The organism is Pseudomonas sp. 58 R 12 (assembly GCF_900005865.1).
In the GTDB taxonomy this organism is placed as follows: domain Bacteria; phylum Pseudomonadota; class Gammaproteobacteria; order Pseudomonadales; family Pseudomonadaceae; genus Aquipseudomonas; species Aquipseudomonas tritici.
On the sequence record NZ_CVTP01000028.1, the window covers coordinates 115344 to 228954 of the forward strand.

Annotated in this window: 103 protein-coding genes, 1 tRNA gene and 3 pseudogenes (2 of these 107 only partly in view); 55 read left to right on the plus strand and 52 right to left on the minus strand. The window is 59.4% G+C overall.

Translation table 11 applies throughout. From position 1 onward, the window contains the following. A protein-coding gene (locus BFP95_RS24790) for a hypothetical protein (RefSeq protein ID WP_065873338.1) crosses the window boundary here: on the minus strand, positions 1–191 show its 5' portion. The gene continues 115 nt to the left of window position 1, outside the view; 191 of the gene's 306 nt are visible here — the first part of the coding sequence; its start codon is at positions 189–191; its stop codon lies off the left edge, out of view. Positions 192–384: 193 nt separating this feature from the next. Beyond that, positions 385–1272, minus strand: coding sequence for a LysR family transcriptional regulator (locus BFP95_RS24795; RefSeq protein WP_065880813.1), 888 nt, complete (start codon positions 1270–1272; stop codon positions 385–387). Between the two features lie 111 nt (positions 1273–1383). On the opposite strand from BFP95_RS24795, the gene BFP95_RS24800 reads away from it, so the two are divergent. Genes BFP95_RS24800 through BFP95_RS24810 form a run of 3 tightly spaced genes read left to right on the plus strand, consistent with a single transcriptional unit; the run spans position 1384 to position 4320 of the window. Next, positions 1384–2676: a CitMHS family transporter gene (locus BFP95_RS24800; protein WP_065880814.1), complete on the plus strand. Its 1293-nt coding sequence runs from the start codon at positions 1384–1386 to the stop codon at positions 2674–2676. 1 nt (position 2677) lies between these two features. After that, the gene (locus BFP95_RS24805; RefSeq protein WP_065910855.1) at positions 2678–4003 is read left to right on the plus strand and encodes an acyclic terpene utilization AtuA family protein; all 1326 of its coding nucleotides are present in this window, start codon (positions 2678–2680) and stop codon (positions 4001–4003) included. Then, positions 4000–4320 carry an AtuA-related protein gene (locus BFP95_RS24810; RefSeq protein WP_065873334.1) on the plus strand — a complete coding sequence of 107 codons (321 nt, stop codon included), beginning with the start codon at positions 4000–4002 and terminating at the stop codon, positions 4318–4320. Before BFP95_RS24805 ends, BFP95_RS24810 begins: the two co-directional genes overlap by 4 nt. A 110-nt stretch (positions 4321–4430) precedes the next feature. On the opposite strand, the gene BFP95_RS24815 is transcribed toward BFP95_RS24810, so the two are convergent. The 5 genes from BFP95_RS24815 to BFP95_RS24835 all read right to left on the minus strand — a co-directional run bounded on the left by BFP95_RS24815 (position 4431) and on the right by BFP95_RS24835 (position 7215). Beyond that, positions 4431–4802 carry a glutathione S-transferase N-terminal domain-containing protein gene (locus BFP95_RS24815; protein WP_065873333.1) on the minus strand — a complete coding sequence of 124 codons (372 nt, stop codon included), beginning with the start codon at positions 4800–4802 and terminating at the stop codon, positions 4431–4433. Between the two features lie 102 nt (positions 4803–4904). Continuing rightward, a complete protein-coding gene (gene folE / locus BFP95_RS24820) occupies positions 4905–5450 on the minus strand; it encodes a GTP cyclohydrolase I FolE (protein WP_003442011.1) in 546 nt (181 codons plus the stop codon). 78 nt (positions 5451–5528) lie between these two features. Beyond that, positions 5529–6086, minus strand: a complete 558-nt coding sequence (locus BFP95_RS24825) for a Smr/MutS family protein (RefSeq protein ID WP_065873332.1) — start codon at positions 6084–6086, stop codon at positions 5529–5531. A gap of 75 nt (positions 6087–6161) precedes the next feature. Then, complete coding sequence (locus tag BFP95_RS24830; RefSeq protein WP_065873331.1) at positions 6162–6482, minus strand: hypothetical protein; 321 nt, start codon at positions 6480–6482, stop codon at positions 6162–6164. 142 nt (positions 6483–6624) lie between these two features. After that, positions 6625–7215, minus strand: a complete 591-nt coding sequence (locus BFP95_RS24835) for a cysteine hydrolase family protein (RefSeq protein WP_065880816.1) — start codon at positions 7213–7215, stop codon at positions 6625–6627. A gap of 239 nt (positions 7216–7454) precedes the next feature. Here BFP95_RS24835 and prmB point away from each other — a divergent pair, with 239 nt between their 5' ends. Beyond that, a complete protein-coding gene (gene prmB / locus BFP95_RS24840; protein WP_065873330.1) occupies positions 7455–8363 on the plus strand; it encodes a 50S ribosomal protein L3 N(5)-glutamine methyltransferase in 909 nt (302 codons plus the stop codon). A gap of 72 nt (positions 8364–8435) precedes the next feature. Here the strand turns inward: prmB and BFP95_RS24845 are convergent, their stop codons facing one another. Together BFP95_RS24845 and BFP95_RS24850 are read right to left on the minus strand one after the other, a co-directional pair. Next, a complete protein-coding gene (locus BFP95_RS24845) occupies positions 8436–9242 on the minus strand; it encodes a hypothetical protein (protein WP_065880818.1) in 807 nt (268 codons plus the stop codon). Positions 9243–9341: 99 nt separating this feature from the next. After that, a complete protein-coding gene (locus tag BFP95_RS24850; protein ID WP_065910856.1) occupies positions 9342–10304 on the minus strand; it encodes an alpha/beta hydrolase in 963 nt (320 codons plus the stop codon). 143 nt (positions 10305–10447) lie between these two features. Here BFP95_RS24850 and aroC point away from each other — a divergent pair, with 143 nt between their 5' ends. The 4 genes from aroC to BFP95_RS24870 all read left to right on the plus strand — a co-directional run bounded on the left by aroC (position 10448) and on the right by BFP95_RS24870 (position 13766). Beyond that, positions 10448–11539, plus strand: a complete 1092-nt coding sequence (gene aroC / locus BFP95_RS24855) for a chorismate synthase (RefSeq protein WP_049712231.1) — start codon at positions 10448–10450, stop codon at positions 11537–11539. A gap of 55 nt (positions 11540–11594) precedes the next feature. After that, on the plus strand, positions 11595–12758 hold the full coding sequence (locus BFP95_RS24860) for an MFS transporter (protein WP_065873419.1): 1164 nt from the start codon (positions 11595–11597) through the stop codon (positions 12756–12758). Continuing rightward, on the plus strand, positions 12755–13285 hold the full coding sequence (locus BFP95_RS24865) for a 1,2-dihydroxy-3-keto-5-methylthiopentene dioxygenase (RefSeq protein ID WP_065873327.1): 531 nt from the start codon (positions 12755–12757) through the stop codon (positions 13283–13285). The genes BFP95_RS24860 and BFP95_RS24865 overlap by 4 nt, the downstream gene beginning before the upstream one ends. A 211-nt stretch (positions 13286–13496) precedes the next feature. After that, entirely contained in the window at positions 13497–13766 is a 270-nt protein-coding gene (locus BFP95_RS24870) for a response regulator transcription factor (RefSeq protein WP_049712233.1), read from the plus strand. Between the two features lie 59 nt (positions 13767–13825). Here the strand turns inward: BFP95_RS24870 and BFP95_RS24875 are convergent, their stop codons facing one another. Continuing rightward, entirely contained in the window at positions 13826–14104 is a 279-nt protein-coding gene (locus BFP95_RS24875; protein WP_010208870.1) for a DUF3509 domain-containing protein, read from the minus strand. A gap of 352 nt (positions 14105–14456) precedes the next feature. Here BFP95_RS24875 and BFP95_RS24880 point away from each other — a divergent pair, with 352 nt between their 5' ends. The 5 genes from BFP95_RS24880 (at position 14457) to BFP95_RS24900 (ending at position 20169) form a co-directional block, all read left to right on the plus strand. Then, complete coding sequence (locus tag BFP95_RS24880; RefSeq protein WP_065891060.1) at positions 14457–16283, plus strand: long-chain-acyl-CoA synthetase; 1827 nt, start codon at positions 14457–14459, stop codon at positions 16281–16283. Positions 16284–16393: 110 nt separating this feature from the next. After that, positions 16394–16909: an ankyrin repeat domain-containing protein gene (locus tag BFP95_RS24885; protein ID WP_065873325.1), complete on the plus strand. Its 516-nt coding sequence runs from the start codon at positions 16394–16396 to the stop codon at positions 16907–16909. A 42-nt stretch (positions 16910–16951) separates the two neighbouring features. After that, the gene (locus BFP95_RS24890; protein WP_065873324.1) at positions 16952–17482 is read left to right on the plus strand and encodes a hypothetical protein; all 531 of its coding nucleotides are present in this window, start codon (positions 16952–16954) and stop codon (positions 17480–17482) included. A 67-nt stretch (positions 17483–17549) separates the two neighbouring features. Continuing rightward, positions 17550–17741, plus strand: coding sequence for a PLDc N-terminal domain-containing protein (locus tag BFP95_RS24895; RefSeq protein ID WP_003172956.1), 192 nt, complete (start codon positions 17550–17552; stop codon positions 17739–17741). Between the two features lie 340 nt (positions 17742–18081). Then, entirely contained in the window at positions 18082–20169 is a 2088-nt protein-coding gene (locus BFP95_RS24900; protein WP_065873323.1) for an LTA synthase family protein, read from the plus strand. Positions 20170–20237: 68 nt separating this feature from the next. Here the strand turns inward: BFP95_RS24900 and BFP95_RS24905 are convergent, their stop codons facing one another. Next, positions 20238–20390: a DUF3309 family protein gene (locus BFP95_RS24905; protein ID WP_065873322.1), complete on the minus strand. Its 153-nt coding sequence runs from the start codon at positions 20388–20390 to the stop codon at positions 20238–20240. A 328-nt stretch (positions 20391–20718) separates the two neighbouring features. Here BFP95_RS24905 and BFP95_RS24910 point away from each other — a divergent pair, with 328 nt between their 5' ends. Then, a complete protein-coding gene (locus tag BFP95_RS24910) occupies positions 20719–21534 on the plus strand; it encodes an SDR family oxidoreductase (protein ID WP_065873321.1) in 816 nt (271 codons plus the stop codon). A 127-nt stretch (positions 21535–21661) separates the two neighbouring features. Continuing rightward, positions 21662–21859 (plus strand): carbon storage regulator CsrA, encoded by a 198-nt coding sequence (gene csrA / locus BFP95_RS24915; RefSeq protein ID WP_049712242.1) that lies wholly within the window; start codon positions 21662–21664, stop codon positions 21857–21859. 7 nt (positions 21860–21866) lie between these two features. Here csrA and BFP95_RS24920 read toward each other — a convergent pair whose 3' ends face one another. The 5 genes from BFP95_RS24920 to mnmC form a co-directional block, all read right to left on the minus strand. After that, positions 21867–22094 carry a YheU family protein gene (locus BFP95_RS24920; RefSeq protein WP_003192759.1) on the minus strand — a complete coding sequence of 76 codons (228 nt, stop codon included), beginning with the start codon at positions 22092–22094 and terminating at the stop codon, positions 21867–21869. A 59-nt stretch (positions 22095–22153) separates the two neighbouring features. Further along, the gene (locus tag BFP95_RS24925) at positions 22154–23338 is read right to left on the minus strand and encodes an osmoprotectant NAGGN system M42 family peptidase (RefSeq protein WP_065873320.1); all 1185 of its coding nucleotides are present in this window, start codon (positions 23336–23338) and stop codon (positions 22154–22156) included. A gap of 145 nt (positions 23339–23483) precedes the next feature. Next, complete coding sequence (gene ngg, locus BFP95_RS24930) at positions 23484–25229, minus strand: N-acetylglutaminylglutamine synthetase (protein ID WP_065891058.1); 1746 nt, start codon at positions 25227–25229, stop codon at positions 23484–23486. A gap of 3 nt (positions 25230–25232) precedes the next feature. Beyond that, the gene (locus BFP95_RS24935) at positions 25233–27005 is read right to left on the minus strand and encodes an N-acetylglutaminylglutamine amidotransferase (RefSeq protein ID WP_065880821.1); all 1773 of its coding nucleotides are present in this window, start codon (positions 27003–27005) and stop codon (positions 25233–25235) included. A 158-nt stretch (positions 27006–27163) separates the two neighbouring features. Then, positions 27164–29152: a bifunctional tRNA (5-methylaminomethyl-2-thiouridine)(34)-methyltransferase MnmD/FAD-dependent 5-carboxymethylaminomethyl-2-thiouridine(34) oxidoreductase MnmC gene (mnmC, locus tag BFP95_RS24940; RefSeq protein ID WP_065910857.1), complete on the minus strand. Its 1989-nt coding sequence runs from the start codon at positions 29150–29152 to the stop codon at positions 27164–27166. Between the two features lie 141 nt (positions 29153–29293). Here mnmC and pap point away from each other — a divergent pair, with 141 nt between their 5' ends. From pap to BFP95_RS24955, 3 genes are all read left to right on the plus strand, one after another. Next, positions 29294–30808, plus strand: coding sequence for a polyphosphate:AMP phosphotransferase (gene pap / locus BFP95_RS24945; RefSeq protein ID WP_065873316.1), 1515 nt, complete (start codon positions 29294–29296; stop codon positions 30806–30808). A 271-nt stretch (positions 30809–31079) separates the two neighbouring features. Further along, positions 31080–32264 (plus strand): thiolase family protein, encoded by a 1185-nt coding sequence (locus BFP95_RS24950; RefSeq protein WP_065873315.1) that lies wholly within the window; start codon positions 31080–31082, stop codon positions 32262–32264. Positions 32265–32449: 185 nt separating this feature from the next. Beyond that, positions 32450–33406: a DMT family transporter gene (locus BFP95_RS24955; protein ID WP_065873314.1), complete on the plus strand. Its 957-nt coding sequence runs from the start codon at positions 32450–32452 to the stop codon at positions 33404–33406. Here BFP95_RS24955 and BFP95_RS24960 read toward each other — a convergent pair. After that, positions 33403–34785 (minus strand): class II fumarate hydratase, encoded by a 1383-nt coding sequence (locus tag BFP95_RS24960; RefSeq protein ID WP_065873313.1) that lies wholly within the window; start codon positions 34783–34785, stop codon positions 33403–33405. The genes BFP95_RS24955 and BFP95_RS24960 overlap by 4 nt on opposite strands. Positions 34786–34978: 193 nt before the next feature. On the opposite strand from BFP95_RS24960, the gene BFP95_RS24965 reads away from it, so the two are divergent. The 7 genes from BFP95_RS24965 to BFP95_RS24995 all read left to right on the plus strand — a co-directional run bounded on the left by BFP95_RS24965 (position 34979) and on the right by BFP95_RS24995 (position 42700). Continuing rightward, positions 34979–35500, plus strand: a complete 522-nt coding sequence (locus BFP95_RS24965) for a DUF2059 domain-containing protein (protein WP_010208895.1) — start codon at positions 34979–34981, stop codon at positions 35498–35500. A gap of 12 nt (positions 35501–35512) precedes the next feature. Further along, positions 35513–35809 (plus strand): BolA family protein, encoded by a 297-nt coding sequence (locus tag BFP95_RS24970; protein WP_065873312.1) that lies wholly within the window; start codon positions 35513–35515, stop codon positions 35807–35809. A gap of 118 nt (positions 35810–35927) precedes the next feature. Continuing rightward, complete coding sequence (locus BFP95_RS24975) at positions 35928–36869, plus strand: oxygen-dependent tRNA uridine(34) hydroxylase TrhO (protein ID WP_065873311.1); 942 nt, start codon at positions 35928–35930, stop codon at positions 36867–36869. Between the two features lie 3 nt (positions 36870–36872). Further along, positions 36873–37508, plus strand: coding sequence for a DsbA family protein (locus tag BFP95_RS24980; RefSeq protein ID WP_065873310.1), 636 nt, complete (start codon positions 36873–36875; stop codon positions 37506–37508). Beyond that, positions 37501–39318: an ABC transporter ATP-binding protein gene (locus BFP95_RS24985; protein ID WP_065891055.1), complete on the plus strand. Its 1818-nt coding sequence runs from the start codon at positions 37501–37503 to the stop codon at positions 39316–39318. The genes BFP95_RS24980 and BFP95_RS24985 overlap by 8 nt, the downstream gene beginning before the upstream one ends. 71 nt (positions 39319–39389) lie before the next feature. Further along, positions 39390–41852 carry an EAL domain-containing protein gene (locus tag BFP95_RS24990; protein ID WP_065873308.1) on the plus strand — a complete coding sequence of 821 codons (2463 nt, stop codon included), beginning with the start codon at positions 39390–39392 and terminating at the stop codon, positions 41850–41852. Positions 41853–41932: 80 nt separating this feature from the next. Next, entirely contained in the window at positions 41933–42700 is a 768-nt protein-coding gene (locus BFP95_RS24995) for a TenA family transcriptional regulator (RefSeq protein ID WP_189683645.1), read from the plus strand. Between the two features lie 72 nt (positions 42701–42772). Here BFP95_RS24995 and BFP95_RS25000 read toward each other — a convergent pair whose 3' ends face one another. Together BFP95_RS25000 and lldD are read right to left on the minus strand one after the other, a co-directional pair. Next, a complete protein-coding gene (locus BFP95_RS25000; RefSeq protein ID WP_065873306.1) occupies positions 42773–43699 on the minus strand; it encodes a GGDEF domain-containing protein in 927 nt (308 codons plus the stop codon). A gap of 296 nt (positions 43700–43995) precedes the next feature. Further along, positions 43996–45147: an FMN-dependent L-lactate dehydrogenase LldD gene (gene lldD / locus BFP95_RS25005; protein ID WP_065910858.1), complete on the minus strand. Its 1152-nt coding sequence runs from the start codon at positions 45145–45147 to the stop codon at positions 43996–43998. A gap of 100 nt (positions 45148–45247) precedes the next feature. Here lldD and BFP95_RS25010 point away from each other — a divergent pair, with 100 nt between their 5' ends. Both BFP95_RS25010 and BFP95_RS25015 read left to right on the plus strand, forming a co-directional pair. Then, positions 45248–46144, plus strand: a complete 897-nt coding sequence (locus BFP95_RS25010; protein ID WP_065873304.1) for a LysR family transcriptional regulator — start codon at positions 45248–45250, stop codon at positions 46142–46144. Positions 46145–46204: 60 nt separating this feature from the next. Further along, positions 46205–46280 (plus strand) — tRNA-Asn (locus tag BFP95_RS25015). A 60-nt stretch (positions 46281–46340) separates the two neighbouring features. Here BFP95_RS25015 and BFP95_RS29205 read toward each other — a convergent pair. The 3 genes and pseudogenes from BFP95_RS29205 to BFP95_RS25025 all read right to left on the minus strand — a co-directional run. Next, a pseudogene (locus BFP95_RS29205) lies at positions 46341–46741 on the minus strand (transposase); the annotation flags it as partial. Positions 46742–46897: 156 nt separating this feature from the next. After that, positions 46898–47908 (minus strand): membrane dipeptidase, encoded by a 1011-nt coding sequence (locus BFP95_RS25020; protein WP_225930644.1) that lies wholly within the window; start codon positions 47906–47908, stop codon positions 46898–46900. Between the two features lie 30 nt (positions 47909–47938). Further along, complete coding sequence (locus BFP95_RS25025) at positions 47939–48886, minus strand: ornithine cyclodeaminase family protein (RefSeq protein WP_065873303.1); 948 nt, start codon at positions 48884–48886, stop codon at positions 47939–47941. A gap of 187 nt (positions 48887–49073) precedes the next feature. Between BFP95_RS25025 and BFP95_RS25030 the strand changes: the two genes are divergently transcribed. Continuing rightward, positions 49074–49697, plus strand: coding sequence for a helix-turn-helix transcriptional regulator (locus tag BFP95_RS25030; RefSeq protein WP_065873302.1), 624 nt, complete (start codon positions 49074–49076; stop codon positions 49695–49697). Here the strand turns inward: BFP95_RS25030 and BFP95_RS25035 are convergent. Next, positions 49692–50654, minus strand: coding sequence for a DMT family transporter (locus BFP95_RS25035; RefSeq protein WP_065873301.1), 963 nt, complete (start codon positions 50652–50654; stop codon positions 49692–49694). The genes BFP95_RS25030 and BFP95_RS25035 overlap by 6 nt on opposite strands. A 222-nt stretch (positions 50655–50876) precedes the next feature. Here BFP95_RS25035 and BFP95_RS25040 point away from each other — a divergent pair, with 222 nt between their 5' ends. Beyond that, positions 50877–51764 (plus strand): LysR substrate-binding domain-containing protein, encoded by an 888-nt coding sequence (locus tag BFP95_RS25040; RefSeq protein ID WP_065873300.1) that lies wholly within the window; start codon positions 50877–50879, stop codon positions 51762–51764. A 587-nt stretch (positions 51765–52351) separates the two neighbouring features. Here the strand turns inward: BFP95_RS25040 and BFP95_RS25050 are convergent. Further along, the gene (locus tag BFP95_RS25050; RefSeq protein ID WP_065880832.1) at positions 52352–53242 is read right to left on the minus strand and encodes a LysR family transcriptional regulator; all 891 of its coding nucleotides are present in this window, start codon (positions 53240–53242) and stop codon (positions 52352–52354) included. Positions 53243–53411: 169 nt separating this feature from the next. Between BFP95_RS25050 and BFP95_RS25055 the strand changes: the two genes are divergently transcribed. Beyond that, positions 53412–54374 carry an alpha/beta fold hydrolase gene (locus tag BFP95_RS25055; protein WP_083207051.1) on the plus strand — a complete coding sequence of 321 codons (963 nt, stop codon included), beginning with the start codon at positions 53412–53414 and terminating at the stop codon, positions 54372–54374. 299 nt (positions 54375–54673) lie between these two features. Here BFP95_RS25055 and BFP95_RS25060 read toward each other — a convergent pair whose 3' ends face one another. The 4 genes from BFP95_RS25060 to BFP95_RS25075 form a co-directional block, all read right to left on the minus strand. Next, a complete protein-coding gene (locus BFP95_RS25060; RefSeq protein WP_371913950.1) occupies positions 54674–55918 on the minus strand; it encodes an OprD family porin in 1245 nt (414 codons plus the stop codon). A gap of 95 nt (positions 55919–56013) precedes the next feature. Beyond that, positions 56014–57318, minus strand: a complete 1305-nt coding sequence (locus BFP95_RS25065; protein WP_065873296.1) for a CitMHS family transporter — start codon at positions 57316–57318, stop codon at positions 56014–56016. A 130-nt stretch (positions 57319–57448) separates the two neighbouring features. Beyond that, positions 57449–58762 carry a dicarboxylate/amino acid:cation symporter gene (locus BFP95_RS25070; RefSeq protein ID WP_065873295.1) on the minus strand — a complete coding sequence of 438 codons (1314 nt, stop codon included), beginning with the start codon at positions 58760–58762 and terminating at the stop codon, positions 57449–57451. 43 nt (positions 58763–58805) lie between these two features. After that, a complete protein-coding gene (locus BFP95_RS25075; RefSeq protein WP_065873294.1) occupies positions 58806–59888 on the minus strand; it encodes a 4-oxalomesaconate tautomerase in 1083 nt (360 codons plus the stop codon). A gap of 165 nt (positions 59889–60053) precedes the next feature. Here BFP95_RS25075 and BFP95_RS25080 point away from each other — a divergent pair, with 165 nt between their 5' ends. Continuing rightward, positions 60054–60944: a LysR family transcriptional regulator gene (locus BFP95_RS25080; RefSeq protein ID WP_065873293.1), complete on the plus strand. Its 891-nt coding sequence runs from the start codon at positions 60054–60056 to the stop codon at positions 60942–60944. A gap of 69 nt (positions 60945–61013) precedes the next feature. Here BFP95_RS25080 and BFP95_RS25085 read toward each other — a convergent pair whose 3' ends face one another. Beyond that, complete coding sequence (locus tag BFP95_RS25085; protein WP_065873292.1) at positions 61014–61919, minus strand: LysR family transcriptional regulator; 906 nt, start codon at positions 61917–61919, stop codon at positions 61014–61016. Between the two features lie 96 nt (positions 61920–62015). Between BFP95_RS25085 and BFP95_RS25090 the strand changes: the two genes are divergently transcribed. The 4 genes from BFP95_RS25090 (at position 62016) to BFP95_RS25105 (ending at position 66545) form a co-directional block, all read left to right on the plus strand. Beyond that, a complete protein-coding gene (locus BFP95_RS25090; protein WP_065873291.1) occupies positions 62016–62801 on the plus strand; it encodes an SDR family NAD(P)-dependent oxidoreductase in 786 nt (261 codons plus the stop codon). A gap of 237 nt (positions 62802–63038) precedes the next feature. After that, positions 63039–64439, plus strand: a complete 1401-nt coding sequence (locus BFP95_RS25095; protein ID WP_065891051.1) for an aspartate aminotransferase family protein — start codon at positions 63039–63041, stop codon at positions 64437–64439. Between the two features lie 69 nt (positions 64440–64508). After that, on the plus strand, positions 64509–65876 hold the full coding sequence (locus BFP95_RS25100; RefSeq protein WP_065880834.1) for a glutamine synthetase family protein: 1368 nt from the start codon (positions 64509–64511) through the stop codon (positions 65874–65876). 210 nt (positions 65877–66086) lie between these two features. Next, entirely contained in the window at positions 66087–66545 is a 459-nt protein-coding gene (locus BFP95_RS25105) for an Hsp20 family protein (RefSeq protein ID WP_049712265.1), read from the plus strand. A gap of 51 nt (positions 66546–66596) precedes the next feature. Here the strand turns inward: BFP95_RS25105 and BFP95_RS25110 are convergent, their stop codons facing one another. The 3 genes from BFP95_RS25110 to BFP95_RS25120 all read right to left on the minus strand — a co-directional run bounded on the left by BFP95_RS25110 (position 66597) and on the right by BFP95_RS25120 (position 69851). Then, the gene (locus BFP95_RS25110) at positions 66597–67874 is read right to left on the minus strand and encodes a cation:dicarboxylate symporter family transporter (protein ID WP_065891050.1); all 1278 of its coding nucleotides are present in this window, start codon (positions 67872–67874) and stop codon (positions 66597–66599) included. A 94-nt stretch (positions 67875–67968) separates the two neighbouring features. Next, positions 67969–69177, minus strand: coding sequence for a pyridoxal phosphate-dependent aminotransferase (locus BFP95_RS25115; RefSeq protein ID WP_065891049.1), 1209 nt, complete (start codon positions 69175–69177; stop codon positions 67969–67971). 11 nt (positions 69178–69188) lie between these two features. After that, a complete protein-coding gene (locus BFP95_RS25120) occupies positions 69189–69851 on the minus strand; it encodes an RraA family protein (protein ID WP_065873286.1) in 663 nt (220 codons plus the stop codon). Between the two features lie 123 nt (positions 69852–69974). Between BFP95_RS25120 and BFP95_RS25125 the strand changes: the two genes are divergently transcribed. After that, entirely contained in the window at positions 69975–70871 is an 897-nt protein-coding gene (locus tag BFP95_RS25125; RefSeq protein ID WP_065873285.1) for a LysR family transcriptional regulator, read from the plus strand. Positions 70872–70911: 40 nt separating this feature from the next. On the opposite strand, the gene BFP95_RS25130 is transcribed toward BFP95_RS25125, so the two are convergent. The 4 genes from BFP95_RS25130 to BFP95_RS25145 all read right to left on the minus strand — a co-directional run bounded on the left by BFP95_RS25130 (position 70912) and on the right by BFP95_RS25145 (position 75748). Then, positions 70912–73317: a TonB-dependent siderophore receptor gene (locus BFP95_RS25130; protein WP_065891048.1), complete on the minus strand. Its 2406-nt coding sequence runs from the start codon at positions 73315–73317 to the stop codon at positions 70912–70914. 75 nt (positions 73318–73392) lie between these two features. Next, positions 73393–74343, minus strand: coding sequence for a FecR family protein (locus tag BFP95_RS25135; protein WP_065891047.1), 951 nt, complete (start codon positions 74341–74343; stop codon positions 73393–73395). After that, complete coding sequence (locus tag BFP95_RS25140; RefSeq protein WP_065874236.1) at positions 74340–74861, minus strand: sigma-70 family RNA polymerase sigma factor; 522 nt, start codon at positions 74859–74861, stop codon at positions 74340–74342. The genes BFP95_RS25135 and BFP95_RS25140 overlap by 4 nt, the downstream gene beginning before the upstream one ends. A gap of 182 nt (positions 74862–75043) precedes the next feature. Beyond that, the gene (locus BFP95_RS25145) at positions 75044–75748 is read right to left on the minus strand and encodes a TetR/AcrR family transcriptional regulator (RefSeq protein ID WP_065874235.1); all 705 of its coding nucleotides are present in this window, start codon (positions 75746–75748) and stop codon (positions 75044–75046) included. Positions 75749–75869: 121 nt separating this feature from the next. On the opposite strand from BFP95_RS25145, the gene BFP95_RS25150 reads away from it, so the two are divergent. The 5 genes from BFP95_RS25150 (at position 75870) to BFP95_RS25170 (ending at position 80994) form a co-directional block, all read left to right on the plus strand. Continuing rightward, on the plus strand, positions 75870–77081 hold the full coding sequence (locus BFP95_RS25150; RefSeq protein ID WP_065874234.1) for an MFS transporter: 1212 nt from the start codon (positions 75870–75872) through the stop codon (positions 77079–77081). Between the two features lie 62 nt (positions 77082–77143). Then, positions 77144–77578, plus strand: coding sequence for a hypothetical protein (locus BFP95_RS25155; RefSeq protein WP_065874233.1), 435 nt, complete (start codon positions 77144–77146; stop codon positions 77576–77578). Next, positions 77575–79035: an ATPase domain-containing protein gene (locus tag BFP95_RS25160; RefSeq protein WP_065874232.1), complete on the plus strand. Its 1461-nt coding sequence runs from the start codon at positions 77575–77577 to the stop codon at positions 79033–79035. Before BFP95_RS25155 ends, BFP95_RS25160 begins: the two co-directional genes overlap by 4 nt. A gap of 8 nt (positions 79036–79043) precedes the next feature. Then, positions 79044–80063, plus strand: coding sequence for a sensor histidine kinase (locus BFP95_RS25165; RefSeq protein ID WP_065891046.1), 1020 nt, complete (start codon positions 79044–79046; stop codon positions 80061–80063). A gap of 133 nt (positions 80064–80196) precedes the next feature. Further along, the gene (locus tag BFP95_RS25170) at positions 80197–80994 is read left to right on the plus strand and encodes a DNA/RNA non-specific endonuclease (RefSeq protein WP_065880841.1); all 798 of its coding nucleotides are present in this window, start codon (positions 80197–80199) and stop codon (positions 80992–80994) included. A gap of 770 nt (positions 80995–81764) precedes the next feature. Here BFP95_RS25170 and BFP95_RS25175 read toward each other — a convergent pair. Beyond that, positions 81765–81926, minus strand: coding sequence for a DUF2986 domain-containing protein (locus BFP95_RS25175; protein ID WP_065874229.1), 162 nt, complete (start codon positions 81924–81926; stop codon positions 81765–81767). 150 nt (positions 81927–82076) lie between these two features. Here BFP95_RS25175 and panB point away from each other — a divergent pair, with 150 nt between their 5' ends. Continuing rightward, positions 82077–82892, plus strand: coding sequence for a 3-methyl-2-oxobutanoate hydroxymethyltransferase (gene panB / locus BFP95_RS25180; RefSeq protein WP_065874228.1), 816 nt, complete (start codon positions 82077–82079; stop codon positions 82890–82892). On the opposite strand, the gene BFP95_RS25185 is transcribed toward panB, so the two are convergent. The 3 genes from BFP95_RS25185 to BFP95_RS25195 are packed head-to-tail and all read right to left on the minus strand — an operon-like array spanning position 82880 to position 85914. Next, positions 82880–84274 carry an aminotransferase-like domain-containing protein gene (locus BFP95_RS25185; protein ID WP_065910859.1) on the minus strand — a complete coding sequence of 465 codons (1395 nt, stop codon included), beginning with the start codon at positions 84272–84274 and terminating at the stop codon, positions 82880–82882. The genes panB and BFP95_RS25185 overlap by 13 nt on opposite strands. A 54-nt stretch (positions 84275–84328) precedes the next feature. Further along, the gene (locus BFP95_RS25190; protein ID WP_065880842.1) at positions 84329–84847 is read right to left on the minus strand and encodes a DUF2569 domain-containing protein; all 519 of its coding nucleotides are present in this window, start codon (positions 84845–84847) and stop codon (positions 84329–84331) included. Positions 84848–84879: 32 nt separating this feature from the next. Then, a complete protein-coding gene (locus tag BFP95_RS25195; protein ID WP_065891045.1) occupies positions 84880–85914 on the minus strand; it encodes an alpha/beta hydrolase family protein in 1035 nt (344 codons plus the stop codon). Positions 85915–86779: 865 nt separating this feature from the next. Between BFP95_RS25195 and BFP95_RS25205 the strand changes: the two genes are divergently transcribed. Further along, positions 86780–88135: a hypothetical protein gene (locus tag BFP95_RS25205; protein WP_139114575.1), complete on the plus strand. Its 1356-nt coding sequence runs from the start codon at positions 86780–86782 to the stop codon at positions 88133–88135. 91 nt (positions 88136–88226) lie between these two features. On the opposite strand, the gene BFP95_RS30230 is transcribed toward BFP95_RS25205, so the two are convergent. Further along, on the minus strand, positions 88227–90248 hold the full coding sequence (locus BFP95_RS30230; protein ID WP_065874222.1) for a methyl-accepting chemotaxis protein: 2022 nt from the start codon (positions 90246–90248) through the stop codon (positions 88227–88229). A 270-nt stretch (positions 90249–90518) separates the two neighbouring features. On the opposite strand from BFP95_RS30230, the gene msrA reads away from it, so the two are divergent. Further along, complete coding sequence (msrA, locus tag BFP95_RS25215) at positions 90519–91025, plus strand: peptide-methionine (S)-S-oxide reductase MsrA (RefSeq protein ID WP_065874221.1); 507 nt, start codon at positions 90519–90521, stop codon at positions 91023–91025. Positions 91026–91162: 137 nt separating this feature from the next. On the opposite strand, the gene BFP95_RS25220 is transcribed toward msrA, so the two are convergent. Both BFP95_RS25220 and BFP95_RS25225 read right to left on the minus strand, forming a co-directional pair. Beyond that, positions 91163–91474 (minus strand): hypothetical protein, encoded by a 312-nt coding sequence (locus tag BFP95_RS25220; protein WP_065874220.1) that lies wholly within the window; start codon positions 91472–91474, stop codon positions 91163–91165. Positions 91475–91608: 134 nt separating this feature from the next. Continuing rightward, positions 91609–92850 carry an acyl-CoA dehydrogenase family protein gene (locus tag BFP95_RS25225; RefSeq protein WP_065910861.1) on the minus strand — a complete coding sequence of 414 codons (1242 nt, stop codon included), beginning with the start codon at positions 92848–92850 and terminating at the stop codon, positions 91609–91611. A gap of 240 nt (positions 92851–93090) precedes the next feature. Here BFP95_RS25225 and BFP95_RS25230 point away from each other — a divergent pair, with 240 nt between their 5' ends. Together BFP95_RS25230 and BFP95_RS30465 are read left to right on the plus strand one after the other, a co-directional pair. Then, the gene (locus tag BFP95_RS25230) at positions 93091–94014 is read left to right on the plus strand and encodes an ABC transporter substrate-binding protein (protein ID WP_065910862.1); all 924 of its coding nucleotides are present in this window, start codon (positions 93091–93093) and stop codon (positions 94012–94014) included. A gap of 60 nt (positions 94015–94074) precedes the next feature. Then, a pseudogene (locus BFP95_RS30465) lies at positions 94075–94236 on the plus strand (DNA-binding protein); the annotation flags it as partial. Between the two features lie 145 nt (positions 94237–94381). Here the strand turns inward: BFP95_RS30465 and gudD are convergent. Then, complete coding sequence (gudD, locus tag BFP95_RS25235) at positions 94382–95707, minus strand: glucarate dehydratase (protein ID WP_065874217.1); 1326 nt, start codon at positions 95705–95707, stop codon at positions 94382–94384. 19 nt (positions 95708–95726) lie between these two features. Further along, complete coding sequence (locus BFP95_RS25240) at positions 95727–97082, minus strand: MFS transporter (RefSeq protein ID WP_065910863.1); 1356 nt, start codon at positions 97080–97082, stop codon at positions 95727–95729. A gap of 339 nt (positions 97083–97421) precedes the next feature. Between BFP95_RS25240 and BFP95_RS25245 the strand changes: the two genes are divergently transcribed. The 4 genes from BFP95_RS25245 (at position 97422) to BFP95_RS25260 (ending at position 103291) form a co-directional block, all read left to right on the plus strand. Next, entirely contained in the window at positions 97422–98141 is a 720-nt protein-coding gene (locus BFP95_RS25245) for a FadR/GntR family transcriptional regulator (protein ID WP_065880850.1), read from the plus strand. After that, positions 98138–98833: a tRNA (adenine(22)-N(1))-methyltransferase gene (locus BFP95_RS25250; protein ID WP_065910864.1), complete on the plus strand. Its 696-nt coding sequence runs from the start codon at positions 98138–98140 to the stop codon at positions 98831–98833. The genes BFP95_RS25245 and BFP95_RS25250 overlap by 4 nt, the downstream gene beginning before the upstream one ends. 1801 nt (positions 98834–100634) lie before the next feature. Beyond that, entirely contained in the window at positions 100635–101327 is a 693-nt protein-coding gene (locus BFP95_RS30470) for a methyl-accepting chemotaxis protein (protein WP_371914469.1), read from the plus strand. Between the two features lie 236 nt (positions 101328–101563). Further along, complete coding sequence (locus tag BFP95_RS25260) at positions 101564–103291, plus strand: OPT family oligopeptide transporter (RefSeq protein ID WP_065910865.1); 1728 nt, start codon at positions 101564–101566, stop codon at positions 103289–103291. Positions 103292–103329: 38 nt separating this feature from the next. Here BFP95_RS25260 and BFP95_RS25265 read toward each other — a convergent pair. Continuing rightward, a pseudogene (locus tag BFP95_RS25265) lies at positions 103330–103464 on the minus strand (DUF4442 domain-containing protein); the annotation flags it as partial. A gap of 163 nt (positions 103465–103627) precedes the next feature. Here BFP95_RS25265 and BFP95_RS25270 point away from each other — a divergent pair. Both BFP95_RS25270 and BFP95_RS25275 read left to right on the plus strand, forming a co-directional pair. Continuing rightward, positions 103628–104254, plus strand: a complete 627-nt coding sequence (locus BFP95_RS25270; protein ID WP_065880855.1) for a glutathione S-transferase family protein — start codon at positions 103628–103630, stop codon at positions 104252–104254. Positions 104255–104569: 315 nt separating this feature from the next. Continuing rightward, positions 104570–105304, plus strand: coding sequence for a BPL-N domain-containing protein (locus BFP95_RS25275; RefSeq protein ID WP_065910866.1), 735 nt, complete (start codon positions 104570–104572; stop codon positions 105302–105304). Between the two features lie 156 nt (positions 105305–105460). On the opposite strand, the gene BFP95_RS25280 is transcribed toward BFP95_RS25275, so the two are convergent. Continuing rightward, positions 105461–106324, minus strand: a complete 864-nt coding sequence (locus BFP95_RS25280; protein ID WP_065874203.1) for a LysR family transcriptional regulator — start codon at positions 106322–106324, stop codon at positions 105461–105463. Positions 106325–106436: 112 nt separating this feature from the next. On the opposite strand from BFP95_RS25280, the gene BFP95_RS25285 reads away from it, so the two are divergent. Next, positions 106437–107045, plus strand: a complete 609-nt coding sequence (locus tag BFP95_RS25285) for a LysE family translocator (RefSeq protein WP_065874239.1) — start codon at positions 106437–106439, stop codon at positions 107043–107045. Positions 107046–107244: 199 nt separating this feature from the next. On the opposite strand, the gene BFP95_RS25290 is transcribed toward BFP95_RS25285, so the two are convergent. The 3 genes from BFP95_RS25290 to BFP95_RS25300 form a co-directional block, all read right to left on the minus strand. Then, a complete protein-coding gene (locus BFP95_RS25290) occupies positions 107245–107766 on the minus strand; it encodes a hypothetical protein (protein ID WP_065874202.1) in 522 nt (173 codons plus the stop codon). A gap of 57 nt (positions 107767–107823) precedes the next feature. After that, the gene (locus tag BFP95_RS25295) at positions 107824–108078 is read right to left on the minus strand and encodes a hypothetical protein (protein WP_065874201.1); all 255 of its coding nucleotides are present in this window, start codon (positions 108076–108078) and stop codon (positions 107824–107826) included. Between the two features lie 471 nt (positions 108079–108549). Next, complete coding sequence (locus BFP95_RS25300) at positions 108550–109764, minus strand: aldose 1-epimerase family protein (protein ID WP_065874200.1); 1215 nt, start codon at positions 109762–109764, stop codon at positions 108550–108552. A gap of 270 nt (positions 109765–110034) precedes the next feature. Between BFP95_RS25300 and BFP95_RS25305 the strand changes: the two genes are divergently transcribed. Continuing rightward, the gene (locus BFP95_RS25305; RefSeq protein ID WP_065890393.1) at positions 110035–110922 is read left to right on the plus strand and encodes a serine hydrolase domain-containing protein; all 888 of its coding nucleotides are present in this window, start codon (positions 110035–110037) and stop codon (positions 110920–110922) included. 616 nt (positions 110923–111538) lie between these two features. On the opposite strand, the gene BFP95_RS25310 is transcribed toward BFP95_RS25305, so the two are convergent. Continuing rightward, positions 111539–111952, minus strand: coding sequence for a contact-dependent growth inhibition system immunity protein (locus BFP95_RS25310; RefSeq protein WP_065890391.1), 414 nt, complete (start codon positions 111950–111952; stop codon positions 111539–111541). 463 nt (positions 111953–112415) lie between these two features. On the opposite strand from BFP95_RS25310, the gene BFP95_RS25320 reads away from it, so the two are divergent. Next, the gene (locus BFP95_RS25320) at positions 112416–112874 is read left to right on the plus strand and encodes a GNAT family N-acetyltransferase (RefSeq protein WP_065910868.1); all 459 of its coding nucleotides are present in this window, start codon (positions 112416–112418) and stop codon (positions 112872–112874) included. Between the two features lie 392 nt (positions 112875–113266). On the opposite strand, the gene BFP95_RS25325 is transcribed toward BFP95_RS25320, so the two are convergent. Continuing rightward, on the minus strand, positions 113267–113611 hold the 3' portion of the coding sequence (locus BFP95_RS25325) for a VOC family protein (RefSeq protein WP_256530441.1). Its footprint extends 261 nt past the window's final position; 345 of the gene's 606 nt are visible here — the last part of the coding sequence; its start codon lies off the right edge, out of view; the stop codon is at positions 113267–113269.

A 113611-nucleotide genomic window follows, 5' to 3' on the forward strand; every position in this document is an offset into this window, starting at 1 on the left:
TTACCGGCGGTGGTGTCAACCCATTCACCAATCGCCGAGATAAGGCCAACTAAGTGGATAGAGTCCAATAGCCCCTGCGGTCCATAGATGTCTGCACCGTGGTTGATGGCCTGCAACTTATCCTGAGCAACGCCCAGGTTATGCAGCGATGCGAGTATAAAAGCCCGTGCCGTGTTTTCTGATGCGCTCATGAATGTGACAACCCCTTAAACGTCGTAGGCGTGATCATAGCCATGGCGTACACGGAGATTTGCTTGAAATTGCAAGGGCGCGCGTCGCTATCTTCTTATTGATAACGCCTGTTTTCGCAACGAGTGCGAAGCCTGTTTGGACCGGTCTCTTGAAGCTTTAATATCAGTCACAGCGTGTGCGCTCCGGTCCTGTCTACGACGGCGAAAGTTGCTCACTCAGCAAATCGAAACAGCGTTGCGCCGCCGGACTCAGCCCCATCCCGCTGCGACTGATCAACCCGATCTCTCGGTTCACCCCAGGGTGATCGATATTGATACGCTTCAACCCTTCCAGACTGTCCGCCGCCGACTCCGGCAGCACACTGATCCCCAGGCCCTGGCGCACCAGCGCCAACACGGTCGACATGTAGTTGGCCTCCATCCCCGCGTTCATCGTCAGCCGTGTCTCGTCAAACAGCGCATCCACGTGCTCACGCACACTGCTGTCGCGGCCGGTGAGGATGATCGGCTGGTCCGCCAATTGTTCCAGGGTCAGTTGGCGATGGCGGGTGAGGGGATGATCCAGCGGTACAAACGCACACAAACGATCATTCAGCACCGGTACGAATTCCAGGCCGTGGCTGAGCCGTGCCCGCACGCCGATGCCGAAATCCACTTCGCCGGAACGTACTTGGGCGTGAATGCGATGGGCCACCAGGTCATGCAGGCGTACTTCGATCCCGGCAAAGCGCTCGCGAAACAGGCGCAGAACCGGCGGCAGCGAACCGGCACACACCGAGGGCAGGGCGGCGATAGTGACCACGCCTCGGCGTAAGGCGGCGAGGTCCCGGGAGCCGGTGACGATATTGTCCAGGTCCAACAGCAGTTTTTCCATGGGCCCGCGCGCCTCCAGGCCGGCGGCGGTGATACTGACGTGACGTGGGCTGCGGTCAAGCAGGGCGACGCCGAGCCAGTCTTCCAGCTGTTGCACCTGCACGGTGAGCGCGGAAGGCGACAGGTGCAGCTCATTGGCAGCCTTGGTGAAACTGCCCGTGCGGGCCACGGCAAGGAATGCCTGGATGTGTTGGATACTGTTCTTCATTTTGTTTTTCCGAACACCAGCTGGTGAATATTCCAATTTACAAAGACTAACCCGCTTCCAATACTCCAGGGAAAACAATAACCGGCCACAAAGGCCGCTCTGGAGTAACCCATGCTCGCTACCCTGGGTGTCATCACCATCCTGTGCCTGCTCGCTGCCGTCATGAGCAAACGCCTCTCGCCGCTGGTCGCCTTGATCGCTTTGCCGATCATTGCCGCGCTGCTCGGCGGGTTCGGCCTGCAAACCAGCGCCTTCATCATCACCGGTATCAAGAACGTCGCCCCTGTGGTGGGCATGTTTGTGTTTGCGATCCTGTTTTTCGGGATCATGACCGATGCCGGCATGCTCGACCCCATTATTGATCGGATCTTGCGCACGGTGGGGACGCGTCCTACAAGGATCGTCGTGGGTACCGCGACCTTAGCGTTGCTGGTGCACCTGGACGGCTCCGGCGCGGTGACCTTTCTGGTGACGGTGCCGGCGATGCTGCCGCTGTACACGCGGCTGGGCATTGATAAGCGCATCCTTGCGTGTGTCTGCGCGATGGCGGCCGGGGTCAACTTCTTGCCGTGGACCGGCCCGGTGCTGCGCTCCTCCGCGGCGTTACATGTGCCAGTGGCGGATTTGTTCCAGCCGCTGATCCCGGTGCAAATCGTCGGCCTGATCTTCGTATTTGCTTGCGCCTGGTGGCTGGGTCATCGCGAAGAAAAACGCCTGGGCCTCGGCGCCGGCTCGACCGTCGATGCGATGCCGCAGCGGGTGCTCAGTGACGACGACATCAAGCTGCGTCGCCCGCGTCTGTTCTGGGTCAACCTGGTCCTGACCGTGCTGGTGATGGTGGTGATGATTGCCGGCTGGGTCGACCCGGTAGTGATGTTTATGCTCGGCACCGTGGTGGCGCTGTGCATCAACTACCCGAACGTCGACGCCCAGCGCGCCCGCATCGATGCCCATGCCAAGACCGCGCTGACCATGGCCAGTATCCTGCTCGCCGCCGGGGTGTTCACCGGCATCATGCAAGGCACCGGCATGCTCAAAGCGATTGCCGAAGTGGCGGTGGCGCAGATTCCGGCCGGCCACGGCAAGTTGATCCCGGCGGTGGTGGGCTTTATTTCGATGCCGCTGAGCATGCTGTTTGACCCCGACTCCTACTATTTCGGCGTCATGCCGGTGATCGCTGAAGTCGGCAAGGCCTTGGGCGTCGACCCGCTGCAAGTGGCCCAAGCCTCATTGCTGGGCGTGCACACCACCGGCTTCCCGGTCAGCCCGCTGACCCCCGCGACCTTCCTGTTGGTGGGCCTGTGCAAGATCGAATTGGCCGATCACCAGCGCTTCACCATTCCGTTTCTGTTCGCCGCGTCGGTGTTGATGACCCTGACGGCGTTGCTCCTGGGAGTAATTTGAGATGAAAACCTTGCGCATCGGTTCCGGCGCCGGCTATTCCGGCGACCGTATCGAACCTGCCGTGGAACTGGCCGAGCGGGGCGACCTGGATTATCTGGTGTTCGAGTGCCTGGCTGAACGCACGATTGCCTTGGCGCAACAGGCGCGTATCAGTGATCCACAGGGTGGGTACGACCCCTTGCTGAGTGAGCGCATGCGCCGGGTGTTGCCCTTTGTTGGCCGGCCTGAAGGTCGCCGCCGCCTGCGGGTGATCACCAACATGGGCGCCGCCAATCCGGTATCCGCGGCTATTGAAGTGCGGCGGATTGCCGACGAGTTGGGCCTTGATCTTAAGGTGGTTGCGGTCGTCGGCGACGACGTGTTGCACGTGTTGCAGCCCGAGTTTCTGTTGGATAACGGCCAGACTGTCGGTTCCCTGGGCGAACGGCTGATTTCCGCCAATGCCTACCTGGGCGTAGACGGTATCCTGGAGGCGTTGCGCGCCGAAGCGGATGTGGTGATCACCGGGCGCGTGGCCGACCCGTCGTTGTTCCTGGCGCCGCAGATGTTTGAATTTGGCTGGGCGCCTGATGATTGGCGGCGTCTGGGGCGCGGCACGTTGGTGGGGCATTTGCTCGAATGCGCCGGCCAAGTCAGCGGTGGGTACTTTGCCGATCCCGGTTTCAAGGACGTGGATGACCTCGCGCGCCTGGGCTTCCCCTTGGCGGAGATCGATGCCGACGGCGACGCCTTGATCACCAAGGTTGCCGGCTCAGGTGGGCGGGTCAGCCGCGCCACCTGCGCTGAGCAACTGATCTACGAAGTACACGACCCGGCGGCGTACCTCACGCCGGATGTGACGGCCGATTTTTCCCAGGTGGGGTTTGTCGAGGAAAGCGTTGATCGCGTACGGGCCAGCGGTGCCGACGGCCGCGCGCGGCCCGAACAATTGAAGGTCAGCGTCGGCTATCTGGATGGCTGGATCGGTGAGGGGCAGATGTCCTACGGCGGCCCCGGTGCTGTCGCGCGGGCGCAGCTGGCGCGGGATGTAGTCCTCAAGCGCCTTGAGTTGATGGGTGTGAAGATGCAGGACCTGCGGGCGGAGCTGATCGGCATGGACTCGCTCCACGGCCCCCGCAGCACAGTTGAACCCTGGGAAGTGCGCCTGCGCGTGGCGGCCCGCTGTGAGGATCGCGGCGAAGCGGTGCGCGTTGGCAATGAAGTTGAAACGCTCTACACCAACGGCCCGTCCGGAGGCGGCGGCGCGAGCAAAAGCGTGCGCCAGGTGGTGGCCGTGGCGTCGTTGCTGCTGCCGCGCAATGCGGTCAACCCGAGGATCGAAGCATGAAGTTGCACACGCTGGCCCATTCCCGCACCGGGGATAAGGGCGATACGTCAAATATCTCGATCATTGCCTACCGTGCCGAAGATTATCCGCTGCTGTGCGAACAGCTCACGGCCGAACGCGTGGCTGAGTTTTTCGCTGGCTTGCGGGAACCGGGTGCGGCACCTGTGCGGCGTTATGAGTTGCCCAATGTGCAGGCGTTGAACTTTGTATTGCCGGGGATTTTGCGCGGCGGCGTAACCCGGTCACTGGCGCTGGATGCGCATGGCAAGTGCCTGGGTTCCGCGTTGCTCGATTTCGATTTGGTAATGCAGGACTAAATGTGGGAGCGGGCTTACTCGCGAATGCGGAGTGTCAGCCAGCAAATCTGCAACTGATACACCGCATCCGCGAGCAAGCCCGCTCCCACATTTGGATCGGCGTAACCCTCTCAGACCGCAGCAAACCGCTTGTCCAGGTAATCAATGATCACCTTGGAGTCATACATCCAGGTGGTCTGGCCATTTTCTTCGATACGCAGGCACGGCACTTTTATCTTGCCGCCTTGCTCCAGCAGGGTCTGGCGGTCCTGCTCGTTGTTCTTCGCATCCTTCAATGCCACCGGCACATTCAGGCGGTGCAGGGTGCGGCGGGTCTTCACGCAGAACGGGCAGGCATGGAATTGATAGAGCGTCAGCTCCTTGGCTGCCGCATTCACCAACGCCTGCTGCTCGGCAGGGCGCTGCTTTTTGCGCGGACGGGTAAGAAAGTCGCCCGCGATGATGACGTGGCCGAGGCCCACTCGAAGTGCTTTGACGAACATGGCTGAAACCTCTTGCCCGATACAGAAGGGGCCGCAGCTTACCTCAATTTGGCAGGCGAAAAAAAACCGGCGATGAACGCCGGCTTTTTCGTATGCAGCCTGTTACTTGATCAGGCTGAGGAATTCGCTGCGGGTGGCCGCGTTTTCGCGGAACTCACCCAGCATCACCGAGGTGATCATCGACGAATTCTGTTTCTCGACACCGCGCATCATCATGCACATGTGCTTGGCTTCAATCACCACGGCCACACCCAGGGCGCCGGTCACTTGCATCACGGCATCGGCGATCTGGCGGCTGAGGTTCTCCTGGATTTGCAGGCGACGGGCGTACATGTCGACGATCCGCGCAACCTTTGACAGGCCCAGCACCTTGCCGCTCGGGATATACGCCACGTGGGCCTTGCCGATAAACGGCAGCAGGTGGTGTTCGCACAGCGAGTACAACTCGATGTCCTTGACCAGCACCATTTCGCTGTTGTCGGAGCTGAACAAGGCACCGTTGGTGACTTCTTCGAGCGTCTGTTCATAGCCGCGGCAAAGGTACTGCATCGCCTTGGCGGCACGTTTTGGCGTGTCGAGCAGGCCCTCGCGGGAAACGTCCTCGCCGAGTTGGCCGAGGATCGCGGTGTAATTTTGTTCCAGGGACATGAAACTACCTGTGGGGTTTTCGCAAAGCGCAAGGTTACGGTGGCGGACACATCGCTGCAAGCCTGACGAGGGCACTTGTTACTCGTCACGCCCTTCCATCATGGTGCGCTTGAGCATCACATACACTGCCCCCGCGCCGCCGTGGCGGGCCTGGCACGAGGTAAAGCCGAGCACCTGGGCGTGCTGGCGCAGCCAGGTGTTGACGTGGCTCTTGATCATTGGCCGCTTGCCGTCCAGGCGCACGGCTTTGCCGTGGGTAACGCGCACGCAGCGGATTTCGAATTTGGTCGCTTCGGCCAGGAAGGCCCAGAGGGTTTCGCGGGCTTTTTCCACGGTCATGCCGTGCAGGTCGAGGCTGCCTTCGAAGGGGATCTGGCCGGCCTTGAGCTTGCGCATCTGGCTTTCCTGCACGCCATCGCGAGCCCACATCAGCTCGTCTTCGGGGCCGACATCGATCACGAACTGGTCCGACAGGCCATCCACGGTGGTGGCGTCGGTGCGCACGGTCGCGGCCTGGCGCAGCTTGGCGAGCTGCGCCCGGTCGGCCTTGGGTTTGCCGGTGTCGGCGCGATCGTGCTTGATCGGCTTGACGCCGCGCAGCTCGTTTTTGAACAGGGAAAAGTCGTCGTCGTGCATGTTGGCCTCCGCGAAGGGCGGGCAGTTTACCTAAATCGCGGCGGCCAGGGCGCAGGAAACGCTATCCAAGCGCCATCAGTCGTGCTTTTTCATCAGATGCGAAGCGATGTTCAGCGACAACGGCTGGCGCATTTTCCGACGGCTGCGCCGCCACAACCATACGCCCAGCCACAACACCAACAACCCGATCACCAACAGAATCGCCGAACCGCCAGGGCTGGCATTCAGCTCGCCAAGGGCCGGCGAGTGACCAAACAGACCGGCGCCACCAGCGCCAGCCAACAGCACACCAATAATCGCCAGCAGCGCGGCAATGCCGGCCACCAGGCGCAGACGCCAGTTGCTCGGGCCCTTGGGGCGCAAGCGACGAGCATCAAAACCATCGGATATCTTCATTCCGACCTTTCCTCCAGGGTATCGGCCCTTCGACCGGACAATACACAGGTTGTTCCGGGGGGAGGGGTAAATGCGCCAAATGAAAAGGCTTTGCGGATGAGCGGGGCAATAAACACTGTCGCGCCGCTCATCAAAAGGTCGATCAGATCAGATCTTTGGTCTGCGCGAGAGTGGCAAAGTTGTCGGCCATGATCGCCATTTCAGTTTGCTGCACATGCTCGGCGCTCAGGATGCCGCCTTTGTAAGGCAGGTCACGGGTGGCGCAGGCGTCTTCCACCAGGGTGCAGCGAAAGCCCAGGTTCTTGGCGGCACGCACGGTGGTGCTGACGCTGGAGTGGCTCATGAAACCGCAGACGATCAAGTCCAGGGGGCCGAGGTCTTGCAGGTGTTTTTCCAGGCCCGTGCCGTGAAAGGCGCTGGGCAGCAGCTTGCCGATGATGGTTTCGTCGCCAAGAGGCTCGAGGCCGGGAATGAACTCACCGCGCTCGCCCTGGGGGTCAAACAGGCCACCCACGGTGCCCAGATGGCGTACATGCACGATCGGTCGCCCGGCATTGCGTGCCGCTGCAACGAGTTGCTTGATGTTTTCGACAGCCGCGTCCATGCCCGAGAGGGCGAGTGGACCGCTGAGGTATTCCTTCTGGGCGTCGATGATCACGAGAGTCGCATGGGCAAGGTTCGCTGCTGCGTAACCGCGACCGCTGAGTTGAAACATCGTCTTTGGAACGGACATTCTGGGGCTCCTGTGAGGGGGGCTTTTGCGACATTGTCCACTGGCTGAGCGGTTCTGTGAATCGCTACGATCGTAAGGTACGCCGTTGTTGACGTGCAGCCATGTCAATAGGTGGGCTTGTTTAACACAATGATGGCAATTTGCATGAATTCCGACGGGTGGCGACAGGTTTTCGTACATCGTCGGTACGGGCTAAGGCTGTTAGAATCGCCAGTCGTTTTTTCCAGGAGCTTGCCCCCGTGACCACTTCCCGCCTGCGCACCTTGCGCGACCATATCCGTTGGGCTGTCAGCCGTTTTCATGGGGAAGACCTGTTTTTTGGCCATGGCACCGACAATGCCTGGGACGATGCCCGGCAATTGGTGCTCGGTGCCTTGCACCTGCCATGGGAAATTGCCGACAGTTACCTGGATTGCAACCTGGAAGAAGAGGAAGTCGCGCACCTGCAACGGTTGCTGCACCGCCGGATCCACGAACGCGTGCCGACGCCTTATCTGATTGGCGAGGCTTGGTTCTGTGGCCTGTCGTTTATCGTCGATGAGCGCGTGCTGATCCCGCGTTCGCCGATCGGCGAGCTGATCGAAAACCGCTTCGCGCCTTGGCTGGCCCAGCCACCGGCACGCATCCTCGACCTGTGCACCGGCTCCGGCTGCATCGGCATCGCCTGTGCCTACGAGTTCCAGGACGCCGAGGTGGTGCTGGGGGACTTGTCCTTCGAAGCCCTGGAAGTGGCTAACCAGAACATCGAGCGTCATGGCGTCGATGAGCGCGTGTATACCGTACAGGGCGACGGCTTCGACGGCCTGCCGGGCCAGCGCTTTGACCTGATCGTGTCCAACCCGCCGTATGTGGATGCCGAAGACTTTGCCGACATGCCTGACGAATACCAGCACGAGCCGGAGCTGGGCCTGGCTTGCGGCGATGATGGCTTGAACCTCGTGCGGCGCATGCTGGCCGAAGCGGCGGACCACTTGACCGAGAAGGGGTTGCTGATGGTTGAAGTGGGCAACAGCCAGGTCCACGTCGAAGCGTTGTACCCGGAAGTGGATTTTGCCTGGCTGGATTTCCAGCGCGGTGGGCATGGGGTGTTTATGTTGACGGCGGAGCAGTGCCGCCAACATCAGGCGGTGTTTGCCGCCCGCGTTTAACCTAATCGCAAGATAGAAACGCGGTCAATGTGGGAGCCAGCTTCCACATGTTTGACCGCATTTCAGCGGCTGTCAGCGGTGCGTCGCAATCCAGATCAACAACCCCGCCTGAAACACCGTAAACGCCACCAGGCACGTGATGGTAAAACGTAACCCGCTGTCCTCACGCTTGAACTTGGTGACTTTTTCCTCTTCCTTGCGCAGCTTCACTTCCTGTTCCATCAGGTTCTGTTCGGCCTGTTGCAGCATCTGCGCTGCTTCAAGAATCTCCACGAACTGCACCTTCTCGGTGTTCCAGCTGTCCAGCACGTCGCTGACCTTGCCCGGCTGCACATTGCCCTTGAGGTGCTGCACGTCGGCGTAGGCCACATCAAAACCCTGGATGCGCAAGAAGTGATCGCGGCGCAGGCGTGTCGCTTCGTTCAATGCGTCCTTGTTGGACAGGTCCACGCCGTCGACGCGATAGTGCGACCACTTCTTCTTCGCCCACGCAGCGGCTTGGGCGACCAGGAAGCGGCCGATACCGCGGTTCGCCGGTTCGATTTCCAGGCTGTTGCCCGGGCCGAAGTGCACGCGGTGCTTGTCGTGGTCGACCCAGATATCCAGGTGATTCTGCTCACGGCGCACGCGCTGGCCCGGCAGTTGGATGACCATGCGCAGCAGGCTATGGTGCTTGTCATTGCGCTCGGCGTAACCGAATTGCACGAACCGCAACGGCCGCACGCCCGTGGCCCGGTCGGTGGCCAAGGGGGCCAGGCGCAGCATCTTGAAATGCTCGGCCTGAACATCCGCCCATGGCAGGGGCGCCGCGTCGACGGCCTCGGTTTTTTCAGCCGAGGTTTCGGCAGTAGGTTCCGGTGTTGCTTCAGTGGTTGTCATGCGGCGCGATCCTGTCCAAGCCCAGCAAACCGACAGTCTTTTTACTGTCGACCCTGGGCTTATCGGCCGTTTTTTCCAAGACTGGAGGCAAATTGCCGCTTAATGGGGTTGAAGTCCGTCGATAAAACGCACCAGGCGACTGCCCAGCTCAGCGGCAAGTGGCAATTGCGGGTCGTTGTAGGAGGCCAATTGCTGTTTCACGTCGTTGGGCACGATGCGCATCACGTGGTTCATGCCCTCGATCACCGCAAGCTGGGCGTCGGGCTTGGCCTTTTTTAGTTGCTGGGCATCGCCCACACCGACTTGGATGTCGTTGGTGCCCTGGATGATCAGCGCTGGCATGCCCAGCTTGGCGAAGGCGGCCGACGGATCGGCGCGAAACAGACTGATCAGATACGGCTGCACACTGGGTCGGAAAATGCCTTCCAGTGGGCCAGGCACATCCATATCCATTTGGCCTGCCTTGAGGTGATCGAGGATCTGATTGCTGCGCAGCAGCAGGGCAGGCGGCAGGTGATCGGCCAACTGTTGGCGGATCACCTGGTCAACCGGGCGTGCGCTGCCGGACAGGGAGATCACGCTGGCGGGGTCCAGTTGCGGCGCGGCGAGGGCTGCTACCAGGGCGCCTTCACTGTGACCGAGCACAATCAGGGGGCCCATGCGTTTGTCGGCTTTGAGCCGTTTGCCCCAGGCCACGGCGTCCGCGACATAAGCGTCCAGGGTCAGGTTGCGCTCATCCGGCGTGGCGGCCAGGCTGGCAGCCACGCCACGCTTGTCGTAGCGCACGCTGGCGATGTTATGCCGCGCCAGCACCCAGGCCAGGCGCTTGAGGCTGTCGTTGCGCGCGCCGTCGGCACTGTTGCCGTTGCGGTCGGTGGGGCCGGAGCCGGCAATGATCAGCACCACGGGTACTGGCTTGTCGGATTTGGGCAGTAGGAGTGAACCAAACAGCTCGCCGCTACCGGTGTCCAGGCTTATGGGGCGTTGCAACACAACGGGGGAGGCGGCAAAGCCAAGACTGGAAAACAGGGTAAGGGTCAACAGTAGAACTCGCAGCATCATCGCGCCATCATCAGAGAGGTGCCGGTTGGACCAAGGTCTACCTGTAAGGTTTCGAGGATGAACTAGTCGGTTGGCCTGCGTATACTGGCGGCCTTAAGTTATTACAGTTGACTTGATTCAACTGATTTCACGGAGCGCCCTGCATGTCCGGCAATACCTTCGGCAAGCTGTTCACTGTCACCACCGCGGGCGAAAGCCATGGCCCGGCGTTGGTCGCCATTGTCGACGGCTGCCCGCCTGGCCTCGAGCTGTCCGTGGCAGACTTGCAGCGTGACCTCGATCGTCGCAAACCCGGCACCAGCCGCCACACCACCCAGCGCCAGGAGCCCGACGAAGTCGAGATTCTTTCCGGCGTGTTCGAAGGGCGTACCACCGGCTGTTCCATCGGCTTGCTGATCCGCAACACCGACCAGAAGTCCAAGGACTACTCGGCGATCAAGGACCTGTTCCGCCCGGCCCACGCCGATTACACCTACCACCACAAATACGGCGAACGCGACTACCGTGGCGGTGGCCGCAGCTCGGCCCGCGAAACCGCCATGCGTGTGGCTGCCGGCGCCATTGCCAAGAAATACCTGGCGACCCAGGGCATCGTGATCCGCGGCTACATGAGCCAGCTGGGCCCGATTGAAATCCCGTTCAAGACCTGGGACAGCGTGGAAGACAACGCTTTCTTCAGCCCCGACCCGGACAAGGTGCCGGAACTGGAAGCCTACATGGACCAGTTGCGCCGCGACCAGGATTCGGTCGGCGCCAAGATCACCGTAGTTGCCGAAGGCGTTAAACCGGGCCTGGGCGAACCGATCTTCGACCGCCTCGACGCCGAACTGGCCCACGCGCTGATGAGCATCAACGCCGTCAAAGGCGTGGAAATCGGCGCCGGCTTCGCGTGCGTGTCCCAGCGCGGCACCGAGCATCGCGACGAGCTGACTCCGCAAGGTTTTCTCAGCAACAACGCGGGCGGCATCCTCGGCGGTATATCCTCCGGCCAGCCGATCGTTGCGCACCTGGCGCTCAAGGCGACCTCAAGCATCACCACACCGGGCCGTTCGATTGATGTGCACGGCAACCCGGTGGACGTGATCACCAAGGGCCGCCACGACCCCTGCGTCGGCATCCGCGCCACGCCGATTGCCGAAGCGATGATGGCCATCGTGTTGATGGACCACCTGCTGCGCAACCGTGGTCAAAATGCCGACGTCCACGTAACCACCCCGGTGCTGGGCCAGCTGTGACAGCTTGTTGTAGTGAGCGAGCTTGCTCGCGCTGGGCCGCGAAGCGGCCCCCTGCATGACATCCCCTCTCCCATACTGGCGCCTCTCCAGCTTCTACCTGTTCTACTTCGCCCTGCTTGGGGCGACAGCGCCGTTCCTCGCGTTGTACTTCGATCACCTTGGCTTCTCCAGCGCGCGCATCGGCGAGCTGGTGGCCATCCCCATGCTGATGCGCTGCGTGGCGCCCAACCTGTGGGGCTGGCTGGGTGACTATACCGGCCAGCGCCTGGCCATCGTGCGCGTTGGCGCGGTGTGCACCCTGGCGAGTTTTTCGCTGATCTTCGTCAGTCATACCTACGCCTGGCTGGCGCTGGTGATGGCGCTGCATGCGTTCTTCTGGCACGCAGTGCTGCCGCAGTTTGAAGTGATCACGCTCGCACACCTGCACAAACAAACCTCGCGCTACAGCCAGATCCGCCTCTGGGGCTCTATTGGTTTTATCCTCACCGTGGTCATCATGGGCCGCCTGTTCGACTGGCTGAGCCTGGACATCTACCCGGTGGTGGTTGTGGTGATCATGGCCGGCATCATCGGCGCCAGCCTGTGGGTGCCGAACGCGCAGCCCGCGACCCAGGGTAATCGCCTGGCAGGCGAGGGGTTCCTGAAACAATTGCGCAGCCCGGGCGTCTTGGCGTTTTACGCCTGTGTGGCGTTGATGCAAATGAGCCACGGCCCGTACTACACCTTTCTCACCCTGCACCTAGAACACCTGGGTTACAGCCGTGGTGTGATCGGCCTGTTGTGGGCGTTGGGTGTCGTGGCGGAAGTGCTGATGTTCCTCGCCATGAGTCGTATCCTCTCGCGCTTTTCGGTACGCCGGGTGTTGCTCGCCAGTTTCCTGCTGGCGGCGCTGCGCTGGCTGTTGTTGGGTTCGTTTGCCGAATTTTTCTGGGTGCTGTTGCTGGCGCAGGTGATGCACGCCGCCACCTTCGGCAGCTTTCACGCGGCAGCGATTGCCTTTGTGCAGCGCAGTTTTGGCGACAAACAACAAGGCCAGGGCCAGGCACTGTATGCCGCCCTCGCCGGTACCGGCGGTGCGCTGGGCGCGCTGTATTCGGGCTACAGTTGGAACCTGTTGGGGCCGACCCTGACCTTCAGCATCGCCAGCGTGGCCGCCCTGGCCGCCGCCGTTATCATCGGTCTTCGATTGCAAGAGCAGAACCAAGGAACCCTCCAATGAGCTACGTCGCTGTCTACTCCGTCGCTACACCGGACACTCCGAACAAGGTCTTGACCCATTTCGATGACATCGCCGCGACCCTGGCCGAGCATGGCGTGCGCTTTGAGCGCTGGCAGCCGAGCCCGATTGAGCAGGGTGCCAGCGATGCTGAACTGATCGCGGCGTATCAGACGCAGATCGATGCTCTCGGCTACGGCTCTGTAGAGGTGCTGCGCGTTACCGGCGATCACGCGCAAAAGTCTGAACAGCGTGCACAGTTTTTGGACGAGCGCCGCTACAGTGAAGACGATGGGCGTTTTTTCATTGCTGGCCAGGGCCTGTTCGCCCTGCACATTGGCGACTACGTGTACGCCGTGCGTTGCGAGAAAAACGACCTGCTGGTGATTCCCGCCGGTATTGCGCACTGGTTTGACATGGGTGAGAACCCGCACGTCGTAGCGTTGCGGTTGTTCAATACGGAGAAAGGGTGGGTACCTGAATTCACAGGTGATGGTATTGCCCGGCGTTTTCCCGGTTTGGACGATTAATTGCGGCCCATCAGAAACTTCAACCCCCGTACGTTGGAAGTTCCTGTGGGAAGAAACTTAAACTTCTGTAGGGGATTGCTGTTTATTTCCGGGCCTGCGCCTTAATACCATTCCTTATGTAACTCTCTCCGGCATTAGCGTTTATGTCACCTGTCAATAGGAGGAATCCGAAGGGTGATAAGACGTCGACCAATAACATGGAGAGAATGCAATGAGAGGCCCGAGGGAATCGTTTCTACCGCCGTATTCGGTACCCAATGCTGTCAGGCGACGCATTAACCTGGCGGGCAAGTCGCTGACCCCGACAGAATTGGAAATATTGCGCTGGGCCTCGGAAGGCAAGACTGTGTGGGAGATCAGTAAGATACGCGCCACGTCAGAAGCCACGGTAAAATTCCACTTGCGCAATATCTACGGCAAGTTGGAAGTGACCAACCGCGTGCAGGCAATGAATGAAGCCGCCCGTCAGGGGCTTTGCTGAAGGCATAAAAAAGGGCCGTGACACTCAACAGTGTCGCGGCCCTTTACTTTGTCTGAGGCTTAAGCCGAATGGTACGTCGGCAGGGCAAAGCGGTTTTGGCTCTGCAACATCGAAATCTGCGGCAGGTCGCTGGCTTGTTCGGCGAGGTCGCGGCGAATGGCGCTGATCACCCAGGTCAATTGGTCGGCAGTGTGCAACTGCTGGTAGGAGATCGAGCGTTTCACCTGTTTGCCTTCGCTGTTGCGCAGGGTCAACAGGATGCCGCCGTCAGGACGTGGCTGAGTGGTGACGTCGTAGTTGGAGAATACTGAAGCGAATTTATCTTGGATCAGGCTCATGTCTATCAGCTCCGTTGGCTCAAGTTGGCAAGCATGGAGTGATAGGTGCAGTGATTGTGCCAGCTACTAGTTTATAAAAATATCCTTATAAATCAGTTAGTTGTAAAAATTCAGAAATTTCAGTTTCGTGCAATTTGCATGAATGGCCATCATGCATCCTGCATTTTGCGTTGTTCATCAGGCCTGAACAGGGGCCCCATCAGTTTTAAAGACTGCCTGCGCGTCGCTAAATTCCATTTTTCCGCGGTCGCTCATCGGGATACAAAACTTTTCAAATCCTGCGTGTACAGCCGAAGAGGCGCTGACGTACTTTCCTGCAAGGTTTACGAAGAATAAGAAAAAGGACGTTCCCATGAGCCATCCGCGAAACGACATGATCACTTGGGGCATGATGTTGCGTAAGGTGCCTGCCATTGTTCGTGCGCTACCACGCGTGGTACGCGGCATGCGTGCCGCCAATGTCACAGACCCGCAGCAACCCTGCGGCCTGGGCTGGCACTTTGAACAAGCCACCTTGCGTAACCCGGATGGCGCCGCCTTGTTGTACGCCGACCGCGTCCTCAGCTACACCGAAGCCAACCAACGCGCCAACCGCATTGCCCATCACCTGCAAGGCCAGGGCATCGGCAAGGGTGATGTAGTCGCGATGTTTATCGAAAACCGTCCCGAACTGCTGCTTAACGTGTTGGCGGTGGCCAAGCTGGGCGGCATCTGCGCCATGCTCAATACGGCGCAAACCCAAGCGGCGCTGGTGCACAGCCTTAACCTGGTGAACCCCGTGGCGATTGTGGTGGGGGCGGAATTGGTGGCCGCCTATGAAGTCGTGCGTAATGAGGTGGCGATCGAGGCAACACGCACTTGGTATGTCGCCGAGCAACACGGCAGTACAGTGCCGCACGGTTACATCGACCTGATCGCTGCCAGCGCCGAGAGCCCGGCGACTAACCCGGCGAGCACCGCGCAGATTTTCTTCAACGACCCCTGCTTTTATATCTACACCTCCGGCACCACGGGCCTGCCCAAGGCCGGCATCATGAAGCACGGCCGCTGGACCAAGACCGCCGTCAGCTTCGGCAGCATTGCCTTGGACATGGGCCCGGACGACGTCCTCTATTGCACGCTGCCGCTCTATCACGCCACCGGCCTGTGCGTGTGCTGGGGCTCGGCGATTGTCGGAGCGTCGGGGTTTGCCATCCGGCGTAAGTTCAGTGCCAGCCAGTTCTGGGACGACGTGCGTAGATTCAAGGCGACCACCCTCGGTTATGTCGGTGAGTTGTGCCGTTACCTGCTCGACCAGCCAGCCAGCGAAAACGATCGTGATCACCGCGTGACCAAGATGGTCGGCAATGGCCTGCGTCCTGGCGTGTGGGCGCCTTTCAAGGCGCGTTACGGCGTCGATCATGTGTGCGAGTTGTATGCCGCCAGCGACGGCAATATCGGCTTCACCAACGTCTTGAACTTCGACAATACCGTCGGCTTTTGCCTGCAGCACTGGGCGCTGGTGGACTGCACCCACGATACGGGTGAGCCGCTACGCGGCAGCGATGGTTTCCTGCACAAAGTGAAGACAGGCGGACAGGGATTGTTGCTGGCCAGGATCGATGAAAAGTCGCCTTATGATGGCTACACCGACCCGGAAAAGAACCGCAAAGTGATCCTCACCGATGTGTTCGAGAAGGGCGACCGCTACTTCAACACCGGCGATCTGGTGCGCAGCATTGGCTTTGGCCATGCGCAATTCGTCGACCGTCTAGGGGATACCTATCGCTGGAAGGGCGAAAACGTCTCCACCACTGAAGTTGAGAATGTCCTGCTGCAACATCCGCAGATCGCCGAGGTCGTGGCTTATGGTGTGGAAATCGAAAACACCAACGGCCGTGCCGGCATGGTCGCCATTACCCCGAGCGAGTCCCTGGCCGCCCTCGATATGCGCGAGTTGCTGCAGTTCGCCCACGGCCAGTTGCCGCACTATGCGGTGCCGTTGTTCCTGCGGATCAAGGTGAAGATGGAAACCACCGGCACCTTCAAATACCAGAAGGTGCGGCTCAAGGAGGAGGCGTTCGACCCGGACAAGGCAGGCAATGATCCGGTGTACGCCTGGCTGCCGGGTTCGGACTGCTATGTCCCGGTGACGGGGCCATTGTTGGCGCAGATCCAGGCCGGCCATTTCCGTTATTAACTGTAGCGTTATTGATTCTGCCTATGGCGCCTTTTGACAAAAAAGCCATGACAGGTGGGAACTCCCTCGCGACACTGGCGCCTATTCAGTATCAGGACAAGGAGCCCCACATGTCAGATCAACCCAAACAAATGACCGATGATGAAGCCGCCGAATTTGCCGAGCAGGTCTTTGACGTCGCCCGCAAAGGCGACGCCGCCATGCTCGCCGCGCTGCTGGCCAAAGGCTTGCCAGCCAATTTTCGTAACCATAACGGCGACACCCTGTTGATGCTCGCGGCCTACCACGGCCATGCCGAAGCGGTAAAAGTCCTGCTGGAGTTCAAGGCTGACCCGCTGATCGCCAATGATAAGAACCAGTTGCCGATCGCCGGAGCTGCGTTCAAGGGCAACTTGCCGGTGGTTCAGGCGCTGATCGAAGGTGGCGCGCCAGTGGACGCCTCCTCCTCGGACGGCCGTACCGCCTTGATGATGGCGGCAATGTTCAACCGCGTGGAGATGGTCGACTACCTGCTCGGCCAGGGCGCCAACCCCAAGGCGACGGATGCCCAGGGCGCGACGGCGTTGGCGGCGGCGCAGACCATGGGCGCAGTGGATACGGCGGCGCAGTTGCAGAAACTGGTGTAGGCTACGCGCCCTGAAAAACCAGCCCGCTACAGGACCATGCCCATGAAAACCGCCCTCGTCGAACTCATCAGCAAAATCAGCGCCGGCGTCATGGGCGAGGACGAAGTGGCGCGTATCGCCGATGAAGCGGCCCAGGCCTACGCGGACCCGGCGGCGTTTCTGGCGGTCAACCCGGACATCAACTACGACGATACCTTCCCGATTCCTTTGGGTGAATGGATCGTGGTCGGCAGCCTGCCGGACACCGTGTTGTTCCAGGCCGACACCTACGGCGACCTGTTCGCGCAGATCGTCGCTTCGTTCGGCCCAGGCGTGGCGTTCAACCTCAAGCCCAAGCAACTGGCCAAGACCGAAGACCTGACTGCACTGAACCGCATCCAGATCCAGATGAGTGCCCTCAGCCCGGAAGATGGCGGCTACGTGTTGCTCAACTTCAGCCAACTGTTGGACGACGAGATCCAGGCCGTGCTCGTCTACGGCAACGACCTGCCGCGTGTGCTGGCGTTGTGCGCCGAAGTCGGCATCAAGGGCGAGCCGTCCCTGGAAGCGCTGAAGATCGCCGTGCACGTCTGAAATAAAACGGAACCCCGGCCAGGGCTGACTATCCTACAAGGGCATGCCCTCACTTAGGAGCAACACCATGGGTTCGACTTTTAATGGCCTGATCGGGCTGATCATCCTGGCGCTGGATATCTGGGCGATCATCAATGTATTCAAAAGCGGTGCCAGCACGGGCGCCAAGGTGCTGTGGATTTTGCTGATCCTGTTGTTGCCGGTGCTGGGCTTGATCATTTGGGCAATCGCCGGGCCGCGTGGCAACGTGCGGATCTGACGGTAAAACTGCCCACTCAACATAGAGTGGCCGTAGTCAATGTGGGAGGGGGGCAAGCCCCCTCCCACATTTTTTTGTGTCGAAATATTCGCTGTACAGAATTTTCACACAGCCTTCCGGACAATTCCCTTCGCTTTGTTTCCTTGTAGGACGGCTCTGTCGCCGGCCGGCGAAAGCACTACAAAGAAGTGTTTTTCCTCAGTAATCAATAGCGTTGATGGCATTCATCGGGCACCATTTGCGCCAACGCGCTTACCCCCCCGTTCCTACACGCTTGGGCGTGGGCAGGATGCCGCAGCAATATTTCGCAACTTAAACTTCCAATGGGTCCTAAAACGACATGGCAAACCCGGACGCCCTGAATCAGCAGCGAGCTTCAAATCGCCTGCTGCAACCGACCGTCAAATCCCATCTGGCATACACGCTGCTCTGCGCACTGGTCATGATGGTGATGTTCTCCCTGCTGCGCCTGGCGCTGCTGGTGTACAACCGCGAGATGATCCTCGACACGCCGGCCTCGACCTTCCTTGAAGCGTTCGCCAACGGCCTGCGCCTAGACCTGCGCCTGGTGGTGTACCTGATCATCCCATTGCTGTTGGCACTGTTCAGCGTACGGGCGATGGCTGCTCGCGGGTTCTTCCGTTTCTGGCTGACTGTGGCGTCCAGCATCGCGCTGTTCCTGGGCCTGATGGAAATGGACTTCTATCGCGAGTTCCACCAGCGCCTCAACGGCCTGGTGTTCCAGTACGTGAAAGAAGACCCGAAAACCGTGATGAGCATGCTCTGGTACGGTTTCCCGGTGGTGCGCTACCTGCTGGCCTGGGCCGTGGGCACGCTGATCCTGAGCATCGCCTTTAAAGGTGCAGACCGTGCAACGCGCCCACGCGGGCCGTTCAGCGGTGGCAGCATCGGCACCCGCCAAGTAGCGCCGTGGTACACGCGTATTGCGGTGTTCGTGGTCTGCCTGTTGGTCGCTGTAATCGCCGCACGTGGCACCCTGCGCCAAGGCCCGCCGCTGCGTTGGGGTGACGTCTACACCACCGACTCGAACTTCGCCAACCAACTGGGCCTGAATGGCACGTTGTCACTGGTCGGCGCGGCCAAGGCACGGTTCTCCGAGCATCGTGATAACACCTGGAAGGCGACGCTGGAACAGCCGTTGGCGACCCAGACTGTGCGCGACATGCTGGTGCTGCCGATGGAAAAACTGGTGGATACCGACACCGCCGCCGTGCGCCGTGAGTTCACCCCACCGGCAGAGAAAACCCTGCCGATCAAGAACGTCGTGGTGATCCTGATGGAAAGCTTCGCCGGTCACTCGGTGGGCGCCCTGGGTCGTCCGGGTAACATCACGCCGTACTTCGACAAACTGTCCAAGGAAGGCCTGTTGTTCGACCGCTTTTTCTCCAACGGCACGCACACTCACCAGGGAATGTTCGCCACCATGGCGTGTTTCCCCAACCTGCCGGCGTTCGAATACCTGATGCAGACCCCGGAAGGCAGCCACAAGCTGTCAGGCCTGCCGCAGTTGCTCAGCGCGCGCAAGTTTGACGACGTGTATGTCTACAACGGTGACTTCGCCTGGGATAACCAATCGGGCTTCTTCAGCAACCAGGGCATGACCAACTTCATTGGTCGCAACGACTTCGTTGACCCGGTGTTCTCCGACCCGACGTGGGGCGTGTCCGATCAGGACATGTTCAACCGTGGCCTGGAAGAGCTGAAAGCCCGCGAAGGTGGCAAGCCGTTCTATGCCTTGCTGCAAACCTTGTCCAACCACACGCCGTATGCCTTGCCGACGCCATTGCCGGTCGAGAAGGTCACGGGGCGTGGCAGCCTCGACGAGCATTTGACGGCGATGCGCTACTCCGACTGGGCCTTGGGCCAGTTCTTTGAAAAGGCCCGCAAGGAGCCGTACTTCAAGGAAACCTTGTTCGTGATTGTCGGCGACCACGGCTTTGGCAACGAACAGCAGATCACCGAAATGGACCTGGGTCGCTTCAATGTGCCGATGCTGATGATCGCACCGGGCATGCAGGAGAAGTTCGGCGAGCGTGACCACACCGTGGGCACCCAGATCGACATCGTGCCGACCATCATGGGCCGCCTGGGTGGCGAAACCCTGCACCAGTGCTGGGGGCGCGACCTGCTGAACCTGCCGGAAGGCGATAAAGGCTTCGGCGTGATCAAACCGTCGGGCAGCGACCAGACAGTGGCGCTGGTTACCGGCGATCGCATTCTGGTGCTGCCGAAGGAAATGCCACCCAAGCTTTGGGAATATGAGCTGGGCGCCAATCCGACCGGTAAGGTGATTCCTGAATCGCCGGACGAGGGGGCATTGAGGCAGAAACTTGAGTCGTTCCTACAGACGGCGACCAAGAGCCTGTTGGATAACACTGCCGGTGTGGTTGACGGCAAGCCGGACTAATTAACCGGCAATAAAAAAGAGGCCTTTTTCAAGGCCTCTTTTTTTGCTGTTTTTTTGCTACCAGGGCTTTATATCCGGCCGAGCAACATCAACACCAGCAGCACTACCAATACCACCCCGAGGATACCCGACGGGCCGTAACCCCAGTTACGTGAGTGAGGGAACACTGGCAGACCACCGACCAGCAGGAGGATCAGGATAATGATCAGAATGAGGCTCATGGTTTTTTCCTTATTGGCTTTCTGCAAAGACCGGTTATTTAACGGTAGGCCCGACAGCTAACTTACGGACGCCTTAACAACTCCGACTATTGCCCCTTGCGAAAAATTCAGTATTTTTTTAAAGCATTTCGCGCACGTGCTTATTTCTTTTAATGCGTTCGCAAATTGGCTTTGCTAGTTGAAAAATATTGAACTTAGGCTATAGGCAAATATTCGACCCAGCTGCCGGTTTGCCAGGGGCATTCATCACTCTGATGGTGGGTGGGTGTAGGAAAAACCTTCGCTACACTGCCGGTCACTTCTTCCGTGAACCACAAGGCTACCTCCTATGCAAAATCGCATGATGATCACTGGTGCCGGGTCCGGCCTGGGTCGCGAAATCGCTCTGCGCTGGGCCCGCGAAGGTTGGCAATTGGCCTTGTCTGACGTCAGCGAGCCGGGCTTGCAGGACACCCTCAAGCGCGTGCGCGAGGCGGGCGGCGACGGTTTTGTGCAACGCTGTGACGTGCGCGATTACAGCCAGCTCACCGCTTTTGCCCAGGCTTGCGAGGTGAAACTGGGTGGCATCGATGTGATCGTCAACAATGCAGGCGTGGCTTCGGGTGGGTTCTTCGCCGAACTGTCCCTGGAAGACTGGGACTGGCAGATCGCAATCAACCTGATGGGCGTGGTCAAGGGCTGCAAGGCGTTCCTGCCCCTGCTGGAAAAGAGCAAGGGCCGCATCATCAACATCGCGTCTATGGCGGCATTGATGCAGGGCCCGGCCATGAGTAACTACAACGTGGCCAAGGCCGGCGTGGTGGCGCTGTCGGAAAGTCTGCTGGTGGAGCTAAAGCAGCAGGAAGTCGGCGTGCACGTGGTCTGCCCGTCGTTCTTCCAGACCAACCTGCTCGACTCGTTCCGCGGGCCGACCCCGGCGATGAAGGCGCAAGTGGGCAAACTGCTTGAGAGCTCGCCGATTTCGGCGGCGGACATTGCCGATTACATTTATCAGCGCGTCGCAGCAGGCGAATTCATGATCCTGCCCCATGAGCAAGGGCGGATGGCGTGGGCGTTAAAGCAGAAGAACCCGCAGTTGCTCTATGACGAGATGACCACCATGGCCGACAAGATGCGTGCTAAGGCGCAGGCGGTTAAAGGCTGATCAGGTGGCAGTCTGTCAGGCAAGTTACCTGCGTATGTAGGGAGTGCCTGATTTCACCGCAAGGCATTGATGCACCCACAGCCAGCGCGCATGGTCGAGGTCCTGTCATTCTAAAAGGACAACCGCCATGCTGGTCTTAAGCCGCGCTGTAGGCGAAGTCATCTCCATTGGCGATGACATCGCCGTGCACATCCTCGAGTTGAACGGTAACCAAGTGAAGTTCGGTGTTGCAGCGCCGGCCGGGGTGCATGTTCATCGCGCCGAGGTCTACCAGAAAATCCTCGAACGCCAAGCCGCCGAGCTGCACGCGGCCCCCAACCCTTAGCGCATTTTCAGTCGAACAGATGCTTGGGCACGTCGTGCTTGAGCATTAACTGGCATTGCTCGCTCTCGGGGTCGAACACGATCAGCGCCTGCCCCTTGGTCAGCGCCTGGCGCACGCGCAATACGCGGGTCTCCAGGGGCGTGTCGTCGCCATTGTCGGTGCCGTCACGGGTGACGAAGTCTTCGATGAGGCGGGTCAGGGTGTCGACTTCAAGCGCGTCGTAGGGAATCAGCATACAAGCCTCGGGTGATGGGTCCCGGCGATGCTACTGCGCCGGGACCGCAGTTGCCAGTCTCAGGACTTGTTGCCCACCAGGCTGTCCACCGATGGCACCCGCGTGTCGCTCTCCATTTGTGCATCGTGTTCAATCTGATGACTGAACCGATCCAATGAACCCTGGGCCGGTTGTGCGTCGCTGGCGAACACCGGCGGGCTGAGAATATACGCGCCCAGCAGGCGGCTCAGCGCCGCGAGGCTATCGATATGGGTGCGTTCGTAGCCGTGAGTCGCGTCGCAGCCAAACGCCAGCAACGCGGTGCGGATATCATGGCCGGCGGTCACGGCCGAGTGTGCATCGCTGAAGTAGTAGCGGAACAGGTCGCGGCGCACCGGCAACTCGTTATCAGACGCCAGGCGCAGCAAATGCCGCGACAGGTGATAGTCATACGGCCCCCCCGAATCCTGCATCGCCACGCTCACCGCATGTTCACTGGAATGCTGGCCGGGGGCGACGGGGGCGATATCGATGCCGACGAACTCACTGACATCCCAAGGCAGGGCGGCCGCTGCGCCGCTGCCGGTCTCCTCGGTAATCGTGAAGAGTGGGTGGCAGTCGATCAGCAGCGGTTCGCCGCTGTCGATAATAGCCTTGAGCGCGGCGAGCAGGGCAGCGACGCCCGCCTTGTCGTCAAGGTGTCGGGCGCTGATGTGCCCACTTTCGGTAAATTCGGGCAGTGGGTCGAAGGCCACGTAGTCACCGATGCCGATCCCCAGGGAATCGCAATCGGCGCGGGTCGCGCAGTAGGCGTCCAGGCGCAGCTCCACGTGGTCCCAGCTCACCGGCATTTCGTCCACGGCGGTGTTGAAGGCGTGCCCGGAGGCCATCAACGGCAACACGCTGCCACGGATCACACCGTTATCGGTAAACAGGCTGACGCGGCTGCCTTCGGCAAATCGGCTCGACCAGCAGCCTACCGGCGCCAGGCTCAGGCGGCCGTTGTCCTTGATCGCGCGTACGGCGGCGCCGATGGTGTCCAAATGCGCGGACACCGCACGGTCTGGGCTGTTCTTCTGGCCCTTGAGGGTGGCGCGAATGGTGCCGCGCCGCGTCATTTCAAACGGAATGCCCAGTTCTTCCAGGCGCTCGGCGACGTAGCGCACGATGGTGTCGGTGAACCCGGTGGGGCTGGGGATCGCGAGCATTTCCAGCAGCACTTTTTGCAGGTAAGCAAGGTCCGGTTCGGGGATGGTTCGGGTCATAGAGACTCCTGATGAAGTGGCAGGCTTAAAGGTGTATGGCGTCTGTTACGACGCCTTCGCGAGCAAGCCCGCTCCCACATTGGAATGCGGTCTGAATGTGGGAGCGGGCTTGCTCGCGAAGACGCCAGTACAGGCAACACATCTTTCAAGCAGACGGCTGGCTGTGGGGGAACAACAAATCCACGAACTTCTCCGCCGTGGGTTGCGGTTCATGATTGGCCAGGCCGGCGCGTTCGTTGGCTTCGATAAACACGTACTCGGGTTGATCGGCGGCAGGCACCATCAGGTCCAGGCCCACCATGGGAATATCCAGGGCACGCGCAGCGCGCACGGCGGCGTCCACCAGCGTGGGGTGCAGGATGGCGGTGACGTCTTCCAGGCAACCCCCCGTGTGCAGGTTGGCGGTGCGGCGCACGGCCAGGGTCTGGCCGCGAGGCAGAATGCTGCTGTAGTCGTAGCCGGCGGCGCGCAGGGTGCGCTCGGTTTCGGCGTCGACCGGGATTTTGCTTTCACCGTCAGTGGCGGCCTGGCGGCGGCGGCTCTGGGCTTCGATCAAGGCGCCGATGGAATGCTGACCGTCGCCGGTCACTTCGGCTGGGCGTCGGATTGCAGCGGCGACAACGTCGAAACCAATCACCAGGATGCGCAGGTCCAGGCCTTCGTGGAAGCTCTCCAGCAACACCCGGCTGTCAAACTGCCGCGCCGCTTCAATCGCCTGCTGCACATCTTCGATGCTTTGCAAATCCACCGCTACACCATGGCCTTGCTCGCCATCCAGCGGCTTGACCACCACGCGCTGGTGCTCGTCGAGGAACTCCAGGTTGTCATCGGCGCTGCCCGCAAGTTGTTGCGACGGCACGTTCAGCCCTGCGGCTTTCAGCGTTTTATGCGTCAGGCTTTTATCCTGGCACAGCGTCATGCTGACGGCGGTGGTCAGGTCGCTCAGGGATTCACGGCAGCGCACACGGCGGCCGCCATGACTCAGGGTGAACATGCCCGCATCAGCGTCATCCACCTGCACATCGATACCACGTCGGTGGGCCTCCTCAACGATGATTCGTGCATAGGGGTTAAACCCCGCCTGCGGGCCGGGGCCGAGGAACAACGGCTGGTTAATGCCATTCTTGCGCTTGATCGCAAAGGTGGTCAGCGCGCGAAAACCGAGCTTGGCGTAAAGGTTCTTGGCTTGGCGGTTATCGTGCAGCACCGACAAATCCAAATAGCTCAAGCCACGGCTCATGAAGTGTTCCACCAGATGGCGCACCAGCACCTCGCCTACACCGGGGCGCGTGCATTGCGGGTCAACCGCGAGGCACCACAGGCTGCAACCGTTTTCCGGGTCGTGAAACGCTTTTTGGTGATTGAGGCCCATCACGCTGCCGATCACCGCGCCGCTGTCTTCATCCTCCGCCAGCCAATACACCGGGCCACCTTGATGGCGCGGCGTGAGGCGTTCGGCGTCGACAGGCAACATGCCACGCCCTTGATAGAGCCGGTTCACCGCCAGCCAATCGGCCTCGCTCTGCACGCGGCGAATACGGAAGCCACGAAACACTCGAGTCGCTGGGCGATAGTCGCTGAACCAAAGGCGCAACGTGTCGGACGGATCAAGAAACAACTGTTGGGGATCGATCCCCAGAATTTGCTGGGGGGCCGCCACATACAGGGCGATGTCTCGCTCGCCAGCCTGCTCATTGAGCAACTCCTGGGCGAGGCTGGCAGGGTCCGGAAAGGTATGGCCGATCAACAGCCGACCCCAACCGCAATGCACGGCAATCGGTTCGGCGGCCAAGGGGCTGCCGTCTTCAGCCAGGCGGGCTTGCAGGCGCTCGTAGGTTGGCGCCTGGCCCTTCAGCAAGCGTTGGCTGTAAGCCGCTGCAAGAGGTTTCATCAATCAGATTCCTTGTTCGCTGAGCCACAGGTTCAGCGCCGCCAGTTGCCACAGCTTGGAGCCGCGCAACGGCGTCAGTTGGCCCTGCGGGTCGGTGAGCAGGCGGTCGAGCATGGCCGGGTTGAACAGGCCGCGATCCTGGCTGGGGTCCAGCAACAGTTCACGGACCCAGTTCAGGGTATCGCCCTGCAAATGCTTGAGGCCCGGCACTGGGAAATAGCCTTTCTTACGGTCGATGACTTCGCTTGGGATGACACGGCGCGCGGCTTCTTTGAGGACCTGCTTGCCGCCATCAGGCAACTTGAACTTGCCAGGTACACGGGCCGACAGTTCCACCAGGCGGTAGTCCAGGAATGGCGTACGCGCTTCCAGGCCCCAGGCCATGGTCATGTTGTCGACGCGTTTGACCGGGTCGTCCACCAGCATCACCGTGCTGTCCAGGCGTAGCGCCTTGTCCACGGCGGCATCGGCGCCTGGCATGGCGAAATGCTCGCGTACAAAGTCACCGGCAGCGTCGTTGGCCGTCAGCCATTTCGGCGCGACGGTGGCGGCGTAATCCTCGTAGCTGCGGTCAAAAAACGCATCGCGATACGCCGCATAAGGATCGCTGGCGCCGTCCACCTGTGGGTACCAGTGGTAACCGGCGAACAACTCGTCGGCGCCCTGGCCGCTCTGCACCACCTTGCAATGCTTGGCCACTTCCCGCGACAGCAGGTAGAAGGCGATGCAGTCATGACTGACCATCGGCTCGCTCATGGCGCGGAACGCCGCCGGCAGTTGCTCGATGATCTCGCTTTCAGCGATGCGCAATTGGTGGTGACGCGTGCCGTAGTGCTTGGCGATCAGGTCGGAGTACTGGAACTCGTTGCCAGCTTCGCCGCCCGCGTCTTCAAAACCGATGGAGAAGGTCGACAGGTCTTGCACGCCGACTTCTCGCAGCAGGCCGACGAGCATGCTCGAATCGACACCGCCGGACAGCAGCACGCCGACATCCACGGCGGCACGTTGGCGGATGGCCACGGCTTCGCGGGTGCTGTCGAGCACGCGATCGGTCCAATCTTCCAGGCTCAGGTTTTTCTCGTCCTCATGGGGACCGTAGGGCAGGGTCCACCAGGTTTTCTGCTCGGTCTTGCCGTTGGCTTCGACACGCATCCAGCTCGCCGGCGGCAGTTTTTCAATGCCTGCCAGCAGGGTACGCGGTGCAGGCACCACGGCGTGGAAGTTCAAGTAGTGGTTGAGCGCCACCGGATCAAGGACCGGGTTGATATCGCCGCCCTTGAGCAGCGCCGGCAATGCCGAGGCAAAGCGCAAGCGCTGGCCGGTGCGCGACAGGTACAGCGGTTTTACGCCGAGACGGTCACGCGCGATAAACAGACGCTGGGCATCGCGCTCCCAGATGGCGAAGGCAAACATGCCGTTGAGCTTGGGCAGCAGCGCTTCGCCCCAGGCGTGATAGCCCTTGAGCAGCACTTCGGTGTCGCCACCGGAATAGAAGGCGTAGCCCAGGGCTTCCAGCTCTTGGCGCAATTCCGGGAAGTTATAGATCGCGCCGTTGAAGGCCAGGCTCAGGCCGAGGTGTGAATCGACCATCGGTTGGGCCGAGCCGTCCGACAGGTCCATGATCTTCAGGCGTCTGTGGCCCAGGGCAATCGGCCCTTGGGCATGGAAGCCCCAGGCATCCGGGCCACGTGGGGCCAAGTGATGAGTGATGCGCTCAATGGCCGCCAAGTCGGCAGGTTGGGCATCGAAACGTAATTCTCCAGCTAATCCGCACATAAATTCCTTACCGGTTTTTCCGTTGGGGAGGGGTCAATACTCAATACGCCGCTGAGGGCGCGTACCCAGAAACTGACCCAGTGCTATCCGTGGAGTTTTAGACCGATAAGTTATAAGGCAAATAGCCGCGATGGCTTTAATGCCTTCGTTTGCGCTGATTACGGCGTCGTTGTTTTGCCGCGAATCAATGCCCGTAAGGGAAACCGGTTGGGGTGGCAAGCTTCGGCCACACTGGCCGGTACCGGCAGCGGTTCGTCGCTCAGCCAGGCGGCGATCAGTTCGCCGCACAGTGGCGCCGTGATCAGTCCGCGTGATCCGTGGCCGCTATTAATGTACACGCCCGGAAGCCACGGGCACGGCGTATCCGGGACTTGCCGGGCGTCTTTGCCGAGCACGGCATACACGCTTTGAAACGCTGTACGATCCGCCAGCGGTCCGACAATCGGCAGGTAATCAGGGCTGGTACAGCGGAATGCGGCACGCCCCTCAAGCTGTTCCGGGGCCAAGTGTTCGCCGCCCAGGCGCTGCAGCAGGTCTGCGGATATCTCGCGCAGCATTTCCAGGTTGCCAGCATGTTCGGCAGCGGTGGGCGTGAGGTCGTCGTTGGTGAAGTCGAAGCTGGCGCCAAGCGTGTGTTCACCCAGCCGGGCGGGCGCGACATAGCCTTCGGCGCACACCACCGTGCCCAGTGCCTGGCTGTCTGCGGTTTGCGGCAGTCGGCTGATCTGCCCACGAATCCGCTTGAGCGGCAGGTCGGCGCTGAACGCAAACCGCTTGATGTCAGCCGCTCCCGCCAGCACCACCACTGAGGCGCTCGCCAGCACGCAATCGCCGTTGCGGGCTTGCCACTGGTCATCGACCCGGTGCAGCTCAACGGCCTCGTTATGTGTGAGTACCTCAATCAACGGATGTGCCGCCTGCCACTGGCAAAGCGCCGGCGGGTGCACCCAACCGCCTTCGGGGAAAAACAGGCCGCCCTGGGCCAGGCTGATTCCGGCGCGTTGTTGGGCTTGATCGCGGTCCAGCAGGTGCAGCAGATCCGGGGCGAACGCATCGGCGAGTTGCGCCTGGCGCTGGCCTTCCTTGGCATCAAACGCCAGTTGCAGCACGCCGCAGCCGTCCCAGTCGACGCCTCGGTGCAAGTGCTCCAACAGCCGTCGGGTGTGGCCGAAACCGCTGAGAATCAGTTGCGACAATGCCGTGCCGTGTGCGGAAAGCTTGAGGTACAGCACGCCTTGGGGGTTACCCGACGCTTCCTGCGCCAACGCCGCATGGAGTTCCAGCAGGCTGACGCGCCAGCCCCGTGCCGCAAGGCTGGCGGCGGTGGCGCAACCGGCCAGGCCGCCGCCGATGACCATGGCATGGCGCTGGCCTGTGATGACAGGGGGGCGGGCGAACCAGGGTTTGGCTGGTGTGGGACACGGGGTATCTTCGGGCCAGCCAAGAAACTCGCCGCGCAGGATCTCCCACTTGTGGCCGATGCCGGGTGTGCGCTTCATCTTGAACCCGGCCGCGTTGATCAACCGTCGTACCCAACCGGTGCTGGTAAAGGTACTGATGGTTGAGCCGGGTGCCGCCAGGCGCGCCAGTTCGGCAAACAGCTCGGCGGTCCACATATCGGGGTTTTTCGCCGGGGCGAAGCCGTCGAGAAACCACGCGTCGATCTGCGCATCCAGTTGTGGCAATTGTTCCAGGGCATCGCCGATCAACAGGGTCAGGGTCACGCGGCCGTTATCCAGCACCAGCCGCTGGAAGCCTTGATGGACAGCGATGTACTGCGCCAGTAGTTGCTCGGCGAGGGGCTGCAGCTCGGGCCAGAGGGCGAGGGCGCGTTGCAGGTCGACGTGGCTCAGCGGGTACTTTTCCACGCTGACAAAATGCAGGTGCGCACCGGCAACCGCGTGCTGTTCGAACAGTTGCCAGGCACACAGGAAATTCAACCCGGTGCCGAAGCCGGTTTCACCAATCACCAGTCGCCCATCCGCCGGGAGCGCCGCGAAGCGTTGCTGCAAACGGTTCTGTTCGAGGAACACGTAGCGGGTTTCTTCAAGGCCCGACTGGTCGGAAAAGTACACATCGTCGAACACCTGCGAGTGCGGGCGGCCTTGGTCATCCCAGTCGAGCTGGGCGTGGGTGATGGGGTTCATGGGCGGCTCGGTAAATTCCAGGTGGCCATTCTAGCCGATCAACCCGTGATGAATTGACCTACGGCAAGCGCGTATGGAATTTCCTCCCGCGCGCTGCTGCCCAATCCGCTAGTCTTGGTCCAACTTGAAACGGAGCTGCCCATGTTCGAATCCGCTGAAATCGGCCACGCCATCGACAAAGACACTTACGACGCCGAAGTGCCGGCACTGCGTGAAGCCTTGCTGGAAGCGCAGTACGAGCTGCAACAGCAGAAGCGTTTTCCGGTGATCATCCTGATCAATGGCATCGAAGGCGCCGGTAAAGGCGAGACCGTCAAACTGCTCAATGAATGGATGGACCCGCGCTTGATCGAAGTGCGCACCTTCGACCAGCAGACCGACGAAGAACTGGCGCGACCGCCCGCGTGGCGCTACTGGCGCCAACTGCCGGCCAAGGGCCGCATGGGGATTTTTTTCGGCAACTGGTACAGCCAGATGTTGCAGGGCCGGGTACATGGGCAGATCAAGGATGCACGCCTGGACCAGGCCATCGCCGGTGCCGAGCGCCTGGAGAAGATGCTCTGCGATGAAGGCGCGCTGATCTTCAAGTTCTGGTTCCACCTGTCCAAGAAGCAGATGAAGGCGCGGCTCAAGGCCCTGGCCGATGACCCGCTGCACAGCTGGCGCATCAGCCCGCTGGATTGGCAGCAGTCCGAGACGTACGACAAATTCGTGCATTTCGGCGAACGTGTGCTGCGCCGCACCAGCCGCGACTATGCACCGTGGCATGTCATCGAAGGCGTTGACGCGCATTACCGTGGGCTGACCGTGGGCAAGATCCTGCTCGAAGGCCTGCAAAACGCCCTGAAGCTGCCCAAGGGCAAGGCCAGTGGCATGAACCCGGCGCCATTACCCTCGGCGGTGGACCAGATGAGCTTGCTTAACAGCCTCGACATGACGCTGCGGCTGGACAAGGACGATTACGAAGAGCAACTGATTACGGAGCAGGCGCGCTTTTCCGGCCTGATGCGCGACAAACGCATGCGCAAGCACGCCTTGGTCACGGTGTTTGAAGGCAACGATGCGGCGGGCAAGGGCGGGGCGATCCGTCGTGTCGCCGCCGCACTGGACCCGCGCCAGTACCATATCGTGCCGATTGCCGCGCCCACCGAAGACGAACGCGCCCAGCCTTACTTGTGGCGGTTCTGGCAGAAAATCCCGGCGCGGGGCAAGTTCACCGTGTTCGATCGTTCGTGGTACGGCCGCGTGCTCGTGGAGCGCATCGAGGGCTTTTGCACCACGGCGGACTGGATGCGCGCCTATGGCGAGATCAATGACTTCGAAGAGCAACTGCGCAATGCCGGCGTGATCGTGGTGAAGTTCTGGCTGGCCATCGACAAGCAGACCCAGTTGGAGCGTTTCCAGGCCCGCGAGGAAATCCCCTTCAAGCGCTTCAAGATCACCGAGGACGACTGGCGTAACCGCGACAAATGGGACGACTACCGCGCCGCCGTCGGCGATATGGTCGACCGCACCAGCACTGAAGTCTCGCCCTGGACATTGGTGGAAGCCAATGACAAGCGCTGGGCCCGGGTCAAGGTTTTGCGCACGATCAACGTGGCCTTGGAAGAGGCATTTGCCAAGTCCGACAAGCACGATAAAAAGAAAAAGAAATAACCCCTTTTATGGTGACTGGAATTTCTGTAGTGAGCGGGCTTGCCCCGCGCTGGGCTGCAAAGCAGCCCCAAAACCTGCCAACGAGATTTAACTGGATAAATGCGGTGCCTGGATTAGGGCTGCTTCGCAGCCAAGCGCGGGGCAAGCCCGCTCACTACAAGTTGTTTACCTGCCATGCTTTTGTATAGGCGGGGTGAATGATCGTCGCGATTGGGAGGGCCTGGATCTATCCTCGATCCAACTCCCAACAACGACAAGATCGAGGTAGCCCATGCGTGAAGTAGTGATCGTCGACAGCGTGCGAACCGGCCTGGCCAAATCCTTTCGCGGCAAGTTCAACCAGACTCGCCCGGATGACATGGCGGCCCATTGCGTCAACGCGCTGCTGAGCCGCAACGGCATCGACCCGGCGACGGTGGAAGATTGCATCGTCGGCGCCGGCTCCAACGAAGGTGCGCAGGGCTACAACATCGGACGCAATGTGGCGGTGCTGTCACAATTGGGCACCGGCACGGCGGGGATGACCCTCAATCGCTTCTGCTCGTCGGGCTTGCAGGCCATTGCGATTGCGGCGAACCAGATTGCCTCGGGTTGCAGCGACATCATCGTCGCCGGTGGTGTCGAGTCCATCAGCCTGACCATGAAAAGCGTCAACACCGACAACCTGATCAACCCACTGCTCAAAGAGCAGGTGCCGGGTATTTACTTCCCCATGGGCCAGACCGCGGAAATCGTCGCCCGTCGCTACAACGTCAGCCGTGAAGAGCAGGACCTGTACGCCCTGCAAAGCCAGCAGCGTACCGCCCAGGCTCAGGCTGATGGTTTGTTCAACGATGAAATCGTGCCCATGGCCGTCAAGTACAAGGTCGAAGACAAGAACACCGGTGAAGTGCAGGTGCTCGATGGCGTGGTTGATCGTGATGATTGCAACCGTCCGGACACCACGTTGGCCAGCCTGCAAGGGTTGAAGCCGGTATTTGCCGAGGACGGTTCGGTGACGGCGGGTAACTCGTCGCAACTGTCCGACGGGGCTTCGATGACCCTGGTGATGAGCCTGGAAAAAGCCTTGGCGTTGGGCCTCAAGCCCAAGGCTTTTTTCCGTGGGTTTACCGTGGCTGGCTGCGAGCCGGACGAGATGGGCATCGGCCCGGTGTTCTCGGTGCCCAAGCTGCTCAAGGCCAGGGGCTTGCAAGTGGCGGATATCGACCTGTGGGAGCTGAACGAAGCGTTTGCGTCGCAGTGCCTGTATGCGCGTAATCGCCTAGGCATTGATAACGCGAAGTACAACGTCAACGGTGGTTCGATTTCCATCGGGCACCCGTTCGGCATGACCGGATCGCGGCAGGTAGGGCATTTGGTGCGTGAGCTGCAGCGGCGCAATGTGCGTTATGGCATCGTCACCATGTGCGTCGGCGGCGGCATGGGCGCCACCGGCCTGTTCGAAGCCGTCCGCTAAACCCCGAAGAAACCGGCTCGAATGTGAGGGCTGGCTTGCCTGCGATAGCGGTCGATCAGTCGATTTTCTGCCTGACACACCGCCATCGCAGGCAAGCCGGATCCCACATTTGAACGGCGTCATAGCCCAACCCTTTCACTTACCCCTAGAATGCTGCACCACTTCCTCTGGCTCCTGGGGCATTCATGCACATCTCTTCCGGCCGCTGGGTCTATGGTTTTTTCCTGACCCTGCTGACCGCGCTGCTCTGGGGCATTCTGCCGATCAAACTCAAGCAGGTGTTGCAGGTGATGGACCCCATCACGGTCACCTGGTTTCGCCTGACGGTGGCCGGCGGTTGCCTGTTCTTCTACCTGGCGCTCACCCGGCGCTTGCCCAGCCGCAAGGTGCTGGGCCCCAAGGGTGGCTGGCTGGTGGGGATGGCCGTGTGCGGCCTGGTGGGCAATTACGTGCTGTACTTGGTGGGCTTGAAAATGCTCAGCCCCGGCACTGCGCAGTTAGTGGTGCAGATGGGGCCGATCTTCTTGATGGTCGCCAGCGTGTTTGTGTTCAAGGAGCGTTTCAGTCGCGGGCAAGTACTGGGGTTGTTGGTGCTGATGGTCGGTTTTGGCCTGTTCTTCAACCAACGTCTGTTGGAGTTGTTGACGTCACTTGGCACCTACACCGCCGGGGTGCTGACCGTTCTGCTCGCGACGTCGATCTGGGTGTTCTACGCCCTGGGTCAGAAGCAATTGCTCACGGTGTGGAATTCGCTGCAGGTGATGATGGTGATCTACCTGTCCTGCGCCGTGCTACTCACGCCTTGGGCGCACCCGCTGGAGGCGTTGGACCTGAGCCCGCTGCAAGGCTGGTTGCTGCTGGCGTGCTGCATGAACACCCTGGTGGCCTACGGCGCCTTTGCTGAAGCGCTCGCGCATTGGGAAGCCTCGCGGGTCAGTGCGACTCTTGCGCTCACACCGTTGGTGACCTTTGTAGCCGTCGCCCTGGCGGCGTGGCTGTGGCCTGAGTATGTGCAGGCCGAAGAAATCAACGCCCTGGGGTATGCCGGGGCGTTGGTGGTGGTGTTGGGCTCGGCGACCGTGGCGCTGGCGCCGTCGTTGCTCGCCGGGCTCAAGGCCCGGCGGGTGCGCATGGCTTCCTAGGCGCCTAGCATGTCCTGCGGGCGAACCCACTGATCAAATTCGGCATCCGTCAGATAGCCCAGCGCCAGTGCAGCCTCCCGTAGGGTGAGGCCTTCGGTGTAAGCCTTCTTGGCGATTTCTGCCGACTTGTCGTAGCCGATATGCGGATTAAGCGCAGTCACCAGCATCAGCCCACGCTCCAAGTGCGCGCCCATCTGCTCGGCGTCGGGCTCGAGACCGGCAATGCAATGTTCCTGGAAGTTGTTGCAGCCGTCGGCCAGCAGGCGGATCGACTCCAGCAGGTTGTGGATGATCACCGGCTTGTACACGTTTAACTGCAAGTGCCCTTGGCTCGCGGCCATGCCGATGGTTACGTCATTGCCCAAGACCTGGCAGGCCAGCATCGACAGCGCTTCGCATTGGGTCGGGTTGACCTTGCCAGGCATGATCGAACTGCCCGGCTCGTTGGCCGGCAACTTCACCTCGGCCAACCCGGCGCGCGGGCCGGAGCCCAGCAGGCGCAGGTCGTTGGCGATTTTCATCAAGGCCACGGCCAGGGTTTTCAGGGCGCCGTGCAGGGTGACCAACGGCTCATGGCCGGAGAGGGCGGCGAATTTGTTTGGCGCGGTCACAAACGGCAAGCCCGACAGCGCCGCCAGTTCGGCGGCAATCGCTTCGCCAAAACCCTGCGGCGCATTCAGCCCGGTGCCCACGGCCGTGCCGCCCTGGGCCAGCTCGCACACGGCGGGCAGGGCGCTGCGCACAGCGCGTTCGGCGTAATCAAGCTGGGCGATAAATGCCGAGAGTTCCTGGCCAAAGGTGATCGGCGTGGCGTCCATCATATGGGTGCGCCCGGTCTTCACCAGGTTCATATGCCGGGCGGCCAGTTCGGCCAAACCACCGGAAAGCGTGGCGATCGACGGCAACAATCGCTCATGTATCGCTTGTACCGCTGCGATGCTCATGGCGGTGGGGAAGCAGTCATTGGAACTCTGGGAACGGTTGACGTGATCGTTGGGGTGCACCGGGCTCTTGCCGCCGCGCTTGTTGCCAGCCAGCTCATTGGCGCGGCCGGCGATCACTTCGTTGGCGTTCATGTTGCTTTGGGTGCCGCTGCCGGTTTGCCAGACCACGAGGGGGAACTGGTCGTCATGCTGGCCAGCCAGCACTTCATCGGCGGCTTGTTCGATCAGGCGGGCGATGTCGGCAGGCAGGTCGCCATTTCGATCGTTGACCCGTGCCGCGGCCTTTTTGATCAGGGCCAGGGCGTGCAGTACCGCCAGGGGCATGCGTTGCTCGCCAATGGCAAAATTCACCAGCGAACGTTGGGTCTGAGCGCCCCAGTAAGCGTCATCCGGGACTTGGACTTCTCCCAGGCTGTCGGTTTCGATACGGCTCATCGGGCACACTCCTTCGGGTTCGTTTGCGCAGTTTAGGCCCTGATCGACCCAGCGGGTTCCATAAAAGGCTTTTCATCGGGTTCATTGCCCGCAAATCCAGGCCCGACAAGGGGTGGGGTTGAGCCTTGGCGTTTTTTAGGCGCAGAATGGGCGCCCTTGGGGTCTTACCTCGCCTGCTAGAAAAGGAAACTCGATGACTCGTCTTCGTGCCATCTGTACCGCGGTTGCTCTGGTTTGCGCCAGCGGCCAGGTTTTTGCCGATACCGCCAGCCACAACGCCAGTGCCGAAGCCTTCCTTACCCTGGCCCACGCTGACAAGCTGGGTACCCCGGTGTACATGCAAGTGCAGCAAATGTTCGCCCAGCGTTTCGAACAAACCAAGGCGCCTGCCGCCAAGCAGTCCGTACTGGACAGCTACCAGGCCAAGGCCAACGCTGCCCTGGACCAGGCTATCGGCTGGCCAAAGCTGAAACCGGACATGGTCAAGCTCTACACCACCAACTTCAGCGAATCCGAACTCAAGGACCTGGTTGCCTTCTACCAGTCGCCACTGGGTAAGAAAGTCCTGGAAAAAATGCCGCAACTGACCCAGCAATCGGCCCAGATGACCCAGGCCAAGCTGGAAAGCGCCGTGCCGGTGGTGAACAAGCTGTTGGAAGACATGACCAACGAACTGGCACCGGCGAAGAAACCTGCCGCCCCTGCCAAGAAGTAAGTGGAGCCGGCAATGACCATGCAACAGCGTATCGAAGTGGCGCTCGCCGAGCTGGGCCAGGACTATTTGAGCGTGCAGGATGAAAGCCATATGCACAGCCGTGGGTTGCAGACCCACTTCAAGGCCGTGCTGGTCAGCCCGCAGTTCGAAGGGCTCAACCGCGTCAAGCGCCACCAGAAGGTCTACGCCACCCTGGGTGACCTGATGGGCGAGTTTCATGCGCTCGCGTTGCATACCTACACGCCTGAAGAATGGGCGAAAATCGACGCAGCCCCGGCCTCGCCGACCTGCGCCGGCGGGCATGACTGATGATCGGGTGTCTCTGACACCGAGCATTTGTTAGAATCCGCAACGCGCCGCTCAGACGGCGCGTTTTTTTTGCATCCGGTTCACCCTTTACGAGGGTAGCCACCTGGAGAGAACACCCGTGACTCAACCGATTGTCGTGGCGGCACTGTATAAGTTCGTCACCCTCGAAGATTACGTCGCCCTGCGCGAGCCATTGCTGCAGGCGATGGTCGACAACGGCATCAAAGGCACCTTGCTGATCGCCGAAGAAGGCATCAACGGCACCGTTTCCGGAAGCCGCGAAGGCATTGATGGCCTGATGGCCTGGCTGAAAAAAGACCCGCGCATGGTCGACATCGACCACAAAGAATCCTACTGCGACGACCAGCCGTTCTACCGCACCAAGGTCAAGCTCAAGAAAGAGATCGTGACCCTGGGCGTCGAAGGCGTCGACCCGAACAAAAAGGTCGGTACTTACGTCGAACCGCAGGACTGGAACGCGCTGATCAGCGACCCGGAAGTGCTGCTGATCGACACCCGTAACGACTACGAAGTGTCCATTGGCACCTTTGAAGGCGCGATTGACCCGAAAACCACCAGTTTTCGTGAATTTCCCGACTACATCAAAGCCAACTTCGACCCCGCCAAGCACAAGAAAGTCGCCATGTTCTGCACCGGCGGCATTCGTTGCGAGAAAGCCTCCAGCTATATGCTCAGCGAAGGCTTCGACGAGGTCTACCACCTCAAGGGCGGCATTCTGAAGTACCTCGAAGAGGTGCCGCAGGCAGAAACCAAATGGCAGGGCGACTGCTTTGTGTTCGACAATCGCGTGACCGTGCGCCACGACTTGAGCGAAGGCGACTACGATCAATGTCATGCCTGCCGCACACCCGTGAGTGTGGAAGACCGTGCATCCGAGCACTACGTGGCTGGCATCAGCTGCCCGCATTGCTGGGATAAGCTGCCCGAGAAGACCCGTCGCAGCGCGATTGATCGGCAAAAGCAGATCGAGCTGGCCAAGGCCCGCAACATGCCGCACCCGATTGGCTTCAACTATAAGCAATCACCTTCCGAGGCTTGAGCCATGTCCACGCGCCTGCTCTATGTAATGGACCCGATGTGTTCCTGGTGCTGGGGCTTTGCCCCGGTGGCCAAGGCGTTGGTGAAGCAGGCCCAGTCGGCCGGTGTGGAACTGCACCTGGTGGTGGGCGGCCTGCGCACCGGCAGTGGCGCGGCGTTGGAGCCGACGACCCGCCGCTACATCCTGGAGCACTGGCAGGCCGTCACCGACGCCACTGGCCAGCCGTTCAAGCGCGAAGGCGCATTGCCTGACGGTTTTGTGTACGACACGGAGCCCGCGTGCCGCGCCATCGTTACCGCCCGCAGCTTGGCGCCGGATTGCGCGTGGAAACTGCTGGGGCTGATCCAGCATGCGTTTTATGTCGAGGGCCGCGATGTGACCCTTGCCAGCGTCCTGGTGGAGCTGGCCGAACAAGCGGGCATTCCACGTATCGAGTTCGCCGGTGCCTTCGACCGTGCGGAGCAGCATGCTGCCACGGCTGCCGACTTCACTTGGGTACAGGACTTGGGCATCGCCGGCTTCCCGACGCTGTTGGCCGAGCGTAATGGCCAGTTGGCCCTGCTGACCAACGGTTACCAGCCGCTGTCCGAGCTGTCGCCGTTGTTGGCCCGCTGGCTGGAGCGAGCGACCTGTGCATGATCAGCCAGACAAAAATGCCGGCAAACGTGTGGACCGACTGACCTGGGCGGAAATTCGCCGCCTGGCCCTGCGTCACAAGAAATCCCTGTGGATCGCCAATGGCGTTGCCGTACTGGCAACCCTGTGCAGTGTACCCATCCCCTTGCTACTGCCGTTGCTGGTGGACGAAGTGCTGCTGGGCCATGGCGATGCCGCCCTCAACGTGATGAACCACGCCCTCCCGCTGGGTTGGCAGAAAGCGGCCGGGTATATCGGCCTCATGCTGCTGGTGACCCTGTGTCTGCGCTGCGGCGCCCTGGTGTTCAACGTGGTGCAGGCGCGGCTGTTTGCGCGGCTGGCCAAGGACATTGTGTACCGCATCCGCGTGCGCCTGATTGAGCGGCTCAAGCGTATTTCCCTGGGCGAGTACGAAAGCCTGGGCAGTGGCACGGTCACCACGCACTTGGTCACCGACCTGGATACCCTGGATAAATTCGTCGGCGAAACCCTCAGCCGCTTTTTGGTGGCCATGCTCACGCTGGTGGGCACTTCGGCGATCCTGGTGTGGATGCATTGGCAATTGGCGCTGCTGATCCTGCTGTTTAACCCGCTGGTGATCTACGCCACGGTGCAGTTGGGCAAACGCGTCAAACACTTGAAGAAGCTGGAAAACGACAGTACTTCGCGCTTCACCCAGGCCTTGACCGAGACCCTCGACGCTATCCAGGAAGTGCGCGCCGGCAACCGCCAGGGCTTTTTCCTCGGGCGCCTGGGCCAGCGTGCCCGGGAAGTGCGTGACTTTGCCATTCATTCACAGTGGAAAACCGACGCCTCCAGCCGCGCCAGTGGTTTGCTGTTCCAGTTTGGTATCGATATTTTCCGTGCGGCCGCCATGCTCACCGTGCTGTTTTCCGACCTGTCCATTGGCCAGATGCTCGCGGTGTTCAGTTACTTGTGGTTCATGATCGGGCCGGTGGAGCAGCTGTTGAACTTGCAATATGCCTATTACGCGGCGGGCGGGGCCCTGACGCGGATCAACGAACTGCTGGCGCGTGCCGACGAACCGCAGTATGCCGGGGGGGAAGACCCGTTTACCGGGCGTGAGACCGTCGGCATCGAAGTGCGCGGCCTGAACTTCGGCTACGGCGAAGACCTGGTGCTCGACCAGTTGAACCTGGTCATTGCGCCGGGCGAGAAAGTGGCAATCGTCGGCGCCAGCGGCGGCGGAAAAAGTACCTTGGTGCAACTGCTGCTCGGGCTGTATACGCCACAAGCTGGAACTATTCGCTTTGGTGGTGCCACTCAGCAGGAAATCGGGCTGGAGACCCTCCGCGAAAACGTCGCCGTGGTGCTGCAACATCCCGCGTTGTTCAACGATACTGTGCGCGCCAACCTGACCATGGGCCGCGAGCGCAGCGACCAGGCCTGCTGGCAGGCACTGGAAATCGCCCAGTTGGATGCTACCGTCAAGGCATTGCCGATGGGCTTGGACAGTGTGGTGGGGCGCTCCGGAGTGAGGTTTTCCGGCGGGCAGCGTCAACGCCTGGCGATTGCGCGCATGGTGTTGGCCGAGCCGAAAGTGGTGATCCTCGACGAAGCAACTTCCGCCCTGGACGCCGCTACCGAGTACAACCTGCACCAGGCGCTGGCGCGGTTTCTCAGTGGGCGTACTACACTGATCATCGCCCACCGCCTGTCGGCGGTTAAGCAAGCCGACCGAGTATTAGTGTTCGACGGCGGTCACATTGCTGAGGATGGTGATCATCAGCAATTGATTGCAGATGGCGGCTTGTACGCCAAACTCTACGGGCACTTACAGCAAGTACGTTGATTCAGCCTAAGCTGAGCTATCGGAAGCGGTTTTTCGCGTGCGTATCCAGCAGTGCATGTGCAAGGGACTTCATGAAGCAAAAGCGTACTCTCGGAACGCCAAGGCTATTGGGCATTGTGTGGCCTTTCATCGCCGTGGTGCTGTTTCAGGCATTGTTGGGCTGTGTCAGTCTTTTCATGCTTTCAGCTGTGCGCGGCTATGTGGCCGGCGAGAGCCTGTGGTCGAAGGGCCAGAAAGACGCCATCTACTACCTCACGCTCTACGCTGACAACCGTGACGAAGCCACGTACCTCAGATACCAGCAGGCCATAGCCGTGCCCCAGGGCGGGCATGAGCTGCGCATCGCCCTCGATCGTCCTACGCCTGATCTTACGGCTGCGCGGCTGGGCATTCTCAAGGGGGGCAACCACCCGGATGACGTCTCGAGCCTGATCTGGCTGTACCTCAATTTTCGTCACTTCAGCTACCTGGAAAAAGCCATCGAGTTGTGGACCGTGGGCGATAGCTACCTGGTGCAACTCGATGGCCTGGCCCAGGAGATGCACGGCGCAATCCTCCGCGACCACGTCAGCGCCAACGATGTGCGGCAATGGAAGGCGCATATCATCGCGATCAATGAAGGCGTAACGCCAGCTGCCAAGGCCTTCAGCGATGCCTTGGGCGAAGGCTCGCGGATGATCCTGCGGCTGCTGCTGATTACCAACCTGGCCACGGCCCTTGGCCTGATTGTGCTGGCGCTGTTGCGCACGCATAAGTTGCTGGCCCAGCGCCACGCTTTCGCCAATGCCCTGCAACAAGAGAAGGAGCGAGCGCAGATCACGTTGGAGTCGATTGGCGATGGCGTGATCACCACCGACGTCGACGGCGCCATTACCTATATGAACCCGGCAGCCGAGGCGCTGACTCACTGGCATTCGGCCCAGGCTCAGGGCCTGCCGCTGGCAGCGTTGTTCAACTTGTTGGATGACGATGCCGAGCCCGACGGGTTTACCCTGATCGAACATATCGTCAAGGGCCAGCTCAGCGGCGGCAGCGAGCATTCAAAGACCATCCAGCGGCTGGATGGCAGCACGGTCTCGGTGACCCTGGTGGGTGCGCCGATCCGCAGCGACGGCAAGGTCACGGGGGCGGTGCTGGTGTTGCATGACATGACCCAAGAGCGCCAATACATCGCCAACCTGTCCTGGCAGGCAACCCATGACGCCCTGACTGGCCTGGCCAACCGCCGCGAATTCGAATTCCGCCTGGAACAGGTGCTGCACCCGGCAGGGCAGCAGCACGGCGGACGGCATGCATTGATGTTTCTTGACCTGGACCAGTTCAAGCTGGTCAACGACACCTGTGGTCATGCGGCCGGTGACGAACTGTTGCGACATATTTGCGCGTTGCTGCAGTCGGACCTGCGCGAGGGCGACACCCTGGCGCGCCTGGGAGGGGATGAGTTCGGCATTTTGCTGGAAAACTGTCCGGCGGTCGTGGCGGAAAAAATCGCCGAGAGCCTGCGCCATACGGTGCAGAGCCTGCATTTTGTGTGGAAGGGCCGGCCGTTCATGACCACTGTCAGCATCGGCCTGGTGCACCTTGGGCAAACGCCGACCACCCTGGAAACCTCGCTGCGCGCCGCCGACATGGCGTGCTACATGGCCAAGGAGAAAGGTCGCAACCGTGTGCAGGTGTACCACGCCGATGATTCGGAATTGTCCCTGCGCTTTGGCGAGATGGCCTGGGTGCAGCGCCTGCACATGGCCTTGGAAGAGAACCGGTTTTGCCTCTATGCCCAGGAAATCTCGCCCCTGGGACAGACCGATGCGGGCAATGGGCATATCGAAATCCTGCTGCGCCTGCATGATGAGGCCGGCCGCATTATCTTGCCCGACAGCTTTATCCCGGCGGCCGAGCGTTACGGTCTGATGACGTCCCTGGACCGTTGGGTGGTGGAGAATGTGTTCAAGATCATCGCCCGTTGCCTGCAGGAGCGTCCGAACCGCCCGATGGCCATGTGTGCGATCAATCTGTCAGGCATAACTATTGGTGATGATGAGTTCCTCGGGTTTTTACGTGAGAAATTTCATACTTACAATATTCCGCCCGGCATGATCTGTTTTGAAATTACTGAAACCAGTGCGATTGCCAATCTGGGCAGTGCAATCCGCTTTATTAATGAACTCAAAGCCTTAGGTTGTCAGTTCTCGCTGGATGACTTTTGTGCCGGAATGTCCTCATTCGCTTATCTCAAACATTTACCTGTAGACTTCCTGAAGATCGATGGAAGTTTCGTAAAGGATATGCTGGACGACCCGATTAACCGCGCGATGGTCGAAGTGATCAATCACATCGGCCATGTCATGGGTAAGCGCACAATTGCAGAATTTGTCGAGACACCGCAAATCGAACAGGCACTACTCGAAATTGGTGTGGATTACGCTCAGGGCTACCTGATTGAACGACCGCAATTGTTTACCTTTGATAGCTTGCAGTGTCGACCTGTGCGGCCGCAGCCCCTGTTATTCAAGGCGCCTGGCACATTCCGCTGAAACATTCGCTGGTCTGTACAATCACACTTAAAAAGGAGCCTTAAACAGTGATCGACACATTCAACAGAACCGGCCCGCTTATGGAAGCCTCGAGTTACCCCGCCTGGGCACAGAAACTGATCCAGGACTGTAGCGAGAGCAAGCGTCGCGTTGTCGAACACGAACTGTACCAGCGCATGCGCGATAACACGCTCAGCGCCAAGACCATGCGCCACTACCTGATCGGTGGCTGGCCTGTGGTGGAACAGTTTGCCTTGTACATGGCACAGAACCTCACCAAGACCAAATTTGCCCGCCATCCCGGGGAGGACATGGCGCGCCGCTGGCTGATGCGCAATATTCGCGTGGAACTCAACCATGCCGACTATTGGGTGCATTGGGCCCGTGCTCACGGCGTGAGCCTGGAAGAGTTGCAGGCCCAGAACGTACCGCCGGAGTTGCACGCACTGAGCCATTGGTGCTGGCACACCAGCTCTGCCGATTCGCTGATCGTGGCGATTGCCGCGACCAACTACGCAATCGAGGGGGCAACGGGGGAATGGTCTGCGGTGGTCTGTTCTACCGGCGTCTACGCGGCGGCCTTCCCAGAGGAAGAACGCAAGCGTGCGATGAAGTGGCTGAAGATGCACGCCCAGTACGATGACGCCCACCCGTGGGAAGCGCTGGAAATCCTCTGCACCCTGGCCGGCATGAACCCGTCCCAGGAATTGCAGGTAGAGCTGCGCCAAGCCGTGTGCAAGAGCTACGACTACATGTATCTGTTCCTGGAAAGTTGCATGCGCCTGGAGAAAGAGAAGGCGCCAACGTTGGTGCGTGACCGCCAGGCGCGGGTCGCCAGCGAAGCCTGATGCAGTAGGTAATGTGGCGAGGGAGCAAGCTCCCTCGCCACAGTTATTTCATTCGCCTTTAACGGTTAGGGCTTACCCCGCCATCGCCAAGCGGTTGCGGCCTTCGCGCTTGGCCACGTACAACGCGCTGTCAGCTCGGCGCAGCAGGCTTTCGGCAGATTCTGCAGCCAGCAAGGTCGAACAACCGAGGCTCACCGTCAATTCGATCCGTTCTCCATCCGCCCGGTAATCCTGGGTCTGTGCCGCTTGGCGCAGGCGTTCGCCGACCATTGCCGCCGCGTCTCGGCCGGTGTTGGACAGCAGGATCAGAAACTCTTCCCCGCCAAATCGAAACACCATGTCCACGTTGCGCAATTGACTCTTTATAGCTGCGGCGACGGCGCGCAACACGGTATCGCCGGCGGTGTGGCCGTGGGTATCGTTGATGACCTTGAAGTGGTCGATGTCGAGCATCAGCAAGGACAGCGGGTTCAAGTGCCGGCGCGCCATGTCGATTTCCCGTTGCAAGGTCTGGTCCATGGCAATGCGGTTGCCGGTCTCAGTCAACGGGTCGCGCAGGGCGCTGCGGGTGGCGGCACGGTAAAGCAGAGCGTTGCGCATCGGGTAGAGCAGGGTGGCCAGCAGGGATTCGAGCTGGCCCAGTTCTTCTTCCACCAGGCGCTGGTTGCGGCGAAAGATTAATTCACCGAGGTGCTCGCCTTCATGGCTCAGGCTGTAGCTCGCCGTATGGTGGCCGCGATGGCCGAACTCCAGGCGCAGGTCGCTGGCTTGATGGCGGTATTGCAGGGCGTCCAGAGGCACCAGGCGTTGGATCTCTCGGAAGAAAACACCGAGGATGCGCTCCGGTTCCAGGCTGGTTTGCAGTTGCAGGCCCAGTTGCTGGCGAAGTTGAGTGATGGTGGTGGGGCGGCGTGGGACGAGGGATGGCTGACCAAACCCCAGGCGCTGCAATTTGGCACTGTCGAAGTCAATTGCGTTGGTCTGGGTAGGTGTTTTCATAAGCGATCGGCCTCTAAGCTCTTAGCTGTCTTACAGGCTCGATGAGAGTGGCGAGTGCCAAGCGTCTAACTGTTCCTTCAGTTCCGTAAAACATTGGTTACAGTTTAGACCGCTTTTCACTGGGTTATAACCCCTGGGAACCGCCGCACGTCTTGTCATCGCTTAACCTGCTTGGAGAGGTTAGAGCGATATTCATGCCAAATGGTTTAACATTATTAAATGTTCTTATAAAACAACGACCGTTCTTATATATAGAAACAGTCGTTGAATAATGGCGCCGGTTATTTGGCCGATGGTTACCCGTTTTGAAGGTGTTGGCCAACCAAGGTAGTTTGGTCAATCTGGTCAATCGACGTCACGCCCGTGAGGGTCATGGCCACGCGCATTTCCTTGGCGAAGATGTCCAGCAGGTTTTCCACGCCATGCTGGCCATTGGCGGCCAGCGCGTAGGCACTGGCGCGACCCAGCAGGCAGGCTTTGGCACCCAGGGCGAGCATGCGCACCACGTCCAGCCCGGAACGGATGCCGGAGTCGACCAGCACCGTAAGGTCGTCGCCTACCGCATCGGCAATCGGTGGCAAGGCCTTAGCGGTGGACAGCACGCCATCCAACTGACGACCACCATGGTTGGAAACCACGATGCCATCGGCGCCGAACCTCACCGCGTCCTTGGCATCCTGTGGGTCGAGGATGCCCTTGATGATCATCGGGCCCTTCCAGAATTCGCGGATCCACTCCAAGTCTTTCCAACTGATCGACGGGTCGAAGTTGTTGGCCAGCCAGCCGATGTAGTCTTCCAAGTGGGTGGGTTTGCCCAGGTACTTGGAGATATTACCCAGGTCGTGCGGGCGGCCCATCAACCCCACATCAAAGGCCCATTGCGGCTTGGTGACAGCTTGCAACATGCGTCGCTGTGCTGCGAATGGCCCGGACATGCCCGAGTGGGCATCGCGGTAGCGCGCGCCGGGCGTGGGCATATCCACGGTGAATACCAGCGTCGTGACGCCGGCCGCCTGCGCTCGTTCCAGTGCGTTGCGCATGAAGCCACGGTCCTTGAGCACGTACAGTTGGAACCAGATCGCCTGCGCGCTTTGCGACGCCACCTCTTCAATTGGGCACACCGATACCGTCGACAGGCAGAACGGGATGCCTTTGTTCCCCGCTGCCTTGGCCGCCTGCACTTCGCCGCGTCGCGCGTACATGCCGGTCAGGCCCACCGGGCTGAGGATCACCGGCATGTCCAGTGTCTGGCCGAACACCGTGGTCTTCAGGCTCAGGTTATCCACGTTGCGCAGGACGCGCTGGCGCAGGCTGATCTCGGCCAGGTCCGAACTGTTCGCGCGCATCGTGTGTTCGGCGTAGGCGCCGCCGTCGATGTAGTCGAACAGGAAGCGCGGCAGCTTGCGCTTGGCGGCGGCGCGGTAGTCGGAGGCGGACGAGATGATCATGAACGGTGTCTCCACAAGCCAGGGCGGATCAGGATAGGCAAATATCTGGCATGATAAAAACAACTTTTATCACTGGTAGCCAGTCGCCAAAGGAATACCGATGAACCTGAGAACACTGCGTGCCTTTGTCGAAGTGGTGCGCCAAGGTGGCTTCTCCCAGGCTGCCGAGGTGGTGTCCCTGACCCAATCCACCGTGAGCAAGGCGGTCAAGACCCTCGAAGACGAACTGGGCACGCCGTTGCTCAACCGTCTCGGCCACCGCAACGAACTCACCGCCGCCGGCGAAATTGCCTACCGCCGCGCCTTGGTGCTGCTCGCCGAACACAACGACCTGGTGGCCGAGATCAACGACCTGCGCGGCCTCAAGCGCGGCGTGCTGCGAATCGGCTTGCCGCCTGTGGGCTGCGGCGTGCTGTTCGCGACGATGTTTGCCACCTACCGCAGTCGCTATCCGGACATCGACATCGAACTCACCGAGTACGGCAGCAAAAAACTGCGCGAGTGCCTGGAAGCGGGGGAGGTCGACTTGGCGGCGCTGCTGCTGCCGGTGGACGAAGGCTTCGACTACCAACCCGTACGCAATGAACCACTGATCGCCGTGTTGCCCATCAGCCACCCATTGGCTCGGCGCAAACGCATCGACTTCACCGACTTGGCGGACTCACCTTTCATCCTGTTTGAAGCCGGCTTCGCCCTGAACGCCAAGATTCTCACTGCGTGCGAACGCAAAGGCGTCACCCCCAAGGTGACGGCACGCAGCGGCCAGATCGACTTCATCGTCGACCTTGTCGCCGCCGGTTTGGGCGTGGCCTTCCTGCCGCGCATGCTGGCGCACAAACATCAACACGCCGGCATCGCCCTGATCCCCTTGGACGAACCTCACACCGACTGGCACATCGCCCTGGCCTGGCGCGCCAGCGCCCACTTACCACCCGCCGCCCTGGCCTGGCTGGAGTTGGCCAGCGAGCACGCGGATTCAACCGGCCATCCGGTTTAATCGCAGCGAGTGCCATAGAAAGCTTGACTTCTCCTTTTCAATCAGTAACATACGGCGCATTCCGCGATAGCTCAGTTGGTAGAGCAAATGACTGTTAATCATTGGGTCCCTGGTTCGAGTCCAGGTCGTGGAGCCAGATAGAGAAAGCCTGCAGAGATGCAGGCTTTTTTTTGCTTTGGATTTCCCAGGTGATCATAAATTGACTGCCATCGATGGCGACCCGATTCTCTCCAAACAATCCCAACTGCTGACACAGCACAACGAACTGGCGACAGACGCTTCGGATGGCCTTGCTGGCGTCTTTTCGGAAGTCGGCGATAGTCTTGAAGTCCGGCATCAAACGCCCAGTCAGCCACATCAATTCGACGTTACACTAGGCTTCTTGCTCCAGGCGCCGGCTCGACTGAATTCGGTGAGATAGCCGTAGATATAGATCTTCAGCAGGATCGCAGGGTGATAACCAGGTCGGCCTGTATCAGCAGGAATAGCGTTATCAAACCCCAAGTTGACCAAGTCGAGTTCGTCGACAAAGACGTCGACTACGCGCACCGGATTGGTACCGCTGACGTAGTCGTCGAGGCTCTCAGGAAGTAAGGTGTGTCATCACGCTAATTGACACGCCGGTCAATCCGCAGTGATTACTGTGCGCCTGCGCCAGCACTCGATTGACAGCCTGGAACGGCTGCACGCTTCTGTAGCGCGTTGATTGCTCATCCAATTGATCAGACGCGTGTTCAATTAACGGGGTGCGATTCAAGTCCCAGGTTTCGGTCTTGGCCAGGTTGCCTGTGCAATACGCATGAAATTATTGCCGTAGATCGCCTGGATATCCGCATCTGAGTAACCCAAGCGCGTTAATTGTTGTGCAACCTCACCCAGTGTCTCTGGCTGCAATTGAACATGTCCGTTCATCTGGCCATAGTGCTCAATCGGCCACCAGTCTTCCTCTTTTTCACCTTCCGGCAAATCTTTATGCTCAGGGTACAACTCGGTATCCAAGCCTATCCCAATATGGCGTGTCCCGATGCGCTCTGCCAGATAGTCGATTTGTCGAATGTAAGCGTCTACAGAGGCGGATGGGTCGCCCAAGAATATGCCTAAACCTGTAAGTCCGATCACCCCACCTTGAGCCGCACACGCGAATATTTGTTCGTCGTCGATTGTTCGCGGGTGATCAAAAACCGCTTTAACGTTGGTGTGAGAAAAAATCGCAGGGAGCTGTGAAATTTCCATAATTTCAAGACTGGCGCTTTTGCTGGCGTGCGAACAGTCAATGATAATTCCTGCTGTATTAATACCCTGTACGATCTTGCGTCCCAGGGGGGTCAATCCGGTACTTGCTCCATGGCAGCCGCCAGCGCAACTGTTGTCGCGGTTGTAGGCAAGCAACATTTGGCGAACCCCTAAGCTTGCGAACAGTGCCACCATCGCAGGATCCTGTAGCAGCATGTTTGAACCTTCGAGGTCAAAGGAGACCGCGAGCTTTCTATACTTGTGCGCCTGGTAGATATCGTCGGCGGTGGCCACCAGGACAAAGTCTTCCGGGTGATCAGCCAGCCAGCTTCTAAACCCCGCAATTGTTCGGATCACCGTTTCAAACGGGGTCATGTCCATGCCAACGTTGATCGACACATGATGGAAGCCGGCTGCTCGATACCTGTTCAGGCGGGACATATCCTGTCCGGGAATCAATGGCAAGCACGCATGGGCCTCCCATTGAATCACCGGGGGCTTGCTGACTCCTGATGGGTCAAGCTTCATCATTTAAACCCCGTCTAATCGCGTCGCTATCCATTAGTGCGCTAATGATGCCACGGCGCATTTCGCAATCTGAGCATCCTGCACGCCTAAGCCTGTAAGGTCTGCAATGGTAATCTGCGTGTCGTCCTGTCGTCCGATGGCGTGACCGCTCAATACGCTGCCGAGTGCTACAAGGCTGCCTTTGTCGATCAGGCCGGATTTGAAGGCTCCTGAAATCTCACCGAATTGGCAGCATTGCTCGATTGAGTCCACGACAATCACATCGGCACGTGCAACCAGGCGCACATCCAGCTCTTGCTTGCCAAAACTGTCTGCGCCAATAGCAGTGATGTGTGTCCCAGGGTTGACCCATTCATTCGCGATGATGGCTTCGCGAGAGGGTGTAGCCGTGATGATCAGGTTGGAGTTGGTCGCAACGTCCTTTGCATCTTGGGTAGCAACGACATCAAAGCCTAAAGCGTCGGCAAATTCACAGTATTGTTCCAAGCCTTGCCGGTTACGCCCGTAAACCGTCAAGCGTCGACATGCCGTGACGGGCATCAGGTGTTCCAGTTGCATGCGTGCCTGGTCGCCGGTACCCACCACACCGATGCCTCTCACCTGTGAGGGCGCCATGGCCCTCGCCACGATTTGCCCCGCCAGCGCTGTACGCATTGAGGTCAGCCAGCCGCCATCCCGAAGCAAAGCGACGGGTTGCCCCGTCAAGGCCGAGAAAATCAGCGTCAACCCACCGTTACTGGAAAAACCCTTCGCAGGATTGTCGTAGAAACCTGCCGAGACCCTGACTGAAAACACCTCGTCTCCTAGCATCCAAGCCGACTTCACGCAGCAGTCACCGTTGCTGGCCGGGAACTGAAAGCTTTGAACCTGAGGTAGCTGCACCCGTCCGTTAGCATGGGCAATGAATCCTTCTGCAATCAGCGCAGCAGCGTCCCTCGGGCACAAGGCACTCATGATTTGCGCTTGGGTGTAGATATTCATCGATTGCTCCATCGGCTATTGAAAGACGGGCGTTGTGCTTACCCGGCTGACTGGCGGTTACTCGCCGCCGTTAGACGGGATATGGCGCTACAATCGGGCGCTTCAGTAAAGGCGGGCATAACCATAGCACAAAAATACAATTAGTATCCTGAAGACGTTTTGTATTTTTTCGAGGCATATTTTTACCGTGAATAAACATCTGGATAATTACATCAGCAGCGCCCAGGCGATTGCGAAGCTCCTGGATCCGCACGCCGAGGTCATTATTCATGACCTGGCCTCCGGAAAGATTGCACATATCTTCAATGTGTTCTCTCAGCGGCGGGTCGGCGACAGTTCATTGACGGATATCAACGATGGGGCATCATTCGAGGGAGATGTTGCGGGCCCTTATAGAAAGGTGAATTTTGATCGCCGACAGCTAAGGTCGGTTACAGCGGTGCTCCGAGATCCTGAAGGGATCCAGATCGGGCTCTTATGCGTAAATTTTGACATTACTGTCATGAGCGGGATGGCAGAAATCGCTGCATCATTTTTAGGTTTTGAAAATACAGTTGAGAAGCCTCCGGCATTGTTTGCCACCGATTTCCAAGAGTCAGCGCACGCGATCATGGATGAATTTTTGAGGGCTCGCAGGGTGACATTGGCGTCGCTTACTTCAGAAGAAATGGTGGCACTGATTGGTGAAATGGATAAAGGCGGAGTCTTCGCGTTGCGCAATGCAACCAACTACATCTGCGAGCTGTTATCTCTATCACGGGCTACCGTCTACAAATATCTAAGGCGCTCCAGAGCAGCCACGGGTTTATAACGGTACTTTCTCCTTGCGATTTTTGGGTCTCAGATAACTGCTTTCCTCCTGAGTCTGTCCGCCCGACTTGCTGAGATTCACTACCAGCAGGCCAACAATAGTGAGGCTTGCACCCAGCAGAAATCCGTAACTTGTCTGTTCTCCAAGCCATAGGTACCCCATGAGTACGCCAAAGAGCGGACTCATGAAAGCCAGCACACCAAGGCGAGCTGCGAGGTAGCGACGAAGCATCCAGAACCAGATTAAGTAACTTGCTACTGACACAATCACTGTTTGAAAAATCAAGCTGGCCAGAGCTTGGGTTGAAAAGGTCACTGCGTTCTGGCCTAGCAGCAGGCTTAAGGGCAACAAGAGGAGAAACGCGCCCGCGAGTTGGTAGAACAGAGTCTGGGTTGCTGGTGCCTCACTGAGGCGACTGGTACGCACCGCTACGGTCGTGAACCCCCATGCAGCACCTGCGCCTAAACCCAGCAGATCGCCCAGCAGACTGTCCGTGATGGCTGGCTGAGTCGCGCCCCCATCACGCGGCATGAGAAAGGTGATGGCAATACCGGCGAATGCTAAAGACATGCCAAGCCATTGCATTGCACCAAGACGCTCCTCCGGCAGGCGCAGGTGCAGGCCGATGGCGGCGAATAACGGCGCTGTATAAAGAAAAACCGCCATATGCGAAGCACTTGTCCAGCGTAGTCCTTGCGCAACAAGCAGAAACTCAGCGGCAAATAAAACGCCCACGACTAACCCGGAGCGGCACCAAACGTTTGGTAACCATACCTCCCGCATGATCCATTTTCCTATTAGCCAGACCAGGAGTGCAGCGACTCCGGAGCGAACGGCGACCTGCATGATAGGGGCTATGTCGCCCGCAACAGCTTTGATCGCCACTTGCTGGGCACCCCATATGAGGCATAGCAGAACCATCACCGCCGTGGCGGCTCCGTCTACTGACTTCCTCATTCATCGATACCTTTTGATTGGGGCAACCCTTTATTTGCCTGCGACGACCAGCTGTTCACCTTGGGTGATTTATCGTCAAACCAGGTTGCTCGAACAATCGACATTGGCCTTTCCTTGGAAGTTGGGATCTGTTGTTGCCCTACGGCGAACGTGGATTGTGCGAAAGTAAGCAAGCCGCTACAAATCACGTGTTTTCAGCCTATAGAAGAGAAAAACTACGTTATGAGAGCTGATACGCCCCTTCGGGCCATAGCTTGTTTCGACGCGGTCATGCGAACGGGAAGCGTCAGTCTTGCGGCAAGCCAGTTGTTTGTGACGCCGGGAGCAGTAGGGCAACAAATTCGCAAGCTGGAAGGTTGGCTAGGAACGCCGCTGTTTGTGCGTAACGTTCGCAGGCTACGACCAACGGCTGAAGCGCTGAGCTATTGGGAGCAAGTCAAGCCGGCGCTTCGCCAGCTAGAGACCGCCAATCTCGCCGTCCGAGGGAGTAGGGACAAGCAGGTACGTTTAAGCCTGCCGCCGGCGTTCGCCAACTCCTGGTTCGCAAAGCGCATGCCTTTGTTCACGGAACGTCATCCAGAGGTGCAACTGCACTTGAGCGCATCTACCGATGCTGTGGATTTCAATGACGCTACTTGCGACCTGGCAGTGCGGCATTTCGATGGATATGGCAGTGACGTGAACGCAGAACTGCTGTTGCCGGACGAGGTAAGGGTTTATTGCAGCCCGGCTTACCGCGAACGGCTCCAGTTGCATAGCCTTGATTGTTTGCTGGGGGCAACCTTGCTCTATACGACGTCTCATGCCCACTGGTCTCAATGGCTATCATCGGTCGGGATGTCTCCCGATAGCTTCTCCAGCAGCCTCAAATTCGACCAGTCTGAGCTGGCAATCGACGCGGCCCGGCGCGATCAAGGTCTAGTGCTCACCAGCCCTTGGCTGGTTGAGGAGGACGTACAGCGAGGCCTGCTCGTACCGGTCTTTGACGCTGTCCTAAGGACAGGTAAAGGCTATTACGTGGTGCAGGCCAACGATGTGGTGTTGGGTGAGGCAGCCCAACTGTTGCGCCGATGGCTTTGCGACGTAGCGCAGCGAGCCCAACAAAATTGATAACTTGAGCACACTCTGTCTTGGCTTTGCGGGGGGATCTGCGCAAAGGGCATCTATCAATCGTATTTGGGCGAACAGGGGGTTACGTCGTACTGTCCGGCCGCCGTATTTTTTTGCCTGGCTCAATCTTTATTGTGTAATCAGTACGCGTCTCGGTTGTTCCCGGAACGGAGCCTTCATTTCTTCGTAGATGTCCATCGTCCGTTCTTACCTGAGCGCAATTTGCCAGCGAGCCATGACAGGGCTATCGCCGGAATTGAGAGAAGGGCCGCATAGATGATACCGACGCCTAGCAACGGGGATGCACCAGAAATCGCTAAAACCACTGGGATCTGGGAGAGCATTACGACGCCACCTGCGGACCACTGTGAGCTTCTTAGTACTGCCCCGAGGATTACCGACAGCGCTAGCGCGGCGGGATAGATGATCGTCCAGTAACTGGCCAGGTCCCACGGCTCCTCAGCCCCTGTGATTACTGAAACAACAGTCCAAAAAAATAGGGACACAACGCAGGTAACAATGAATGCCATGAATAATTCCTAAACTGTCGGAGCAAACTGAGTGAGGTTCGCACGCCATTGCTGAGTTTACTGATCCAGGCGCTGACGAAACCGAGGAATCGCGAAATCCAGAAATCGCCTCATTTTCAGGGGCATATGCCCAGGTGACATGTGGATCAGGTTGATAGGCGCCGACGGAGGCTCATAGTTATCCAGCACAATCTCCAGCAGTCCCTCGCTGATCGCCTCCGCGACTTGGTAGTGCAATAACTGAACGACTCCAACGCCATCAATGGCGGCCTGCGCTGCTGCGTCAGCGGTCGTCACCGATAAGCGCGGGGGCATCCGCCTCGTTGATTCTGCCACGCCATGTTTTGAGTGTTGAAAAGGCATAGGGGCGTCAAGTCGCACGGTTGGCAAGTTCTGCAGGTCTGCGGGACATTCAGGTCTTCCATACGCTTCCAGCAGCCTAGGACTCGCGCAAATTACAGTTCTCATGGCCCCCACCTGAGTGGCGATCATGCCGCTATCAGCGAGTGTTCCAATGCGCACTGCCATGTCCACGTGGTCGTCAACGAGGTGAGCGTTGCGATCAGAAAGCAGGAGCCGGATGTTGATTTCGGAAAACTCCCCTAAAAACGCGTTGACGATCGGCAGCACCTGCAGCCGGCCGAACATGATGGGCGCGGTCAGGACCAGTTCGCCTTTGGGGGCAATGAATTCTCCGGCAGCTTCGCGTTCGGCAACCTCCAACTGCTCCAATATTCGGCGTGCAGCAGCCACATAAGCCACCCCTGCATCGGTCAACGAGAGCCTACGCGTGGTTCGAATCAATAAGCGGCTACCTATCAGCATCTCCAGGTCAGAAATTTTCCTGCTGATGGTGGGAAGAGGGATATCGGCTAGCCGTCCGGCTGCCGTCAGGCTGCCAGCATCAATCGCAGCCACGAGCAGCTTCATTGCCTCAAATCTGTCCATGGAATGTTCCAATATTTGGTAGGGAGATTACCAATATTCTCAGATTATGTTGGTTTATTGAAACAGGCAATATAGCCCTATCAAGTGGGTGCGCCTGACGCTCGACAAGCCATGAACTCATCGCCTGATAGACCACTTATCTTTTTCATTCAGTGTCCAAGGAGTTTGCATGAGCATTAAAACGTTGTTAGCCGCCACTGCCCTCAGTGCAGCGCTCGCCAGCGCGGGAGTGGAAGCAGCCGACATTAGCCACCAAAGGGCAAGCGACGTCCAACACCATTTTGTAGAGGTAAAAGGGGTCCGCATCTTTTATCGGGAAGCGGGCGACCCATCGGCGCCAACCATCGTGTTGCTTCATGGATTTCCTACCTCATCATTCATGTATCGCGACTTGATTTCGAAACTAGCGGACCGTTACCACGTGATTGCCCCTGACTTCCCAGGTTTTGGATTCTCGGACAGCCCTGATCGGGCGAAGTACTCATACACGTTCGACAACATCGCCAAAACCATGGATGGATTTACTGAAGCGCTTGCGCTGAATCGCTACGCTCTTCAAGTCTTCGACTACGGTGCGCCTGTAGGCTGGCGGATGGCCGTCGCACACCCCGATAGAATCAGCGCAATCATTAGCCAAAACGGGAATGCTTACGTTGAAGGCCTCAGCGAGGGCTGGAACCCGATTCAACGTTACTGGAACGCGCCCACTGCCCAGAACCGCAACGCATTGCGCGAGCTGCTCAAACCAGAATCAATCAAGTGGCAATACACGCATGGCGTAGCGGACCCTGACAGTATCGCACCTGAAACATACACCTTGGATTACGCGTTCGTGTCGCGTCCCGGTAACGATGAAATCCAGCTGGACCTGTTCGCAGACTATGCCACCAACGTGAAGCGCTACCCCGAGTTCCAGGCGTATTTCCGCAAATATCAGCCGCCGATGTTGGCCGTCTGGGGAAAGAACGATCCGTTTTTTCTCCCGGCAGGCGCGAACGCATTCAAGCGTGATATTCCCAAAGCTGAGGTACATCTCTACGACACCGGGCACTTCGCACTGGAAACACACTTGAACGAGATCAGTGGTGAAATCCACCGCTTCCTGGACCGGAATGTGGTGCCGCAAAAATAAGTCCTGTCGCACGTCTGCAACAGCGGGTCATGCGCCCGCTGTTGCGGGTCCTCTCTACTCGCTCGTTAGCGTCTTGCATGTTGCGTGGCGGTCACGGCATTGCTCCCCCCAACAGCGTCAAGGTCCCTATTGCCTTGGAAGCGTTGGGCCTCAACTTTCGCCAAAGCGAGCAAAAGGGCGCGGCTTTCGTACTGCATCCCCGGCTCGCGCCGCCTCGACAGCGGCATTGAGTGCCAGCATGTTGAGGGGGCCTTGCCTTAACCTGTAGGAAAGCGGCCGCATGGGCCGCAATCGTCGACTTACCAGAGGGCGATGTCGTAGGTGAGGTAGAGGCGGTTGCTGTCGCGCCCTCGGGAGAACTCCGAGCGGTACACATAGTTGCGCATGCGCACACCCAGGCCCTTGAGCGTGCCGGCCTGTACAACGTAGGCCAGTTCGGTATCGCGCTCCCATTCCTTGACCGTGGTGGTGGACTTGCCGTCATTGCCGCTCAAGTAGCGCGCAGAGAAAGTCAGGCCGGGGACGCCGACGGCGGCGAAGTTGTAGCCGTAGTTGAGCATCCAGGTCTTTTCGTCTTCCTCGATGAACTTGCCAATGCCGGCGTTACTGAACGAGTACACGGTTGCGCCACTGATGTAGGGCAAACCGGCATCGCCGCGCAGGCTCTGGTAGCCCCCGCCAACGGTATGGCCAGCGATCGCGTAGGACAATTGCCCGCTGAACATGTCGTTATCGATTTTGCCTGCGTAGGCAGAGCCGCTATCAGCGCTGTTGAAGTACCGCAGGTCGCCAGTCAGCACGCCACCGGCCAGCGGCAGGTCGTGCTGGATACCGGCGAAGTTCTGGCGGTAAAAGTTTTCCAGTTCGCCGTAGAAATAACTCAAGCGGGTGTTTTTCCCCCATTTGTATTCGGCGCCGGCGTAGTTGAAGTCGCCTGACTTTTCGCCACTGTAGCCATCCGGCACAATCGGCACGCTGTCGGTGGAGTCGCGTAATTTGAAACGGTCCAGGTGCCCGCCGGTGACCGTCAGGTTCTCGATGTCGTTACTGCTGACCTGAGTGCCCTGATAGGTCTGGGGCAACAGACGTGCGTCGTTGTAAATCAGCACCGGGGTCTTGGGCAGCAGGGTGCCGTACTTGACGGTGGTTTTGGCGAACCGGGCTTTCGCGGTGGCGCCGGCGCTGGCAAATTCGCCCGCTGCGCGGCCGTCGTCATGAATCGGCATGAGCCCGGTACCGCTGCGACCGCGTCCTGAGTCGAGCTTTACGCCGTAGAGCCCCAGGGCATCAACGCCGAAGCCGAGAGTACCCGCAGTGAATCCGGACTGATAGTCCAGCAAGAATCCCTGGGCCCATTCGGTACGTTCGCTTTTTGCCGTTCTCGCGGCACGTGCACTCATGCCGTGCTCATCGCGAAAGTTCTCGTTGAAATACACATTGCGCAGTTGCAGCTTGAGCTTGCTGTCATCAATAAAGCCTTCGGCATTGGCACCGGCGATCGGCACCAGACCCAATGCACAAAAAAGGGCCTGACGGGTATACATAGGGTTCATGGCAAACGTCTCATTGTTGTTATTTGGCGTGCAGGGCGACACGCACCCCGTGAGCGAGGCGCGTTGCAAGGCAGCAGAGAGATGAATCAGGTAAACAGGCTGATGGCCCCAGTCAACAAGGCCAGCGCGGTGACGACCAAGGAGGTCAACACCGCCCACTTGACAGTGGCTTTCTGGAAGTCACCAATGTCACGGTCGACCATCCCCACCAGCAACAGCGTCGATGCGACCAGCGGACTCATCAGATGCACGGGTTGCCCGAGGATCGAGGCACGCGCGATTTCTACCGGGTCTATGCCGTAAGCGGCGGCCGCATTGGCAAGGATCGGCACTACACCAAAATAGTAGGCGTCATTGGACAGCACGAAGGTCAGCGGCATGCTGGTGATCGCAACCACCAATGGAAACAGGTGGCCCCAGGACGGAGGGATCCAGTCGACCAGCGTCTGGGCCAGGGCATCCACCATCTTGGTGCCGGAAAAAATCCCGGCAAAAATCCCTGCGGCGAACACCAGCAACACGACCGTCATAGCGTTGCCCGAGTGCGCCAGGATGCGTTCTTTCTGAATATCCAATTGCGGGTAGTTGATCATCAGTGCGAGCACAAAGCCGATCAGGAACAGGATCGCGGAGTGCATCAGCCCCATCACCAGGGCCACCATCACCGCAATCACCAGGACCAGGTTGACGTAGGCCAGTTTGGGACGCTTGTGGGGCGTGTCCTCAAGAATCGCGTTGATGTAGCAATCGCCGCCACCGCTTTGCAGTTGCACGTTGCCAATACGCTTGCGCTCGGCTCGCCCCAGTACGAAAGCCACAAAGACCACCCACATGGCACCGCCGATCATGGTCGGCAGTAACGGCACGAAGTATGCGCCGGCATCCAGGCCCAGCGCTGCGATGGCCCGTGTCGCGGGGCCGCCCCAGGGTGTCATGCCGCTCATGATGCTCAGGGACAGCATGGAGATAGTCGCCAGGATCATCGGGTTCATGCCGATGCGTTTGTACAGCGGCAGCATCGCCGCGCAGGTAATCATGTAGGTGGTGGTGCCGTCGCCGTCGAGCGCGACCACCAGGGACAGCAAGGCGGTGCCCACCGCGATCTTCATCGGGTCGCCATTGACGCGCTTGAGGATCTTGCGGATCAGCGGGTCGAACAGGCCCGCATCGATCATCAGGCCAAAGAACAGGATCGCGAACAACAGCAATGCGGCAGACGGCGCGACCATTTTCAGGCCGTCAAGCATCATCTTGCCCGTGGTGCCGCCGAAGCCGCCAATCACGGCGAAGACGATAGGTACGACGGTGAGCGCGACGATGGGCGACAGGCGCTTCGTCATGATGAGGAAGGTGAATACGACCACCATGGCCAGGCCAAGGAAAGCGAGCATAGGACGATTCTCTTGTTGTTATCGTAAAAATGGCTGACGCCGAGGCGCACGAGCCCTGACCCGCCGGGCGGCACAACGGCGCCTGGCGGGGAGGGGGGTTCAGTCAGGAGTAGGTGTTATTCGGTTTTTGCTAGATGCGTTTGGCGACCGTCAGGTCTTCCCAGGCTTGTCCCTGTGCCGCAGAAGATTTGCCGTCGAGCATCCGGTTCAGCGTTTCGCGGTGGCAGGCGTTTTCAGACATCGAAATCACCACTGTCGCAACTGCGTTGCTGGCCAGGCTGGTCAGGGCCCGGGCTTCAGACATGAATCGGTCAACGCCGATCAGCAACGCCAGGCCGGCCAACGGGATGTCGTGAATGACCGTCAGGGTCGAGGCCAGTGCCACGAACCCGCTGCCGGTAACGCCAGCGGCGCCTTTGGAGGACAGGAGCATGATTGCCAGCATGGTGATGATTTGCGTCAGGCTCAGGTCAATGTTGCAGGCCTGGGCAATGAAAATCGCCGCCAACGACAGGTAGATGGCCGTGCCGTCCAGGTTGAACGAGTAGCCGGTGGGCAGCACCAGGCCCACGACGCCTTTCTTGCAACCCAGTGCTTCGAGTTTCTCCAGCATGCGCGGCATGACAGGTTCCGTGGAGGAGGTCCCGAGTACCACCAGGAATTCTTCGCGAAAGTAGCGCAGCAATTTCCACAGGCTGAAGCCGTTCGCACGGCAAATGCTGCCCAGTACCGCGAAGACAAAGAAACCGCAGGCGATGTACAGGGTCATGATCAGCTTTGCCAGCGAACCCAGCGAGGTGATGCCGTACTGGCCGACGGTGAACGCCAGGGCCCCAAAAGCGCCGATCGGTGCAAAGCGCATCAGGTAAGCGAAAATCTTGAAGACCATGTGCGAGGCGGACTCGAGTACGTCGAGTACCGGCTTGCCACGCTCGCCCAGCGACGACAAGGCAAAGCCGGACAACACCGCGATAAACAGAACCGGCAGCACTTCACCTTTACTGAAGGCACCGATAAAGGTTTCGGGGATGATGTGCATGAAAAACTCTACAACCCCAAGTTTCGCGGCCGACTCCGTGTACTGGGTCAGTCCCTTGGTGCTCAGTTGGCTGGGATCGATGTTCATGCCAGCGCCCGGCTGGAACACATACACCGCCACCAGGCCAATCACCAGGCTGATCACCGTCAATACGAAGAACAGCAGCATGGTTTTGCTGAGCAGGCGCCCAAGCGAGCGTTTGTCGCTCATTCCGGCGATGCCAGTGACGATGGTGCAGAACACCACTGGAGCGATCATCATCTTGATGAGTTTGATGAATGCGTCACCCAACGGTTTGAGCGCGATGGCCTGCTGGGCCCAGAAGTGTCCGACGACGATACCCAGCACCACGGCGCAGAGAATCTGGAAGTAGAGCGATTTAACAACTTTCATGGCATCACCCATTTTTAGAATTGTGCGGATGCAAAAATGCCAACGATCACCGGAATTATCCGGCGAGGCGTTGAGAGTCCGTGGCATAAACGAAGCCGGAAAAAAGCCTGCGCGCTGTGCGAACGACGGAAGCCTGAATTGTCTCACCGTTAACACCCGTGTAGGACAATACGACATCAATCCCACCGCTTGGGTGCTCGATGCGCACCGCTTCAAGGCGCGGCGTACTGATGCCGCCGAGCATTTGCGCGACGATGCTGCCGTCGATCACACACGCGGTGGCCAACCCGATCGAGCCGGTAATGGCCAGCGCGCGGTGGCAGTTGTGTGGCATGAAATAACGAACTTGGAGCGTACCGCCAGCGTTGGCGGGCGAGACCAGCACCGGCTTTGGAATCACTTTGTCGCTGACATCACCCAGGCCCATCGCCAGGCCTGCCTGAAGTCGCAATGACTCTAGGCGCCGCAGGAAGTCTTTGTCGGCGTCCAGTTCTGCCGGGCTTTCATCGCCACGCTTGCCCAGTTGGCTGGCTTCGATCAGCACCATGGGCATTGCCATGTCGATGCACGTGACCGCAATTCCATCGATCACATCTTGCGTGTTGCCAGTGGGGAGGAGTTTGCCGGTCTTGCTGCCGGCTGCATCAAGGAACGTCAGTTGCACCGGCGCCGCAGTACCCGGCACACCGTCGATCGCGGTGTCGCCCTCGTAACTGACTTTGCCATCCGGTGTGCATACCTCGGAATGGATAAAGGTCCCGGTGTTCACATTGCGAATGCGCACGCGAGTGCGCCCCGGCGTACCTTTGACCAAGCCCTGCTCGATGGCGAACGGGCCGACGGCACACAGCATGTTGCCGCAGTTGGGGGCGCTGTCGACCCGGCGCTGCGAAACCATCACCTGGACGAACAGGTAATCGACGTCCGCGTCCGGGTGCAGGGAAGGGCTGACAATAGCGACCTTGCTGGTTTGCGGGCTGCCACCGCCAATACCATCGATCTCCAGCTCATGGCCGGAGCCCATCACGTTGAGCAGCAGCTCGTCGCGTTCCGCGATGACAGCCGGCAGATCCCAGTCGAGAAACACCGGCCCCTTGGAGGTACCACCGCGCATCAGCACACAGGGAATTCTTTGCATGACTCTGACTCTTGTTGATCAATCGACGTAATTGATGCTCTTGGAGCAAGAGTCTCAAGGTTTCAAAAATGTTTCCAATGCAAAAATTGACGAGATTATTGCGTTTGACGAATGATAGATTTGCTTTAAATTACGGATCGACTTCTTCTGTTGGTGAGGCAAGACATGGATTATGAGCTTAACGATATCCGATCTTTCGTGAAGATCGCCGAACTTGGCAGCTTTCACGAAGCTGCCGATGCGCTTCACCTGTCTCAGCCTGCACTCAGTCGTCGCATTAAAAAACTCGAAGAGGGGCTGGGCACCGCGTTGCTGGATCGCACCACGCGCAAGGTCAGCCTCACGAGCGTCGGCCGGGACTTCCTGCCCAAGGCGCGCCGATTGCTGGATGATTTCGATGAGTCGATTCTCAATATCCGCGAACTTGCCCAGCGCCAGATTGGCCGAGTCACCCTGGCGTGCATCCCGACGGCCGCATTCTATTTCCTGCCGTCGGTGATCCGCCTGTACAACGAGCGCTATCCGCAAATTCGCATCCGCCTGCTGGACTTGAGCGCAAACGAGGGGCTTGAAGCGGTGCTGCGAGGGGAGGCTGATTTCGGTATCAACATGATGAGTGGGCAGCATCCTGATATCGAGTTCGTGCCCCTTGTCATAGAGCCGTTTGTTTTGGCCTGCCGGCGTGATCATGAGCTCGCTGGACGCAGTGCTGTCACATGGTCTGAGCTCAGTGATTACCGTCTTATCGGGGTGGGCCGCCTGAGCGGGAATCGCATGTTGCTTGATCACGCGTTGTCAGGCTTGAGTTGGCGTCCACAATGGTTCTACGAGGTACAGCACCTTTCTACCTCGCTGGGTCTGGTGGAAGCCGGGCTGGGGGTGTCGGCGATGCCGAGCCTGGCCATGCCGGCGCATGATCACCCCACCTTGGTCAGCGTGCCGTTGATTGAGCCGATAGTGAACCGCTCCCTGGGTCTGGTTTACCGCCGCGGCGCATCACTCTCTCCCGCGGCAGAAAAGTTTGTTTCAATACTGCTTGAACAATGGCCGCAATGAGGTATATCGCGCTATCCGTGCGCGCCAAGCCGCTGGCGACCACGAAGAATGGCCAGTATTTGTGATTCCTCAAACACGACGAGGCTCACCTTCGACAATTTTGCGCATCAAGCTCAGGTAGCGACTGGCTGCAAGCCCCAGAGGTCGATTCTTCACCCAGATAATATCGACCCACAACCGCATCTGACTCGGCATGTAGTCAAACACCACCTCCGTCAATGCGCCCGAAGTGATGAGAGGTTGCACCAGGGGTTGGGGAAGATAAGCCCAGCCCAATCCTTGCTGCACCAGATCCAGCGTTGCCAGATAACTGTCGCTGAGCCAAATTCGCCGCGACAGCACAACGCGTGGGTCAGAGTCTGTAGGCCCTCCAGTAGCCACTATGATCTGCCGAATATCCACCAGTTGCTCTTCGCTTAAAGGGCTTTTTTTGCCGGCAGCCGCAGGATGATCTGGAGAGGCAACCGCTACTAACAACTGGCTTCCCGCCTCAAGAAACGTCTCCCGCTCGTCGAGCCCGGGCCGTTCAAATCCAAGTGCTAATTGCACACGCCCTTCATGGAGCATGCGAATCGCCTCCGGGTGGGAAGCCGAGCGAATCTCGATCTCAAGCGTGGGGAACTCTTTGGCAATAATGGACAATGGACGACTCCATACGCCTGTTTGCAACTCCGGCGCCATCGCCAGTATCAAGCGCCGCTCCAACCCCTGATGAAGCTGCAGGGCATGCGCGTCCAGCAGGTTTATCTGGCTCGCCACCTGTCGTGCTTGGGGCTCAAGTGCTTTGGCGGCTGCCGTAGGGACAGCTTTGCGGGTTGATCGGTCAAAAAGCAATAAATCAAGCTCTGCTTCAAGCTGTGACACAGCCATGTTGATGGCCGAGGGTACCCGGCCCAATTTCCGTGCGGCGGCAGAAAAGGATCCACTGTCGACAACCGCAAGGAAAACTTTAAGTGACTCACTGGTAAACGCCATGGTGGTTGTCAGATTTTCTGATGATGATCGTCTTTATTTATCAGGTCTACTGGCCTAATTTCTACTCTCTTTCGAATTAAATACGTGGGGCACACCATGTTGGGTACGGAATTGAGGGGGCATGTGGCACTTGTCAGTGGTGCCGGGAGTGAATCCGGGATCGGTATGGCTGTTGCTCGACGGCTAGGTGCAGCCGGGGCGAAGTTGATCATCACTGCTAGCAGCAACCGCATCGCGGATCGGGTTAAAGAGTTACGCCTTGAAGGGTTTGAAGTTGAAGGTCGGCCCACTGACCTCACCGATGAACGTCAGGTGCTTGAATTCAGCCTATGGGCAGAAACAGTCTGGGGACGGATCGATATTCTGGTAAATAACGCCGGCATGACCATGCAAGGAAGCCCTGAGGTTTTCTCGGAATTAGTAACAATGGAACTGTGTGACTGGAATCTTTCACTGGCAAGAAACTTAACGACAGCTTTTCTTCTGACTCGGGCCGTTTTACCGGGTATGCGGGCGCGACGTTACGGGCGCATTGTCAATATGAGTTCCACCACCGGAACCAGAGGAAGCAATCCGGGCGAAGCCGCTTATAGCGCCGCCAAGGCCGCAATGGTTGGCATGAATATGGGACTTGCACTTGAAGTCGCCAAGCAGGGGATTACCGTCAACAGCGTGGCTCCCGGGTGGATCACCACTGCGTCAACCACGCCCGTTGAAGCAGAGGCGGGATGTTTTACCCCAATAGGGCGGGCAGGCACGCCTCGCGAAGTGGCGGCGGCAGTTGCATTTCTGGCGTCGCCTGACGCCAGTTACATCACGGGTGAAGTCCTCGTGGTGGATGGCGGGAACTGTCTGGTCGAGAACAAAGCCCCTCAAACCTGAGTTCAGGACGCGGACGTTACGTTCTGTTTTATCCAGAAGTAAACAGCGCATTTTAACGCTTCAAGCCGGCTATTAAGTCTGACGCTCCCGCGCGATCAATCAATGATCCCGGGTGGGAGCGCGGCTGTCACTGCGATATATAAAAGTGCGACTTATCAAAGAGTAGGTGAATTCACTGAGCGGTATTCGGCCGTCATTCAGGAATAAACGTTTAATAATTAACTTAGGGTTTTGACCATGTCGAACAGTGGAATTTGTGAATCAGCGATTGCTGTTTTTACCGCCTCCGAGCGTGCCCGTTTTATAAAAAACAACCCAACGTCAATGGCACTGGCCAAGCGTGCCAAGGCGAATCTTTTCAACGGTGTTCCCATGCACTGGATGAGCGATTGGTCGATGCCTTCGCCGCTCTTCGTTCAGCGTGCCAAGGGTGCACGCTTCGTAGATGTCGATAATCATGAGTACGTTGACTTTTGCCTGGGCGACACGGGCGCCATGTTTGGCCATTCACCTGATCCTATCGCCCGTGCTATCGCAGAACAGGCGAATAACGGCTTAACGACGATGTTGCCTGGCGAAGACGCTGTGGTCTGCGGCGAGTTGTTGGCTCAGCGATTTGAGTTGCCATATTGGCAGGTCACTGCCACGGCTACTGACGCCAATCGTTATGTTCTGCGCTGGGCGCGCGCTATTACCAAGCGCAATGTCTTGCTGGTGTTCGACGGCTGCTATCACGGGACGGTGGATGACGTGATGGTGCGGTACCGCGACGGCAAAACGGTGCACCGTGCAGGCCTTGTGGGCCAAGCCTACGACTTGACCCAATACAGTCGATCTATTCCCTTCAACGATGTTGCCGCACTTGAGGCTGCTTTAGCCCAGGGGGACGTGTGTGCGCTGATGTGCGAGCCGGCGATGACGAACATAGGCATGGTCCTGCCAGATGCGGGTTTCATGCAAAAGTGCCGAGTGTTGACCCGCAAATATGGCAGCCTGTTGGTCATTGACGAAACCCACACCATTTCCACCGGCATCGGTGGATGCACTCGCCTATGGGATTTGAAACCCGACTTTTTCGTGGTGGGTAAGCCCATCGCAGGTGGCGTGCCTTGCGCGGTGTTTGGCGTCAGTGAGCACGTCGCCTTGGCCATGCAAGACGCGCAGAGGAGCGTTAGCGAAGAGAGCAGCGGGCACGGCCACAGTGGGATGGGAACGACGCTGTCCGCCAATGCACTGGCGATGCGTTGCATGCGAGTCAGCCTCGAAGAGGTCATGACAGCGTCTGCGTACCAGCACATGCTGCCCCTGGCCTCAAGACTGGCGCAGGGCTTTCGGGCGTTGTTCAAACGGCACCAACTGAACTGGTCAGTCACGGAGTTGGGCGCGCGTTGTGAGTTTCAATTCTGTGCCACCCCGCCCAGAACGGGTGCGCAAGCCGAAGCGGCTTTTCATGACAGCCTTCAAATGGCTCTGCATCTCTATCTGATCAATCGCGGAATCCTGATCACACCTTTTCACAACATGACCCTGTGCTGTCCGCAGACAAGTGATGCGGATATCGACAGGCTGATCAGTGAGTTGGATAGCGCGCTGACCACGCTGCTTGCCCTACCAGGGGCTCGGGTCATCCCTTCATAAATAGCTGTGTGACACCCCGTTTTTCTCAACTACCGCCAAGTCGCTTGAATGAGCGCTAAGAGGTTTGACATGCAATTTGCTGATAAAAAAGAGGCCGAGGATTATCTGGCCGCTCACCCTGAAGTGCTGAGCATCGAGTTGTTCCTTATCGACGCGAATGGTGTTCCACGGGGCAAACTGTTGCACCGTGATGAATTACTGGCGATCTACGAAAATGGTCGGCCGCTGCCAAGTTCCATTCTCGCCTTGACCGTGCAGGGCGAGGACGTAGAAGACACAGGCTTGGTCTGGGATGTCGCTGACGCTGATTGCTGGACCTATCCCTTACCAGGAAGCCTGACCCTGCAACCCTGGCGCAGCCGTCCCACCGGTCAAGTGCAGGTCAGCATGCACCCGACCCAAGGCATTCCCGCCGCGCCCGCCGACCCGCGCCATGTACTGGTGAACACCATCGAACGGCTGAAAGCCGATGGATTCCATCCGGTAATGGCCGTTGAATTGGAGTTTTACCTGCTGGACCAACAGCGCGACGTCAACGGTCGACCGCAGCCGGCGTTGCAGACCAATGGCGCACGCCCAGTTGCACCTCAGGTTTATGGCGTATACGAACTCGAGCAGCTTCAACCGTTTCTTGATGACCTTTACGCGGCTTGCGCGCTACAGGGGTTACCCGTGCGTACGGCGATCTCCGAATACGCTCCGGGCCAGGTCGAGTTGACGCTGGAGCATCGTTTCGACGCACTCCAGGCCATTGATGAAGGCGTACGTTACAAACGCTTGGTCAAAGGCGTTGCCAACCAACATGGGCTGCAAGCGTGCTTCATGGCCAAGCCGTTCAGCGATCAGGCGGGCAGCGGTATGCATTTGCACGTCAGCCTGGCCGACGAGCAGGGTCACAATCTGTACGCGAGCGAAGACCCACAGGGCACACCGCTGTTGCGGCACTCCATTGGAGGGATGATGGCAACCTTGTTTGACTCGCTGGCAATATTTTGCCCCCATGCCAACTCATATCGCAGGTTCCAGACCGGCAGTTACGCGCCGCTGGCGAAAAGTTGGGGCGTCAACAATCGTACTGTGTCGCTGCGCGTGCCTGGCGGCCCTGCGATAAGTCGGCACATCGAACACCGCATTTGCGGTGCCGATGCCAACCCCTATCTCGCCGCGGCCGCCGTACTCGCGGGCATTCACTACGGCATCACGCATCAAAGCGACCCTGGCGCGGCGATTGAGGGCAATGGCTATGAACAGGCGACCGATTTTCTACCCACCGACTGGCTTACCGCGTTGCACGCATTGCAACGTTCAACGTGGGCACACGAGGCGCTGGGAGCTGAATTCCTGAAAGTGTTTCTGGCGATCAAGTGGCGCGAGTTCCGTCAATTCAATGCTGAAGTCGGAGAGCAGGACTGGCGCTGGTACCTCACTCACGCATGAATGTTGGCCCCTCAGCCTGCCTGGAAATGCTCATCCAGCTTGCCGCGTTTTTGCTTCGTGACGGATGACGGGGACTGTTCTGATGGGGCCGTTAAAAAAATTTTATGGGCGACGCTTGAAATTTTTCCTCCTGAACCTACTTAGGCTTTACGCGATGCCGAATCCGGGTCGCGTATCAAATCACTTGGAGAAAACTCAGGAGATTTTGCTATGGCTACTACTCTTTCCTTGGCCCCACTGTTCCGCCACTCTGTCGGTTTTGACCGTTTCAACGACCTTTTTGAATCGGCGCTTCGCAGCGAGGCCGGTACCACCTACCCACCCCACAACGTCGAAAAGCACGGTGATGACCATTACCGGATCGTCATCGCGGCCGCAGGCTTAGTGGAGGATGACCTGGAGATCCAGGTGGAAAAAGGCGTGTTGACCGTCGCCGGCGGCAAGCGCGAACACAATGAAGGCATCACCTACCTTCACCAGGGTATCGCCCAGCGCGCGTTCCGCTTGTCGTTCCGCCTGGTCGACCACATTGAAGTGCAGGGCGCGCAGCTCGCCAATGGTTTGCTGAGCATTGATTTGCTCAGGGTTGTACCGGAGGAAGCCAAGCCTAAGCGCATCGCGATTGGTGGTGCGGCCAAGGCTGATGTGAAATCCATCAGCGAGCAGTAACGTGAATAGAATAAAGGCGCTCCACGGAGCGCCTTTATTCGTAGGTACACGTTAGCCTGCAGGCATATTCCGAGTGCTCGGTTCATGTGCCGCTTTGGCATCATGGCCCTCCCACTTCGCAATCACCAGCGGTGCCAGCGCATTACCCAACACATTCAGCGCGGTAGTCGGCATTTCCATCAACCGATACACCCCGGCGATAAACGCGATCCCTTCCAACGGCAAACCGGCACTGGCGAGCGTCGCCGACAGGATCACAAACATAAACCCTGGCACCCCGGCAGCGCCTTTGGAGGTGAGCACCATGGTCACCACCAACAAGGCCTGATCGCCCAGGCTCAACTCTATGCCGTACAGCTGCGCGACGAACAAGGTGCCGATGCCGAGGAACAGCGAGGCACCGTCGAGATTGAACGAGTAGCCGACCGGCACCACGAAGCTCACCAGCGAAGGCGGCACGCCGTAGGTCTCGAGTTTTTTCATCAGTTGGGGCATCACCGCCGCCGAGCTGGCGGTGGAGAAGGCCAGTACCAGTTCATCCTTGATATGGCGCATCAGCGCGAACAGGTTGATCCCGCACACTCGCGCTACCAGGTTGAGCACCACCAGCACAAAAAAGGCGATAGCCACGTAACTGACCATGATCAGCTTGGCCAGCGGCAGCAATGAGCTGAAACCGAAGTTGGCGACGGTCACTGCGATCATGCCGAATACGCCGATGGGCGAGTAGGCCATGATCATCGAGGTCACTTTGAACATTGCATCGGCAACGCCGCGCAGCAGCGCAATCACGGGGTCTTTGCGCTCGGCCGGCAGGCGTGCCACGCCAAGGCCGAACATCACCGCAAAAAACAATACAGACAACAGGCTGCCCTGGGCCATGGCGTTGATCACGTTGTCGGGGATGATGCTGACGATAATCTGCCCCAGGCTATGACCGGCGCCGTTGCTGGTGGGCAGGGTGATGTTGGCGGCATGCAGGCTGGACAGTTCAGTGCCGGCGCCGGGCTTGAGCAGGTTGCCCATGACCAGGCCGATAATGATGGCCAGGGTGGTGATGCAAAAGAAATAGCTCAGGGATTTCACGCCGATTCGGCCCAGGGATTTGCCGTCACCATGGCCGGCAATGCCCACCACCATGCAGGAAAATACGATAGGCACGACGATCATCTTCATCAGCTTGATAAAGATATCGCCCGCCGGTTGCAGTAGGTTGTCCACCAGCCACGGCCGGGATTCGGGAAAGCGGTGCAGCAGGGCACCAATGGCGATACCGGCGAGCAAGCCGATCATGATTTGCCAGACCAGCGCGATACGGGGCGTGTGCATGGGAATGCCTCATTTGAGATCAATGATTTTGAGTTGTTGTTCTAGGCAGTCAATAAGCAGCCGTCCGTTGGCCGCAGGGTGTGGCAGGCAGCTGTCAGCGCAGGTCGTGGCATGCGTCTTTGAGTCGGCGGCAACCTTCTTCGATCACTTGCGGCGAGCTGGCAAAAGACAAGCGCACATACGGCGACATGCCGTACGCCGCGCCGCTGACCGTGGCCAGGCCGTAGTCGCGCAGCAGGTAGTCGACCAGTTGGCTATCGCTCTCGAGGCGATGACCCTGTGGGGGGCGTTTGCCCATCAGTCCGCTCACATTGGCGAACACATAGAACGCACCGTCCGGCGGGGTACAGCTCACGCCGGGAATGCCCTCCAACCGCTCCAGCATCAATGCGCGGCGTCGCCGGTATTCCTCACGCATCGCGCCAATGGGCGCCTGCTCGCCGGCAAACGCGGCCACCGCAGCGGCCTGGCTCAACGAACTGGGGCAGGTGGTGGTTTGCGACAGCAATTTGGCGATGGCTGCGATCAGCCAGGCGGGGCCCGCACCAAAGCCCAGGCGCCAGCCAGTCATCGCATAGCCCTTGGAGGCGCCGTTGATGATCAGGGTACGCGCCTTGAGGTCGGGCGCCAGGCGCGTTAACGGTACATGCCGGGCCTCGCCGTAGACGAAGTGTTCGTAGATCTCGTCAGCCATGATCAGCACATGGGGATGGCGGCGTAGCACCTGCGCCAGCGCGAGCAGTTCAGCCTCGTTGTACACCGCGCCACTGGGGTTGTTCGGGCTGTTGAGGATCACCCATTTGGTGCGCGCAGTGATCGCCTGTTCAAGGGCCTCGGGCGACAACTTGAAACCCAGGCTTTCATCACCGGGGATGATCACCGGGGTGGCATCGTTGAGCCGCGCTATATCCGGATACGACACCCAGTACGGCGTGTGCACGATGACTTCATCGCCGCGATTGAGCGTCGCCGCCAGCGCGTGATAAATGATGTGCTTGCCGCCACAACCGGCGACCACTTCGTCCAGGCCATAAGCCAAGTCGTTGTCGCGCGCCAGCTTGAGGCAAATCGCCTGGCGCAGCGCAAGGGTGCCAGTGGTGGCGGTGTAGTGGGTGTCGCCGCTGTGCATCGCCTGGCTGGCGGCCTCCAGAATATGCGCAGGCGTGTCGAAATCCGGCTCGCCCACGGTGAAGTTAACGATGTCGCGGCCCTGGGCACGCAACTCGCTCACCAACGCATTGGCGGCGATACTCGGGGAGGGCGCAATGCCCAGGACGCGGTCCGACAAAAATGCATGACTCATCACGGATTCCTTCACGCCAGGCCTGCGTTGTGCAGGACTTTGTCGATCCAGCTCTGGCGCACCGCGCCGCTGGCAATTTCGGCCTTGACCGTTTCTTCATGGTCGGCGTGCTGGGCGGCGCGGCGCAGCACTTCGCCAGCGTCTGCCTGGGAGAACGCGACCAGGCCATCTTCATCGCCTACCAGCAGGTCGCCCGGGTTGATGATCATGCCGCCGATGGACACTGGCACGTTCACTTCGCCGGGCCCGGTTTTGTACGGGCCGGTATGCACCACGGCGCGGGCATAGCAGGGGGTGTCCTCGAAGCTGGCGACATCACGAATCGCGCCGTCGATCACAAACCCTACGCAACCGCGTTGCTGGGCGTAGAGCTTGACCAGCTCGCCGATCACCGCGTTGTTGGTGTCGCCCTGGCCGTCCACCACCAGCACATGGCCGGGTTGCAGCATGCTCATGGCCTTGTAGATCAGCAGGTTGTCACCGGGGCGCGTCTTGACGGTGATCGCCGTGCCTACCAGCTTCCCGCTGCGGTTGTAGCGCGTGAGCCCACGGGCGCCGATGTGCCGGGCCAGGTTGTCGCTGATGTGCGGCGTGACTACGTGGGCAAATGCCTCGACCAATTCGGCCGAGGCCATGGGCGCGTTGGGAAGGATGCGAGAACCGGGCAAGGACATGGCAAATCTCCAGAGTCGTTTGGATAGCGATGGGCTATGGCCGGATCTTAGGAGCGATGAACGGAGAGTTTTAGCGATATTTTATGATGTGTTAGCATCGATTTTTTTCATGACTGGCACACCATGATCACGTTCAAGCAAATCGACGCGCTGTACTGGATCGCCGAGCTGGGCAGTTTCGAAGCCGCGGCCAACAAGCTGAACATGTCTCAGTCGGCCATCTCCAAGCGTATACAGGAGCTGGAAGACACCTTCGACGTCGAGGTATTCGACCGCAGCAAACGCAACGCCCGGCTGACGGAAAAAGGCGGTGAACTGCTTGATTACGCCCGTGACCTGCTCAAAAGCCGCGACCAATTGCTCGAGCGCGTCAGTGCCCGCGAAGTGCTGGTGCGCCGGTTTCGCCTCGGGGTCACCGAGCTGACGGCGCTGACCTGGTTGCCGGCGCTGGTCGAAGCGCTGCGCCAGGCCTACCCCAAGGTGCAGATCGAACCGTCGGTAGAGCTGAGCAGCGAGCTGTTTCGCAAATTGGAAAGCGACCAACTGGACCTGGTGATTGTGCCGGACGTCTACAGCGATCCGCGCTTCCACAGTACCGTGCTGCAATGCGTGGAAAACGCCTGGATGTGCTCCCCAGGCCTGATCCCGGACGCCGATCCCATCAGCCTGGAAACGCTCGCCAGCTACACCGTGCTCACCCAGGGTTCGCAGTCGGGTACCGGGATGATCTACGAACGCTGGCTGGCGGCAAACAATGTGCAACTGCCGCGCACCCTGACCAGCCATAACCTGTTGGTGCAGGCCGGGTTGGCGTTGTCGGGGGTGGGTGTGAGCTACCTGCCGGTGGTGTGCCTGTCCCATCTGATCGAGCAAGGCACCTTGCGCGCGTTGGTCACGCAGCCTGCGCTACCGGATATCCAATATGTGGCGTTGCATCGCGTGGACCGACAATTTGGCCTGAACCAGGACGTCGCAACGCTGGCCCAAGCCTGCTGCGACTTTTCGCGACTGCTGTTCTAGGTCATTTTTTGCCATTTCCCGCGTCAGCCTGCTCTTAGCGCTACCAGCGATACGTCAATGAACTGACCAACTGCCGCTCATCGCCATAGCGGCAAATCGCGAATTCGCAGTAGGTGTAGCGTTTGTTGGTGACGTTGTTGGCGTTAAGCGCGACTTCCCAATGCGGATCGATTTCGTAGCTGGCGCGCGCGTCGTACAGGGTGTAGGCGGGCATTGATGACGGTACGCCGGAGGCTTGGGTCGTGCCTTTGTAGCGGGCGCCGCCGCCGATGCGCAGTTGCGGGATACCCAATGCCGCCAGGCGGTAGTCGGCCCAGAGGGCGGCCTGGTGGTAAGGCGTGTCTTCACTGCGTTGGCCGATTTCGCTGGCGATATCGCTTTTGGTAATGCGTGCATCGATATAGGCGTAGGACGAGATCAGGCTGAGGTTGGGGGTGACTTCGGTCTTGGCTTCGAGCTCGAAGCCACGCGAGCGCACTTCGCCGACCTGCACCGAGAAGTTGAGATCGGTGCGGTCCTGGCTCAGCACGTTGCGCTGTTCCAACTGGTACACCGCTGCACTCAGCAGCGTGGCGCTGCCTTCGGGCTGATAGCGGATACCGATTTCATACTGCTTGCCCTCGGTGGGGACAAAGCTTTGCCCCGCCTTGTTGGTGCCGGCCACCGGGAAGAACGACTCGCTGTAGCTGATATAGGGCGCCACGCCATTGTCGGCCTTGTACACCAGGCCCGCGCGCCAGGTGGTGGCTTCATCGCTCTGGCTGCTCTTGGCGGAATTGCGGAACAGTTCGGTGTCTTGGTCGGCCCAGTCATGGCGTGCGCCCAACAGCAGAATCCAACGCTCATCGAACTTGATCTGGTCCTGGAAATAGAGGCCTTTTTGCAGGGTATCGATCTGCGAACCGCGGTCGGTTGCCGGGTTGCGGTTCACCACCACCGGCTGGCCGTAGTTGTAGGTTGCCAGGTTCAGTGACGGTGCAGTGCCACGGAAGTTATGCGAGTCGTAGCTGGTGTCATAGCCGTCGAAGCCCAGCAGGAAGGTGTGCTGCCAGTCGCCGAATTGCCATTTGCTTTCGATGTTGGTGTCGCTGGCCAGGCCCCGCGAGCGCTCTTGGCGGTCGCTGTATTGGCGGCGCAGGATGCCGGTGGTCTGCGCGGCGGCGATGCCGGCGGTGTTGACTTGCAGGTACCGCCACGTCACATCCGACTGGTAGTAGCGCAGCTTGTTGCTGATGCGCGTGTGCTCATCGAAGCGGTGTTCGAATTCATAGCCCAGCGCAGACATCTCGCCATTCATTTCGTCGTAGTCCGGCTCGCCGATAAAGTCGTGGCGGCCGATCTGGAAACCGCCGCTGCCCACGCCCTTGGTCAACTGATAGGGCAGGGGCGCGGAGAAGCCTGTCTCGGTCTTCTGATAGAACGACAGCAGGGTCAGCGACGTATCGTCATCCGGTTGCCAGGTCAGGGCCGGGGCGACGTAGACCTTGTCGTTCTGGATGTGATCGGCAGCGGTGTCGCTCTTGCGGTCGAGCAGGGTCAGGCGGTAGCTCAAGGTGTCACTGTCGCCCACCGGGCCCGTGAAGTCGGCGGACAGTTGCTTGCGATCGTTCTGCCCGGCTTGCAGGTTGATCTCGTGGTAGGGCGTTTGGCTTGGGCGCTTGCTCACGGTGTTGATCAAGCCGCCCGGCGACAGTTGGCCGTACAGCACCGACGCCGCGCCGCGAATCACCTCGGCGCGTTCCAGCCCATAGGGTTCCTGCACGCCGTCGTAGGAGTTGTTTTGCAGGCGCAGTCCATCGCGCAGGGAGCCACCCGTGGCGGATTCCACGTCGAAACCGCGAATACGGAAGCGGTCCGAGGTGCGGTTGAAACTGGTGGGCTGGCTGGTGAAGCCCGGCGTGAGGTCGAGGGTTTGCGAGAGCGTTTCGGATTGGCGGTCACGGATTTCGTCATTGGTGACCACCGACAGCGATTGCGGGGTTTCGATGATCGGGGTGTCGGTCTTGGTGGCGCTGAGGTTGCGCGTGGCGACGTAGCCTTTGACGTGGTCAGTGCTGCGTTCTTCGCTGAGGCCGGTGATGGCGGTGGGGCCCAGCTCCAGCGAGCCGCTGGTCGTGAGTGGCACCAGTACGTAACCGTTGGTGCCTTGCACCGCCTGCAAACCGCTGCCGCGCAGCAACTGGGCGAAGCCCTGCGCCACCGGGTAGTCGCCTTGCAAACCGGCGGTGTTCAGGCCAGCGACGGTCTTGCTGTCGAACAGCAGCGCCACATGCGCCTGCTGGGCAAACAGGTTCAACGCCGGGCCCAAGGCGCCGGCGGCGATGGCATAACGCACGGTTTCTTGCGCCGCCACCGGGCTGCTGATGGCCAGGGTCAGCGCAGCCAGGCTGGCCAGGTTGATCGCCAGGGCGAGGGGCAACGCAGAACGCTTGAAGTGGCGGGGCATGGAAGAAATTCCTGTGATTGAGGTGCTTTCTTCCTTGACGCAGCAGTCGTGAAAAGCGGAACCCGGCCCGCAAGACTATTTTTCGTGACGCTCAATCTGCAACCACAGCGGGCTGAACGCGCGGATACGCACCGGCAGACCATCGGCAATCAACTGCAGGGCGCGGCGTGGGTTATCCAGCGGCAATACGGCGGAAACACGCAGGTCGGCCAGTTGCTCGCGATTGAACTGCACATGGCCGCCGAATTGGCGCGCCAGTTCGTCGAGCACCTCCGGCAATGGCCGGTCCTGCACCACCAGTTGATGGCGCTGCCAGGCATCGTCGGTGGTGCGTGGGTCGATCTTGCCGAGCAGCGTGACAGCGTTCGGCGTGATGCGCGCTTGCTCGCCGGCGCTGACGTGTACGGCGTCATGCTGGCTGGCGCCAGTCGCCGCGACTTTGGATTCAAGCAGGCTGAGCAGGGTGCCCGGCGTCTCGCGCTTTACCGTAAAGCGCGTGCCAAGGGCGCGCATTTGGCCGTCATCGGTGACCACGGTAAACGGCCGTGTCGCATCATGGGCAACCTGCACCAGGATTTCACCGCGCAGCAAACGCACCTGGCGTTGCTCGCCATTGAAGGTCAGGTCCACGGCGCTGTTGCCGCTGAGGGTCAGTTGCGAACCGTCTTCCAGGTTGACGCGTTGCCATTGCGCCGGGGCGGTGCGCTGGTCTGCCAGCAGATAGCTGGGAGGGTAAGCCCGCAACGCGAGGGCCACCGGCAAGGCCACCAACAGTCCCAGCAGCACGCGGCCCGCCGGGTTGCGCCGACGCACCCGCGCGGCCTCCAGCGCAGCCTGCACCGGCGCCTGTTGCGGGCGCATTGCCTGCAAGCGTCCGACAAAGCCTTGCAAACGCTCAAAGGCTGCACCGTGCCGTGGGTCGGCGGCTTTCCATCGTTCGAAGTGCTGTTGTTCGCGCTTGCTGAGGTGGCCTTCGTTATGGCGAATCACCCAGTTGGCGGCCTGCTGGTCGAGGTCGTCGCTCATACGTCCAACGCGTGGTTGCAATGCATCAAGGCATTCATCAGATGCTTGCGCACCATGCGCTCGGAAATGCCCAGGCGGCTGGCGATTTCGCTTTGGCGCAGGCCTTCGAGGAAGTACAGCAGGAACGCCCGCCGCGCATTCAGCGCCAGGCCGTCGAGCACGAAGGCGATCTGTTCCAATGCTTCAAGGGTGACCAGGATTTGCTCCGGCGATTGCTGGCACTGCTCCATCATCTCGATGGTCAGCGCCAGTTCCCGCAGATACGCGTCTTCCAGCTGGCGACGGCGAGCGCGGTCGATAATCAAGTGACGCGCCGTGGTCGTGAGGAACGCCCGCGGTTCACGCATCGCTCCCAGCGCGTCGCGGGAGGCGAGGATACGCAGGAACGTGTCGTGGGAGAGATCCGCCGCGTTATACGGGCAGCCGAGCTTTTTCCGCAGCCAGCCGAACAACCAGCCATGGTGCTCGGTGTAGAGCGCCTGGACCGCCTGGTTCAAGGGAAGATTGCTGGCCGACATGGAGGCTAAGTCTGCGGATAAGAATTATTCGCAAGATTAGCGGTGTGTCATCAGCGAAAGCAAGCGTGAAGCGCCATTTCGAAGATTTGCAACTGGGCAGCCCCAGCAGCCTCACCGCCGAGTAAGGGTCGGTGGCAGTTTGGTGGAGGTGTTGCTGCCTTATCACGGACGCTCGCGGCCGTTTACCTTGCTGTATGCCCATGGGCGGTATGGGCCGCATCGAGTGCGGGCGATTGTGGATTTCCTGAGGCAACGTCGGGACGAAGGGGCGGTACAGCAGAGGCGGCGATATCCCAGGTGAGCAGCAGTTGGCTGATCGCCGCGTCGAGAGTGGCATGGGGCACATTGTCCCGTGCCAGGATCGAAATGCCCTGCAGGAAGCTGTCAAACACCGTCGCCATCACGGCCGGGTTGAGCGTCTGCGGTAACTGCCCCAGGCGTATCGCCCGTTCCACGCAGGCCACAATCCCAGCGCGCGTGCGCAGCCGCGACTGCGTTAACCCAGTCGCCACCCGCGCGTTTTCCGGGCTTGGCGCGCTCATCACCCCCAGTGCCACCATGCAGCCTTTGGGATGCCCGTCTTCACACTGCATGCGCGCCGACTGACGCAGCGCTGTCTCAACGGCCTGGCGCGGTATCAGGCTTTCGTCCCACAGGCATTCGGTGACCTGGGCGTAGGTCGCCAGGTAGCGCTGCACGCATTCGTCAAATAACGCCTCTTTGGAACCGAACGCCGCGTAAAAACTCGGCGCGGAGATTCCGCCACCCAGGCCGGCCTTGAGTTGGGCGAGGGAAGTGGCGTCGTAGCCGTGCTGCCAGAACAGGTGCATGGCCTGTTCCACAGCGTGTTCGCGATCGAAGGTACGGGGGCGGCCCATTTGCGCCATGTCAGGTCTCCGGTGGAAAGCGATATAAATACTAGTCGATACATAAGTCGTTGACAACGTGTTGCAGTCGCCGGCAACATCTATATCGATCAGTATCTAAGTCTCGCTCAAGGAGTTTACCGTGACACCCTCACTGACGTTATCTAGGTCATCCGACCGCCTGCCCATCGGCGCCTTGCTCGCCTTGGCCATGACCGGCTTTATCTGCATCGTCACCGAAACCTTGCCCGCCGGCCTCTTGCCGTTGATCAGCGACGGCTTGGCGATTTCGCCCTCTATGGCCGGGCAGATGGTCACCGCTTATGCACTGGGTTCGTTGTTGGCGGTGATTCCCATGACGATTGCTACCCGTGGCTGGCGCCGACGCAATGTGTTGCTGCTGACCATCGTCGGTTTTTTATTGTTCAACTCCATCACCGCGCTGTCGTCTCACTATGGCGTGACTCTGGTGGCGCGCTTCTTCGCCGGTGTGGCGGCAGGGTTGGCCTGGAGCCTGCTGGCCGGTTACGCCCGGCGCATGGTTGCGCCGCATCAACAGGGCAGGGCGCTGGCGTTGGCGATGGTCGGCACGCCGATTGCCTTGTCGTTGGGTGTGCCGCTGGGCACGTGGCTGGGTGGGCTGCTGGGGTGGCGCACCACGTTCGGTCTGATGTCGGCGGTTAGCCTGGTGTTGATTGTGTGGGTGCTGGTGAAAGTCCCGGACTACGCGCCCCAACCCGCGCATCAACGCGTGTCGTTGGGCAAGGTGCTGACGACGCCGGGCGTGTGGCCGGTGCTGGCGGTGGTCATCAGTTGGATGCTGGCGCACAACATTCTGTACACCTACATCGCCCCGTTCGTCGCACGGGCGGGGCTGGCTGGGCGGGTGGACGTGGTGTTGCTGGTATTCGGCATTGCCGCATTGGCGGGGATTTGGTTGACGGCCAAGCTGGTCGAGCCGTTATTACGCAAGACAGTGCTGGTCAGCCTGGTGGTATTTGCGGTGATCTCGCTGGTGTTTGGCGTGTCGGGCGAGGTGCCTGGCGTGGTCTACGTCGGTGTCGCCGTGTGGGGCTTGAGTTTCGGCGGTGCCGCCACCTTGCTGCAAACGGCCCTCGCGGATGCGGCGGGTGATGGCGCGGATGTGGCGTTGTCGCTGAATGTGGTGGCGTGGAACAGCGCGATTGCCGCGAGCGGCGTGATGGGCGGGGTATTGCTGGACCACTGGGGCGTAGCGGCGTTTCCATGGGCAATGCTGGTATTGATCGGCGTGGCGCTGGTGATCGCGTGGGCGGCACGTGATCATGGTTTTAAGCCAGGGCGACGGACCCATATAGAGGCCATGGCTCATTAAACCTTCGGTCGACCGCCATAGGGTGTAGGCTGGTACCTCAATTCATCAGATATTAGCCTGTCATGTCCACGCTAAGCGAAGAGAGCCGCCAGATCGTAGCGTCTCTGGCGCACCGTGTTGGTCCCACCGCTGATATCGCAGGCATCGCCGAGGCGATCATTTCGATATTGCAGGACATGGACGCAGCACTCACGCCCATCATCGGGCAGCAAGGGGTTGTGGCGCTCTTGCGCCGCAGCCTGCTCCTCAGTGCCTCGAAGCACTCCCGGCTGGCTGGCACGTACGAACGTGTACAGGTCACGCCGGATCTGATCGGCCTCAAAACCGTATTGATCGAGCAAAGCGAAGCCGATGCGCTGTTTTTCGGTGAGGTGCTGCTGACCACTTTTTATACGTTGCTGACCTCGCTGGTCGGGCGGTCGCTGACGGCCCGGTTACTGCGCAACGTGTGGGAACCTTCTTTGAGCGACACCCCTTCGCAGGAAAATTCGCCATGAGCTCCAAAGTAACTATCAACCGCCTGGCTACCGGTGTGCCAGGTCTGGACGAGGTGCTGGGCGGAGGATTGCCGGAATTTTCGTTCAACCTGATCGCCGGCCCACCTGGCTGCGGCAAGACCACGCTGGCGCATCAAATGATGTTTGCCCTCGCGACCCCTGAACGCCCCGCGCTGTTTTTCACCGTGTTGGGCGAGCCGCCGCTGAAGATGCTGCGTTATCAGCAGCAGTTCGACTTTTTCGATAATGAAGCGATCAACCAGTCGATCCGCTATATCAACCTGGCCGATGACACCCTGGCCGGTAATCTGGATGAGGTGTTGCGGCGAATTGTCAGCGAAGTGGAGACACATTCGCCGTCGCTGGTGTTTGTCGATTCCTTCCGCTCCGTGGTGCTGGCCAGCCAGACGCAGACCAACCCCAATAACAACCTGCCGCAGTTCGTTCAGCAACTGGGCATGTTGATGACGACCTGGCAGGCGACCACCTTTCTGATCGGCGAGTATTTCACCGAAACCGACACCAACCCGATTTTCACCGTGGCCGATGGGCTGATCTGGTTGCGCCAGAGCGTCGAGCGCAATTCGATGGTGCGCAAGATGGAAATCATGAAGATGCGCGGCCAGCCGACCTTGCCGGGGCTGCACACCTTCCGTATCGAGAGCTCCGGCATCAAGGTCTTCGCGCCCGCGGCCATCGACCCGGTCGAGACACCGATGCCGCGGCCTATCCAACGCCTCAAAATGGGCGTGCCACGCCTTGACGAGATGCTCGGAGGCGGCCTGCCACGGGGCTACTCACTGTTGGTCGCGGGGCCTTCGGGGTCGGGCAAAAGCATCCTGGCGGCGACGTTCCTGGCCGAGGGTGCGCGTAATGGCGAAACCGGCGTGATTGCGGTCTTCGAGCAACGGCCCAACCGCTCGCAAAACGCCACACTGGCCGACCTGATTACCTGTGGCAACGTCAGCCTGGTGGACAGCCGGGCGCCGGACCTGTCGATCGACGAAATCGTCCAGCAGTTGCTCAGTGAAATCAGGCGCTTGAACGCCACGCGGGTGGTCATCGATTCACTGTCGGGCTTTGAGCTGGCCTTGGCGCCGACCTTCCGGGCGGACTTTCGTGAGTCGTTGTCGCGCATGGTCACGGCGTTGACCCGCGTCGGCGTCAGCGTGTTGATGACCTCGGAACTGGAAGACCGCTACACCGACCTGCGCTTCAGCCCCTACGGCACGGCGTTCCTGACCGACGCGATCATCGTGCAGCGCTACATTGAAGTGCGTAGCCGCCTGTTGCGCATCATGGCGGTGGTCAAAGTGCGTGCCAGTGCCCACTGCGATGAGTTGCGCCAATACCGCATCACTGACGATGGCCTGCAGATCGGCGAGATGCTTCCCGATCAGGAAGGACTGCTCGGCGGTCGCCCGACTACCCGGAACACAGGGAGTGACAATGTTTGAGCTGACTCATGAGTGACCGTGCTGGAGAGGAGGAGCGTAAGGTAGCCAATGCTGCCCACGAACTCTTCCTGCTTGGCCGCAAAACCGTTGAAGCCCGCGCGGTATTGGCTGCGCTGCAGGATCAGCTGAGTGACGCGAATAATCGTCTGGAAGACGCCCAGCACGTCGAGCAACTGATCGAAGCCAATCAGCAACTGGTGCTGGCAATACTCCTGACGCAATCCGACGCAATCGCGGCGCCTCAGGTCGAGGAGCTGCTGTTGTTCCAGGAGCTGCGCGAAGCGAATGCGCAATTGGTGATCGCCGCACTCAGCGCCCAGGACCTTCAGGCCACGGCCGAGCTTGCACTGGGCCAGCAGAAAAGCATCCTGGCGATGGTCGCCCATGAACTGCGTAACCCGCTGACGCCTATCAGCCTGATTGCCGAGCGCATGGTCAGGCTGCCCAGCGACCAACTGCCGCGCATGCGTGAGTTGATCGAAGGCCAGGTCCAGCATATTTCCCAACTGGTCGACGACCTGCTGGATGTCTCACGCGCCAGCACCGGTAAGCTGCGCATCCAGTGTCGCGAGGTGGACATGCTGCGCATCTTGAATGCCGCGGTCGACGCGTGCAGCCCGGTGATGATCGCGCGAAATCAGCAGTTCGACGTGGCGCTTCCCGACGCTAGCCTGATCATGAGCGGTGACCCCGTGCGGCTCGCGCAGATCCTGCACAACCTGCTGGGCAATGCGGCCAAGTACACCCAGACCGGTGGCACCGTCTCGATGGTGGTCACTGTGGAGGCCGAGCAACTGAGGATCTGCATTTCCGATAATGGCATCGGCGTGACCGCCAATGCCCTGCCGTTCATTTTTGATCCTTATGTGCAAGACGCCCACGCCATCGGGTTCAACAGCGCCGGCCTGGGCATTGGCTTGACCGTCGTGCGCGAACTGGTCGAAGCCCACGGCGGCACGGTCTCGGGCAAGAGTGACGGGCATGGCAAGGGCAGCGAATTTGTGGTGATGCTGCCCCTGTCGGTGTAATGGGGCGAACGCGCGGCACCAAAGTGACTTATGAGGGTCCATAAACCCCGCACGGCTGTCTGTGGTCGTGCGCCTGTCGGTTCCGTGCCTCGGAACCTGTCGTCCGTTTTACCCTCAGCATAAGATCTAAAGCATGTACCTACGCAACATTGCAGTCGGGCTGTCGGCCCTTGTTTTGCTCTCTACCGCTGTAGAAGCCCGCAATCTGGCAAACCCCTACACCCCCACCGAGCAACGCGCTTCATTTGAGGGTTGCGCTGAGCTTTTCCCTGCCAACACGCCGATCAAAACCGCCACCATCCCCGCGTCGATGAAACCTCTGGCGCTGTGTTCCGACACGTTTGCAGTGCTGTACTCGCAAACCAGCAAGACGCCGCTGGTGGTGGTCGAACGCCTGAATGCCGCGCAGTTGAAAGAGGCGAAAGGCGAGGAGCGTACCAACCAGTTCTACCCCGACCCACGCATCCCCAAGGCTGGGCGCGCTGAGTTGAGTGACTACCGCAGCCAGCACCCGGCTGTGGACCGCGGCCACCAGGCCCCGGCCGCCGACGCACCGGATGCCCACGCGATGGCCCAATCCTTCGCACTGTCGAACATGGTGCCGCAAGACCCCACCAACAACCGCAAGATCTGGAGCAAGGTCGAGGCCGACGTGCGCAAGTTTGCCAAGCGTGCTGGCGGCGATGTGTATGTATTCACCGGTCCGCTGTTCGACCCGGGCCACGGCACCATTGGCGACAACCACGTCTGGGTGCCGACGCGGCTGTTTAAATTGGTGTACGACGCCTCAAGCAAGCGAGCCTGGGCGTATGTGCTACCCAACGCTGAGACGCGCATCCAGAAGCCGATGGACTACGACACCTTTGTGAAGAGCACCGGCCTCAAGTTGCTGGGGAATCTTCCGGTGTCAGGGTCGGTGGGGAGGGGTTGACCGACGCATCTCCACTCTCCTGACCGGCACGGCGGGCGCAGCACCCAACCGCAGCAGAGATCAAATGTGGGAGCTGTCGAGCCCAGGCGAGGCTGCGAAGGCGGCATTGCCAACATCTCCATCGCCTGACCCACCGCTTTCGCAGCCTCTCTAAAGCTCGACAGCTCCCACAGGGGATTGGCGGTGTTGGTTGGATTTCGGTTTTGGCCGCGAGCGCAATTTCAGCAGCGATAAAGATCAAATGTGGGAGCTGTCGAGCCCCAGCGAGGCTGCGAAGGCGGCGGCACTGCCAACATCTCCATCGCCTGACACACCGCTTTCGCAGCCTCGCTAAAGCTTGACAGCTCCCACAGGGGATTGGCGGTGTTGGTTGGATTTCGGTTTTGGCCGCGAGCGCAATTTCAGCAGCGACAAAGATCAAAGGTGGGAGCTGTCGAGCCCCAGCGAGGCTGCGAAGGCGGCGGCATTGCCAACATCTTCCTCGCCTGACCCACCGCTTTCGCAGCCTCGCTAAAGCTCGACAGCTCCCACAGGGGATTGGCGGTGTTGGTTGGATTTCGGTCTTGGCTGCGGGCGCAATTCCAGCAGCGATAAAGATCAAATGTGGGAGCTGTCGGGCCCAGGCGAGGCTGCGAAGGCGGCGGTACTGCAAACATCTCCATCGCCTGACCCACCGCTTTCGCAGCCTCGCTAAAGCTCGACAGCTCCCACAGGGGATTGGCGGTGTTGGTTGAGTTTTCGTTTGCCTGAGGTGTTGAGCGGTGGCTGAATCAGCTTTCCGGGGACACGCCTGGCTCTTGAACCGCTTCAGCCGCCAGCTTTTCCCGGTCTGCCTTGCTGACGTACGTATCCTTTTTCTTCGGCGCCAATTTGGCGCTGGCCTTTTTGGCCTTGGCCTTGAAGAGCTGCTTCAGTTTTTTCTGGCGGTTCATGTCTTTCTACCCGGGCTGTACAGGCTCGGGATGATACCAGCTTAAAAACCGACGCCATTCCCTGAGTCGCTTTTTAGCACCAATCTGTGCATTGAATCGCCCTCACTTTTGCCAATAATCGGGTCCTCCAGCGCACAACGGACGACACTGATGAGCATCCACAGCCGCACCCAACGCATGACCGTCCCGCAACTGGTCGCCATGAAGAGCCAGCAGAAAATCGTCTCCCTGACGGCTTACTCCAGCGCCATCGCCAAGCTGATCGATCCTTTGGTCGATTTCATCCTGGTCGGTGATTCCACGGCCATGGTCGGGTATGGCCGTCCCTCGACCTTGAGCATGCAACTTGAAGAAATCATCGGCCACACCCGGGCCGTGGTCGATAGCACGCGCCTGGCCTGTGTGATTGCCGACATGCCGTTTGGCAGTTATCAGGAATCCAATGAACAGGCCTTTCGCAATTGCGCCCAGGTGCTGGCGCGCACCGGCTGCGACGCCGTCAAGCTGGAAGCCAACCAGGCGTTAGCCGGCACCGTCGAGTTTCTGGTGGCGCGCGGTATTCCGGTGATGGCGCATGTGGGGCTGATGCCGCAGTTCGTCAACGTGATGGGCGGCTTCAAGGCTCAGGGGCTCACCGCCGAAACCGGTGCTCGGATTGCCGAGGATGCACGAGCCAATCTGCAGGCGGGTGCGTTCAGCCTGTTGCTCGAAGGGGTGGCAGAGGGCGTGGCCCGGCAGATTACCCTCGATTCGGCAATGCCCACGATCGGCATCGGTGCTTCACCGGCCTGCGACGGCCAGGTCCTGGTGACTGAAGATGTGCTGGGCCTGGGCGGCGAGCAGATGCCACGCTTCGTCAAACAATACGCGGACGTGGGCGCGGTGATCCGCGATGCCTGCGAGCGGTTTGCCGACGACGTGCGTCACGGTCGTTTCCCTGAGGCGCGGCACTGTTACGGGCTTTGACGGATTGCCCGGGCCAGTTGCTCCACGGCCTGGGCGATGTCCTTGCTCCAATCGAGGGTAAAGCTCAGGCGCACATGCTGCTTCCAGGCACCTTGCTGGCTGAACAGTTCGCCGGGGGCGATGACGATGCGTTCTGCCAGCAGGCGATCGAACACGCGGTGCATGTCGACCGGGTGCGTGGCTTCAAGCCAAAAGCACGCGCCGCCCTGCGGGATCTGCACCTCAAAGGCACCCTTGCCGTGTTCGTCCAGCAGGCCTTTCATCCGGGTCATACAGTCCTGCAACAAGGCCCGTAGTGTGTGCAGATGCGCGTCGATGCGCTTGGAGGTGAATAGCTTGGCAATCGCCTTCTGGCGGATCGGCGACAGACGAAATGCCCGCGCCAGGAACGCCTGCTGCAACTGCGCCCCACACCCACGGCACAGCACATAGCCGTAGGGTGCCTCCGAGCCGATCACCTTGTCGAAAGTCGAGAACACCAGCAGTTTCTGCGGGTCGGCAACGTCGCGATAGCGGGCCGGCCGGGGTGTGAAATACAACTCGCCGTAGGTGTCGTTTTCGAACAACCAGATATCCCGCTCCGCCAGCCATTGGCAGATCTGCTGTTTATCCTCAGCCGGCATGCGGCTGCCGTGGGGGATGTTCACGGTGGACGACAGCACCGCCAGGCGAATGGGCGCGTGCTTGAGCAGGTGATTGAGCGCAGGCAGGTCGAAGCGCCCGTCGGCGTCGAGGTGCAGTTCGATCACGCGGATGTTCGCGGCTTTGAGCTGGCGCAAGATCGCCCACGAGCACGGTGACTCCACCAACGCCACTGTGCCCGCCAAGCCCAAGGCGTTCAGCGACAACTCCAGCACGCTGTGCAGGTCCGCGCCGACGTAGACCTGATCGGCCTGCCAGTAGTTGTCAGTGGCGCAGGTGTAGCGCTCGGCCAATGCAGCGCGCAGCTCCGGTTCGCCAAAGGGCAGGTACAACGGTGCCAGTGAGCGCGGGTATTGGCGGGCCATCTCCCGCTCAATCATCAACAGTGGGTTTTCCAGCGACATCAGCATGGCCGGCGCGTCGCTGCTCAGGGCCAGCATGCCCGGCTGGCGGGCGCTGGCAAAGACCTGATCGAGCAGGCAGGGTGCGCGCTCAGTCAATAAAGGCGCCTGCATCAAACAAGTGAAGTAACCGAACTTGGCCCTGGCGTATACCCGTCCTTCATCCTCAAGGAGCGCGTAGGCGTACTTGGTGGTCGACACCGATACGCCGAGGCGCTGCGCCAACTGGCGCAGCGACGGCAACTTGTGGTCGCCTTGCGAAGGGCTTGCCTCGATCAACTCGACGAGGTAGCGGTACACCGCTTGATAGGCGAACGGGGCGCCTTTAGGTGTATCCATAACCCTTTGCGCCGCATGACTTGCCATTGCAGGGGACACGGGCAGGGTGCTCTGTTAAAGGTTGACGACGGTGCGAGTGTCAGCGCTCTCAGGCCTATGCTCTACAAACGTTGCCTGTACCCGCTTGGATACCAGCATGTAAGGCACCCAGATAAACAAGCCAAACAATGCCCGGACCATTTCTTTTAGTGTGTTGTAATCGAACAGGGGCTGATTCACCAGGACAAACGAGCAGACCCAGGCATCGAGAGGAATGAAAATCACCGAGAAAATGACCGTGGCGATATACACCTTGGGGAACAAGTAATGCTTCCTGAGGAACAGGTAGACCAAATAAGCATAGGTAGCAGCCAGTAGTACGCTGATGACTGTTTCTGAAATCAGAATCGGCGCCCATAGCGGGTTATACAAGGACGATCCCTGCGTGCTCACAGCCGTAAAAGTGCCATTTGCGAAGATGGGGTAATACACGGCGAGAACGTTATAGCTTAGGCGGATAACCGATATAAACAGGCCTATTCCAACGAGCACGAGCCAGCCTCGTAATCCTTTCAAATCGTTGCTCTCTTGCATGTTGCACTCCGTGGGTGAGTAAGGGTTCGAATTCATTTGCTGAACGATTGCCGCAGAAACGTAGTAATCAGTCCTACCACCTGTTGTTGGATCTCTACTCTGGGTCGGGCCCCTTCACCATCGCGGCAAATCATGCCATCGCCTGGCGAGTCCTCTTCGATCAACGCCATGCCGCCCGGCTTGCAGGTCGACATAAAGCTGAAGTGAGTGGCGTCGGCGATCTCTACGTAGTGCGTCGATGCTTTAGGCAACCGCTTGGCCATGTCGGCGGACTCCAGGTTGGGGTCCATATCCTCCGTTGGCACGCCCCCCGCAATCACCAGTGCCGGCACCGGCAGTGCGGCCAGGCTGGCGTCGGTGAAGCCGCGCGACAGGCCCAGGTCCAATGTCACCACGGCGCCGACGCGTGGGTCGCGCAGGGCAGCGGCCAGTTGGGCCTTCGCAGCCGGTGTCTCGGCGGGTTTGATCTGCTGGTAGCCGATGCAGCCACCCAACTTCGGGTGTGCAGTGCAGTCCTGGGCGAAGAGGTCCGGGTCGAAGCGGGCACCGGCGATTTCCATGGCCGTCCATCCCCCAATAGAGTGACCCACCACGGCGATCCGGTTTTCCGCCACCGTGCCGAACTGCTTCGGCTGGGCGATCACCGCATCGATGGCCCGGCTCAGGTCTTTGGGCCGTTGCCATAACTGCGCGGCAGCCTGCGGGCTGCGGTCCTTGCTGGTGGTGCCGGGATGGTTGACCGCCGCCACGATGTAACCCCGATGGGCCAAGGCGCTGGCCAGCCACACCTGATTGCCCCAGTTACCGCCGTAACCATGGGAGAGCACCACCAGCGGGTGTTCGCCGCTTTGCGCAGGCGCGTCGGGCACCGCGAGGGCACCGAAGGACACTGCGTCGTCACGAATCAGCTCGGGTGCGGTGGTGGTGGCGGTGGGGTACCAGACGACCATTTGCAACGGGCGCTGCTTATCAAGGACGGTGATGTTTTTGAAGCCGATAGCTGTGGTATCGGCGAATACCGGCGCCGCCATGATAATCAGCAGCAGTGCGGTGAGGGTGCTTTTCACAGTTTTATCGTCCTTGATGTGAGGGCCGCATCATGCCTTGAAACAGAACGTTTTAATAGAGGGGAGGCGGGACTAGGAAGTTGCTGACGTATTCCTACTTTTAAGTATGACGGCGTTGTCCTTCGTTATTTTAGGACGTGGGTGGCTTTATTCGGTTAATTAATCGTGCAATGGTGGGGGCGTAAATCTTACAGTTGGATTGATTTGAGCCTTATGTGTTTACTCCTGACGCTATGGTGATGATTATGGAAGGCACGATTGTGTTTGTTCGTAGTTCAGTCCCACGCAAATATCTGCTCGCATTGGTTGCTGCTTTGGTGATTTTCATTAACGAAGTAGTGCAGGCGCAGGAAAGGTCTATTCCTAAGTCTGAGGCGCCCGGCCCCGTGCTCGTGTTATCTAATTCCGATACCAGTCACGGTGTAGGGTTCGCAAGTTTCAGTGTTGTGAACTCTGATTTTCCACCCGGGACCCTCGCTGATCCCAAGCAGTTAGTGGAAGTGCAATGGAATACGACTTACTATCCTGAAAGCATCATGGAGGATGTGAAGTTGTGCTACTCGCGCCCCTTCAGTTCTCAAGAGGACTGCAGGAAAATTCTTCCAAACTCTTCTGGAATACTATCGGACTTCAATGTTCAATCTTTCGGTAATGGCTCGCGTGTCAGAATCTATCATGATGTATACGGGGGGACGCCCCGCTACACTCGGCCTTCGGGTGCAGACTCAGTGGCATTTAAATACAGGTACTAACTAAATGGAAACTGCTTGGGATTAAGTGGCTTTCGTGTTTATTTTTAAATAGATAACCAACGTATATTTAATGCCGGGTAGCTTCGGTTTCCTCCTGGGCTGGGAGAACATCCATGATCACTGTTCAACCTCAGGCATCCGCATCCTACGGGCGCATGACAACAAGTAGTTCCGTCAGTGCCGCGCCGTTGTCTACGGTTCCACACGCTAACGATAAGACGGCTGTGGCTTCAGCTACGATCCGTGACGTTACTAGCAGCACGGTCTCAATCCTGGCTCGTCAACTGAGCGAAGCCGCAACCCGGGCTGAAACCCGGGCCGGCCAGATGAGCGCCAACCCACTCCATTCGATAATGGGTGACAATTACCTCGCCAATAAAGCCCAGCACGATACGGAAACGCCCAGCACCGAAAACCCGGAGCTCCTGGCACGGGCGCGGCAAGCCACTGGTTTCGTCAACGGTACGGACAGCAACCCGTTTAAAGAACTCGCGCGCAATCAGCTCAGCCTGATTGCCGGGGATGACGATGGCTCCTTCACCGTCAATGAACGACGTGCAGCGTGGGAAGCGCTGGTATCAACGGCGCCCAAGGTCGCCACCCAGTCGGCCCCAGCTTCCGTTAACGGCCGCGACCTCATGATTTCGCGCTTGTACAACGGCAATGAACCCCCCGTCGCCAAGCCACCTGCCACTATCTACAACGGCACTCAAAACCACGCCGACTTCCTCAACCGTGATGACCGTGCCTTGATCTCGGATATGTACGCCTATGCAAAAGCGGAAGGTGCGGACCTGTATTTCGTAGATCGAGTGGCCATAGAACTCGGCACCTACCGTCATTACAGTGACGGCCTTCAACTCGCGGGGAGCAACGTTCGCTATAACTGGGACGGGTTCCAGGTGACGTTCGACTACAAGCCAGAGGACGCCACAAGCGCTTCAGGAATCCTGGAGGGTTCGGCGATCAACAGCACCCGTCTCGACCAAGGCTTTTTACGATATATCCTGAGTCCGAGCCAGGGAACGTTCTCCAATATTGGGGGCATACCCTTCCTGGAGCGGATGGTAAAAAAATTCTCCAGTGAAGGCGCTGATCAACCTCCACTGGGCAGCGAGTTCGCCACCTTCAAAAGAGCCAAGCGCGAAGACCATGTCGTTCAAACCACGGACAAAAACATAAGGCTCCCGTCTTTCAAAGCACTTACCGAAACCGTGAATGGTGTCTGGCACCTCACCGAGCACGGCAAGACCGATGGCTATTTGATGGATAAGTCCACCGGTAGGCTGTACAAGCCCAGTGATCCTCTAAGCGATCAAGTGCAACAGCGTTCGCCCTTGAATATTCCTGCCGGCGAAGCGCCCAACAACACCCTGCTCGACGCTCTCGCAGACACCCGCGAGCAGCCAACAACACGATGGATCTGGCCCGGCCATCTGTTCAAACTGATGAAAAACTTCAAACCCTGAAGCGCGACTGTCTGCCAGGCACTGCAAGCGCATTTTGCTGATGCGCATTGCAGCCCAGCCGCCTCAGGCACCCGCGCCTCCCCGTTAAAGCCTACGCGTGCGTAAGCCCCGTCAACGTATCCGCAATGGTCTTCGTGCGTTGCGCTGTCCCCTCAGTCGCACGGCTTGACGCCTCCAGTGCATCGAGCATTTCGCGCAGCGCGCCCACCCCAGTGGACTGGTCCTCAATCTGCTGGGCAACACGCTGGATCTCGCTCGACAGCAGATCGATATCCACACCAATCTCCGCCGCATTCTTACGCGTGATCTCTGCCAGTTTGCGCACTTCGTCCGCCACCACTGCAAAGCCCCGGCCCAGGTCGCCCGCGCGCGCCGCCTCGATGGCGGCGTTGAGCGCCAGCAGGTTGGTCTGCCCGGCGATTTGCTGGATCACCTGCACAATCGACTGGATACGCAAACTTGAACCCGCCAGGGTGCGTGCGCCTTCCACTGCGACATCTGCCTGGTTCGACAGCCCCTCCACCGTCGCTCCAGCCTGGGCAGACACGCTGTTCTGCCGATCAATGGTGCCCACCAAATCATCCATCGACGCATGCAACTCACCCGAGTAATGCTTGAGCTGCGAAGCAATGTCCTCCTGCTGCCGCTCGGCTTGCGCCAACACTTGGCCCAAGTCTGCCAGGCCTTCGAACACCGGCAGGATATTGCGGTCCAGCCCACGGGTATTCAGGGTGTCGGTAAAGTCTTTGTTCTTGAACGCGTTAATCTGCTTGACCACCACATGGTTCAATCCCGCCAGTTTCTTCACCTGCCGGCGCAGGAAAAACGCCTTGAACTCGCCGTAATGGGCGATGAAATTGTCGACGTACTCGTCATTGAAACTGGCGCCTTTGGCCACCCGAAAGAAGAAAATCGCCGTCAGCGTCTGGTTCAGGTTCAGCCCCAGGATTTCACCAAAGGTCGAAAACCCCGCCAGCGGCACATCCCCAAACGTGCCGGCCATGCTGCCCAGTTCGGCGCCGTTGTTCAGCCGGCGCAAAATGCAGTCATTTAGGATACCCGCCACCGGCTGGCCACCCTTGCCGCGCAAAAATTGCTCGTAGTCCAAACGCGTTGCCTCACGCAACGGCGTACGCCGCACCATCACCAACTCTTCACCGGGCGCCACGTCGCAAAACAGCTGCACGATCTGCTGCTCATAGTCGATGCGCGCGATGGAGCGCACGAACAATTCACTGCCCACGCGGATGGCAAACGAGTAGTCCGCCAGTTTCGATTCCAGCGCCTGGGGCGTGCAGTTGAACGCATCGCACAGCGCTTGCACCATGCTCTTGATGTTGCCGCTGCTGTCGATCACCTGGTCAATCGTGCGGTCCTCTACCGACGCGGTCAGCACGCTGAAGGTCAAATCCGCCGGCTTGAAATTCTGGCTCTTGAACACGCCAAACCGCACCTGGGCTGCCGTCTTCAGGAACACAATCTGCGCATGGTTCTGATAACTGCGCTGGCCGTCGTGGATCAGCGTCTTCTGGAAGTCCGACTTGCCCCCGGCCGACCCGCCCACGAATAAACACGGAAAACGCCCGGACTCATACAGTGCCTCCATGAAAAACGACTCCGACGCCGACAGCCCGTCGAACACCACGTAAGCCAAGGTATCGCGATGATCGATCTGCGTACGCACCTGCACCCGCTTGATATTGCTCACCAACTTGGCAATCCGCTCCTGCATCCCCAGGCGCTTGCCGCCACTGCGAATGTCCTCACACTCCAACGGCACCATCACCACCTCGGCGCAAGCGATCACGCTGTCGTCGAACAGCTGCAACACAATCCGGTCCCAGCGTTCGCCAGTGGCGCAGTAGAGCGAATTGGCTGCGTTGCACAACTCGCCGGACGTGGTGCACAGGCTGATGGTGCTTTGGGGAAAGCGCCGTTTGAGCTTGGCGGCGATTGGGTCGATGTCCAGGTGCGGGGAGATGAAGCCGGTGATGAGCGTAGGGTTGATGCGCAGGGTGGCTAAGGACGGCTCCAGTTCGCTGGCTGTGCAGGTGAGCGTGGTGGTGCCTTGACGGTCGGGCCGGGCTTTTTTGAGAAGGGCGAGTGGGTTCATGGTGGGGGCTCGATCGGGAGGGGGCGCAGGGTGTAGGCATGCGGTTAGTAAGGTTATCGGCGGGNGGGGGGAGGACAGGAGGGGAGGTTGGGGGGATGCGACGGATGGCCGCACTTGGCAGTGAGAACTATGTGAAGCCGCGGGTCCTGCAATTAGTGCGTGACCTTAGAGAGTAGTGGTTTAAATCCGGGACAATCTGCCGCTCAACCTTGGTATTGGTCAATACAACCCCATAACTACCCTGTATCCATTGAACACAAGGGGCAGACCATGACCAACCAAACCGAAACCGCCATCCTCGCCGGCGGCTGCTTCTGGGGCATGCAAGACCTGCTCCGACGCTATCCCGGCGTGCTGCACACCCGTGTCGGCTATACCGGCGGTGATGTGCCGAATGCTACTTATCGCAACCACGGTAACCACGCCGAAGCGATTGAGATCGTCTTTGACCCGGCTGTAATCACTTACCGGCAGATTCTTGAGTTCTTTTTCCAGATACATGACCCGAGCACGCCTAATCGGCAGGGGAATGACCTTGGGCCCAGCTATCGTTCGGCGATTTATTACCTGAGCGAACAGCAAAGGGACATTGCCGAAGATACGGCAGCAGACGTTGATGCTTCTAAGTTATGGCCGGGGCGTGTGGTGACTGAAATTGAGCCGGCGGGGCCATTTTGGGAGGCGGAGCCTGAGCATCAGGATTATCTGGAGCGGATACCGAATGGGTATACCTGCCACTTCGTGCGGCCGAATTGGAAGCTGCCGAAGCGGGGTTGAGAGGGGGCGGCAGAGGAAGATGATTAGGCCTTAAATCGCGTGGTCGTGATTCATCTCCCAGTGAAATTATTGACTGTTCCTTGCGTCTCACGCCAGCAGTGCTGGCGCGATGCTTTCACCTGTAGATAAACGACGAATCACTTGCGGTAATGGCGTCGAAACTCGGTTTTGCCGTCATACAGGCGCTTGCAGGCTTTTCTGGACAGAATGGCGCAGGGAGTGAGCACGGCTGCGAATACGCACCACAACAGCGTGGCGTTGGTAAACAGGTGGTCGTGGGCCAGCTTAGTGACATACCAGCTTGCCCCGACTGAGAGCACGATAAAAAAGATCACGCTCGCCAGAGGGGTGCCGTAGGAGATTTCTGCATGGCAGCCGCGACATACGCGGGCGCCCCATGGGACGTTGTTCATGCAGTGCGGGCAGGTGATGGTGCTGTTCGTTGACACAGGTTCATTCCTTTGAGGTTGTTCAAGGGGGCGCATTCTACGGTAAACCCTCCTGTTCTACAGCCTGTTTTGTGAGGACTGCTGCGCAGTCCCAGCGGGAGCAAGCTCCCTCGCCACAGGCTCTGTGACAGTTACTATCCCTTTGCTACGCCTACACGCCATTGCGCAGGTGGCAGGATTCCATTCACCAGGTAATTGCCCACAATCCGCGACTTGTATACGCGCGGGTTGTGGTTTGCCAGGGTTCGCGCGTTGCGCCACAGGCGGTCCAGCGCTTTGTTGCTCGCGGTGGCACTGGCGCCCAGGGCATCGAACAGTGCGGTGGTTGCCGCCAGCGTCGCATCCACCACCGGGTTCACGGCCAGGCACACTTCCAGCTCCGCCAACGCGACGTGCGGGTCGTCATCGTGCAACGGCTGATCGTGGGCGATCACGTACTGCGCCGTGTGCTCCAAACGCTGCGCGGCCTGCTGGGCGATGGCTTGCGCGGCGTAGGCTTGGCTGGCGACTTCGCCGATCACTTGCAGCAATTGCACATCCTGGCCTGCAGTGTCGGCATTGCCGGTGGTGAAGGTGCGGGCGCGTCTGCTCAGCTCTTCGGCGCCACTGAGGGCCGCGCGGCGGGCGATGCCGGCGAGGGTGCTGAGGTGGTAGAGCTGGAAGAACGATTGCCCATGGCCAAAACGCTGTTGAGTGGGGCGCACATCGTCGTCCACCACGGGCGCGTTATCGAAGAGGCAGGTGCCGCTGGCGGTGAGGCGTTGGCCGAAGCCGTTCCAGTCGTCGACGATCTGCACGCCGGGGGCTTTCAGGTCGACGACCACGCTGTAGATCGTGCCGTCTTCGCCGGTGGCGGTGGTGTTGATCAAGTCGCTGTAGAGCGCGCCGGTGGTGTAGAACTTTTTGCCGCTGATGCGCAACGCGCCTGCTTCGTCACTGTGTAGGCGGGTTTCGAAATCACCGCGCGTCTGGTTGCCGACTTCGGTGCTGCCTGGGGACAGCAGGGCGCCCTGGCCGAGGCGGTCCAGCCATTTGGCGCGCCAGTCGTGGTCCTTGGCGCTGAGCACGTCTTCGCAAAAACCGAAGTGCCCGCGCAGGGCTTGTGTGATGTTGGAGTCGGCGGCGGATAATTCCGTGAGCAGCGCCAGCAGCTCGACCAGCGTTGCATCCTGGCCGCCATAGCTGGCTGGCAGGCGCCAGCGCGGCAAGCCCAATGCGTTCAGTTGCTGGATCACTGTGGCGAGGCTGCCGCGGGTCTGATCAGCCACGGCTGCCTGGGCGAGAATCTGCGCGAAGAGCGGCCGAAACGGCGCGACCAGTTGTTCGTAGCGGGCAGTGGGCGGTGTGCCCCAGATATTCAAAGCGGGAATTGGCATGCAATGGACCTTGCTGAAAGTGGTTCAGGTGCTGGGGTCCAGTGGTCTGGTGACGTCACCCTAACCCAAGGGTGGCGAAGTTTTTAATACGAAAATTAGCTAGCGAGCTGTGAGACGGTTCTATCGATAGTGCCCAACAGTATTAAGCGTCGGGCTTTTATTGCGATAGTTTCTACGGCAAACGACCAGACTGAATGCCCACAGATGGTTCAACAGCCATCTATTCCTGTGGGATTTCTTATGATCAACCGTCGCACACTGCTGTCCTTGCTGGGCTTGGCCTCTCTTGCATGTTATGGCCCATCGGCAGGGGCAGCCGGACCGCTGACCCTCACCGTGGGCGACCAGTTCTTCTCCAACCGCATCGTGCTGGAGTTGTCGGGCGAGCTGAAAGACTTGCCCTACACCATCGATTTCAAGCGCTTCAATACCGGCTCCCCGGTGGCCTCCGCCGTGGCGAGTGGCGCGCTGGATGTAGGCATCGTCGGCGATACCCCGGTGATCAGCCTGGCCGCCAATGGCGCGCCGGTCAAAGTGGTCGCCAGCACCCAGACCAGCCTCGACGGCGTGGGCATCGTGGCGCGCAAGGGGATTAAGTCGGTGGCCGACCTTAAAGGCAAGACCGTCGCTATCTGGAACGGTTCGTGGAGCCAACAACTGGCGTACAAGGCGCTGGATGAGGCGGGTGTGCCGCGCAGCAGCGTCAACTTCAAGTACCTGTTGCCGGCAGAGGCGAGCCTGGCGCTGACCCAGGGTGACATCGACGCCTTCGGTACCTGGGAACCCTACGTGTCGTTGCAGGAAAAAGAGGGCAGCACCTTGATCCGCAATGCCAAGGGCCTGATGAGCGCGCCGACCTACATCGTGGCGTACGAGCCGGCCCTGGCGCAAAAAAGCGCGATCATCAAAGACTTCATTGCGCGCCTCACCCGCGCTCGGGCGTGGAGCAGCACGCACGTTGATGAGTACGCCGAGGCGTGGTCCAAGGCCAACCAGTCGGCGCCGGACATCGCCAAAGTGTGGTTCAAGCGCGATGCGATCCAGGTGCTGCCGATCTCGCCGACGATCGTCAGCGAGGCCCAGGCCACGGCGGATTTTTTGGTGGATGCGCAGATGTTGAAGCAGCGGTATGACGTGGCGCCGTTGTTTGATCGGGTGCTTTAAAACGCGGAGTGCCGAGTCTGGAGTAGGTGTCCCCAGCCTTCCTGAAACAAAGAATCCGTAGAGGCGGCGGGGGTTAATCGCGAGAGTCTTTACAAAACGCTGAAGGGCGGATCAAAAACGCGCTATGAGACGATTCAGAAGCTGATGATGGCGTTAGGGGTTGAGCTGACTGTGCAGCCGATTGCGATCCAAAAAACACCGGCAGTCGTCCGCAAACCTTAGTACGAAAACGCGCACTTAAGCACGAAGCAGTTCGAGTGTGGGAGCTGGCTTGCCTGCGATCGCGGTGGATCAGCTAAAGGTGTACCGGCTGACAGTCCGCCATCGCAGGCAAGCCAGCTCCTACAGTTGTTTGCGTGTTTTTGCCTTACCGCACCAGGCACGGCTGCTTGTTGTTGAAGCGCCATCCCGGAATCAGGAATTGCATCGCCACGCTGTCATCCCGGGCCCCGAGGCCCATGCCTTTGTACACGTCATGGGCCTTGGCCACGGCGTCCATATCGATCTCCACACCCAGGCCTGGCTTGCTCGGCACTTTCACGTAGCCGCCTTCGATTTTCAGTGGCGCCTTGGTCAGGCGTTGACCGTCCTGCCAGATCCAGTGGGTGTCGATGGCGGTAATGTCGCCCGGCGCGGCGGCGGCGACTTGGGTGAACATCGCCAGGGAAATATCGAAGTGGTTGTTGGAGTGCGAGCCCCAAGTCAGGCCCCATTCATGGCACATCTGCGCGACGCGTACTGAGCCCTGCATTGTCCAGAAGTGTGGGTCGGCAAGAGGAATATCGACGGATTGCAGCTGGATGGCGTGGCCCATTTCGCGCCAGTCGGTGGCGATCATATTCGTGGCGGTTTTCAGCCCCGTGGCCCGACGGAATTCGGCCATGACTTCGCGGCCCGAGTAGCCGTTTTCGGCACCGCAGGGGTCTTCGGCATAGGCGAGCACGTGGTGCTGGTCGCGGCACAGGCGGATGGCTTCTTTCAATGACCAGGCGCCATTTGGGTCGAGGGTGATGCGGGCATCCGGGAAGCGTTCGGCCAGGGCGGTGACGGCTTCGATTTCGGCATCGCCACTGAGCACGCCGCCTTTGAGCTTGAAGTCGTTGAAGCCGTATTTGGCTTTGGCGGCTTCAGCGAGGCGCACTACGGCGTCGGCCGTCAGGGCTTTTTCGTGGCGCAGGCGGAACCATTCATCGTCGCTGTCGGCCTCGTTGCGGTAAGCGAGGTTGGTAGCGCTGCGGTCGCCGACGTAGAACAGGTAACCGAGCATTTTCACGGCATCGCGCTGCTGCCCTTCGCCGAGCAAGGCGGCCACCGGGACGTCGAGGAATTGACCCAGCAGGTCGAGCAGCGCGGCTTCCATGGCGGTGACGGCGTGGATCGTAATGCGCAGGTCAAACGTCTGCTGGCCGCGCCCGGCAGCGTCGCGGGAAGCAAAGGTGCTGCGCATCTGGTTGAGCACGCGCTGGTACTGGCCAATGGGTTGGCCGATCACCAGGCTGCGGGCGTCTTCCAGGGTTTCGCGGATGCGCTCGCCACCGGGTACTTCGCCCACGCCGGTGTTGCCGGAGCTGTCTTTGAGAATGACGATATTGCGCGTGAAGTAAGGCCCATGGGCGCCGCTGAGGTTGAGCAGCATGCTGTCGTGGCCGGCGACGGGGATGACCTGGAAGTGAGTAATAACGGGAGTGTTCATGGCAAGTTCCTAAATGGGCTCAAAGAGGTTTGCTGAGGGCGGCGCCCGTAGGCACAGTTGGCGCCAGCGCGGCTGAGGGCGACGTCTTGGCAAAAAACACCAGGATCGCAGCGAGCACTGAGGTGCCGGCCAGGCCATAGAGGCCGCCCTGGATCGAACCGGTGGTCTGTTCCAGAAAGCCAAAGGTGGTCGGTGCAACGAAACCGCCCAGGTTGCCGATCGAGTTGATCTGCGCGATCACCGCGGCGGCGATGCGCGCATCCAGGTAACCCTGGGGAATGGGCCAGAACAGCGACGACGCCGACTTGAAGCCGATGGCCGCAAAGCAGATCGCCACAAAGGCAAAGATCGGCCCGCCGGTGGTGGACATGAACATGCCTGCGGCGGCAATCAACAGCGCCGCCGCCACCCAGGCCTGCTGGAACTTGAACTTGCCCGACAGCGAGGCGAAGGTGTACATGGCGATGATCGAGATCAGCCACGGAATCGAGTTGAAGAAGCCGACCTGTATATCACTCAAGTCGCCCATCTTTTTGATGATGCTCGGCAGCCAGAATGTCGCCGCGTAGATCGTCAGTTGGATGCAGAAATACAGCGCGCAAAACAGCAGGATCTGGCGGTCTTTCAGCAACTTGCCGATGGTCGGTTTGACGGTGGTGAGGGCTTCACGTTCGCGCTGTTCCTGGTCGATGGCATTGACCAATGCGTCCTGTTCTTCGCGGGTCATCCATTTGGCGTCGTGGGGTTTGGAGTCCAGCCAGAACCACACAAAGAACCCCAGCGCCACCGAGGCCAGGCCTTCAATGGCAAACATCCACTGCCAGCCGTGGAAGCCAAACCCTTCGATCTGCAACAGTGCGCCTGAGAGGGGGCCGGAAATCAGTGAGGCGACCGCCGAGCCGCTGAGGAAAATCGCGATGGCTTTACCACGCTCCACGCCGGGCAGCCAGCGGGTGAAGTAGTAGATCACCCCAGGGAAGAAGCCGGCTTCGGCCACGCCCAGCAGGAAACGCAGGATGTAGAAGTGGGTTTCGTTCTGGATGAACGCCATCATCGTCGCGACGATGCCCCAGGTGAACATGATGCGGGTCAGCCAGATTCGCGCCCCGACCTTCTGCAGCAGCATATTGGAGGGCACTTCGAACAGGGCGTAGCCGATGAAGAACAGCCCGGCGCCGAATCCATAGGCTGCGGCGCCAATGCCCAGGTCATGCTCCATGTGCGTGCGCACAAAGCCGATATTGACCCGGTCGATGTAGTTGAGGATGAACATGATCACGAACAGTGGGAGCACATGGCCCTTCACTTTGCTCACGGCGCGCGCGAGGACTGGATCACTTTCTGGTGCGGCAGATGCATGGCTTGAATTGTTCACAATTCAAAACTCCCCCTGATTATTTTTATGCGGGTTTGCGTGTTTTGTTGATAGACATCATACAAGTAGGTTTCTTGAAATCGCAATGCACTGGTCGGTGTTTTTGTTCTTCTAAAGCGCTGCGTAGATCAAGTTTTTTGGTTATTTGTGTAGGTTTTGTTGGGTTTTATGCGGTTTTTAGAGCGGTCGTGATTTTTGAAAGAGTCGCAATGGCTCGAGTGCACAATGTGAACGCTATGATTGGTTGTCATACAAGTTAGGGGTTTTTTGAATCAACCTGGGTCCCTCTCCGGGTGGGGTGTTAAGCTCCCTCCAGCTCAACCCCGTGGACTTGTAGCAATGCCCATTGAAAGTGGACCCCCCCTCCGTAGACGCTCCACCAACCTCGCCCAAGGCGTGGTCGATGCGCTGACCCAGCGCATCCTGCTTGGCCAATTGAAGCCCGGTGAGAAACTGCCATCGGAATCCACCATCGTGCTTGAGCATGGCGTGAGCCGAACCGTCGTGCGCGAAGCGCTCTCGAAGCTGCAGGCGTCTGGCCTGGTGGAAACCCGTCACGGCATCGGCACCTTTGTATTGGCGCTGCACGCCCAGCAGGGTTTGCGCCTGCATGTGGACACGGTGGCCAGCGTGCGCAATATGCTCGAGTTGCGTCTGGGCCTGGAGGTACAGGCCGTAGCGCTGGCAGCGGTGCGTCGAACCGACGCTCAATTGGCCCACATGCGCCAGGCGCTTGACGATTACCAGGCGTCCCTGGCGAACAACGACAATTGCGTGGAAGAAGACAAACGCTTTCACCAACTGATCGCCGAGGCCACCGGCAACACGTTTTTTACCGAGATCATGCTGCATTTGGGGAACGCGATGATCCCGCGCACCCAGCTCAAGGGGGACGAGCGTGGCGGTGCCGACTTTGCCCAATTGGGGCAACTGGCGAACCTGGAGCACGAGGCGATCTTCAACGCGATCAAACGCCGGGACCCGGACGCCGCACGCGCCGCCATGGTGCTGCACTTGACCAACAGTCGGGACCGTTTTTCGGGGGAGCAGGGCCGTTGAACGAACACACGTTATCCATGCGCCTGGAGCGCGTGGGGGCGAACGTACCTACTGGCGCGCGCCTGGCCGATATTGGCTCCGACCACGGCTATTTGCCGGTGGCGTTGATGCGCCGTGGCTTGATTGTGGCGGCGGTAGCGGGGGAGGTGGCTGCTACGCCATTCCATGCGGCGCAGCGCACCGTGCGTGACAATGGCCTGGAGCAGCAGATTACGGTGCGCCTGGCCGATGGCTTGGCCGCCATCGAACCCCGCGACGGCATCACCGCGATCAGCGTTTGCGGTATGGGTGGCGAGACGATTCGCGACATTCTCGAAAACGGCAAACCTTACCTGAGCGGCCAGGAACGGCTGATCCTGCAACCCAACGGCGGCGAGCAACCCTTGCGTCAATGGCTGATGGATAACGGTTATTCCATCCTCAGTGAAGAGCTGCTGTGGGAGAACCGCTTCTTCTACGAAATCATTGTCGCCGAGCGCGCTGGGCCGGTGGCTTATAGCGCCGAACAGCTGTACTTCGGCCCGCTGCAGATGCAGGCGCGCAGTCCGGCGTTCCTGGCCAAGTGGCAGCGCATCTTGCATCAAAAGCAAAAGACCCTGGCCAGCCTTGAGCGCGCGCGGCAGGCGGTGCCTGAAGAGACGCGGCAGGAGATTTCCCAGCAGGCCAGGTGGATCGCTGCGCTACTGGCTTGATACGCCTTTATTCAAACCTGATGACCTGGGGCACGCTTTACGATCAAACCTTTCAGCCGGGAGGTCGCGGGGTTGAGGGGCGGAGTGAGGTCAAAAATGTGGGAGCTGGCTTGCCTGCGATGGCGGTGGGTCAGTTGGCGCATGTGTGTCGGGTACGCCGCTTTCGCAGGCAAGCCAGCTCCCACAGGGGATGAGTGTTGTTTGGGGAATTTGCGCCATTAGTTACAGGGGCAGCTTTGGGATGAGTGTTTCTGCCCCATTTCCGTGCGTTTCTCGTTGTTTATTTGGTGCGAGCCCGCCTATTTCGGGGCGTTCCTCCACAGGCCCATTTTTTGCTTGTGCCTTCCCAATCAATGACATGGCATTTTGCCGTTAGTCATTTCAAGGCTTCACCCAGCGGTGCACCGCGTGGGTCGTTTTTGGAGAGTGGTCGGACATGCACAGCCTTTTATCACCGGGTATCCGCCTGCTGGGTCGTTTCGGCTTTGCGCGCAAGTTCCAGATCCTGTTCTTCCTGTTCATGCTGCCCCTGGCGGGTAGCCTATGGATGATTGGCTCGGACTATCGCGACAAATTAACCGTGATCTCGAGCGAGCAGTCCGGCGTTCGGCAATTACTAGCCTTGGACTCGTTGGATGGCCAATTGACGGCCCAGCGCAACCTGGCCGCGCGGTGGAAAGCGGCAGACATCCTGCACGCTCCGACGCCGGCAGCGAAGGCGGCGATGGACAAGGTGGACGCGAATTTCCCCGTGATCCTGCAAAGCCTGCAAGCGTTGGGCGATTCACTTAAATCGCAGAACGCCAGCGCCGATATCCTGGCCCGCTTCGAAGCGTTGCAGGCCACGGTCAAGGGCATGGATTCCCAATCCCTGCGCACCGTGGGCTGGTGGCCGGACGGCTACGACCGTTTCACCTCGGCCCTGACCGCGATGCAAACCCTGCGCGAGCAGATCACCCAGGATGCCGGCTTGATCCTCGACCCGTGGTTGGAGACCTACCTGTTGATGCAGATTTCCACCCAGCACACGCCTGACCTGATTGAGCGGATCGGCCGCATGGCCAGTGTGGGTCAGTCATCCATCGCCTCGGGGCAGTTCACCCTGCAAAGCCGTTTGCAGATGCGTGACTTGCGGAGCCGCATCGGCGATGCGCGGGACCAGTTGGTCAAGGCCGCCGCCTCCCTTAGAGCCAAGCAATACGCGGGTCTGGAGCCCTGGACCACGCAGTACGACAACAGCCTGCAACGGCTGGACAACGAACTCAAAGTGCTCGACGACGGCGTGTTCGGAGGCACCATCAAGCTCGATACGGCGGCCTTCGAAACCGGTGTCGACGGCATGCTCGACGGTTTGGCCGCACTGCGTAAGCAGTCGCTGACCTCGCTGGATGCGCGCTTGGGCCATTACCACACGCGTTCCATCCAGCAGTTTATCCCGGTGGCGGCGACCTTCAGCCTGCTGGCGTTGGCAGCGTTGTATCTGTTCATTTGCCTGCAGGCCTCGATTCGCCGTAGCGCCAGTGGCATCACCACCCTGGCCGAATCCTTGCGCGACGGCAATCTGTGTGTGGAAGTGGCCGTTGAGGGGCGCGACGAACTCGCCGCGATCAGCGCGGCCTTGAACGTTGCAGTGGTGCAATTGCGCACCAGTCTGCTAGGCGTCAATCACGAAACCCAGCAGCTTGGCTCGGCGGTACAGACCCTCAACGCGCAATCGGGCAGTACCCTTAACGAGGTCGAAGACCAGCAACACCAGATCAGCCAGATTGCCGCCGCTGCTACCCAATTGGCCGCCACCTCCATGGGCGTTGCCCGCAGTTGCGAACAAGCCTCGAGCAGCGCCCAACAAACCCGGCGCATTGCCGAGGACAGTAGTCGCGACAGCCAACGCACCACGGCCAGCATCCAGCAGCTCAATCAACGCCTGACTGACACCGCCAATGCGCTGGAGCAAGTCAACCAGCAGGGCCAGCAGATTCAATCGGTGGTCGATACCATTCGTGGCATCGCCGAACAGACCAATCTGCTGGCACTTAACGCCGCCATCGAAGCCGCCCGTGCCGGCGAGCAGGGCCGGGGGTTTGCCGTGGTCGCTGATGAAGTGCGCAGTCTGTCACAGCGCACCCAGGCCTCGACCGCACAGATCGCCGGCACTGTCGACAGCTTGCGCGCGACGGTCAGTCAGGCAGTCACGCTGATGGGCGTCGCCTGCGAACAAGCGCTGACGGATGCGCAATCGGTCACCGGGCTTGGCGTTCGATTGGGCGAGATTGCCGGTGCGGTGCAGAACGTTACTGACACCTTGGCGCAAATCGCCACGGCAGTGGAGGAGCAGGCCACGACGGCGGATGAAGTGAGCGGCAATATCCAGCAGGTCGACCAGGCCGCCGGGCGCTTGCTCGACGGCGCAAGGGCAGTCAACCGAGCGGCCGACACCCTGAGCAAGGGCAGCCAGGCGCTGAGCGACAACACCGCGCGGTTTCGCCTGGGCTGAGCTGATACCCCATCATTTTTACAGGCTGACGCACCCCCCCTGTGGGAGCGGGCTTGCTCGCGAATGCGGTTTATCAGTCACCAGATGGATTGACTGATCCACCGCATTCGCGAGCAAGCCCGCACACATTTGATTTCCGGTGTTTTCGGTAGCCAATCAGGCCCTCCACCTGAACCTTCGGCCGCTACAGCGCTCACTTACTAAGTCGCCCTGTTCCCCTGCCGAAAGGAATCCGCATGCCTGCAACGACCTTCCCGCACGGCCCCGTTACCCGAGAACTCAGCCTGCGCGCCGTTATCATCGGCAGCGTGCTCGGCATCTTGTTGACGCCTTCTAACGTGTATGCCGGGCTGAAGATCGGCTGGTCGTTCAACATGTCGATCATCGCGCTGTTGATCGGCTACGCCATCTTTCAGGGCGTGGCCAAGCGTTCCACCGACCACCTGCCGTGGACCTTGCACGAAAGCAACATCAACCAGACCGTCGCATCGGCCGCCGCTTCGATCATTTCCGGTGGATTGGTGGCGCCGATCCCGGCCTACACATTGCTGACGGGCAACCAGTTGGACGCCGTCCCGATGATCGCCTGGGTGTTCTCGGTGAGTTTCCTGGGCATCTGGATCGCCTGGTATCTACGGCCCTCACTGCTCAATGACAATGCGCTGAAATTCCCCGAAGGCATGGCCACTCTGGAAACCCTGCTGCACATCTACAACCACGGTCGTGAAGCCGCTACGCGCTTGAAGGTATTACTTAGCGCCGCGTTGCTCTCCGGGCTGGTCAAGTGGGTGGACACCTTTGCGTGGGCCTTCCCGCGCTGGTCGCCGAGCGTACAGCTGGAGCGTCTGACCTTCACCGCCGACCCTTCGCTGTTGCTGGTGGGCTTCGGCGGCATTATTGGTATTCGCGTGGGCCTGACCCTGTTGCTCGGTGCGCTGATCGCCTGGGGCGGCCTGGGCCCGTGGCTGTTGGCTCAACACTTGGTGGCCTTGCCTGCGGGCAGCAGCGGGCCGCAGTTCGCCGCGTTGGTGGAGTGGTTGTTGTGGCCGGGTGTGAGCCTGATGGTGTGTTCCACCCTGGCGTCGCTGGCGATTCGTTTGTGGGCGTTGTACAGGTCTACGCGGTCCAGCTGCGGTTCGACCTGGACGGTGCCCAAGCCAGGTCCGGCCGCCGGTTTTGCGCTGGCGATTGCGCTGGTGGTGAGCCTGCAGGCGCTGCTGTTCGGCATCCATCTGGGCATGGCATTGCTCACTATCCCCCTGGCGATCTGCCTGGCCGCCGTCGCCGCGCGCGTGGTGGGCGCAACGGGCATTCCACCTATCGGCGCTATCGGGCAACTCTCCCAACTGAGCTTCGGCATCATCGCGCCGGGGCAGGTGCCGATCAACCTGATGAGCGCCAACACAGCCGGCGGTTCGGCCGGGCAATGCACGGACTTGATGAATGATTTCAAGGTGGGCAAGGCCATTGGCGCCACACCGCATAAGCAAGTGATCGCGCAGATCCTGGGAATTTTCATCGGCAGCATCGTCGGCGTATTCGCCTACCTGGCGTTGATCCCTGATCCACAGACCATGCTGCTCACCGAAGAATGGCCTGCACCGGCGGTCGCCACCTGGAAAGCCGTGGCGCAAACCCTCACCCATGGGCTGGGTTCACTGTCCACCAGCATCCGCTGGGCGATTGTCATTGGCGGCTTGGTCGGCGTGGTGCTCGGTGTGCTGGACAGCACGTTGCCTGCTCATCGCGCCCGTTTCCTCCCGAGTGCGGCCGCCCTGGGCCTGGCCTTTGTACTGCCGGCCTCGGTTTCGCTGATGATGGCCCTGGGCGCCATACTGACCTGGCTGGTGAGCTGCCGCTGGCCGAGCCTCACCGAGCGCTTTGCGATCACCGTCGCCGCCGGCCTGATTGCGGGGGAGAGCATCACCGGCGTGGGAGCTTCACTGTGGTCGATGGTGAACTGACGTGTGGCTCGACAAAGGCCGAGCCTGCCGCCATGGCCTCAGGCGATCTTCACATTCATGGTGATCTTCGCGGTGAACACCTTTACGTCGCCCTCATCGAAAATATCCACCGGCACGATCTTGTCCCCAGCGGTTGACCAATCAACGCCGCTGCCATCCGCCAGTGCGTGGATGCGCAACCCGAGTGGGCGCGCTTTGTGTTCCAGAGCCGTTTTGCCGTGGCCAACGGCCCGCACAGCCACACGCCACCTCGACACCCAGAAATTTAATTGTCGGCACTCCCGGGCGCTGGCGTAGTCTGTTTCCAAGACACCCTGTCGCCCAGCGGAGCATTCAATGATCATCGTCCACCACCTCAATAACTCACGCTCGCAACGCATCCTGTGGCTGCTCGAAGAACTCGGCCTGCCCTACGAAATCAAGCGCTACCAACGCGACCCCAAAACCAACCTCGCGCCCCCTGAGCTCAAGGCCATCCATCCGCTGGGCAAATCCCCGGTAATCGAAGACGGTGGCCAGGTACTGATCGAATCTGCCGCCATCATTGACTACCTGATCCGCCACCACGGCCAGGGCCGCCTGCAACCGGATCCGGCCAGCGCCACCTACGACAGCTACGTGCAATGGCTGCACTTCGCCGAAGGCTCGGCCATGCTGCCGTTGATGCTCAACCTCTATGTCGGCCGCCTCGGCGACGCAGGCGCGCCGTTGCACCCGCGTATCGAATCGGAAGTGGCCAATTATTTGGGTTACTTGAACGACGTGCTGGGGCAGACGCCTTATCTGGTCGGCAATGAATTGAGCGGCGCGGATATCCAGATGAGCTTTATCGGCGAAGTTGCCGGGGCCCAGGGCAAGTTGCAGGCCTACCCGAACCTGACCGCGTGGGTGGAAAAATTCCAGGCGCGGCCTGCTTATCGCAAAGCGGTGGAGCAGGGCGGGGAGTATGCGTTTGCCAAGTAAATTGAAATAAACGAGGCAGGCCACGTCTATCATCGACGTGGTCCGGCCCAGAGGTCTCGGTCAATCATCCCGACCAGCAACACCGTCGCTATCGCCAGTGGCACAGTTGCTGTTTGACGTGCTGATGGCAGTAAAAAAGTAGCTTTATCGCTGTTGCAACGAACCCTTTGGTCCCAGGCTTCAGAAGAGGAATAGCGGCCGCTCGCTTGAAGGGCACGGCTGCGCGTTATCCTCCGCTGAACATTGTTTACAACTGTTTACGGATTGGATGACGCGACCGCTATAGGCTATGGGTATCCATAAGAGCCCCCAGCCATGAATCAGCAAGCCCTCGTCGCCACATTGTTTGCATTTGCCTTTTTGCTGGCGCCACCGGCCGAGGCTGCGACGCCCATCACCCATGTCGCCATCTACCGTGGCCCGGCAGGCTGCGATGACTGCTCTGAAAACGTGGCAAAGGCCCTGCACCGCCTCAACCCCAGTTATCACATCGACTTTGTCGGTGCCGATGAGCAGGTCGATATCACACCGCAAACCCTGGCGCGCTATGACCTCTATGTGCAACCCGGCGGTGGTCAGGATATTCCCGGCGCGCTCCGCAGCCTGGGTGATGCGCGCATCGATGCCATCCGTGGCTACGTCGCCGGCGGTGGGCGTTACCTGGGTTTGTGCATGGGGGCCTACCTGGCGGATGACAGCAACTTCGGCCTGATCCCCCTGGATCTCGACTCCGAAGCTGGCCGCCCCGGCTTTGAAGTGTCCGGCATCGCCGACGCCGCCGTGCAGGTCACGTGGAAGGGCAATGTCGACCATGTTTTCTACCAGGACGGTCCTTACTTCCCCAGCGCCCATACGTCCGCGTCCTACGAGGTCATTGCGACCTACCGCAACGGCGACGTGGCGGCGGCGCGGTATACCTATGAGAAGGGCGTGGTGGTGCTGAGCGGACCGCATCCCGAGGCCGGGCGCGAATGGTTCGAGAATGCCGAGATCCCGTTGAGCAAAATGCCCCGAGGCGATCTGTTCGGCTCGTTGATACGCAGCTTCTGAAGCCCACGCCGTCCTCTGTAGTGAGCGGGCTTGCCCCGCGCTGGGTTACGAAGGTATCACTTCGGTCCCCCAGTAAACCGCAGCGTCTGTATCGCTCCCGCTCCCCAGCCCGCTATTAGGATCTGAACCTCCTTTTTGACGGCCGTCTACCAGAACCTACGCCTGAACTCTAAGCGCACTGATGATAAACGCATGCAGACTATTAACCGCCTTGGACCCACGAGACGCTCGGCTACGTAGAATCGAAACCTCCATCGGTTCGATATTCCCCAAGCCGTGCTCGCTACTCAAGACCTGAAGTGACGGCTGCACAGTGCACTGCGTAATCGCGGCAATCGCGAGTCCGCCTTCAACGGCAGCCACTTGGCCCGCCAAGCTGGAGCTGTTGTACACCACCTTGAATTGGCGACCCTGCTGCGCCAGTGAATTCACCGCATACCGTCGCGCCAGGCTCTCGCTTTCGTAGACGGCGATAGGCACCGGGTCGCGCCGCCACAACTCGAACTGGGGCGACCCCACCCACACCATCGGCTCCTTGAACAAAAAGGTGCCGCTGTGCGGCGAGTCCCTGGACACCAGCGCCAGATCAAGGTCGCCGTTGCGCAAGCGTGGGATCAGTGCGGTCGACTGTTCACAGGTCAGTTCTATGTCCACCCCCGCGTAACGCGGTGCAAAACGTTTCAGAACCGGCGTGAGGTACCTTGCCGCGTAATCCTCCGCGACACCCAGCCGGATGCGGCCAGTCAACGCTTCACCATGAAAAGCCGCCTGAGTCTCGGCGTGAAGCGCCAGCATTCGACGGGCGTAGCTCAGCAGCGTCTGGCCGTCATCCGTGAGTTGCAGGTGCCGCGGGCCTCGGTTCAACAGGGAGCGTCCCAGCGCGGCCTCGAGTTTCTTCATCTGCATGCTCACGGCGGACTGCGATCGGTTCACCTCATGGGCCGCGCCCGACAGCGAACCGGCGTCCACCACCGCCACAAAGCACTTGAGCCAATCGATCTGCAAATCGCTGGAGGACATTGCACGTACCTTTATTCGTTAATCGAATGACTGCGACGTGAATTATGCGCTTTTAACGGAGCGAGTTCATTCGCAAGATGCTGGCTTGAACCCAGCCATTGCGGACCTGATCATGCCATTCGAGACCTGGTTGCTCTACCTGATTACCTGCTGCGGCATTGCCGTAGTGCCAGGCCCGAACGCGCTATTGGCACTGACCCATGGCGCGATCCACGGCAGCCGCAGAACACTGTTCACCATCAGCGGTGGCGTGCTTGGTTTTGCCTTGGTGCTGACACTGTGCGCGGTGGGCCTGGGGGCACTGATCCAGGCCTCGGCCACCTGGTTCATGGCGTTGAAGATTGCCGGCGGGCTCTATCTGATCTGGTTGGGGTTCGGCCTATGGCGCTCAGCCCCCGTCAGCCTTGATACACCCGGTAAAACAGGCCTGCGACGCTGGTCGCTGTTCCGCCAAGGGCTGGTATCGGCCCTATCAAACCCCAAGGCATTGCTGCTGTTCACCGCGTTTATTCCACCGTTCCTGGACCCGCACAGGAGCCTCATCGCGCAGACGGCCGCCATCGCGCTGACCTACGCCGTCGTGGAGTTTTTCGTTGAATACATGGTGGCCAGCGCAGCGCACCGGGTCCGGCCGTGGTTGGCGCGAACCGGGCGGCGGTTCAATAAAATCTGCGGCGGTTTTTTTGTACTGTTTGGGTTGGCATTACCCATTCATAGCTGAACGTAAGCTCGCTTGCGAGGGCCCCCGCGTTATTTTTTGCGGTCTTCGCAAACAGCTTTCAGGCCTAGATAGTCAGTCACTGAGCGCTCGCGAAGCCTTAGTAAAAATCATAAGAGAGCGCCCATTCCCCAGTCTCGATTTTCAAGAGGCCGCTCCATGCCGATGGCGGCTTCTGATTTTGGAAACTACGCGGCGATCACTAACGGCATGCCTTCGCGGTGTAGCTGGTAACAGGTTCACGGCTTACAGCTCCCGTTGTGCCGTTCTTGACGATTTTGCTGATCCAAATCCCGCACGGCTCTGAACTGGATTCATAGTCTGCGCCGGGCTCAGGCACAAAATAGAGACCGGTGACGCACTGATATTTCCGCGTAGCACCTGCATACACCAGGGTGATCGGTATGTTCGGGCTTACATAAACTTCGGCGCTATTTTGCACGCCGCCGCCCCCTGGAATGCCAAGGCTCCTGTCGTTGAATTTGTGATTGTTCAACGGCGCCAAGGACCTTGAATTGACTATTCCTGAGTCGGGTAAGTGCCAGTCAATGCATTGGCTGTTGGGAACCAGCCTGACGGTTTGATCAGTGATGACCCTTAGCCTGCTGGACGTGGCGGGCTGTGGTTCGTTATACGCGGTGGTATAGGACTTAAGCCCTGTGACCGTAGAGCATCCGGAAAAGAGTGGGATTGATAGCAGCATCAATAAGAAGGTTTTGTTCATGGTATCGATTCCATTCGTAGAGGGCGCGAGTCGCGCCGTTTCGGTCGCGGCGACGCTTTAGAGGGGGCTTGTTTGAATATCGAGGCGCACCCGTTGCCACTCATTCCAGCAGTCTTCGGCAACGATATCCGGATAACCGCGCTGTTCTTCCATCTCCAACGCGGTGCTGAAGGTGAGCGCAACACAGGTGGCTTGGTCGCGGATATTACACACCTCAAGCTCCGTAAGCGGCAGGCCCTTTTTGTTCTCGGCGGCGGTGAGCAAGACCACGAGGGCGGGCACGAAGACCAGGCATAGCGGATCGGTAGGCATCGATTTCTTCCCTGATGATTCGGGTAAAAGCGCCAGTGTAAACGTGTGGGGATGGGTGCGCATGTGTTCTGGTTTCTACTCACGGATCAGCGCGGTGCGCTCGAAGCGATGGCCGATCAACATGCAGGTCTCCGTATGCACTGCTTTTAAGATTGCTCGAAGGGCTGTTACGAGCGGTCGTTCGTCGCAGGCCAGGATCTTGTTTCACGCAGCGGAGAATACCTAATGCCGAGGATACCGCGTGTTGGGATGCAGAGTTCTCTCCAGGATTTCATCGGGTGCAATCGCTTTGATGGGACTATTAGCGCTGGCAGGATTCGGCCAACTGCGGACAGTGACCGAATCGTTGCGAGCAGCCCATCGCCGCTCAAGGTCGCGCGCTCGCTGGTGGACCTTGAACAAGCCGACGGGATCAGACGCGAACACAGGGCCGAGGGGCTGCAATATCGGCCAACAATGCTCCAGCCCGTTTCACCCCTTGGTGAGATCAACCAACGGCGTCTGCCGCACCTCAGTCTCCCGCCCATCCTGAATCTCGCTAACCTGCTTCAAGGCTCTATCCACCGCCGCCTTATCCGCCAACAAGCTATAGCTGATGCGGAACTGCTTGTGTTCCTTGGGCCCAATTGTCGGTACTAGATTCAGTGGCCGCTGATAACGGCGGTTGTAGGAAAAACTTGTCCCCGGCTCCAGCCCTGTGACGTAGCCCTGGCCTTCGGTGTCGGTGTTTTTCCACAGGGAAAACACGGGCAGTGTCTGGGTATTGAAACCGACCGAAACGCCCAGGCTGCCGGCCTTGTTATGCAACACGGTCAACGTATCGCCCTTGGCATCGGCATACGGCACCACGTTGTACACCGTTTCGTCGTAGTCCCTGGTCGGTGCGCGGTAGGTTTGCCAGTCGGGCAGATCGTCCTTGGCCTTGTCGTTGAAGGGCGACACCTGTTTCACCGGCGCGGCGAAACGAGCGCCCTGCTCCAGGAACGGGGTGCTGAAGTTGCTGTGATACAGCGCTTGGTATTCCTTCGGATAGTCGCCGTTGTTGGTCAGAGTGTCGTTGAGGGCGAACACGACGCTGCCGGGTTCGGTCACCAGTTCGGTCGCGACCGAGAAGTCGACCTTTTTGAACGCCTGCTCTTTCAGCTCGCCGCGCAGGGTAATGGCGTACGGTGGTTTTTCATCGATATGCAGCGTGACTTTATTCGCAGGAATGTTGGCGGCTCGACCGTGCAGGGTCAGCAGTTCGCCGTTGTCGACGCCGGGGTGGCCGACCCATTCGTATCCACAGCGGGTGACCAGCTCATTGAAACCCTCCAACCAGCCCAGACCACCGCGGCCATTGAGTTCGATAAAAGACGGATTGACCACTTCCTTGACCGGCGAATCCCAGCCCATGCGTACATTGCCAACTGAGGCCTGCAAGACGTTCATTCCGCGAGTCGGCACTACCGAGAGTTTCATCGTGCCGTTATCGATGTCGACGATGCTGACGCCCTCCTGCCGACCGCCGTGCAAGGTGCGCAAGGTAACGCTGAAGGGTTTGTCGGTTTTTATTCCGAGTTGCTGACTGGTGATCTGCCAGCCCTGCGCGGCTTTGTCAGTGTCGAGCAGAACGTAATCCCAGGCCATGGCGTGGGAGGCAGCGGACAGTGCGCTGATGGCAACAAAAAGTTTGAGCGGGGTCATGGCGGCAGCCTTTCTTGGAGTTGTGCCATTTTTATAAATGGGATGAAACGTTTCAGCAAGCTAAAAGATCGACACGGTGATGTCGCGGATAGCCCATTTCTGCATTCTGTGACCGGCTAAAATCGACCCCAAGATGCTCTTCGCGAAAGGCGGCAATCGGCCAAGAGCAGTCGTTCAGGACAGTGCAACGGCTGACCTTTGCCTCCGCGAAGAGCAATGATTGAGGTATCTTGTCAAGATGCCGATCCGCTGAAGACTCCAAGGAAGCCAATGCTCAGTTCACTCGTTTCAAATGGTCAGCTACAAGCGGCTGATCGCTCAGAACTGATGGTCCCCTGGTGGAGTTTCACGAAAACAGTCTTGGCTGCTACTGCCCTATCGTTGGTGCGTGACGGGTTGGTCGGATTGGACGACCCGGTTCTTGATCAGCCTTTTACGCTACGCCAGCTACTGCGGCATGAGGCCGGTCTGGCTGATTACGGAGAACTTGCGGAGTATCACTCTGCCGTTAAAAACAGTGAGCCAGCCTGGCCGGCCGATGAAATGATGCAACGCCTTGACGGTGCTCGACTCCGATACAGTCCCGGAAACGGTTGGCGTTACTCGAATGTCGGCTACCTGCTTGTCGGCAGGCTAATTGAACGGCTGACTGATCTGAAGCTTGATGAAGCGGTAATTCAACGGACACTTTCTCCTCTGGGCTTATCGAGTGTTCGCTTTGCAAAAACGCGAGCAGACTTACAAACGACCCACCTTGGAAGTGCCTCAAATTATGATCCCGCCTGGGTTTACCACGGCTTGTTGATCGGTGACATTTCGCAAGCAGCGTTATTTCTGGATCGACTCTTTTGTGCAGGCCTGCTCTCCACGGACTTGCTTCAGGAAATGCAGAGAGCACGAACATTGGGCGGCCCGATTCCCGGTCGCCCTTGGATCACGCCGGGCTATGGCCTTGGCGTGATGCAAGGGTCGATTGACGGCGGGTATTCGCTATGCGGGCACACCGGCTGCGGACCGAGCAATGTCATTGCTGTCTACCGTCTCTGCGACGGAGATGGATCGGCTTGTTGTGCTGCTTTTGAGGTGGGGTCCAGTGAAGGCTTCGTCGAAGCCATCGTCGTTGAGCAGCTCATGCAAGTTCTGCGTCAAAAGAGCTGACTGCATTCAACTCCTTTTAGCGTCGGTCAAAAGATTCGCCGAATGACCGCCTGGGTCGAAAGCTGCCTGTCCCCCCCGACTGCAATCGGCCATAAGCGGACGTTTGGAAACGCACGCTACCGGCCCATTAGCGGGCGTTGTCACTGCACCAAGCGTATAAAAAATCTGGACGACTCAGAGTGCTATTTTTCGAATCTCCTGGGCTTGTCGCATATAGTCTTCGTCTCTGCGTTTCAGGCATAACTTTAGGACTCGGAAACGTCCAAGACGAACACATCAATTAGCCCAACTAGCTCAGGCGGGAGCGTCTCTTTGATGCTGGCCTTCAGTTCCGAAGCGGAGTTTAAGGTTGTATTTTTTGTTTGCGACCAGTTCATCGCCGCCGAACCAGATCACAAGATAAATTCCCTGCTGCTCTGCGTCGGGATGGATGGAATATCGGTCATACAATTGCGCAAATGCGGCTGTGTATAGTCCTTTATGTCACTGACCTTTTCGCAACTATCACCGTAGACCGAGGGCGGCCTTTTTTTATTTTTTTGTAATCAGATCAGCCTGTTAGCTGTTAAGTAAGTGCCATTCAAATCTGTCCCCCTTTCCCCTATTCCTTCTTGTGTCATTTACCATTAAGCGCTGCCAGCAGTTTCCTCTCTAAAGCCTGAGCATATTCGACAGCGCGAGGCTCCACAGCAATAAGCTCTTTATCTCGCCTCAGAATATTCAACATTTTTTGCGTCAGCAGTAAATTTTTCGCCCAGACTGCCTCCGATAATTTTGAGGTTCCTTTTAGCAACTCGGCGTCATCCAGAAATCCTACCAGCACTTCCTTATCCAACTCGCGAACCACGATAGGCAATAATTCCGACGTATACATATCTTGCCTGACCGATCTGCAAAGGTCGCCAATATCGAGCTCAGTAATCGGAGTGTCCAGAATCGACCTGTGCCATGACTCAAGCGCAGACTCATCAGGCTCAACTTCCCACTTAAACCCATTACTCTCATCTATTTGACGAAATGTCTTTTTCATATACCCGCACCATTTAGAGGTCAGAGATACGTTTTAAAGTATCTAAAGCTGCCTGTCGGGCCGCTTGCGCCTCTGGGCTAATTACATTCTTAAGCGTTTCGGCATGGCTGGTAAGCCCTCTTAGCCATCCAAGCAGTTTCTCAGAGTGGCAGTATGCCTTCTCAATGCTGGGTAGTGATGTGCTTTCGAGCAGCCAGTGTCTGATCGCCGAGCTAATTGGCCTTCTCAACCGAGATTCCATCCTCACCTTTGAGCTCATTGGACCGTTTGGTGCCGTGGGCCGAGTGGCTGCTTCTGGCCGATAGCTGCCCGTCACGAACGGCAGTAATCGGCCAGAAGCGGTCATTCCGGAAGAAAAAAAAATCTGTCACCGTTTCAGTCACCTTTTCACCGTTGCGCTTGACCCTATTCCCTCCTTGCGGCCACATACGCGTACTGATCCAAAAACAAGGAAGACTCTCACATGCCCCGCTTGGTTTGGCTGCGTGACCATATGCAACACAGCGACACCCTGGCGCAGTGGCTGCATCAGCAGTTCGCATACGAGTTTGTTGAGCAGCCATTGGCCGATTGGCAACGCGAATTCGCGGAAGGCCAGGGCAACGGTGATTGGCAATGTCTGATCGCCCTAGAGAATGACCGGCTACTTGGCGGCGCTGCACTTGCCGCCAGCGACTTGCCCGAACGCCCGGAGCTGGGGCCCTGGTTAGCCTGCGTCTTTATCGCCCCGCAGACAAGGAAGCGAGGGTTGGCGGAACAATTGATAGAAGGCATCTGCGACGCCGCAAAGGCCAACGGCACCACGCGGTTGTACTTGCACACCTATGATCGCAGCGACTACTACGCCAAGCGTGGATGGCAGGTGCAGGAGTTTTTTCGGGCGTGGGGTAAGGAGCAGCGATTGATGCTGCGGGATCTTTGAACTCGCTCAGGTTTGCAGCATAAGATGGAGAGCAAACGCCTGGGAGCGCGGATGTTCGCAATAGGGACGAAAGGCTAGAAGCTGCTAATTCAGGAATGTCCGCCGCCAAAAGCAGTTATTAATAGATCCTATATGGCGGTAATTTAAGATTTGCGCCTTTAAGCGTTAGTGATCTGCGCTCTAGCGCACTAACAGGGCTTTAGCTTTTCGATCTGCGCAGTAGAGTGCCTGAAAGGAAATCCAAATTTTATGTGGCCGGCGAAGTGTATGATTACGCCAGCTGTATACTTGAAAGTGATGATCTTTATGTTTGCCATGATACGTCATGCGCGACGGAGAGCGCTTTAAGTAATTGCTTTAGGGAAATAAGCTTAACAGCCTTCGGCAGGAAGCTACTCATTAGCCTGCATCAGTTCCAGAGTGATATGATCTGGCCCGGTCACATATACAACTAGAGTTCCCTTGCGTGGGCCTGCGGGAATCGCTTGAGGCTTGCCTCTTGCTTTCCAGCCTGCTTGCTCAATGCGTTCGAGTACGGCGTATATGTCTTGCACTCTCAATGCCAAATGCGCTGAACCAATCGCTGATGCCGTAGGTGGGGTGATACCGTGGCGGTCACCCTGCGAATATTCCAGCAACTCTACTCGGCTGCCATCCGGGCCTTTGACTATCGCCGTTCGCACGCTCGGATCGGCGGTGCCGGTTACTTGCAAAATGAATGATCCGCCCATTTCCGA

Excerpts from the sequence above, each read along its gene's own strand:
- BFP95_RS24795 (WP_065880813.1), bottom strand. The coding sequence starts at position 1,272 with ATGAAGAACAGTATCCAACACATCCAGGCATTCCTTGCCGTGGCCCGC.
- BFP95_RS24800 (WP_065880814.1), top strand. The coding sequence starts at position 1,384 with ATGCTCGCTACCCTGGGTGTCATCACCATCCTGTGCCTGCTCGCTGCC.
- BFP95_RS24805 (WP_065910855.1), top strand. The coding sequence starts at position 2,678 with ATGAAAACCTTGCGCATCGGTTCCGGCGCCGGCTATTCCGGCGACCGT.
- BFP95_RS24810 (WP_065873334.1), top strand. The coding sequence starts at position 4,000 with ATGAAGTTGCACACGCTGGCCCATTCCCGCACCGGGGATAAGGGCGAT.
- BFP95_RS24815 (WP_065873333.1), bottom strand. The coding sequence starts at position 4,802 with ATGTTCGTCAAAGCACTTCGAGTGGGCCTCGGCCACGTCATCATCGCG.
- folE (WP_003442011.1), bottom strand. The coding sequence starts at position 5,450 with ATGTCCCTGGAACAAAATTACACCGCGATCCTCGGCCAACTCGGCGAG.
- BFP95_RS24825 (WP_065873332.1), bottom strand. The coding sequence starts at position 6,086 with ATGCACGACGACGACTTTTCCCTGTTCAAAAACGAGCTGCGCGGCGTC.
- BFP95_RS24830 (WP_065873331.1), bottom strand. The coding sequence starts at position 6,482 with ATGAAGATATCCGATGGTTTTGATGCTCGTCGCTTGCGCCCCAAGGGC.
- BFP95_RS24835 (WP_065880816.1), bottom strand. The coding sequence starts at position 7,215 with ATGTCCGTTCCAAAGACGATGTTTCAACTCAGCGGTCGCGGTTACGCA.
- BFP95_RS24845 (WP_065880818.1), bottom strand. The coding sequence starts at position 9,242 with ATGACAACCACTGAAGCAACACCGGAACCTACTGCCGAAACCTCGGCT.
- BFP95_RS24850 (WP_065910856.1), bottom strand. The coding sequence starts at position 10,304 with ATGATGCTGCGAGTTCTACTGTTGACCCTTACCCTGTTTTCCAGTCTT.
- aroC (WP_049712231.1), top strand. The coding sequence starts at position 10,448 with ATGTCCGGCAATACCTTCGGCAAGCTGTTCACTGTCACCACCGCGGGC.
- BFP95_RS24860 (WP_065873419.1), top strand. The coding sequence starts at position 11,595 with ATGACATCCCCTCTCCCATACTGGCGCCTCTCCAGCTTCTACCTGTTC.
- BFP95_RS24865 (WP_065873327.1), top strand. The coding sequence starts at position 12,755 with ATGAGCTACGTCGCTGTCTACTCCGTCGCTACACCGGACACTCCGAAC.
- BFP95_RS24870 (WP_049712233.1), top strand. The coding sequence starts at position 13,497 with ATGAGAGGCCCGAGGGAATCGTTTCTACCGCCGTATTCGGTACCCAAT.
- BFP95_RS24875 (WP_010208870.1), bottom strand. The coding sequence starts at position 14,104 with ATGAGCCTGATCCAAGATAAATTCGCTTCAGTATTCTCCAACTACGAC.
- BFP95_RS24880 (WP_065891060.1), top strand. The coding sequence starts at position 14,457 with ATGAGCCATCCGCGAAACGACATGATCACTTGGGGCATGATGTTGCGT.
- BFP95_RS24885 (WP_065873325.1), top strand. The coding sequence starts at position 16,394 with ATGTCAGATCAACCCAAACAAATGACCGATGATGAAGCCGCCGAATTT.
- BFP95_RS24890 (WP_065873324.1), top strand. The coding sequence starts at position 16,952 with ATGAAAACCGCCCTCGTCGAACTCATCAGCAAAATCAGCGCCGGCGTC.
- BFP95_RS24895 (WP_003172956.1), top strand. The coding sequence starts at position 17,550 with ATGGGTTCGACTTTTAATGGCCTGATCGGGCTGATCATCCTGGCGCTG.
- BFP95_RS24900 (WP_065873323.1), top strand. The coding sequence starts at position 18,082 with ATGGCAAACCCGGACGCCCTGAATCAGCAGCGAGCTTCAAATCGCCTG.
- BFP95_RS24905 (WP_065873322.1), bottom strand. The coding sequence starts at position 20,390 with ATGAGCCTCATTCTGATCATTATCCTGATCCTCCTGCTGGTCGGTGGT.
- BFP95_RS24910 (WP_065873321.1), top strand. The coding sequence starts at position 20,719 with ATGCAAAATCGCATGATGATCACTGGTGCCGGGTCCGGCCTGGGTCGC.
- csrA (WP_049712242.1), top strand. The coding sequence starts at position 21,662 with ATGCTGGTCTTAAGCCGCGCTGTAGGCGAAGTCATCTCCATTGGCGAT.
- BFP95_RS24920 (WP_003192759.1), bottom strand. The coding sequence starts at position 22,094 with ATGCTGATTCCCTACGACGCGCTTGAAGTCGACACCCTGACCCGCCTC.
- BFP95_RS24925 (WP_065873320.1), bottom strand. The coding sequence starts at position 23,338 with ATGACCCGAACCATCCCCGAACCGGACCTTGCTTACCTGCAAAAAGTG.
- ngg (WP_065891058.1), bottom strand. The coding sequence starts at position 25,229 with ATGAAACCTCTTGCAGCGGCTTACAGCCAACGCTTGCTGAAGGGCCAG.
- BFP95_RS24935 (WP_065880821.1), bottom strand. The coding sequence starts at position 27,005 with ATGTGCGGATTAGCTGGAGAATTACGTTTCGATGCCCAACCTGCCGAC.
- mnmC (WP_065910857.1), bottom strand. The coding sequence starts at position 29,152 with ATGAACCCCATCACCCACGCCCAGCTCGACTGGGATGACCAAGGCCGC.
- pap (WP_065873316.1), top strand. The coding sequence starts at position 29,294 with ATGTTCGAATCCGCTGAAATCGGCCACGCCATCGACAAAGACACTTAC.
- BFP95_RS24950 (WP_065873315.1), top strand. The coding sequence starts at position 31,080 with ATGCGTGAAGTAGTGATCGTCGACAGCGTGCGAACCGGCCTGGCCAAA.
- BFP95_RS24955 (WP_065873314.1), top strand. The coding sequence starts at position 32,450 with ATGCACATCTCTTCCGGCCGCTGGGTCTATGGTTTTTTCCTGACCCTG.
- BFP95_RS24960 (WP_065873313.1), bottom strand. The coding sequence starts at position 34,785 with ATGAGCCGTATCGAAACCGACAGCCTGGGAGAAGTCCAAGTCCCGGAT.
- BFP95_RS24965 (WP_010208895.1), top strand. The coding sequence starts at position 34,979 with ATGACTCGTCTTCGTGCCATCTGTACCGCGGTTGCTCTGGTTTGCGCC.
- BFP95_RS24970 (WP_065873312.1), top strand. The coding sequence starts at position 35,513 with ATGACCATGCAACAGCGTATCGAAGTGGCGCTCGCCGAGCTGGGCCAG.
- BFP95_RS24980 (WP_065873310.1), top strand. The coding sequence starts at position 36,873 with ATGTCCACGCGCCTGCTCTATGTAATGGACCCGATGTGTTCCTGGTGC.
- BFP95_RS24990 (WP_065873308.1), top strand. The coding sequence starts at position 39,390 with ATGAAGCAAAAGCGTACTCTCGGAACGCCAAGGCTATTGGGCATTGTG.
- BFP95_RS24995 (WP_189683645.1), top strand. The coding sequence starts at position 41,933 with ATGGAAGCCTCGAGTTACCCCGCCTGGGCACAGAAACTGATCCAGGAC.
- BFP95_RS25000 (WP_065873306.1), bottom strand. The coding sequence starts at position 43,699 with ATGAAAACACCTACCCAGACCAACGCAATTGACTTCGACAGTGCCAAA.
- lldD (WP_065910858.1), bottom strand. The coding sequence starts at position 45,147 with ATGATCATCTCGTCCGCCTCCGACTACCGCGCCGCCGCCAAGCGCAAG.
- BFP95_RS25010 (WP_065873304.1), top strand. The coding sequence starts at position 45,248 with ATGAACCTGAGAACACTGCGTGCCTTTGTCGAAGTGGTGCGCCAAGGT.
- BFP95_RS25020 (WP_225930644.1), bottom strand. The coding sequence starts at position 47,908 with ATGATGAAGCTTGACCCATCAGGAGTCAGCAAGCCCCCGGTGATTCAA.
- BFP95_RS25025 (WP_065873303.1), bottom strand. The coding sequence starts at position 48,886 with ATGAATATCTACACCCAAGCGCAAATCATGAGTGCCTTGTGCCCGAGG.
- BFP95_RS25035 (WP_065873301.1), bottom strand. The coding sequence starts at position 50,654 with ATGAGGAAGTCAGTAGACGGAGCCGCCACGGCGGTGATGGTTCTGCTA.
- BFP95_RS25040 (WP_065873300.1), top strand. The coding sequence starts at position 50,877 with ATGAGAGCTGATACGCCCCTTCGGGCCATAGCTTGTTTCGACGCGGTC.
- BFP95_RS25050 (WP_065880832.1), bottom strand. The coding sequence starts at position 53,242 with ATGGACAGATTTGAGGCAATGAAGCTGCTCGTGGCTGCGATTGATGCT.
- BFP95_RS25055 (WP_083207051.1), top strand. The coding sequence starts at position 53,412 with ATGAGCATTAAAACGTTGTTAGCCGCCACTGCCCTCAGTGCAGCGCTC.
- BFP95_RS25060 (WP_371913950.1), bottom strand. The coding sequence starts at position 55,918 with ATGTATACCCGTCAGGCCCTTTTTTGTGCATTGGGTCTGGTGCCGATC.
- BFP95_RS25065 (WP_065873296.1), bottom strand. The coding sequence starts at position 57,318 with ATGCTCGCTTTCCTTGGCCTGGCCATGGTGGTCGTATTCACCTTCCTC.
- BFP95_RS25070 (WP_065873295.1), bottom strand. The coding sequence starts at position 58,762 with ATGGGTGATGCCATGAAAGTTGTTAAATCGCTCTACTTCCAGATTCTC.
- BFP95_RS25075 (WP_065873294.1), bottom strand. The coding sequence starts at position 59,888 with ATGCAAAGAATTCCCTGTGTGCTGATGCGCGGTGGTACCTCCAAGGGG.
- BFP95_RS25080 (WP_065873293.1), top strand. The coding sequence starts at position 60,054 with ATGGATTATGAGCTTAACGATATCCGATCTTTCGTGAAGATCGCCGAA.
- BFP95_RS25085 (WP_065873292.1), bottom strand. The coding sequence starts at position 61,919 with ATGGCGTTTACCAGTGAGTCACTTAAAGTTTTCCTTGCGGTTGTCGAC.
- BFP95_RS25090 (WP_065873291.1), top strand. The coding sequence starts at position 62,016 with ATGTTGGGTACGGAATTGAGGGGGCATGTGGCACTTGTCAGTGGTGCC.
- BFP95_RS25095 (WP_065891051.1), top strand. The coding sequence starts at position 63,039 with ATGTCGAACAGTGGAATTTGTGAATCAGCGATTGCTGTTTTTACCGCC.
- BFP95_RS25100 (WP_065880834.1), top strand. The coding sequence starts at position 64,509 with ATGCAATTTGCTGATAAAAAAGAGGCCGAGGATTATCTGGCCGCTCAC.
- BFP95_RS25105 (WP_049712265.1), top strand. The coding sequence starts at position 66,087 with ATGGCTACTACTCTTTCCTTGGCCCCACTGTTCCGCCACTCTGTCGGT.
- BFP95_RS25110 (WP_065891050.1), bottom strand. The coding sequence starts at position 67,874 with ATGCACACGCCCCGTATCGCGCTGGTCTGGCAAATCATGATCGGCTTG.
- BFP95_RS25115 (WP_065891049.1), bottom strand. The coding sequence starts at position 69,177 with ATGAGTCATGCATTTTTGTCGGACCGCGTCCTGGGCATTGCGCCCTCC.
- BFP95_RS25120 (WP_065873286.1), bottom strand. The coding sequence starts at position 69,851 with ATGTCCTTGCCCGGTTCTCGCATCCTTCCCAACGCGCCCATGGCCTCG.
- BFP95_RS25125 (WP_065873285.1), top strand. The coding sequence starts at position 69,975 with ATGATCACGTTCAAGCAAATCGACGCGCTGTACTGGATCGCCGAGCTG.
- BFP95_RS25130 (WP_065891048.1), bottom strand. The coding sequence starts at position 73,317 with ATGCCCCGCCACTTCAAGCGTTCTGCGTTGCCCCTCGCCCTGGCGATC.
- BFP95_RS25135 (WP_065891047.1), bottom strand. The coding sequence starts at position 74,343 with ATGAGCGACGACCTCGACCAGCAGGCCGCCAACTGGGTGATTCGCCAT.
- BFP95_RS25140 (WP_065874236.1), bottom strand. The coding sequence starts at position 74,861 with ATGTCGGCCAGCAATCTTCCCTTGAACCAGGCGGTCCAGGCGCTCTAC.
- BFP95_RS25145 (WP_065874235.1), bottom strand. The coding sequence starts at position 75,748 with ATGGCGCAAATGGGCCGCCCCCGTACCTTCGATCGCGAACACGCTGTG.
- BFP95_RS25155 (WP_065874233.1), top strand. The coding sequence starts at position 77,144 with ATGTCCACGCTAAGCGAAGAGAGCCGCCAGATCGTAGCGTCTCTGGCG.
- BFP95_RS25160 (WP_065874232.1), top strand. The coding sequence starts at position 77,575 with ATGAGCTCCAAAGTAACTATCAACCGCCTGGCTACCGGTGTGCCAGGT.
- BFP95_RS25165 (WP_065891046.1), top strand. The coding sequence starts at position 79,044 with ATGAGTGACCGTGCTGGAGAGGAGGAGCGTAAGGTAGCCAATGCTGCC.
- BFP95_RS25170 (WP_065880841.1), top strand. The coding sequence starts at position 80,197 with ATGTACCTACGCAACATTGCAGTCGGGCTGTCGGCCCTTGTTTTGCTC.
- BFP95_RS25175 (WP_065874229.1), bottom strand. The coding sequence starts at position 81,926 with ATGAACCGCCAGAAAAAACTGAAGCAGCTCTTCAAGGCCAAGGCCAAA.
- panB (WP_065874228.1), top strand. The coding sequence starts at position 82,077 with ATGAGCATCCACAGCCGCACCCAACGCATGACCGTCCCGCAACTGGTC.
- BFP95_RS25185 (WP_065910859.1), bottom strand. The coding sequence starts at position 84,274 with ATGGATACACCTAAAGGCGCCCCGTTCGCCTATCAAGCGGTGTACCGC.
- BFP95_RS25190 (WP_065880842.1), bottom strand. The coding sequence starts at position 84,847 with ATGCAAGAGAGCAACGATTTGAAAGGATTACGAGGCTGGCTCGTGCTC.
- BFP95_RS25205 (WP_139114575.1), top strand. The coding sequence starts at position 86,780 with ATGATCACTGTTCAACCTCAGGCATCCGCATCCTACGGGCGCATGACA.
- BFP95_RS30230 (WP_065874222.1), bottom strand. The coding sequence starts at position 90,248 with ATGAACCCACTCGCCCTTCTCAAAAAAGCCCGGCCCGACCGTCAAGGC.
- msrA (WP_065874221.1), top strand. The coding sequence starts at position 90,519 with ATGACCAACCAAACCGAAACCGCCATCCTCGCCGGCGGCTGCTTCTGG.
- BFP95_RS25225 (WP_065910861.1), bottom strand. The coding sequence starts at position 92,850 with ATGCCAATTCCCGCTTTGAATATCTGGGGCACACCGCCCACTGCCCGC.
- BFP95_RS25230 (WP_065910862.1), top strand. The coding sequence starts at position 93,091 with ATGATCAACCGTCGCACACTGCTGTCCTTGCTGGGCTTGGCCTCTCTT.
- gudD (WP_065874217.1), bottom strand. The coding sequence starts at position 95,707 with ATGAACACTCCCGTTATTACTCACTTCCAGGTCATCCCCGTCGCCGGC.
- BFP95_RS25245 (WP_065880850.1), top strand. The coding sequence starts at position 97,422 with ATGCCCATTGAAAGTGGACCCCCCCTCCGTAGACGCTCCACCAACCTC.
- BFP95_RS30470 (WP_371914469.1), top strand. The coding sequence starts at position 100,635 with ATGGGCGTTGCCCGCAGTTGCGAACAAGCCTCGAGCAGCGCCCAACAA.
- BFP95_RS25260 (WP_065910865.1), top strand. The coding sequence starts at position 101,564 with ATGCCTGCAACGACCTTCCCGCACGGCCCCGTTACCCGAGAACTCAGC.
- BFP95_RS25270 (WP_065880855.1), top strand. The coding sequence starts at position 103,628 with ATGATCATCGTCCACCACCTCAATAACTCACGCTCGCAACGCATCCTG.
- BFP95_RS25275 (WP_065910866.1), top strand. The coding sequence starts at position 104,570 with ATGAATCAGCAAGCCCTCGTCGCCACATTGTTTGCATTTGCCTTTTTG.
- BFP95_RS25280 (WP_065874203.1), bottom strand. The coding sequence starts at position 106,324 with ATGTCCTCCAGCGATTTGCAGATCGATTGGCTCAAGTGCTTTGTGGCG.
- BFP95_RS25285 (WP_065874239.1), top strand. The coding sequence starts at position 106,437 with ATGCCATTCGAGACCTGGTTGCTCTACCTGATTACCTGCTGCGGCATT.
- BFP95_RS25290 (WP_065874202.1), bottom strand. The coding sequence starts at position 107,766 with ATGAACAAAACCTTCTTATTGATGCTGCTATCAATCCCACTCTTTTCC.
- BFP95_RS25295 (WP_065874201.1), bottom strand. The coding sequence starts at position 108,078 with ATGCCTACCGATCCGCTATGCCTGGTCTTCGTGCCCGCCCTCGTGGTC.
- BFP95_RS25300 (WP_065874200.1), bottom strand. The coding sequence starts at position 109,764 with ATGACCCCGCTCAAACTTTTTGTTGCCATCAGCGCACTGTCCGCTGCC.
- BFP95_RS25305 (WP_065890393.1), top strand. The coding sequence starts at position 110,035 with ATGCTCAGTTCACTCGTTTCAAATGGTCAGCTACAAGCGGCTGATCGC.
- BFP95_RS25310 (WP_065890391.1), bottom strand. The coding sequence starts at position 111,952 with ATGAAAAAGACATTTCGTCAAATAGATGAGAGTAATGGGTTTAAGTGG.
- BFP95_RS25320 (WP_065910868.1), top strand. The coding sequence starts at position 112,416 with ATGCCCCGCTTGGTTTGGCTGCGTGACCATATGCAACACAGCGACACC.